The organism is uncultured Sanguibacteroides sp., from assembly GCF_900543425.1.
In the GTDB taxonomy this organism is placed as follows: domain Bacteria; phylum Bacteroidota; class Bacteroidia; order Bacteroidales; family Marinifilaceae; genus Gabonibacter.
The window spans coordinates 1-115,343 of sequence record NZ_UQRQ01000010.1; the positions used below are offsets into that span (position 1 = coordinate 1).

General features: G+C 42.0%; 95 protein-coding genes and 2 pseudogenes (1 of these 97 running past the window's edge). 36 read left to right on the plus strand and 61 right to left on the minus strand.

Annotated features, from left to right (window positions below; all coding sequences use genetic code 11):
- The first annotated feature begins 47 nt into the window (after window positions 1–47).
- The 4 genes from rplI (at window position 48) to QZR76_RS07095 (ending at window position 5,083) form a co-directional block, all read left to right on the plus strand.
- Complete coding sequence (gene rplI / locus QZR76_RS07080) at window positions 48–488, plus strand: 50S ribosomal protein L9 (RefSeq protein ID WP_294141708.1); 441 nt, start codon at window positions 48–50, stop codon at window positions 486–488.
- 158 nt (window positions 489–646) lie between these two features.
- Window positions 647–3,409, plus strand: a complete 2,763-nt coding sequence (gene uvrA, locus QZR76_RS07085; protein WP_294141710.1) for an excinuclease ABC subunit UvrA — start codon at window positions 647–649, stop codon at window positions 3,407–3,409.
- 19 nt (window positions 3,410–3,428) lie between these two features.
- Complete coding sequence (locus QZR76_RS07090) at window positions 3,429–4,190, plus strand: dihydroorotate dehydrogenase electron transfer subunit (RefSeq protein WP_294141712.1); 762 nt, start codon at window positions 3,429–3,431, stop codon at window positions 4,188–4,190.
- Entirely contained in the window at window positions 4,178–5,083 is a 906-nt protein-coding gene (locus QZR76_RS07095) for a dihydroorotate dehydrogenase (protein ID WP_294141714.1), read from the plus strand. Before QZR76_RS07090 ends, QZR76_RS07095 begins: the two co-directional genes overlap by 13 nt.
- 74 nt (window positions 5,084–5,157) lie before the next feature.
- Here QZR76_RS07095 and QZR76_RS07100 read toward each other — a convergent pair whose 3' ends face one another.
- On the minus strand, window positions 5,158–5,574 hold the full coding sequence (locus QZR76_RS07100) for a helix-turn-helix transcriptional regulator (protein ID WP_294141716.1): 417 nt from the start codon (window positions 5,572–5,574) through the stop codon (window positions 5,158–5,160).
- 642 nt (window positions 5,575–6,216) lie between these two features.
- Here QZR76_RS07100 and QZR76_RS07105 point away from each other — a divergent pair.
- Window positions 6,217–8,001 (plus strand): M24B family metallopeptidase, encoded by a 1,785-nt coding sequence (locus QZR76_RS07105; protein ID WP_294141717.1) that lies wholly within the window; start codon window positions 6,217–6,219, stop codon window positions 7,999–8,001.
- A gap of 46 nt (window positions 8,002–8,047) precedes the next feature.
- Here QZR76_RS07105 and QZR76_RS07110 read toward each other — a convergent pair whose 3' ends face one another.
- On the minus strand, window positions 8,048–8,752 hold the full coding sequence (locus tag QZR76_RS07110) for a hypothetical protein (RefSeq protein WP_294141718.1): 705 nt from the start codon (window positions 8,750–8,752) through the stop codon (window positions 8,048–8,050).
- A 191-nt stretch (window positions 8,753–8,943) separates the two neighbouring features.
- Between QZR76_RS07110 and QZR76_RS07115 the strand changes: the two genes are divergently transcribed.
- Window positions 8,944–9,477 carry a sigma-70 family RNA polymerase sigma factor gene (locus QZR76_RS07115; protein WP_294141719.1) on the plus strand — a complete coding sequence of 178 codons (534 nt, stop codon included), beginning with the start codon at window positions 8,944–8,946 and terminating at the stop codon, window positions 9,475–9,477.
- Entirely contained in the window at window positions 9,467–10,729 is a 1,263-nt protein-coding gene (locus tag QZR76_RS07120; protein ID WP_294141721.1) for an outer membrane beta-barrel protein, read from the plus strand. The genes QZR76_RS07115 and QZR76_RS07120 overlap by 11 nt, the downstream gene beginning before the upstream one ends.
- A gap of 6 nt (window positions 10,730–10,735) precedes the next feature.
- Here the strand turns inward: QZR76_RS07120 and QZR76_RS07125 are convergent, their stop codons facing one another.
- Window positions 10,736–11,254, minus strand: a complete 519-nt coding sequence (locus QZR76_RS07125; RefSeq protein ID WP_294141723.1) for a hypothetical protein — start codon at window positions 11,252–11,254, stop codon at window positions 10,736–10,738.
- 192 nt (window positions 11,255–11,446) lie between these two features.
- On the opposite strand from QZR76_RS07125, the gene purH reads away from it, so the two are divergent.
- The 8 genes from purH to ftcD all read left to right on the plus strand — a co-directional run bounded on the left by purH (window position 11,447) and on the right by ftcD (window position 21,919).
- Window positions 11,447–12,985, plus strand: a complete 1,539-nt coding sequence (purH, locus tag QZR76_RS07130; RefSeq protein WP_294141725.1) for a bifunctional phosphoribosylaminoimidazolecarboxamide formyltransferase/IMP cyclohydrolase — start codon at window positions 11,447–11,449, stop codon at window positions 12,983–12,985.
- A gap of 5 nt (window positions 12,986–12,990) precedes the next feature.
- A complete protein-coding gene (locus QZR76_RS07135) occupies window positions 12,991–14,013 on the plus strand; it encodes a rod shape-determining protein (protein ID WP_041504040.1) in 1,023 nt (340 codons plus the stop codon).
- A 3-nt stretch (window positions 14,014–14,016) separates the two neighbouring features.
- On the plus strand, window positions 14,017–14,844 hold the full coding sequence (gene mreC, locus QZR76_RS07140; RefSeq protein WP_294141726.1) for a rod shape-determining protein MreC: 828 nt from the start codon (window positions 14,017–14,019) through the stop codon (window positions 14,842–14,844).
- On the plus strand, window positions 14,837–15,343 hold the full coding sequence (locus QZR76_RS07145; protein WP_294141728.1) for a rod shape-determining protein MreD: 507 nt from the start codon (window positions 14,837–14,839) through the stop codon (window positions 15,341–15,343). Before mreC ends, QZR76_RS07145 begins: the two co-directional genes overlap by 8 nt.
- 30 nt (window positions 15,344–15,373) lie before the next feature.
- Entirely contained in the window at window positions 15,374–17,212 is a 1,839-nt protein-coding gene (mrdA, locus tag QZR76_RS07150) for a penicillin-binding protein 2 (protein WP_294141729.1), read from the plus strand.
- Entirely contained in the window at window positions 17,205–18,626 is a 1,422-nt protein-coding gene (rodA, locus tag QZR76_RS07155) for a rod shape-determining protein RodA (protein WP_294141731.1), read from the plus strand. Before mrdA ends, rodA begins: the two co-directional genes overlap by 8 nt.
- A 104-nt stretch (window positions 18,627–18,730) precedes the next feature.
- Window positions 18,731–19,984, plus strand: coding sequence for an imidazolonepropionase (hutI, locus tag QZR76_RS07160; RefSeq protein WP_294141732.1), 1,254 nt, complete (start codon window positions 18,731–18,733; stop codon window positions 19,982–19,984).
- 234 nt (window positions 19,985–20,218) lie between these two features.
- Entirely contained in the window at window positions 20,219–21,919 is a 1,701-nt protein-coding gene (gene ftcD, locus QZR76_RS07165) for a glutamate formimidoyltransferase (protein ID WP_294141736.1), read from the plus strand.
- A 145-nt stretch (window positions 21,920–22,064) separates the two neighbouring features.
- Here ftcD and QZR76_RS07170 read toward each other — a convergent pair whose 3' ends face one another.
- Together QZR76_RS07170 and rimO are read right to left on the minus strand one after the other, a co-directional pair.
- Window positions 22,065–24,248, minus strand: a complete 2,184-nt coding sequence (locus tag QZR76_RS07170) for a sodium-translocating pyrophosphatase (protein WP_294141738.1) — start codon at window positions 24,246–24,248, stop codon at window positions 22,065–22,067.
- Window positions 24,249–24,364: 116 nt separating this feature from the next.
- Window positions 24,365–25,660, minus strand: a complete 1,296-nt coding sequence (rimO, locus tag QZR76_RS07175; RefSeq protein WP_294141740.1) for a 30S ribosomal protein S12 methylthiotransferase RimO — start codon at window positions 25,658–25,660, stop codon at window positions 24,365–24,367.
- A gap of 65 nt (window positions 25,661–25,725) precedes the next feature.
- Between rimO and QZR76_RS07180 the strand changes: the two genes are divergently transcribed.
- Both QZR76_RS07180 and QZR76_RS07185 read left to right on the plus strand, forming a co-directional pair.
- Window positions 25,726–27,570: a YgiQ family radical SAM protein gene (locus tag QZR76_RS07180; RefSeq protein WP_294141742.1), complete on the plus strand. Its 1,845-nt coding sequence runs from the start codon at window positions 25,726–25,728 to the stop codon at window positions 27,568–27,570.
- 58 nt (window positions 27,571–27,628) lie between these two features.
- The gene (locus QZR76_RS07185) at window positions 27,629–28,345 is read left to right on the plus strand and encodes a tetratricopeptide repeat protein (RefSeq protein ID WP_294141743.1); all 717 of its coding nucleotides are present in this window, start codon (window positions 27,629–27,631) and stop codon (window positions 28,343–28,345) included.
- A gap of 5 nt (window positions 28,346–28,350) precedes the next feature.
- Here QZR76_RS07185 and QZR76_RS07190 read toward each other — a convergent pair whose 3' ends face one another.
- From QZR76_RS07190 to guaA, 10 genes are all read right to left on the minus strand, one after another.
- Complete coding sequence (locus tag QZR76_RS07190) at window positions 28,351–30,027, minus strand: DUF4153 domain-containing protein (RefSeq protein ID WP_294141745.1); 1,677 nt, start codon at window positions 30,025–30,027, stop codon at window positions 28,351–28,353.
- A gap of 158 nt (window positions 30,028–30,185) precedes the next feature.
- Window positions 30,186–32,057 carry an ATP-binding protein gene (locus QZR76_RS07195; RefSeq protein WP_294141747.1) on the minus strand — a complete coding sequence of 624 codons (1,872 nt, stop codon included), beginning with the start codon at window positions 32,055–32,057 and terminating at the stop codon, window positions 30,186–30,188.
- A gap of 365 nt (window positions 32,058–32,422) precedes the next feature.
- Window positions 32,423–33,175, minus strand: coding sequence for a hypothetical protein (locus tag QZR76_RS07200; RefSeq protein ID WP_294141748.1), 753 nt, complete (start codon window positions 33,173–33,175; stop codon window positions 32,423–32,425).
- A 123-nt stretch (window positions 33,176–33,298) separates the two neighbouring features.
- Complete coding sequence (locus tag QZR76_RS07205) at window positions 33,299–33,757, minus strand: GAF domain-containing protein (protein WP_294141750.1); 459 nt, start codon at window positions 33,755–33,757, stop codon at window positions 33,299–33,301.
- Window positions 33,758–33,873: 116 nt separating this feature from the next.
- Window positions 33,874–35,328: an aminoacyl-histidine dipeptidase gene (locus QZR76_RS07210; protein WP_294141753.1), complete on the minus strand. Its 1,455-nt coding sequence runs from the start codon at window positions 35,326–35,328 to the stop codon at window positions 33,874–33,876.
- A gap of 129 nt (window positions 35,329–35,457) precedes the next feature.
- Complete coding sequence (locus QZR76_RS07215; protein WP_294141754.1) at window positions 35,458–35,883, minus strand: MarR family transcriptional regulator; 426 nt, start codon at window positions 35,881–35,883, stop codon at window positions 35,458–35,460.
- An 88-nt stretch (window positions 35,884–35,971) separates the two neighbouring features.
- Window positions 35,972–36,298: a DUF1904 family protein gene (locus QZR76_RS07220; RefSeq protein WP_294141756.1), complete on the minus strand. Its 327-nt coding sequence runs from the start codon at window positions 36,296–36,298 to the stop codon at window positions 35,972–35,974.
- A 4-nt stretch (window positions 36,299–36,302) separates the two neighbouring features.
- Entirely contained in the window at window positions 36,303–37,328 is a 1,026-nt protein-coding gene (locus tag QZR76_RS07225; protein ID WP_294141758.1) for a DHH family phosphoesterase, read from the minus strand.
- 84 nt (window positions 37,329–37,412) lie between these two features.
- On the minus strand, window positions 37,413–37,793 hold the full coding sequence (locus QZR76_RS07230; protein ID WP_294141760.1) for a hypothetical protein: 381 nt from the start codon (window positions 37,791–37,793) through the stop codon (window positions 37,413–37,415).
- A 418-nt stretch (window positions 37,794–38,211) separates the two neighbouring features.
- Entirely contained in the window at window positions 38,212–39,741 is a 1,530-nt protein-coding gene (gene guaA / locus QZR76_RS07235) for a glutamine-hydrolyzing GMP synthase (RefSeq protein WP_294141763.1), read from the minus strand.
- A gap of 208 nt (window positions 39,742–39,949) precedes the next feature.
- Here guaA and QZR76_RS07240 point away from each other — a divergent pair, with 208 nt between their 5' ends.
- On the plus strand, window positions 39,950–41,299 hold the full coding sequence (locus tag QZR76_RS07240) for a sodium-dependent transporter (protein WP_294141765.1): 1,350 nt from the start codon (window positions 39,950–39,952) through the stop codon (window positions 41,297–41,299).
- Here the strand turns inward: QZR76_RS07240 and thiE are convergent.
- From thiE to QZR76_RS07255, 3 genes are read right to left on the minus strand one after another with little or no spacing between them, the layout of a single operon-like run.
- Window positions 41,268–41,918 (minus strand): thiamine phosphate synthase, encoded by a 651-nt coding sequence (gene thiE / locus QZR76_RS07245; protein ID WP_294141767.1) that lies wholly within the window; start codon window positions 41,916–41,918, stop codon window positions 41,268–41,270. The genes QZR76_RS07240 and thiE overlap by 32 nt on opposite strands.
- Window positions 41,899–42,717, minus strand: coding sequence for a hydroxyethylthiazole kinase (gene thiM / locus QZR76_RS07250; RefSeq protein WP_294141769.1), 819 nt, complete (start codon window positions 42,715–42,717; stop codon window positions 41,899–41,901). Before thiM ends, thiE begins: the two co-directional genes overlap by 20 nt.
- A 14-nt stretch (window positions 42,718–42,731) precedes the next feature.
- Window positions 42,732–43,919, minus strand: a complete 1,188-nt coding sequence (locus QZR76_RS07255; protein WP_294141771.1) for a carboxypeptidase-like regulatory domain-containing protein — start codon at window positions 43,917–43,919, stop codon at window positions 42,732–42,734.
- A 326-nt stretch (window positions 43,920–44,245) separates the two neighbouring features.
- On the opposite strand from QZR76_RS07255, the gene QZR76_RS07260 reads away from it, so the two are divergent.
- Window positions 44,246–44,896, plus strand: coding sequence for a hypothetical protein (locus QZR76_RS07260; protein ID WP_294141773.1), 651 nt, complete (start codon window positions 44,246–44,248; stop codon window positions 44,894–44,896).
- Window positions 44,897–44,899: 3 nt separating this feature from the next.
- Window positions 44,900–45,265: a hypothetical protein gene (locus QZR76_RS07265; protein ID WP_294141774.1), complete on the plus strand. Its 366-nt coding sequence runs from the start codon at window positions 44,900–44,902 to the stop codon at window positions 45,263–45,265.
- Here QZR76_RS07265 and QZR76_RS07270 read toward each other — a convergent pair.
- The gene (locus tag QZR76_RS07270) at window positions 45,257–46,546 is read right to left on the minus strand and encodes a DUF2851 family protein (RefSeq protein ID WP_294141776.1); all 1,290 of its coding nucleotides are present in this window, start codon (window positions 46,544–46,546) and stop codon (window positions 45,257–45,259) included. The two genes, QZR76_RS07265 and QZR76_RS07270, sit on opposite strands and share 9 nt — an antisense overlap.
- A gap of 167 nt (window positions 46,547–46,713) precedes the next feature.
- Here QZR76_RS07270 and QZR76_RS07275 point away from each other — a divergent pair, with 167 nt between their 5' ends.
- From QZR76_RS07275 to QZR76_RS07295, 5 genes are all read left to right on the plus strand, one after another.
- Window positions 46,714–47,601, plus strand: coding sequence for a hypothetical protein (locus QZR76_RS07275; RefSeq protein WP_294141778.1), 888 nt, complete (start codon window positions 46,714–46,716; stop codon window positions 47,599–47,601).
- Window positions 47,602–47,621: 20 nt separating this feature from the next.
- Window positions 47,622–49,292 (plus strand): formate--tetrahydrofolate ligase, encoded by a 1,671-nt coding sequence (locus tag QZR76_RS07280; protein WP_294141780.1) that lies wholly within the window; start codon window positions 47,622–47,624, stop codon window positions 49,290–49,292.
- 68 nt (window positions 49,293–49,360) lie between these two features.
- Window positions 49,361–50,020 (plus strand): carbohydrate-binding family 9-like protein, encoded by a 660-nt coding sequence (locus tag QZR76_RS07285; RefSeq protein ID WP_294141781.1) that lies wholly within the window; start codon window positions 49,361–49,363, stop codon window positions 50,018–50,020.
- A gap of 10 nt (window positions 50,021–50,030) precedes the next feature.
- Window positions 50,031–51,218, plus strand: a complete 1,188-nt coding sequence (locus tag QZR76_RS07290) for a metallophosphoesterase (RefSeq protein ID WP_294141783.1) — start codon at window positions 50,031–50,033, stop codon at window positions 51,216–51,218.
- Window positions 51,215–53,122, plus strand: a complete 1,908-nt coding sequence (locus QZR76_RS07295) for a SpoIIE family protein phosphatase (protein WP_294141785.1) — start codon at window positions 51,215–51,217, stop codon at window positions 53,120–53,122. Before QZR76_RS07290 ends, QZR76_RS07295 begins: the two co-directional genes overlap by 4 nt.
- On the opposite strand, the gene QZR76_RS07300 is transcribed toward QZR76_RS07295, so the two are convergent.
- From QZR76_RS07300 to recN, 5 genes are all read right to left on the minus strand, one after another.
- Complete coding sequence (locus tag QZR76_RS07300) at window positions 53,109–54,917, minus strand: alkaline phosphatase family protein (RefSeq protein WP_294141787.1); 1,809 nt, start codon at window positions 54,915–54,917, stop codon at window positions 53,109–53,111. The genes QZR76_RS07295 and QZR76_RS07300 overlap by 14 nt on opposite strands.
- Window positions 54,918–54,938: 21 nt before the next feature.
- Window positions 54,939–56,477, minus strand: a complete 1,539-nt coding sequence (dnaB, locus tag QZR76_RS07305; RefSeq protein ID WP_294141788.1) for a replicative DNA helicase — start codon at window positions 56,475–56,477, stop codon at window positions 54,939–54,941.
- A gap of 252 nt (window positions 56,478–56,729) precedes the next feature.
- Entirely contained in the window at window positions 56,730–57,299 is a 570-nt protein-coding gene (locus QZR76_RS07310) for a 3'-5' exonuclease (RefSeq protein ID WP_294141790.1), read from the minus strand.
- 45 nt (window positions 57,300–57,344) lie between these two features.
- Complete coding sequence (locus QZR76_RS07315) at window positions 57,345–58,172, minus strand: SDR family oxidoreductase (protein WP_294141793.1); 828 nt, start codon at window positions 58,170–58,172, stop codon at window positions 57,345–57,347.
- 127 nt (window positions 58,173–58,299) lie between these two features.
- On the minus strand, window positions 58,300–59,958 hold the full coding sequence (gene recN / locus QZR76_RS07320; RefSeq protein WP_294141794.1) for a DNA repair protein RecN: 1,659 nt from the start codon (window positions 59,956–59,958) through the stop codon (window positions 58,300–58,302).
- A 116-nt stretch (window positions 59,959–60,074) separates the two neighbouring features.
- Between recN and nusB the strand changes: the two genes are divergently transcribed.
- Window positions 60,075–61,022 (plus strand): transcription antitermination factor NusB, encoded by a 948-nt coding sequence (gene nusB / locus QZR76_RS07325; protein ID WP_294141796.1) that lies wholly within the window; start codon window positions 60,075–60,077, stop codon window positions 61,020–61,022.
- Between the two features lie 136 nt (window positions 61,023–61,158).
- On the opposite strand, the gene QZR76_RS07330 is transcribed toward nusB, so the two are convergent.
- From QZR76_RS07330 to QZR76_RS07340, 3 genes are all read right to left on the minus strand, one after another.
- A complete protein-coding gene (locus QZR76_RS07330; protein ID WP_294141798.1) occupies window positions 61,159–61,722 on the minus strand; it encodes a TIGR00730 family Rossman fold protein in 564 nt (187 codons plus the stop codon).
- 95 nt (window positions 61,723–61,817) lie between these two features.
- A complete protein-coding gene (gyrB, locus tag QZR76_RS07335; RefSeq protein WP_294141800.1) occupies window positions 61,818–63,779 on the minus strand; it encodes a DNA topoisomerase (ATP-hydrolyzing) subunit B in 1,962 nt (653 codons plus the stop codon).
- Between the two features lie 164 nt (window positions 63,780–63,943).
- Window positions 63,944–65,143 carry a hypothetical protein gene (locus QZR76_RS07340; RefSeq protein ID WP_294141802.1) on the minus strand — a complete coding sequence of 400 codons (1,200 nt, stop codon included), beginning with the start codon at window positions 65,141–65,143 and terminating at the stop codon, window positions 63,944–63,946.
- A gap of 215 nt (window positions 65,144–65,358) precedes the next feature.
- On the opposite strand from QZR76_RS07340, the gene QZR76_RS07345 reads away from it, so the two are divergent.
- The 3 genes from QZR76_RS07345 to QZR76_RS07355 all read left to right on the plus strand — a co-directional run bounded on the left by QZR76_RS07345 (window position 65,359) and on the right by QZR76_RS07355 (window position 69,033).
- A complete protein-coding gene (locus QZR76_RS07345; RefSeq protein WP_294141805.1) occupies window positions 65,359–66,669 on the plus strand; it encodes an anaerobic C4-dicarboxylate transporter in 1,311 nt (436 codons plus the stop codon).
- Window positions 66,670–66,707: 38 nt separating this feature from the next.
- On the plus strand, window positions 66,708–67,769 hold the full coding sequence (ansB, locus tag QZR76_RS07350) for an L-asparaginase 2 (RefSeq protein ID WP_294141806.1): 1,062 nt from the start codon (window positions 66,708–66,710) through the stop codon (window positions 67,767–67,769).
- Between the two features lie 88 nt (window positions 67,770–67,857).
- Window positions 67,858–69,033, plus strand: coding sequence for a porin (locus tag QZR76_RS07355; protein WP_294141808.1), 1,176 nt, complete (start codon window positions 67,858–67,860; stop codon window positions 69,031–69,033).
- Window positions 69,034–69,174: 141 nt separating this feature from the next.
- Here QZR76_RS07355 and QZR76_RS07360 read toward each other — a convergent pair whose 3' ends face one another.
- From QZR76_RS07360 to QZR76_RS07400, 9 genes and pseudogenes are all read right to left on the minus strand, one after another.
- The gene (locus QZR76_RS07360) at window positions 69,175–71,481 is read right to left on the minus strand and encodes an FtsX-like permease family protein (RefSeq protein WP_294141810.1); all 2,307 of its coding nucleotides are present in this window, start codon (window positions 71,479–71,481) and stop codon (window positions 69,175–69,177) included.
- 227 nt (window positions 71,482–71,708) lie between these two features.
- Window positions 71,709–72,950 (minus strand): hypothetical protein, encoded by a 1,242-nt coding sequence (locus tag QZR76_RS07365; protein WP_294141811.1) that lies wholly within the window; start codon window positions 72,948–72,950, stop codon window positions 71,709–71,711.
- Between the two features lie 198 nt (window positions 72,951–73,148).
- Window positions 73,149–74,750 (minus strand): hypothetical protein, encoded by a 1,602-nt coding sequence (locus QZR76_RS07370; RefSeq protein ID WP_294141813.1) that lies wholly within the window; start codon window positions 74,748–74,750, stop codon window positions 73,149–73,151.
- 30 nt (window positions 74,751–74,780) lie between these two features.
- A complete protein-coding gene (locus QZR76_RS07375; RefSeq protein WP_294141815.1) occupies window positions 74,781–75,809 on the minus strand; it encodes an HlyD family secretion protein in 1,029 nt (342 codons plus the stop codon).
- A gap of 2 nt (window positions 75,810–75,811) precedes the next feature.
- On the minus strand, window positions 75,812–77,206 hold the full coding sequence (locus QZR76_RS07380) for a TolC family protein (protein WP_294141816.1): 1,395 nt from the start codon (window positions 77,204–77,206) through the stop codon (window positions 75,812–75,814).
- Window positions 77,207–77,589: 383 nt separating this feature from the next.
- Window positions 77,590–77,908 (minus strand): annotated as a pseudogene (locus QZR76_RS07385) (mobilization protein); the annotation flags it as partial.
- Window positions 77,909–78,103 (minus strand): annotated as a pseudogene (locus tag QZR76_RS07390) (AAA family ATPase); the annotation flags it as partial.
- Window positions 78,081–78,239 (minus strand): hypothetical protein, encoded by a 159-nt coding sequence (locus tag QZR76_RS07395; RefSeq protein WP_294141817.1) that lies wholly within the window; start codon window positions 78,237–78,239, stop codon window positions 78,081–78,083. The pseudogene QZR76_RS07390 and the gene QZR76_RS07395, both read right to left, overlap by 23 nt.
- Window positions 78,240–78,369: 130 nt before the next feature.
- The gene (locus tag QZR76_RS07400; RefSeq protein WP_294141819.1) at window positions 78,370–78,741 is read right to left on the minus strand and encodes a sigma-70 family RNA polymerase sigma factor; all 372 of its coding nucleotides are present in this window, start codon (window positions 78,739–78,741) and stop codon (window positions 78,370–78,372) included.
- A gap of 471 nt (window positions 78,742–79,212) precedes the next feature.
- Between QZR76_RS07400 and QZR76_RS07405 the strand changes: the two genes are divergently transcribed.
- Complete coding sequence (locus QZR76_RS07405; RefSeq protein WP_294141821.1) at window positions 79,213–80,400, plus strand: porin; 1,188 nt, start codon at window positions 79,213–79,215, stop codon at window positions 80,398–80,400.
- Window positions 80,401–80,563: 163 nt separating this feature from the next.
- The gene (locus tag QZR76_RS07410; RefSeq protein WP_294141822.1) at window positions 80,564–80,743 is read left to right on the plus strand and encodes a hypothetical protein; all 180 of its coding nucleotides are present in this window, start codon (window positions 80,564–80,566) and stop codon (window positions 80,741–80,743) included.
- Between the two features lie 46 nt (window positions 80,744–80,789).
- On the opposite strand, the gene QZR76_RS07415 is transcribed toward QZR76_RS07410, so the two are convergent.
- The 18 genes from QZR76_RS07415 to QZR76_RS07500 form a co-directional block, all read right to left on the minus strand.
- Window positions 80,790–81,584 (minus strand): nitrilase-related carbon-nitrogen hydrolase, encoded by a 795-nt coding sequence (locus QZR76_RS07415; protein ID WP_294141823.1) that lies wholly within the window; start codon window positions 81,582–81,584, stop codon window positions 80,790–80,792.
- Between the two features lie 18 nt (window positions 81,585–81,602).
- Window positions 81,603–83,351, minus strand: a complete 1,749-nt coding sequence (locus tag QZR76_RS07420; RefSeq protein WP_294141825.1) for an aconitase family protein — start codon at window positions 83,349–83,351, stop codon at window positions 81,603–81,605.
- A gap of 5 nt (window positions 83,352–83,356) precedes the next feature.
- Window positions 83,357–84,100, minus strand: a complete 744-nt coding sequence (locus QZR76_RS07425; RefSeq protein ID WP_294141827.1) for a copper homeostasis protein CutC — start codon at window positions 84,098–84,100, stop codon at window positions 83,357–83,359.
- Between the two features lie 209 nt (window positions 84,101–84,309).
- Window positions 84,310–84,909: a GNAT family protein gene (locus tag QZR76_RS07430; RefSeq protein WP_294141829.1), complete on the minus strand. Its 600-nt coding sequence runs from the start codon at window positions 84,907–84,909 to the stop codon at window positions 84,310–84,312.
- 227 nt (window positions 84,910–85,136) lie between these two features.
- The gene (gene lipB, locus QZR76_RS07435; RefSeq protein WP_294141831.1) at window positions 85,137–85,811 is read right to left on the minus strand and encodes a lipoyl(octanoyl) transferase LipB; all 675 of its coding nucleotides are present in this window, start codon (window positions 85,809–85,811) and stop codon (window positions 85,137–85,139) included.
- 1 nt (window position 85,812) lies between these two features.
- On the minus strand, window positions 85,813–86,667 hold the full coding sequence (gene lipA / locus QZR76_RS07440; RefSeq protein ID WP_294141833.1) for a lipoyl synthase: 855 nt from the start codon (window positions 86,665–86,667) through the stop codon (window positions 85,813–85,815).
- A 215-nt stretch (window positions 86,668–86,882) separates the two neighbouring features.
- Window positions 86,883–87,518, minus strand: coding sequence for an endonuclease III (gene nth / locus QZR76_RS07445; RefSeq protein WP_294141836.1), 636 nt, complete (start codon window positions 87,516–87,518; stop codon window positions 86,883–86,885).
- Window positions 87,519–87,563: 45 nt separating this feature from the next.
- A complete protein-coding gene (locus tag QZR76_RS07450) occupies window positions 87,564–88,436 on the minus strand; it encodes an SDR family oxidoreductase (RefSeq protein WP_294141838.1) in 873 nt (290 codons plus the stop codon).
- 46 nt (window positions 88,437–88,482) lie between these two features.
- Window positions 88,483–89,277 carry an SDR family NAD(P)-dependent oxidoreductase gene (locus QZR76_RS07455; protein ID WP_294141839.1) on the minus strand — a complete coding sequence of 265 codons (795 nt, stop codon included), beginning with the start codon at window positions 89,275–89,277 and terminating at the stop codon, window positions 88,483–88,485.
- A gap of 39 nt (window positions 89,278–89,316) precedes the next feature.
- The gene (locus QZR76_RS07460; RefSeq protein WP_294141841.1) at window positions 89,317–90,537 is read right to left on the minus strand and encodes an NADH:flavin oxidoreductase; all 1,221 of its coding nucleotides are present in this window, start codon (window positions 90,535–90,537) and stop codon (window positions 89,317–89,319) included.
- 23 nt (window positions 90,538–90,560) lie between these two features.
- Window positions 90,561–91,322 (minus strand): DUF1295 domain-containing protein, encoded by a 762-nt coding sequence (locus tag QZR76_RS07465; RefSeq protein ID WP_294141843.1) that lies wholly within the window; start codon window positions 91,320–91,322, stop codon window positions 90,561–90,563.
- Between the two features lie 175 nt (window positions 91,323–91,497).
- Window positions 91,498–92,247, minus strand: a complete 750-nt coding sequence (locus tag QZR76_RS07470) for a CDGSH iron-sulfur domain-containing protein (protein ID WP_294141845.1) — start codon at window positions 92,245–92,247, stop codon at window positions 91,498–91,500.
- A gap of 61 nt (window positions 92,248–92,308) precedes the next feature.
- On the minus strand, window positions 92,309–93,076 hold the full coding sequence (locus QZR76_RS07475; RefSeq protein ID WP_294141847.1) for a YaaA family protein: 768 nt from the start codon (window positions 93,074–93,076) through the stop codon (window positions 92,309–92,311).
- 1 nt (window position 93,077) lies between these two features.
- Window positions 93,078–93,293, minus strand: a complete 216-nt coding sequence (locus QZR76_RS07480; protein WP_294141849.1) for a heavy-metal-associated domain-containing protein — start codon at window positions 93,291–93,293, stop codon at window positions 93,078–93,080.
- A gap of 24 nt (window positions 93,294–93,317) precedes the next feature.
- Entirely contained in the window at window positions 93,318–95,546 is a 2,229-nt protein-coding gene (locus QZR76_RS07485) for a heavy metal translocating P-type ATPase (protein WP_294141867.1), read from the minus strand.
- 59 nt (window positions 95,547–95,605) lie between these two features.
- Complete coding sequence (locus QZR76_RS07490; RefSeq protein WP_294141869.1) at window positions 95,606–95,935, minus strand: cupin domain-containing protein; 330 nt, start codon at window positions 95,933–95,935, stop codon at window positions 95,606–95,608.
- A 143-nt stretch (window positions 95,936–96,078) separates the two neighbouring features.
- Entirely contained in the window at window positions 96,079–97,749 is a 1,671-nt protein-coding gene (locus QZR76_RS07495; protein WP_294141870.1) for a putative transporter, read from the minus strand.
- Between the two features lie 1,315 nt (window positions 97,750–99,064).
- Window positions 99,065–99,973, minus strand: a complete 909-nt coding sequence (locus QZR76_RS07500) for a DUF5996 family protein (RefSeq protein WP_294141871.1) — start codon at window positions 99,971–99,973, stop codon at window positions 99,065–99,067.
- 179 nt (window positions 99,974–100,152) lie between these two features.
- Between QZR76_RS07500 and QZR76_RS07505 the strand changes: the two genes are divergently transcribed.
- Genes QZR76_RS07505 through QZR76_RS07520 form a run of 4 tightly spaced genes read left to right on the plus strand, consistent with a single transcriptional unit; the run spans window position 100,153 to window position 103,569 of the window.
- On the plus strand, window positions 100,153–101,286 hold the full coding sequence (locus QZR76_RS07505) for a hypothetical protein (protein ID WP_294141872.1): 1,134 nt from the start codon (window positions 100,153–100,155) through the stop codon (window positions 101,284–101,286).
- An 11-nt stretch (window positions 101,287–101,297) separates the two neighbouring features.
- Window positions 101,298–101,939: an ABC transporter permease gene (locus QZR76_RS07510; RefSeq protein WP_294141874.1), complete on the plus strand. Its 642-nt coding sequence runs from the start codon at window positions 101,298–101,300 to the stop codon at window positions 101,937–101,939.
- A 6-nt stretch (window positions 101,940–101,945) separates the two neighbouring features.
- Window positions 101,946–102,848, plus strand: coding sequence for a glycine betaine ABC transporter substrate-binding protein (locus QZR76_RS07515; RefSeq protein ID WP_294141875.1), 903 nt, complete (start codon window positions 101,946–101,948; stop codon window positions 102,846–102,848).
- The gene (locus QZR76_RS07520) at window positions 102,838–103,569 is read left to right on the plus strand and encodes an ABC transporter ATP-binding protein (RefSeq protein WP_294141877.1); all 732 of its coding nucleotides are present in this window, start codon (window positions 102,838–102,840) and stop codon (window positions 103,567–103,569) included. The genes QZR76_RS07515 and QZR76_RS07520 overlap by 11 nt, the downstream gene beginning before the upstream one ends.
- Here the strand turns inward: QZR76_RS07520 and QZR76_RS07525 are convergent.
- From QZR76_RS07525 to QZR76_RS07555, 7 genes are all read right to left on the minus strand, one after another.
- Complete coding sequence (locus QZR76_RS07525) at window positions 103,555–104,619, minus strand: hypothetical protein (RefSeq protein ID WP_294141879.1); 1,065 nt, start codon at window positions 104,617–104,619, stop codon at window positions 103,555–103,557. The two genes, QZR76_RS07520 and QZR76_RS07525, sit on opposite strands and share 15 nt — an antisense overlap.
- A gap of 1 nt (window position 104,620) precedes the next feature.
- Window positions 104,621–105,907 (minus strand): DNA (cytosine-5-)-methyltransferase, encoded by a 1,287-nt coding sequence (gene dcm / locus QZR76_RS07530; RefSeq protein ID WP_294141881.1) that lies wholly within the window; start codon window positions 105,905–105,907, stop codon window positions 104,621–104,623.
- Window positions 105,908–106,381: 474 nt separating this feature from the next.
- On the minus strand, window positions 106,382–107,959 hold the full coding sequence (locus tag QZR76_RS07535; RefSeq protein ID WP_294141882.1) for a PKD-like family lipoprotein: 1,578 nt from the start codon (window positions 107,957–107,959) through the stop codon (window positions 106,382–106,384).
- A gap of 17 nt (window positions 107,960–107,976) precedes the next feature.
- The gene (locus tag QZR76_RS07540; RefSeq protein ID WP_294141884.1) at window positions 107,977–108,684 is read right to left on the minus strand and encodes a DUF4843 domain-containing protein; all 708 of its coding nucleotides are present in this window, start codon (window positions 108,682–108,684) and stop codon (window positions 107,977–107,979) included.
- Window positions 108,685–108,701: 17 nt separating this feature from the next.
- Entirely contained in the window at window positions 108,702–110,183 is a 1,482-nt protein-coding gene (locus tag QZR76_RS07545; protein ID WP_294141886.1) for a RagB/SusD family nutrient uptake outer membrane protein, read from the minus strand.
- An 11-nt stretch (window positions 110,184–110,194) separates the two neighbouring features.
- The gene (locus tag QZR76_RS07550; protein WP_294141888.1) at window positions 110,195–113,635 is read right to left on the minus strand and encodes a SusC/RagA family TonB-linked outer membrane protein; all 3,441 of its coding nucleotides are present in this window, start codon (window positions 113,633–113,635) and stop codon (window positions 110,195–110,197) included.
- Between the two features lie 146 nt (window positions 113,636–113,781).
- Window positions 113,782–114,924: a FecR domain-containing protein gene (locus tag QZR76_RS07555; protein WP_294141890.1), complete on the minus strand. Its 1,143-nt coding sequence runs from the start codon at window positions 114,922–114,924 to the stop codon at window positions 113,782–113,784.
- Window positions 114,925–115,123: 199 nt separating this feature from the next.
- On the opposite strand from QZR76_RS07555, the gene QZR76_RS07560 reads away from it, so the two are divergent.
- Window positions 115,124–115,343: the beginning of an alpha/beta hydrolase gene (locus QZR76_RS07560; protein ID WP_294141892.1), read on the plus strand. Its footprint extends 809 nt past the window's final position; the window shows 220 of its 1,029 coding nt (coding positions 1–220); its start codon is at window positions 115,124–115,126; the stop codon falls past the right edge of the window.

Genomic DNA, 115,343 nt, shown 5'->3' on the forward strand with positions numbered 1-115,343 from the left:
CCTACTTAACCGACTTGATGAAATAATTTTAAGGAAGGAGGACACAAATGGAGATTATACTATTGACAGACATAGCAAACTTAGGTCATAAGGATGACATTGTAAATGTTAAACAGGGTTACGGTCGTAACTACCTTATTCCCCAAGGGTATGCTATCTTAGCAACAGAGTCAGCAAAAAAAGTAGTTGCTGAAAATTTGAAACAAAGAGCTCACAAAGAAGCAAAATTGAGAGCTGAAGCAGAGGAACTTGCCGCAAAACTGGCTGAAGTAAAACTTACTGTCGGAGCTAAAACCAGCTCTACCGGTAAAATTTTCGGTTCCGTTAACAGCATCATGATTTCTGAATGTCTGAAAGAGAAAGGTTTCGATATCGACAGAAAGAAGATCATGCTGAAAGATGTGAAAGAGATCGGAACTTACAACGCTGTCATCAAACTTCACAGAGAAGTGAAAGTCGATGTAGAATTCGAAGTAGTTTCAGAATAATTTAAAAACAAGTCATAAACAAGACTTAAACGTATTTCCAAACATATTCCAAACAAAAAGCACCCGTAAAGGTGCTTTTTTTATGTACATTTTACATTCATGTAAATAAGAATATGACGTGAAAATCTTATCTTTGTAAGAATTTGAGGATAGATTTTATGAGCGAACAATATATTGAGTTGAAGGGTATACGGGTTCATAACCTAAAGAATATAGACCTGAAAATCAAACTGAATCGGCTGATGGTGATTACCGGAGTATCCGGAAGCGGCAAATCTTCTTTGGCTTTTGATACCTTGTATGCGGAGGGACAACGTCGTTACGTGGAGAGCCTATCCGCTTATGCCCGCCAATTCTTAGGACGTTTGAATAAACCGGAATGCGATTATATCAAAGGGATTCCTCCGGCAATAGCCATAGAACAGAAGGTTAATACGTCCAATCCGCGTTCAACGGTAGGAACCTCTACCGAATTGTATGATTACATCAAATTACTGTACGCCCGTATCGGTAAAACCATCTCTCCCGTTTCCGGAGAAGAGGTGAAACGGCATAGCGTGGATGATATTTGTAATTATATCATCCGAGGTAATACGGATAAAAATGTGATCGTTATGGCCAAACCTGTCTCGGTGACAAAAGAGAGTTTGGGCCTTTTGATGAATCAAGGATTTAGCCGTATCAAATATGGTAATGAATTTACGCGTATATCCGATTTTTTAGAGGATAATGAAGAAATTAAACCGGATATTCCCCTGTTTCTGGTTATTGACCGAGTTACGGTGAACGAGGAAAAGGATACCGTCTCCCGGATCAACGATTCCGTAGAAACGGCTTTATACGAGGGACGAGGGATCTGTTATATAGAACTGGACGGAGAGATCCGTTCTTTTTCCAACAAATTTGAGGCTGATGGTATTACCTTTGAAATACCGTCAATCAATATGTTCAGTTTCAACTCTCCGATCGGGGCATGCGGCAAATGCGAGGGATACGGCAAAATTTTAGGCATAGACGAGGATCTTGTTGTCCCTAATAAATCATTGAGCCTGTATGACGATGCCGTCATGTGTTGGCGCGGAGAGAAGATGAGTGAATGGAAAAACTATTTTATTCGCCAGGCTCATCACGTGAATTTCCCCGTTCACAAGCCTTATTACGAATTGACGGTAGCGGAAAAAGAGCTTCTCTGGAATAGTCCGACGGGAATTTATGCTTTTTTTGAACATTTGGAATCCAAAAAATACAAGATTCAGAACCGGGTAATGATTGCACGTTATACCGGGAAGACTAAATGTCCGGTCTGTCACGGAACACGTTTGAAGAAAGAGGCTTCTTACGTGAAAGTGGGTAATAAAGCCATCACGGAGTTGGTCGATATGCCCATCTCGGAACTGAAGTGTTTTTTTGAGCGATTGTCACTTTCCGAGAGCGATCAACAAATAGCAGACCGGGTTCTCCCGGACATTCGTAATCGAATCGAATTTTTACTGGACGTGGGTTTAGGCTACTTGACCCTGAATCGCCTCTCTTCTTCCCTCTCGGGAGGAGAATCTCAACGTATTAATCTGGCGACTTCTCTTGGATCGGCTTTAGTAGGCTCTCTATACATATTGGATGAACCCAGTATCGGGTTACACTCCAGGGATACCGATCGTCTGATTCAAGTCCTGAAAAGACTGAGAGATTTAGGAAATACCGTGGTTGTCGTCGAGCACGATGAAGATATTATGTTAGCTGCGGATGAGATTATCGATGTAGGCCCCTTGGCTGGTCGATTAGGGGGAGAAATTGTATACCAGGGTCCCTTGGATAAGATTCGGAAAGCAGATACGCTGACGGCTGATTACCTATCCGGAAAAAGGTTCATTCCCGTACCGGATCATCGTCGGACCTCTCCCTATCAGATTGAACTGAAGGGGGCGACCGAAAACAATTTAAAAAATATAGATGTAAAGATTCCTCTTGGTATAATGACAGCGGTAACCGGTGTAAGCGGTTCCGGAAAAAGTACTTTAATCAGATCGATTCTGGTTCCCGCTTTGAAAAAATATTACGGGGATTATTCGGATAGAACCGGAAGTTTCAATCGTCTTTCGGGTGACTTGGAACGAATCATGGATGTTGAGTTTATTGACCAAAATCCCATCGGAAAATCTTCGCGTTCGAATCCGGTTACATACATTAAGGCCTGGGACGATATCCGGAAAATCTTCGCGGAAGAAAAACTGTCTAAGATGAATGGTTTCAAACCGGCTTTCTTCTCTTTCAATGTTCCCGGAGGAAGATGCGAAGAGTGTCAGGGAGAAGGTATTATAAAGGTTGAGATGCAGTTCATGGCTGATGTTTATTTGGAGTGCGAACATTGTAAAGGACGTCGTTTCAGAGAAGAGATTCTGGAAGTAAAGTACAAGGATAAAAATATATACGATATCCTGGAGATGACGGTTAATCAGGCAGTAGAATTTTTCAGTACCGGTAGTAGTCATAGTGAACGAAGCATCGTGAGCAAGTTGCAAAAGCTGGTAGACGTGGGGTTGGGATATATAAAACTGGGACAAGCATCCAGTACGTTAAGCGGTGGGGAGAGCCAGCGCGTGAAACTTGCATATCACTTGAGCCAGGAAAATGCGGATCCGACCCTGTTTGTGTTCGATGAACCTACGACAGGTTTACATTTTCACGATATCCACAAATTGATGGAATCCTTAAACGCTTTGATTGACCGGGGACACACGGTTTTAATCATAGAACACAATATGGACGTAATCAAATGTGCCGATTATGTTATAGATTTAGGACCCGAAGGAGGTAACGAGGGAGGTTATTTGGTTTTCGAAGGAACTCCCGAAGAGTTAGCCAAATGTCCGGATTCCTACACGGGAAAATACCTAAAAGAAAAATTAGAGATGCACCAATAAGCGATTGAAACCAATAGATATGAAAAAAATTATTGATTTTACAGTAAAAGAAAATCAGCTATTAAATCCGGATACCGTTTTACTGGTACTCCATTCCAATGAATTACCCCCCATTCTACCGGGGCAATTCGTTAACGTGAGAGTGGATAAATCCCCTTCTACCTTGTTAAGACGCCCCATATCGGTTCATGATGTGGACGAAGAGAGAGGCCTTCTCTATCTCTATATTAAAGTGGTGGGATGCGGGACGGCTACCCTGGGAGAACTTAAACCTGGAGAAAAGTTGAATATTATACTTCCATTGGGAAACAGCTTTAAAATACCACAGGAAGGTAAATGTTTGCTGATCGGAGGCGGCTGTGGAGTGGCCCCCATGCTCCATCTCTCCCGCGTAATGCGATCCGGGGGAATCGAGCCTGTTCTTTTGATCGGAACCCGCACCCGAAAAGAGATTTTACGCCGGGAAGAGTTTGAAAAATACGCGAAAGTGTACTATACCACGGAAGACGGTTCCTACGGGGAAAAAGGGTATCCCACGCAACATTCGGTATTAAAGGAGCACTTCGATCATATCTTCTGTTGCGGACCGGAAGTGATGATGAAAGCAGTTGCATCTTATGCAAACAAGAATAATATTGATTGTCAGGTATCTCTCGAAAACACGATGGCGTGCGGAATCGGAGCTTGTCTATGTTGTGTGACGGAAACAACGACAGGTCACAAATGTGTATGCACGGAAGGTCCTATTTTTAATATAAAAGATTTAACATGGCAGATTTAAGTATCAATATCAACGGCTTACAGCTAAAAAATCCGGTTATGACGGCTTCCGGGACGTTCGGGTACGGAGTGGAGTTTCAGGATTTCATCGATTTAAGTGCGTTAGGCGGTTTTATCGTGAAAGGTACTACCCTGAAACACCGGGAAGGAAATCCCTATCCCCGTATGGCCGAGACTCCTTCCGGCATGTTAAACGCGGTAGGTCTTCAAAATAAGGGAGTGGATTATTTTATCGAACACATTTATCCGGAAATACGGACGATAAAAAGCAATATTCTGGTAAACGTTTCCGGTTCTACCGTGTCTGATTATGTAACTACGGCGGAAAAAATCAACGAACTGGAAAATATACCGGCTATTGAACTTAATATCTCTTGCCCGAACGTGAAAGAAGGCGGTATGGCCTTCGGAACCAGCTGTGCTTCTGCCAATGAGGTGATTAAAGCGGTAAGAAAGGTGTACAAAAAACACTTGATGGTAAAATTATCTCCCAACGTAACCAATATCCAGGAGATCGCTCTTACCGCCGAAGAGGCCGGAGCCGATTCCGTCTCTTTGATCAACACGCTTATGGGAATGGCCATCGACACGAAAAGTCGTAAACCCGTTCTGAGTACGATTACCGGAGGATTAAGCGGACCTTGCGTAAAACCGGTAGCTCTTCGAATGGTATGGCAGGTTGCCAAAGCTGTAAAAATACCGGTTATAGGCTTAGGTGGAATCGCTTCCGCCAACGATGCCATCGAGTTTTTATTAGCAGGAGCATCGGCCGTTCAAATCGGTACGGCTAATTTTATAGACCCGACCGTTACGTTAAAGGTTATTCAGGGAATCAACGAATACTTGGATCAAAACGGCTTCAGGTCCGTTAAGGAAATCATCGGATTGATCTGAAAATAATTGACGATTTTAGATTTTAGATTGCAGATTGACGATAGGGCAACCTTCGATAATTTGCAATCTAAAATTTACAATTCATTGTTATACTCTTCAAAACTCCCGTCGTCAAAAAAGAGAAGGATACGCTTTAATTTTTTGTTCTTCCTGGAAGATACCGGAAAAGGGGCACTCCATTCAGGTGATTCTTTTTCTATCTGTTTGGGTTTAAGAATTTCTTCTTCTTTAAACAAGATAGGCTCTTCTATCGCCTTTTTAATTTGTTTTTCCGGAATACCGCCAGTATACATAGGGCCTTTTCCTGTAATTAACCAGGTTAGACTAATGTCCGGAAATACTTCCGCTATGCTGTTGATAATATCAAAACCGGGTTTATTTCTTCCGGCCAATATATGAGAAATGGTAGAAGCACTCACGCCTATTAGTGTTGCAAATTTTGTAGCGGTGAGTTCTTTTTGTTCAAATAATTGGTTTAACCGATCCTGCATCTGTTTATCATTTTGTAAACATACTATATTACAAATGTAATAATTTGAAGGGAGAAAGCCAAATTACATTTGTAATGATCACATATTACAAATGTAACACAAATAGAAGTACGCCAAAAAATAGATCGTATTCTTATTTCATTATTAAATAGTTAATTAATTTATCTGTTATCTTTGATAATAGATAAAAATAACTTTCATATAATATATTGTATATAAGTGTATTACATTGAAAATATCTTTTATTTATATCATAAATAAACACATGAAGTAAATATAATTAAATAATTGATTATTAAATATTTATATGTCGTAATAACATCTATTCCAAGTGTTTTTACGTGAAAATCGCCTTCAGACACGCTTTACACCTTAAAGTAAAAGATAAATATTCATACATAATATGCTGATAATAAGACAATAAACTATATTTGTATTTAAATGTTAAACGTCCTATCCCCTATTGTTTTTTACATTCGTAAAATAATCTCCTGCCTAAATAAATGATGCCTACTTGTAAAGTACGATTTACATTTGTAAACTATATTGATCGAGTAATATTCTGTTACAAATGTAAATAATCAACACCTTGTTATCTTCGTGAAATTCTTTTACATTTGAAAAAAATTAAATATGTAAATCATGACAATCGCGGAAAAAATAGCAGAACTCAGAAGAATTATGGACCGGGAAAATATAGCAGCTTATGTTATTTCCGGTACGGATCCTCATAATAGTGAATATTTACCTGCTCCCTGGCAACAACGGAAATGGATATCCGGGTTTACAGGGTCTTTCGGTACGGTCGTCGTTACCATGAATCACGTGGGACTATGGACTGATACCCGGTATTTTATTCAGGCTGAACAAGAATTGAGTGGAACAGAAATCGAATTACACAAATTACGTATTCCTGGAGCTGTTGATTATCCTCAATGGTTATTCGAGCATTTGAAACAAGATGAAAAAGTCGGTATAGATGGATTTTGTATGTCCGTCAATGATGTCCGTATTTTAAAAGATACATTGTCTCTTAAAAACATAGCGGTTTGTGAAAAAACGGATCTTCTGGGTGAAATATGGTTGGATCGTCCGGCTTTTCCCTTAGGTAAATTAATCGTACTACCCGATCAGTATACTGGGGAAACTGTCGGGAGTAAAATTGAAAAAATACGGGAATTCATTATTAGTAATAATAGCAACTATATTTTGTTCTCTGCTTTGGATGAAATTGCCTGGCTTTATAATATCCGTTGTGATGATATTCCCTATAATCCGGTCGCCATTGCTTATGCCTTAATTGACAAGGAGAAAGCCCATTTGTTTATAAAACAGGATAAAATCACATCGGAAATCGGTAGTCAACTCCGCGAGAACGGTATAGAGATACACGATTATCATCATCTTTTTCTTTACCTGGATGAATTGGAGACTCCGGCCCGTTTTGTTTTAGACACGACCACCTGTAATTATGCCGTGTATCATCGTATCTTTCAGAAATTCGAAGTGAAAGAGATCGTTTCTCCCGTACCTTTATTGAAAACGGTTAAAAACGAGACCGAGTTAGCAGGATTTCGTCTGGCTTGCCGGAAAGATGCCGTTGCCCTGACTAAATTTTTCTATTGGCTCGAAAATACATTATCGACCCGAGCTGTTCCCGAGCTGGAAGCTGCTGCAATGTTACAAAAATTCAGAAGTACGGATTCCGAATACGTTTCCGATAGTTTCGAATGTATTTCCGCTTACGGTAAAAATGCTGCTTTGCCCCACTATTCCGCCACGGAAGAACATCAATCCGATATTCAGGCCAAAGGACTGTACCTGGTCGATTCCGGAGCGCAATATCTACACGGAACAACCGATATTACCCGCACTATGCCCGTGGGAGAATTGACCCGTTTGGAAAAAGAGGACTACACTTTGGTTTTAAAGGGAATGATCGATTTAAGTCGATTGGTATTTCCCAAAGGTTCCAGAGGGTGTAATATTGATATTGTTGCAAGGTTGCCTTTGTATATGAATCATAGGAATTTTGGACATGGGACCGGTCATGGCGTCGGGTATTTTCTAAACGTGCATGAGGGACCGCAATCTATTCGGCCTGATTTGAAAGATCAGGAAATAATACCGGGAATGGTGACTTCTAACGAGCCGGGATTATATCGGGAAGGTTGCCATGGTATCCGTCACGAAAACCTGATCGTTTGCTGTCAGGACACGATTAACGAATTCGGAGAATTTTATAAATTCGAAACCATAACACTTTGTTATTTCGACACTTCAGCCCTGTTACCTGAACTTCTTGAAAAGGAAGAAATCGAATGGTTAAATCTTTATAACGAGCGGGTGTATCGAGAGGCTTCTCCGTATTTATCCGTGGAAGAAAGTGCCTGGCTTCGTAAAAAAACAAATCCTATTATCCGATAAAAAAAAGAGGCGTTTTTACGCCTCTTTTTTTTATTCTTTAATCACATTACAATTCGATTAAAATGCTTTCGCTGTCCAACACGATGTTGGCATCGGCCTGTACGGCACGAACCAATAATTGGTATTCGCCTTTAGCAAAGCCCGCGCTGATATCACTAATGGCAAAATCCACTCCACTCTCGGGACTGTTAGTAAATTGTTTACCCTGTATCAAGGAATAGGGTTCTCCTTTCGCTCCAATTCCGACAATATAAAAACTTGCGTTTTCCACCTTATTCCATTTGGCTTTAACTCTACCGTTTTCGTAAGATATTTCTGCTTTAAGCGCCCCTAATGTTTTTTCCGTCTCTTTTATATCGAATGACCACCCTGCAATCTCTTGTTTGGCATTCTTTACGGAAACCCTGTAAGTCCCCTTGGGAAAAGTAGAAGAGAATTGACTCATTAATATTTTACTTTGAGCACCTTGACCGTATGAATCGCTTATGGGTTCCATGCTAAGAATTCCGTCAGGACCCTGGCAGGCATAAGATTCCATTGCCTCATTGGCTATAATTTGAATATAAGGAAGAAATCTTTTTTCAACCCGTTCCGGCTCTCCCTCCTCCGTGATAACTGTATTTTTTTGAAGCACCACGGCATTTCTATACGTAATCGCAAAATCTGGATCGTCACTTTTCAAGCAAGAGCTCAATAACGTAACAGTCAATAATACAAAGATAAATTGCTTTAATCTTAAAATAGTTCTCATCTTTAGTTGTTTTTATTGTTTAAAATAATTAAATCGCACACAGATTCCGTGTTTCATGGTGCGAATATTCGCAAAAAAACAATACGATGCAAAAAAAAAGGAAGCTTTTTCTCTGATAATGAAGTTTTTTTATTTTTTCATGAAATCAACGCAACCTTTAGTAAATTCGTGCATCTTAGAGTTAGTTATCGATGTATACTTTGGAGAAAATAATAGAAAAATGCAAAAAAGGCAATCGACAAGCCGGGGAACAACTCTATCGTATGTTCTCCTCTAAAATGTTTGCAGTTTGCATTCAATATTCCAAAACACGTGAAGAGGCAGAAGATAACTTACAGGACGGTTTTATTAAAACGTTGGAATGTATAGGGCAGTATTCCGGAAAAGGTTCTTTCGAGGGATGGATGAAACGTGTTTTTATCAATATTGCCCTTGAGAAATACCGGAAAAATAATCCTGTCCAGTTAGTGGAAGAGATCCCGGACATCGAAACGGAAGATATCGATGCGGGGCTAAATATTCCTTCGGAAGTGTTGTTTGATTTTGTGAGCCAATTACCGGAAAAATATCGGCTGGTATTTAACTTATACGTGATGGAGGATTTATCTCATAAAGAGATTGCTTCCATGCTCGGTATTTCAGACGGCACTTCAAAATCGAACCTGGCAAGAGCAAAAGAGATTTTAAAGAAAAAAATTAACACATACCTAAGTTATGAGCAATAATTTAGAAAAACTATTTAAAACGGCCTTGGAAGAGGTTACTGTCGATCCGCCGGCAAGGGTGTGGACCGGCATAGATTCTCGTCTGGCGGTTAAGCAAAACAGACATAGGCGGTTATTCATATATAGTGGAGCGGCGGCGGCAATAGTCTTGCTTCTCTCCTCGCTTTTTATGCTTCAACAAGAAAGGAAAGAGACGATTTATACTTCGTCGGCAAAAATTCAACCCTTAAAGCCCCAGGAGCCTCAAATTCTGGCATATCATTCGCCGATCCCGACCATCCCTCCGGTCAACTACCGAAAAGTCAAAGAATCCGAAACCCAGGCTCCGGTCAAGGTCAATCCGATGACGGTTCAAGCTTCCAGTCCTAACTTGTTGTCGGTGTCGCACCCGGTAGGCGAGTTAAAAAATGCGGCCATTCGCGAGAATTTTATTCCTTTAATAAATAAAGAAGCATTAGAAAATCAACGTCAATATCTCAAATTACTTGCAGAACGGCCGACAGTAGAAAAAAAGAAACTGAATTTAAAATATACCGTTGGCGGTTATGTCTCTCCGGGATACTCTTCGGGTAGCTACCGCATGGAAAACAAACAAAGCCGACTTGTTAATTACACGGACGACCAAATGAGTGGAATCTTTAATATGAACGGGGGAATTACTTTTGCCGTATCACCCGGAAAACGGATCTCTATCGAAACGGGAATCGGTTACACCCGTGTCGGCCAAAAAACGAGTGATTCCAAGGTTTTTGTTCCCCGGACAAATGCCATGATGAGCGGTTACAATATGCAAACGCAGGTATTTACCCCGCTCGGGAATGTAAGAAGTCGATCGAAAGCCGCCGTATTCGTCTCTAACTCTCAGTTATTGAGAAGTAATAACGAGACAACGGGAAGTATCGAACAGGAGTTCGATGCCATAGAAGTACCTCTTTCCCTTCGCTATTACCTGAATAACAATAGACTGAAATTCAGTATACTGGGAGGATTTGGCGCAAGCTTTATGGTGCGAAACATGACCTATTTACGGTATGAAGGTGTAAAAGAAAAGATGGGAGAAACCGATCATATTCGTCGTTTTAACATGAGTACTCATGTCGGTTTCGGGGTTGAATATCCGGTTAGTAAATCGATTTACTTAAAGGTAGAACCCGGCTTCAGGTATTACTTACAATCCTTGAGTAAGGATCCGGATATTCGATTCAATCCTTATTCTTTTACCTTTTCTACCGGCTTCGGGATATCTTTTTAAGAGAGGTTAATACTTACGATTTAATATTTCACTCGCGATAATCGCTTCCGGCAAATCAAAATGAATTGTACCGGAAGTCGATTTTTCATTCGTGTCGCTCTCCTGCATATCATTCTCATGTAATTGGAATAAAGCGGCAAATCGTTTGTCTCTCATATCTTTTCGAGCCTGTTGATCGCTCCTTAATATTTTCATCCTCTCCTCGTCCGACTTGCCAAAATGAGCGATGGCTTCAGCTTCCTTTCTCTTAATAAAATCCGGTATAATTTGTTTTTCCATGCTGACTTCCGGTTCCACTCTCTCCGTCTTTTGAGGCGAAATCTCTGCCTGTTTACCGAAAATTTGATCAAAAAAGTCTCCCTCTTCTTCTTCCGCCGGAACGAAAATTTCCGGTCGAGTAGTTTCCTGCTTCGAAGAGGTTTGCATTTTCCTTTTTTTATCCTTGGAAGACCTTAAAGCCCCCAAGACACTGGCTCCAATGGTCAATGCTATATATACTAAAATATCCAAAGCGTTGTCACTCATAATAATATCATTTTTAGTGTCGATCAAATATAACTATTTTTTATATCCCTACGCCTCTGACGCAAGAAAAATATTTTTCCTATATATTTTTTCTATGAAAATATATACTCGACATGTAAAATAACTTTCTTTTTTTTACCTTTGTCAACGAGTATAATTTGATTTCGTTTAAGAAAAATAAAATAAATCCGGATGAGAACGAAAAAAGCATTGGTTAGTGTATTTGACAAAAGTGGAATTGTTGACTTTGCTAAATCTCTAAATTCTATGGGGTGGGAAATTATTTCTACCGGAGGAACATCAAAAAAATTAAAGGAAGAAGGTATTCAGGTGAAAGATATTTCTGACCTGACGAAGTTTCCGGAATGTTTCGACGGGAGGGTGAAGACACTACACCCCAACGTGGAAGGCGGTATTTTAGCAATCAGAGACAATGATAAACATAAACGGCAAATGGCCGAATTGGGTATAGAACCCATCGATATGGTGGTTTGTAATTTATATCCTTTCAAACAAACGATTTTGAAAGAGGGAGTCTCACATGAAGAGATCATCGAAAATATAGATATTGGTGGACCTACTATGATCCGGGCGGCCGCTAAAAATTATCCTTTCGTGACGGTTATTACCGATCCGGAAGATTACGAACGGGTCATTACCGAAATAAAGGAAAACGGAGACACCTTACCGGAGACCAAAGAACAATTGGCTGCCAAAGTATTTATTCATACATCGCATTACGATGCTTTGATTGCCGATTACTTCTCTAAACGATTGCATATTACCTCTCCGAAAACCATGACCCTGACTTACGAAAAGAAGCAAGATTTAAGATATGGAGAAAATCCGCATCAGGCAGCGACCTTCTATAGTTGTATTCAGGAGACGGAAGGGACATTAACGGGAGCGATTCAACTACAAGGTAAGGAATTATCCTACAACAATATCGGAGATACGGACGGCGCCTTAGAGGCATTAAAAGAGTTTGATGAACCTACGATCGTAGCGGCAAAACATGCTAATCCTTGTGGTGTAGGGAGTGCCGCAACCTTAGCGGAAGCTTTTCAAAAAGCGTATGATGCGGATCCCGTGTCCATATATGGAGGAATCGTAGCGGCCAACCGGGAAATAGACAAGGCTACCGCTGAAAAAATGGCTCCTGTATTTTTAGAGGTAATCGTGGCCCCCGCTTTTTCCGAAGAAGCGTTATCCGTTTTCTCCAAAAAGAAAAATTTAAGATTATTGCAAGTAAAAGATATCAGTCGCAGGGCATACACTACACCTAAAGCTAAAACGGTTTTGGGCGGCTTATTGATTCAGGACATGGATCAACAGCTAATCGAGGGGGAACCTCAAGTGGTAACTCAGCGTCGTCCGACGGAAGACGAAATGAAAGACCTACTCTTTGCCTGGAAAGTTGTAAAGCATACTAAGTCTAATGCTATTGTAATTGCAAAGGACAAGTGTACGACAGGAGTCGGTCCGGGACAGGTCAGTCGTATCTGGGCATTGGAAAATGCAATTCGTCAGGGAGCAGAACGTATTCCGGGTAGCGTTATGGCATCCGATGCGTTTTTTCCTTTTGCCGATTGTGTGGAGGCTGCCCATAAGGCGGGGATCACGGCTATCATCCAACCCGGAGGCTCTATCCGAGATCAGGAATCGATCGATGCCGCCGACAAATACGGGATTGCAATGATTTTTACAGGTATGAGACATTTTAAACATTAATGAGTATGAGTTTATTTTCTTTTTTAACACAAGATATTGCGATAGATTTAGGAACAGCAAACACCATTATCATCATGAACGATAAAATGGTGGTAAATGAACCCTCTATCGTAGCCATAGATAAAAAATCGGAAAAAGTAATCGCAATTGGGGAAAAAGCCCGGCAAATGCAAGGAAAAACCCATGATTATATCAAAACTATCCGTCCGCTGCGCGATGGGGTTATTGCAGACTTTAACGCTGCCGAACAGATGATCCGGGGAATGATTAAAATGGCTAATGGAAAAGGTAAGTTCTTCTCCCCTTCTTTACGAATCGTCGTATGTATCCCTTCCGGAAGTACGGAGGTTGAAATAAGGGCTGTACGCGATTCCGCCGAACACGCAGGAGGACGCGATGTATATATGATTTATGAACCGATGGCTGCCGCATTGGGTATCGGTTTGGATGTGGAAGCCCCGGAAGGAAACATGATTGTTGATATCGGTGGTGGAACTACAGAGATTGCGGTTATTTCCTTGGGTGGTATAGTTAGCAACAAATCGATTCGTATAGCAGGTGACGATTTGACGGACGATATTCAGGAATACATGCGCCACCAACACAACATAAAGATTGGCGAAAGGACCGCGGAGGAAATTAAAATTCATGTGGGGTCAGCTCTGTCCGAATTGGACGAACCGCCTGCTGATTTTGTGGTACAAGGTCCGAATCAAATGACCTCCCTCCCGGTAGAAGTCCCTGTTTCTTATCAGGAAATCGCTCACTGTATCGAGAAATCGATTTCTAAAATTGAAATCGCTATTTTAGGTGCATTGGAACAGACTCCACCTGAATTGTATGCCGATATTGTGAATAAAGGTATTTACCTGGCCGGAGGCGGAGCTCTGTTACGGGGGTTGGACAAACGGCTTTCTGATAAACTGAATATCCCGTTCCATATAGCAGAAGACCCGCTTCGTGCTGTGGCTCGAGGAACCGGAATCGCACTAAAAAACGTAGATAAATTCTCATTCCTTATTCGATAAGAAGTGAAAGAAATTATAAGACTGATACTTAAGTATCATTTTACTATAATTTTTATATTATTGGAAGTTTTATGCTTTTCTCTGATAGTCAATAATAACGACTATCAGAGAGTTGTATTCTCCCAATACTCTTCTTCTGTATTTGACTACATTTCCTCCGTTACCACGGAAATCAAAAATTATTTTTGGTTAGCCGAGCGAAACCAGGCCTTGGTAAAAGAGAATGTAGTTCTAAAAAAACAACTGGAAATTTTAAATTCAAAAAAAGATAGTTTAGAAGAAAAATCTTTTGTTATAGATAGCTGTACACTATACAACTATATGGATGCGAAGGTTGTGAATGCAACTTTCAATCGGACCAAAAATTATTTGACGCTAAACCGGGGAGGTCAGGACAAGGTTCGGAAAGAGATGGCGGTATGTTCCCCGGAGGGAGTGGTCGGTTTAGTACAGGACACGAGTGAACATTATTCTGTTGTTATCCCGTTGATCAATGTGAATTCAAGGATTTCGGCAAAAATAAAGAAAAACGGGTATTACGGGTCATTGCAATGGGACGGGAGCGATTATCGTTACTCTTATTTGAACGATATACCCTACCACGTGGAGATCAGTCCGGGAGATACGATTGTCACCTCCGGTTTCTCCTCTATTTTCCCGGAAGGCTTACTGATTGGTTTCGTCGAATCAGCCAGTCGGGAGACGGCTAACTTTTTAGCCATAAAAGTACGTTTGGCCGTAGATTTTAAGAAACTTTACGATGTTTACATCGTGAGTGATTATTGGAAGGACGAGAAAAAAAGATTAGAAGGAAACAATTACCATGAATAATATAAATTATTTTATCCATCTGTTTATACTGTGCATTATCCAGATTTTTATTTTGGATCATATTCATCTTGGATCTTATTTTTATATTAATATCTATATTCTGGCAATTTATATTCTTCCTTACAAATTCAAAGGAATTCCCCTGTTGCTTTTTGGTTTTTTCTTGGGACTACTGATGGACTTGGCGGATAAAACCGTAGGAATTCATGCCGCAGCCTCCACCTTTACGGCCTATATCCGTCCCTGGCTGCTGCAATTGACATCTAACCGGGAAAAACTGGATGATATTCACGGAGCCCAGCGATTGACGGAGTTCAATTGGTTCTTAAAATATTCGGGTCTGTCTACCCTTCTGTTCAATGTCGTTCTTATTTTTGCCGAAGCTTTCACTTTTAGCGATCTGTTTATCACTTTAATCCGAATAATTTTCAGTACTTTTATCTCTTGGCTGTTAATCTTGCTTTATTACTTTATCGGATTAAAAAAGATAAACAGGTAATATTCTTCGAATTGAAAAAGATTCATTCAAATGAATAAATTTGGATATAGAAAAGGAATTATTGCGGGTATTATCATATGCGTCTGTGTTATTTATATCATCAGGCTATTCATTTATCAGGTAGTTGATGATCAATTCAAACAAATGGCGGATAACAATTCTCAAAGAATCGAGATAGTATACCCTGCACGCGGTCTGATATACGATCGTAATCATAAATTGTTGGTTGATAATCAGGCGGCATACGATCTGATGATTATCCCGAGACAGGTAAAAGAATTTGATACGACTGATCTAATTTCCATACTCGGTATATCGAAAGAATTTTTAGACAGGAATCTTCAGAAGTGCAAGACTTACTCCAAATACAAACCTTCTATTCTGGTTTCCCAGATCACGGGAGATAAATACGCCGTACTTCAGGAAAAGCTGTATCGCTATCCGGGATTTTATATTCAAACGAGAACATTGAGAAAGTATAATGTTCAACATTCTGCGGATGTGTTTGGTTATATCGGAGAAGTCAGCTTGGAGCAGGTAAAAAAAGATACCTGTTATGAACCGGGAGATTATATCGGTATCAACGGACTGGAAAGAACATACGAGACCACTCTGCGGGGAGAAAAGGGTAAAAAAATCGTATTGGTAGACAACCATAACCGAATAAAAGGTTCCTTTCAGGATGGAAAATACGACAAGGAAGCGATTGTAGGTCAAGATTTGGAGACCACGTTGGATATAGACTTACAGGACTACGCGTATCAGTTAATGCGTAACAAAAAAGGAGGTATCGTGGCTATTGAACCGGAAACCGGGGAGATTTTAGCAAAGGTTTCGAGTCCCGGTTACGATCCACAGCTGATGGTTGGACTGGACAGGGGCAAAAACTACCTGAAATTGGAGCAGGACAGTCTACGCCCTCTATTCGATCGTACAACAATGGCTCAGTACCCTCCCGGATCCATTTTTAAAACGATCCAGGCCCTGATCGGCCTGCAGACGAAAGCAATAACTACCGAGAGCAAATTTTCCTGTTCGGGCGGAGCTTACATTGGCGGTAAACGTTTTATGAAATGCCATTTCCACGACTCCCCTACTGATTTACGGGCGTCTATTCAAAATTCCTGTAATCCTTATTACGTGAATGTATTCCGGCGTGTACTGGAGCTACCTCAATATGAAAATGTGCGAAATGCCTATAACGAATGGAGAAAATACGTCATCTCCTTTGGATTGGGAAGTAAATTATGTCCTGATTTTCAAAATGAAGTGAGCGGCTCCATTCCGACGCAAGCCTACTATGACCGGGTACATCGTACCAAGAACTGGCATCCTCTTTATATCATTTCTTTGTCGATCGGACAGGGCGAGCTGTTGATAACCCCCATACAGATGGCCAATATTGCCGCTATTCTGGCAAACCGAGGATATTATATGACTCCGCACATCGTACGTCCTGACGAGGCAACTTTTCCGAACCGGATAGAGAAACATACCGTCGACATCAATAAGTCCTATTTCAAACCGATCATTGAAGGAATGGAATTGGTCGTTAAAAAAGGTACCGGAAGAAATGCTCAGGTCGACTCCATATCAATTGCCGGAAAAACAGGGACCGTACAAAATCCGCAGGGAGACGACCACTCTGTCTTTATCGCTTTTGCTCCCGTGGACCGCCCGAAAATCGCCCTTATCGTGTACGTGGAGAATGGTGTATGGGGGTCTACTTATGCCGCCCCTATTGCCGGCTTGTTGATTGAAAAATATTTGAAAGGTAAAATATCGGATAAGAAAAAAGAGTTGGAGAAAAGAATGCTTGAAAGCGATTTAATTCACCAAACGAATAAAAACAGGAAAGGCGATGAATAGACAAACGAACCTGATTGCTAATATTGATTGGATCTCTATCCTACTTTATATTTTGCTTGTCTTTATGGGCTGGATCAATATATATGCCGCCGTGTACGACGAGAATCATACCAGTATATTCGATTTTTCGCAACAATACGGGAAACAATTGATATGGATAGGAGCTTCTTTCGTATTGGCTTTTTTAGTGTTACTGACCGATAGTAAATTTTTTACCGCTTTTTCTTTTATCATATACGGGATTACCATATGTCTTCTGCTTTGTGTCCTGATTTTCGGAAAAGAGGTACATGGGGCCCGTTCCTGGTTTGAAATTCAGGGCATTCGCATACAGCCGGCAGAGTTCGCCAAATTTGCGACGAACTTGGCATTAGCCAACGTCATGAGCAGACATAACTTTAAGGTAATGAGAATAAGTAATTTGTTGCTGATCGGAATTCTCTTGTTCATACCTGCCGCTCTCATTATTTTACAGAACGACACGGGTTCTGCCCTTGTTTACAGCTCTTTTATTCTGGTATTATTCAGGGAAGGATTGCATGGCTCCATCCTTTTACTCTGTTTTGTCGCCGTTGTGCTTTTTGTCCTCAGTATTTTATACTCTCCGTTTACCGTATTGGTTATTATCCTGATCGGTACCTTCGCCGCCTACTATTATTATCGTCATAATCTCAGGGAATTAGTTAAAATAATCGGAATACTGACACTGCTCTTTTTTATCTTCTTTTTTGTCAATTGGGCTATTCAGGGAAATTTATCTGATTACTACATGTTATTACTGTCCTATCTGATTTGTAATTTGGCTGGATTGATTTATGTCTACAAAAAAAAGATAAAGCATATTGCCTTACTGATACTCGTTTCATGGTTATGTATCGGAGCGACGGTTTCTGTCGATTATATGTTCGAGAAACTTCAACCTCACCAAAGAGATCGTATTAACAATTTGTTAGGCATAACCGTCGACAAAAAAGGAACGGGATATAATGTCTATCAATCTAAAATTGCCATCGGTTCGGGGGGTTTTTGGGGAAAAGGCTTTTTACAGGGAACCCAGACAAAATTTAATTTTGTACCGGAACAAAGTACGGATTTTATCTTTTGTACTGTCGGAGAAGAGTGGGGATTTGTGGGAAGTGCCCTGGTCATATTATTACTCATGACGTTTATCCTGCGGATTATCTATCTGGCAGAACGCCAACGTTCTAACTTTTCCCGGATATACGGCTATGGAGTAGCCGCTATCCTGTTCTTCCACGTGGCGGTGAACATCGGAATGACTATCGGTATGGCCCCCGTCATCGGAATCCCCCTTCCTTTTTTCAGTTACGGGGGCTCTTCCTTATGGGCCTTTACAATACTCATATTCATATTTCTACGACTCGATTCCAATCGGTTACAGGTATTTAGATAACGGATATTTTAAATTGGCGTATTCCGGAACCTATAAACCGTAAATGTTTTAAATTGTAAATTAAATTTTATACTTTCGTTCCCAAATAATTTTAAATGGTAAGCATGAAAACATTAATTATAAATATAAAGCAACTCGTTCAGGTTGAGAAAGAACCGAGAACGTGGGTTGCAGGTGCGGATATGGCCCGATTGGGGATTATCGATGATGCCTATTTGTTGGTGGAAGACGGTTACATACAGGCTTTCGGTAAAATGAGCGAATTAGACCAGCATGCCGTATACGAAGGAGGCGATACCATTCAGGAGATCGATGCTACCGGGCGTCTGGTTCTTCCCGCTTTTTGCGACTCGCACACTCATATCGTATATGCGGGTAGTCGAGAGATAGAATACATCGACAAGATCAAAGGACTCTCTTATGAAGAGATCGCTCAAAGAGGAGGAGGAATTTTAAATTCCGCAGAACGTATCCGAAAAGCCAGTGAAGAGGAATTATATGATTCGGCATTCGAACGTCTTCAGGAGATTGCCATGTTAGGAACGGGGGCTGTTGAAATCAAAAGCGGATATGGTCTTAGTACGGAAAGCGAACTGAAAATGCTGCGGGTGATCAAACGCTTGAAAGAGGATACTCCCTTAACCATAAAATCAACATTCTTGGGGGCACATGCTGTTCCGACAGAATACAAGGGACGCCAGACGGAATACGTGGATTTGATTATCAACGAGATGATTCCGGCCGTTGCTTCCGAGGAATTAGCCGACTATATCGACGTATTCTGCGATAAAGGATTTTTCACGGTCGAAGATACCGATCGCATGTTGAATGCCGGGATGAAACACGGATTGCGCGCGAAGATACACGCGAATGAGTTGGACTACTCGGGTGGTATCCAAGTAGGGGTAAAATACAATGCCCTTTCCGTCGATCATCTGGAATATGTCGGGAAAGAAGAGATTGAAGTATTGAAAGGTAGCGAAACAATGCCGACAGTATTACCGGGAGCGGCCTTCTTTTTAAATATGCCTTATTCTCCCGTGCGGGAAATGATCAATGCCGGCCTTCCCGTTGCATTGGCTTCCGATTATAATCCGGGCTCCTCTCCTTCCGGCAATATGAAATTTGTCATGTCTTTGGGATGTGTAAATTATAAAATGCTTCCGGAAGAGGTAATTAATGCAACGACCATTAACTCCGCTTATGCCATGGGGGTTGAAAACGAACTGGGAAGTATTGCCGTCGGCAAAAAGGCTAATTTCTATATCACGACTCCCATTACCGGAATCGAATTTCTTCCGTATGCTTACGGGAGCAATCTGATCGAAGCTGTATTTTTGAACGGAGAACAAATCTGATAACGGTATGCCTTATTCGCATTATAAAAAGATATGGGTTCGTAAAGCTTATAGAATACGCTACCCGTAGCAATTGACGATTGAAGGATTCTGTAATTCAGAGATTTATTTTTTGACTTTATGGACTCCGTTCGATTACGTGACTAAACAAAGAAAAGGATTAATCACAGAATCGTCCAATCACTAAATCATCGAATGAAAATAAGCTTGTTATAACAATATTACAGATAGAATATGAAAAAATTAATTGAATGCGTTCCCAATTTTAGCGAGGGAAACGATATGCATATTATTGATCAGATTACAGCAGAGATAAAAGCTGTGGAAGGAGTTAGTCTTATTGATGTCGATCCGGGGAAGGCAACCAATCGTACGGTTGTCACCATGGTCGGAACTCCGGAAGAAGTTTGCGAAGCGGCGTTTCGTGCCGTGAAGAAAGCTTCCGAACTTATCGATATGAAGAAACACAAAGGAGCACACCCCCGTTTCGGTGCTACGGACGTTTGTCCGTTGGTTCCGGTAGCTAATATTACGATGGAAGAGACGGTTGAGTATGCTCGTAAATTGGCAAAACGTATCGGAGAAGAACTGAATATACCCGTATACTGTTACGAAAATGCGGCTTTTGTGCCGGAAAGAAGAAATTTGGCAACTTGTCGGGCCGGAGAATATGAAGCCTTGGGAGAACGTTTAAGCAGTGAACAATGGCATCCCGATTTCGGTCCCCGCGAATTAAACGAATGGACAGCCAAAACCGGGGCTACGGCCGTAGGAGCTCGTAACTTCCTGGTAGCTTATAATGTCAATCTGAATACCACCTCTACCCGTCGGGCCAACTCCATAGCCTTCGATGTACGCGAACGCGGACGGGTTAAACGGGAAGGAAATCCCATTACGGGAAAAAAAGTGTTAGACGAAAAAGGAAAACCCGTCATGATTCCCGGAACGTTGAAATCGGTTAAAGCGATAGGCTGGTTTATTGAAGAATACGGTATTGCCCAGATTTCTATGAACTTGACGGATATCTCGATAACCTCCGTACACGAGGCGTTCGACGAAGTGTGTCGTAAAGCTAACGATCGGGGAATAAGAGTGACCGGCTCCGAACTGGTCGGTGTAATTCCGTTAAAGGCCATGCTGGATGCCGGACGTTATTTCTTACGGAAACAACAACGTTCTACCGGAGTTTCCGATAAAGAACTGATAAAGATCGCTGTTAAATCTTTGGGATTGGACGAACTTTATCCGTTCGAACCGCGAAAGAAAATCATCGAGTACATTCTGGAAGACGAGATGAATAACGGTAAAAAACACTTGGTGGATATGACGTTAACCGAATTCGCCGATGAAACGGCTTCGGAATCCCCTGCCCCCGGAGGCGGTTCGATTTCCGCTTACATGGGTGCTTTGGGTTCCTCTTTGGCCACTATGGTGGCTAACCTCTCCTCCCACAAACGGGGTTGGGACGATCGTTGGGAAGAATTTAGTAACTGGGCAGAAAGAGGAAAAGCGTACCAAGTTGAGTTAATCAAAATGGTTGACGAGGATACTAACGCTTTCAATCGTATTATGGATGCATTCGGACTACCTAAGAAGAGCGAAGAAGAAAAAGCAGCTCGTCAACAAGCCATCCAAGAGGCTACAAAATACGCAACCGAGATTCCTTTCAAAACGATGATGTTATGTTACGAATGCATGGAAGTGGTGAAAGCCATGGCCGAAATCGGGAACCCGAATTCGGTAACCGATGCGGGAGTTGGAGCTTTGGCCGCTCGTTCCGGGGTAATCGGTGCATTCCTAAACGTGAAAATCAACGCCGCAGGCTTGGATGATAAAGAGTACGCCAACGACATCATCACTCGAGGAGAAAAAGTAGTCGAAATGGCTAAACAAATGGAAACTGAAATTTTGGAAATCGTAAACTCCAAAATCTAATTTCGATAAAGTTATTACCGCATATAAAACATCCACGCTGAAAAAACAGCGTGGATGTTTTCATTATTTAAATCCCCCAATCCCTTCATCTCATAATCTTCTAATCAGTTAATCTCTGAATCTCCTAATCACAGAATCAATTAATCTAAAGAAGGCTAAACGCACAAGTAACGCCCGCCATCACAATGGCGACCATACTCATCAGTTTAATTAATATATTCAGGCTCGGACCGGAAGTGTCTTTAAACGGGTCTCCTACCGTATCACCGATGACAGTAGCCTTGTGATTGTCGGATCCTTTACCGCCTAAATTCCCTTCTTCGATAAACTTCTTGGCATTGTCCCAAGCTCCTCCCGAATTTGCCATAAAGATAGCCAACACGAAACCGGCTCCTAATCCTCCTGCCAATAGGCCGATTACTCCGGAAACACCAAAAATCAATCCCATAACAACCGGAATAATAATAGCCAATAAAGAAGGAAAAATCATTTCGTGTTGAGCTCCCTTCGTGGATATTTCGACACATTTGGCATAATCCGGCTCTCCCTCTCCTGTCATGATTCCTTTGATTTCCCTGAATTGGCGACGCACTTCGTTCACCATCTTTTGGGCAGCTCTCCCCACGGCGTTCATGGTCAACCCGCAGAATAAGAAAGCCATCATAGCGCCGATGAAGATACCTGCCAGTACCTTCGGATTCATCAGGGTCACATCATAATAATACATGAAATCCGTTAAAGAGGCATCGGCTGTTTTAATAGTTTCGCTACCGATAGTCAATATCTCTTCTCCCATACGAAGCAATCCGATTTTTATCTCTTCGATATAAGAGGCAATCAAAGCTAATCCGGTAAGGGCGGCAGAACCGATTGCAAACCCTTTTCCCGTGGCAGCCGTCGTATTTCCAAGAGCATCCAAAGCATCCGTACGATGACGTACCTCTTCTCCCAGATTACTCATTTCGGCATTTCCTCCGGCATTATCCGCAATAGGACCGTACGCATCGGTCGCCAAGGTGATTCCTAAGGTTGAAAGCATACCGACAGCCGCAATACCTATACCGTACAGTCCCATCGATACGTTGGAAAAGTCAAATTCTGAAGCAAAAAGGAAAGAGAGAATAATACCCACAACGATCGCAAGTACAGGGATAGCGGTAGAAATCATTCCCGTCCCGATACCTTTGATTATTACCGTAGCAGGCCCCGTCTCTGAACTTCTGGCAATATCCTGCGTCGGTTTATAAGCATGTGAGGTATAATATTCGGTTGCCTTTCCGATGACTATTCCCGTGAGTAACCCCACGATAACGGAACCGCATATCCAATAACTTAAATCCAGCAAATGAACCACTAAAAAGCTGGAGGCTATAATTAAAACGGAACTAATATTAATGCCTCGGTCTAAGGCCCTTAAAAGTTGTTGTTGTGAGGCTCCTTCTTTCGTTTTTACCATAAATATACCTAACAACGAAAGTACGACACCGAAAGCGGCTATCAACATCGGAGCTAAAATAGCATTGAATTGTATATCGGGATCCAAACGATAGGCCGCAGCTCCCAAAGCTGCCGTTGCCAGGATAGAACCACAATATGATTCGTACAAATCGGCACCCATACCGGCAACGTCTCCCACGTTATCCCCCACGTTATCGGCAATTGTTGCCGGATTACGAGGATCATCTTCCGGTATACCGGCCTCTACCTTTCCCACCAAATCCGCTCCGACATCGGCAGCCTTAGTGAAAATACCACCTCCCACTCTCGCGAAAAGAGCTTGTGTAGAAGCACCCATACCGAACGTCAACATAGTCGTCGTAATTACAATTGCTTTTTCCGTTGTCGTCGGTTCTTCAACAAAGTAATCTAATAAAAGCCACCACAATGAGATATCCAATAGAGCCAGCCCGACAACTACCAATCCCATCACGGCTCCCGAACGAAACGCTATTTTCAATCCGTCGTTTAAATTCCTACGGGCTGCATTAGCCGTACGGGCAGATGCATATGTAGCTGTTTTCATCCCGATATATCCGGCCAATCCAGAAAAAAAACCACCCGTCAGAAAGGCAAACCACACCCATTCATTTTGTAAACCGGGTCCGTATGCCATCCAGGCAAAAAGGATACACAACACTACAAATACACTACCGACTACTTTATATTGCTGACTCAGATAAGCCATAGCCCCTTTACGCACATGTCCGGCAATACGTTTCATCGTATCCGTACCCTCGGATTCTTTCATCATCTGACTAAAAAAGATTCTTGCAAAAAGGAGAGCGATAATAGCACACACAGGTACTATCCAGAATAGATCGTTTAACATAGTTCTTATATTTGGTAGTTAATAATAAATACAAAAAACTCATCAAGCAGTAAACGAACCTGATGAGTAAAAGTAAACATAAATAACTAAAAATAGCCTATGTTTTTCCGTTTTTTTCAAATTTTCTTCACTTCGGCATATAAATCATAGTCATCCGCACCCGTAACTATTACCTCGTAAAAATGACCGGGATAAAGTTTTTTATCGCTTTTGACAAAGATTTCCGGGTCCACTTCGGGAGAATCGTGTTCGGAACGTCCCACGTAAAATTCATCCTCAACCCTATCGATCAACACCTTTATTTTTTGACCGATTAAACGGGTATTCAACTCGGCAGATATCTTTCTTTGTCTTTCCATAATCTCCTCGGCCCTATCCCTTTTTATCTCTTCGGGAACATTATCCCGATAGTGTTTATCACAATAAGTATCCTCCTCGTGGGAGTACGGAAATACTCCTAATCGTTCGAATTTCATCTCTTCCACGAACTCTACCAGCTCTTTAAAGTCCTCTTCCGTCTCTCCCGGATGTCCCGTCATTAACGTCGTACGGATAAATATTCCCGGAACTTCCTCCCTGATACGGGCTATGAGCTCCCTCGTCTGCTGCTTGGTAACCCCCCTTCGCATCAATTTCAGCATATGATCGCTACAATGTTGCAGAGCAATGTCCAAGTAAGCACATACATTCTTCCGTTCCCGCATAACGGTTAACAATTCCGTAGGAAATCCTGCCGGATAGGCATAATGCAGTTTAATCCATACAATTCCGGGTATATCCGCTAACCGATCTACCAATTCGGCCAAACGGTTTTTACCGTACTTATCGATTCCGTAATAGGTTATGTCCTGTGCCAATACTAAAATTTCCTTCACTCCCTGTCGTGCCAAGTGATCGGCTTCCTCTATAATCTCCTCGAAATCCCTCGACTTATATTCACCCGTCATAATAGGAATAGCACAATAGGAACATCCCCGATTACACCCCTCCGAAATCTTCAGGTAGGCATAATGTTTCGGGGTCGTCAGATGTCTTTCGTTTCTGATCTCTTCATCGTAACTTTTCCCCAATGCCGTCAAAACCCCTTTCCAATCAAATTTTCCGAAATAGCCGTCTACTTCCGGAATTTCATGGATCAATTCGGTATGGTAACGTTGCGACAAACATCCCATCACGTACACCTGTTTGATGAGGCCTTCTTTTTTCCGTTCTACCTGCTCCAGTATCGTGTTGACAGACTCCTCTTTTGCATCTCCGATAAAACCACAAGTATTGATAACTACGATTTCAGCCTTCGAATTATCGACCTCTACCTCTACTTTATACCCGGAGGTCTCCAATTGCTTCATCAATAACTCGGTGTCTACCAAGTTTTTCGAACATCCTAAGCTGATAATATTCACTTTTTTCATTTGTTCCAAATTTGGGCACAAAGGTAGTAAAATAGGAATTATCTTTCGTATCTTTGTCCGATTATATGGAAAACATAATGGAACGAGAATACAGGTGGTTACCGACGACTAAGAAGGAAGTGGAACAAAGAGGTTGGAAAAGTATTGATGTTATTCTTTTCTCCGGGGACGCCTATGTCGATCATCCTTCATTCGGCGCTGCCGTTATCGGAAGGGTTCTCGAATCCATGGGATTGAAAGTGGCCATTGTCCCGCAGCCCAACTGGCAGGACGATTTGAGAGACTTCAAAAAATTGGGAAAACCTACTCTCTTTTTTGGCATCAGCCCTGGAAGTATGGATTCTATGGTTAACCACTACACGGCTGCTCGCAGAAAGCGCTCGGACGACGCCTATACTCCCGGGGGACGCAGCGGAGCCCGTCCCGACATGCCGACTATCGTATATACCCGGATTCTGAAAGAGTTGTATCCCGATACGCCCGTAATTATCGGGGGAATAGAAGCCTCCTTACGTCGTTTCACCCATTACGATTATTGGAAAGACACGTTAAAGCCTTCTATCCTTTTTGAAAGTCACGCGGATATGCTTATTTACGGTATGGGTGAAAAACCGATCATGGAAATCTGTCGGATGTTAAGCCGGGGAATCCCTTTTGCCAATCTTACCAACATTCCTCAGACTGCGGTTATCCGGGAAAGAAATGAAAAGTACGCCACAAACAAAAGATGGAAATGCATCACGTTACACTCCCACGAAGAGTGTCTGCAAAGCAAACGAATGTTTGCCGTAAATTTCCGCCATATTGAAGAAGAATCCAATAGTATTCACGCGGCACAGCTGATACAGCCTATCGGCGAACATCAAGTAATCGTCAACCCTCCCTATCCTCCCCTGACCACGGATGAACTCGATGCGATATACGACTTGCCGTTTACCCGGTTGCCCCATCCGAAATACAAGGGTAAAGAGATTAGTGCTTATAATATGATCCGGCATTCCATAACCATGCACCGGGGATGTTTCGGAGGATGTGCTTTTTGTACGATCTCCGCTCATCAGGGTAAATTTATCTCTTCCCGTTCGGAAGCTTCTATCATGCGGGAAGTCGAGCGGATCAGCGAAATGCCTGACTTTAAAGGAACTATTTCCGATTTGGGAGGTCCTTCGGCCAACATGTATGCAATGAGAGGGAAGGATTCCGCCCTTTGCGATGGTTGTAAGCGTCCCTCCTGTCTTTTTCCCACGGTTTGCAAGAATCTCGATACCGACCACTCCCCCTTGTTGGAATTGTACGATCATGTCCGAAAGCACCCTCGCGTGAAACATGCTTTTATCGGTTCCGGTATTCGCTACGATCTGGTAATGCACCGGACGGGTAATAAGGAGGTGGATAACGTAAACCGGGATTATCTTGAAACAGTTATTAAGTATCATGTTTCCGGGCGGTTAAAAGTGGCCCCGGAACATTCCTCCGATCAGGTTCTACACCTGATGCGGAAACCTTCGTTTCAGCTCTTTCGAGAACTTACCCATCGTTTTAATGCTGTTAATAAACGGGAGCGCCTCAACCAACAGTTAATTCCTTACTTCATCTCATCCCATCCGGGATGCAGGCTGGAAGACATGGCGGAACTGGCTATTGCGACGAAAGAATTGAATTTTCAACTGGAACAGGTTCAAGATTTTACACCGACACCTATGACCTTGGCCACGGATATCTATTATTCCGGGATTCATCCCTATTCCACGCGTGAAATTAAATCTGCCAAGAGTGAAAAAGAGAAAAAACAACAAAATATTTTTTTCTTCTGGTATAAAAAAGAATTTCGAAACGAGATTGCCGATCTCTTGAATAAAATACGTCGGCCGGATCTTTTAAAACGCCTCTATTCAAATAAAAGCCGATGAAATATTTATTTTTACATATCAAATCATTAACTTTGAAGTGAATATTAAAAAGACGGGCATGCGATATACTGTTTGGGTTATTTTCATATTATGCTTTATCTCCTGTGATCGTTATCAGGCACTGGAAAATAACAAACGGGGAATGGATTACATCAACCGCAATCTATACGAAAAAGCTTTGGAAGAATTTGATAACGCCATATCCCTTGCGCCTGATTTTTTACCGGCCTATTACAACAGGGCTATTGTTCGGGCAAACCTGAAAAATCCCCGAAAAGCTTTGGAAGATATGAATTACGTGATTGCCAATGATCCCGCGAATGCTCTTGCTTACTATAACCGGGGAATCATATATGAAAACCTTGGAAAAGGTAAGGATGCCATTCGTGATTACAGCCAGGCAATCAATTTAAAGCCCGATCTCGCCAACGCATACCATTACCGGGGGATTGTCCGTTTTAAAATGAAAGATTTGGACGGAGCCCTTATCGATTATGATAAAGCTCTCTCCTTAGGTTTACAATCGAGTGCTATTTATTTCAACAAGGGAGTTATCTATCATCAAAAAGGCCGGTTAAGCGATGCCATCGAAAGTTACTCTCGTTGTATTCAAATAGATCCTTCCAATGCTAAGGCCTATTATAACCGGGCCATTTCTAAACTACGGGTGGATAATTACAAAGAGGCTTTACAGGATTTAGAGGTATCGCAACATCTGGGTTATTCTAAAGCCTCGGAAGTGATTTCCCAATACTATCCGGAAGAGAAAAAATAGATATTCTATTTCTCTTTTTTCAATATAAAACCGATCCCGACGTCCGTAACTTCTGCCGTTTTCTGATCGACGGTTATGGAATTGAACACGATTCGTATACCCGCTATATCCAATAGCATGAATTGAGAAAGATATTTAGCGAGACCTTCTTGTGTTAACTCCTCTTTTCGCGTGATACCGTTCTTTTTTAAAATGTTCCGGAACCATTCCGTTAAATTCTTTTCCACCAAAATCGTATCTGCTTTCTGGAGAACCAGCTCTCCCCCTGTAACACTATAAAAAATATTATTCCCGGAAGAATAAGCAGTTACCTTTTCAAACAGATCGTATCCTTTAACGGGAACAGGTAAACTGTCCGGAATAAAGAGATATAACACAGAACGATACGTGTAAGACCATTCGTCAATTTCATCGGGTATGATTTGATCCTTAAGTTCAGCCTGAGTGTATCCGAAACGTTTCTTCACGTATTCGCTTCCCTCCTCTTTTTGAACATACCGGTAAGCATCATATAACATCTTGTATTGTCTCAAGACAATAGAATCGTTCTTTAGGGATGTTTCCGGACGATGTATTTGTTTCCCGTCACTTATACCCAACTTTTTCGATATCCGTTCCACCCGGGCTATTTGAGAGCGTAAACCGAAGTCACGAGCCTGAATTCCGGGAATATAAGAGAATAATATCAACATTCCCAGGGTTCCCGTAACCACCCACGCGTACCGGCTCGTACGACGGGTGAAAAACATACCGCAAGTAAGAGTGACGATAATGGTAATCAGCAAAAGGTAAAAACGAGCTTCCGTGAACCCGTACTCCTGAATTCTGTACATCGTACCGACCCATAGCAAAATCAACGTCGGAGCCACCCACCAACTGAAGTAACCGTAGAACCAGTCGAAATAACGACGCTTTAGCAAAGGCTGAACGGATTTCACGCAAAACATGGAGGTGACGAATCCTAATACCATATAAGCTACTCCTCCTTTGGGTAAAGACCATATACCTACAATCTTTATAATGTACAGATACAAAACAAACGTATAAACCAATAAAGCCGGAGACAATATATAATGGATCAAAACGGAAGCAAAACGTCCGGTTTCCCACTCTTCCTCCTGTTTGGTATTAAACATCAAAAAAAGAATCGGTGCCAATAAAAGATAGGCGACTCTTATCGTATACTCTACAAAAAGCCATTCTTTGACTATCTCCAAATCAAAAATATAAACAATCGAATAGTAGATGACGATAGCCAGTACGAGAGCAACCGTAGCCAGACACAGGGCTGAAATCATATCTTTACAATAGATAAAAACGACTTTTATAAATACCTTATTTTCCCATTCCCTCCAACTTAAAAATACAAACAGCTGGCTAATGATTAAAGATATCCAATAGATGCTTCTCTCTATATTCGGTTGCCAGAACCAAAATAGAATTACAGAAAGCCCGGATAAATAATAGAACCGTCTCGGGTTACCTCTTCGGGTCAGGTTATTGATCGTGTATAAGGCTCCGAAACAAACCGGAAAAGTAAACAAAAAATTCTCGTTCCCTAAATAACTTTCGTATTTAAACAAAGCAATAAAACAATATAAGATGGAAATAATGATTTCCACCGGAGCCGCAACCATGACCATCCGCCATCTGTTCGTCCAACGTGCTAATTTTCCTGCCATCTGATAATCATTTACGATGCAATACATTTTAATCGCATCACACCTCCAAAATTAGAAAATTTATTTAAAAAAATGAACCACGTGACACGAATTTGATTTATTTGATACAAAAGAATCCTTGTTTTGTTGCAGAGCCCCCAGAATTTGCCTGTAATCCCTTATTGTTGAATCAAAACATGACAAGGTAATTCAACTTTAAACGTACTACCCTCACCCAACTGAGTCTCGACGGAGATACGTCCGCCCATCTTTTCCACGATAGATTTGCATATGGTTAATCCCAAGCCCACTCCCGGAACAAAAGCGTCTATCTTTTCAAAACGTTCGAATATTTTATCGATTTTATCCTGGGGAATACCTCTCCCGGTATCGCTGACACTTATTCTTACACCACGATCGATAAGCTCGTAAGCGATTTCGATATGTCCTCGCAACGTATTTTTCAACGCATTTGAAACAAGATTATTCAAAACCTGTTTGATACGCATTTGGTCGAGCTCGACCAAATAATCGTGTTCGGGAAATCGGGATAGGAGTTTCACTTCGGGCTGTACATTCTCCCCATACTCCGTCATACACTCTTGAATCAGGTTCGATAAATCGAACCAATTGGGATAAAGTTCTATGTTACCGGCCTCTATCCTGGAAAAATCGAGAATATCGTCTATAATATTGAGTAATAGTTGATTATTGTGTCTGATCAACGCATTGTATTGCTCTTTTTCCGTCTCATCATCCGTGTAGAAAAGCAAACCGGAAAATCCGACAATGGCGTTTAGAGGTGTACGAATCTCATGACTTATAGTGGCCAGGAAGGCCGATTTCATCCGATCGGATTCTTCGGCCTTATCTCTCGCTTTGATAAGCATCTCTTCCGTCTTTTTCAGTTCGGTGATATCATAATTAATGGATATTAATTCGATGATACCATGCTGCGGAGCGTAATTTTTTAATAAAAGATTAACATAGGTCCACGAGTAACTTCCATCCTCCCGGAGTACCCGTATTTCACGACTAAATTCATGAACCATGCCTTCTTTGGCTTTCCTCACGAACTCAACTAAAAAAACACGATCTTCAGGATGGACGTGATTGTATACCCCCACGATTTCCTTCAAAGGCGTTTCGTTCTTTTCCCCTATATTCCGATACCAGCTCTTGGGAGCATGTCCCTTTTTGGTGAGTAGATTATAATAGGCATATCCTACCTTAGAATAGTCTCCCACTAATTCAAAAAGATTCTCGAACTCATGAATTTTGTTGTAGGCTACTGTGGTTTCCGTCCTATCGGCATTAATCAATAAATAGTTGATCGGATTATGGTTTTCATCATACAAAGTCGTAACCTTTGTCATCAAATCGATAGTACCTTCCCTCTTTCGCGTAGGATAGTATTCGCCTATTTTTGAAAAATCATACCGGAAGGTAAAGTCTGCATCTTCATTCTTTAGCAACTTCTCTTTCATCTCCTCCGGGAAAACAGGATTTTCAAAGATGTTTATTCCTAAGATATCCTCTTTCCGGAACAAACCGAACATATCCAACTCTTTATCATTCAGGTCGACCAATGCCCCATCCTTATCGTACAACTCGATACCGACCGGCAGATTCTTATATATATTATATAGGATACGTTCGTTATATTGTAGTGCTTGATAAGCTGACGCCATATCCGGGCCATCCTGAATTTCGGCAATACCGTAAACCTTTGTTTTTCCGTTTTTATCCGTTTCCTGAAAACAAACTTTACTTCGAATCCAAATGTTTCCTCTGGCACCTTGGAGCAGATAAACTGCTTCAGGTATTTGCCGAGCACTAAAAGAATGGACGGTTGTGGGCCGTTGTTCTTCGTTTACAATTCGTTTATTAAAGTCTTCAAAACTGATAATGCCATCTTCTTCCAATCCCAATAAATCTGAAATATATTCAGAGCAAGTATAATTTTCGCTCTCTAAATCCGCCTCCCACCATCCCATATTAGCACTATTCATCAATTTTGAAAAGAACATAGAATCCGGTTGCCTGGTCATGATCGAAAAATATTTTACTGTTCTTAATTCCGTCCAACTCCTTGTGTGTCTTTATACTCTAACATAAAGACTTCAAATACAACTATTCCTTATTGCATAGACAAAAATAGAGAATAGCTCAAAGTTTTATTGTTAAAGAGTATTTTTTTTGATTTCAAAGAACAGTTTTTGTTACGAAAAAAAACTAAAAAAAGTTACAAAACATACAATTCATTTTGACGATATTTTACATGTATATTAAATTTTGCCGGATCAATAATCTCTTTACAGGAAGACATGAACCATTCATGACCCTATTTTCTCCTTATTGCAATAAAAAAAGGATGAACTTAAAGTTCATCCTTTTCATTGTATCTATTTTCCATTTATTTGGTCAAAGGAGCCATAGCATCTTTTACGGCTTTCATCGCCTCTTTTACTTCCGAATTCTCCGGTGACAGACTGGATGCCTGCACTAAATAATCCTGGGCTTTTTTAAAGCTATTCAAAGCTTTTGTTTTTTCGGCATTGTATCGATCTACTTCCGTTGTCGCATACTCGTGAGCTTTCTGAAGAATAGTTGCCCCGTTATTGAAATAAAGTGTTCCCAAACTTAAATAGCCATTGGTTTGCATTCCCTTATTAGCCATTTTGGTAATCTTCGCGTAACACTCGGCAGCTTGCTCTATTTTATTTTCTTTCTGGAATTTTTGTCCCTCTTTCAAGTAATAAACGGCATACATCTTTTCTAACTTGGCTCCGGCTTGTCCAGGATTGGCTTTCATCCCCTCCTCCAAGGTTTTCAACATCTCCGGGAACTTTTTCTGATCTTGCAAAGCATTGGCCTTTCCAAGATATGCAGAAGCTAATTTATATTTATTTTGAATAGACATCGTAAAATATTTATCCGCTGCCGCATAGTCTTTAATTTTATCCGCACAGAAAGCCGTATTAAACACGATTGCATTGTCCTTATAGTCAACAGCTTTAAGGTATTGTTCGTATTTCGTAAACGCTTCCTTGTAATTTTTCGCTCTTAGGGCTGCATTCCCTTCGTTTTTCAATTTACCATTTTCATCTTGTGCAGAAACGGTTCCAATAAACAGACCGCATAAAACAAACAAAAGTAATTTTTTCATACCTATGGTTTTAATATTAACGTGAGTATTATTTAGTTATTGAGACTAAGATAGTATACTCCTGAGAAAAATCAAAAATAACTTAACTTATTTTTTATATAAATGAGATCATTTTACTCTATCTTACTGGAAAAGAAGGGAAAGAATTTTTTTCAATCCTATCTCATCCTCCCGATCAAACGCATTATATTGGTCACTATCCACGTCGAGACAAGCAAAAATCCTACCCTCCCGATCTCGTATAGGAACAACGATCTCGCTTTTGGAAGCAGCATTACATGCAATGTGTCCCGGAAATTGGTTCACATCATCCACGATAACCGTTTCCCCTGAACGAATAGCGCTCCAGCAAACCCCACCTTCTCTTAACTTTTGACAGGCGACAGGCCCTTGATAAGAGCGCACGATCAACTCCCCGTCTACCAAGGCATAAACTCCCGTCCAAAAAAACAGTTGCATTTTATGGTGTAATACGGCTTCCATAGTTGCCAAACGAGCCCAAATATCCTCCGTTGATTGAACGTAAGTATTGATCTGCTCGTAAAGCCTATCGTACTTGGCTAATTTCTTAGAAGTTTCCAATGTTTTATACAATTAGTAAGAACTTATTTCATCAAAACTCAGATTTACGACCAGAGGTTGAGAAACATCCGATTATTTAACCCCGATCGTAAATCTGAGAACAAAAGACAATCCGATCACTTAACGGACTGTAAAATATCCACCAGGTGAGACCACCACATTTCCACGGTCTTTATATTGATCTTTTCATCGGGAGAGTGTACTCCTCTCAATGTCGGTCCGAATGAAACCATATCCATCTGCGGATATTTTTCCAAGAATAAACCACATTCCAAGCCGGCATGGATCGAACGTACGACAGGTTCTTTCCCGAATAACTTTTTATAAGAATTTACCGCAATTTTCAGGATCGGAGAATCCGGATTGGGAGCCCATCCAGGATAACCGTCCCCGTGCTCCACTTTTGCTCCTGCCATCGTAAACACGGCCTCTACCATATTCGCAATATTGTACTTCTCCGAATTCAAGTCACTTCTCTGTGAAGTTGTGATAAGAATCGTGTTATTTTCAATAAACCGGACAGCTGCCAGATTGGTTGACGTTTCCACTAATCCCGGCATACGATAACTCATGGAAAAGACTCCGTGAGGACAAGCATAGAGGGAGTTCAATAAATTAGCGGTACTCTTCGCGCTTAAAACGCTCCCCGGAAGTTCCGTCGATTCCATGCTTAATTGTAATCCCGGTTCGGTAATATGCCATACATTTTCCATTTCCGCCGCGTAAACATTAAAGTCAGCCCTTACCTGTTCTTTTTGATTCCCATCGAAAGTAATCACGGCCACGGCCTCACGAGCGATCGCATTCCGAAGATTTCCCCCTTCCAGTAAAGCAATCCTCACTCCGTATTTGGCGTTCAAATCCCAAACGAAACGATTTAATATCTTAATGGCATTTCCCCTACCCTTGTTGATGTCGTCTCCGGAATGTCCGCCCTGCAATCCTTTCACTTGTATTTTAACGGCAAAAGCGTTCGAGGGAATTTCTTCCGTTTCATATCCCAAATGAATAACGGTATCGATACCTCCGGCACAACCGATAAATAACTCACCTTCATCTTCCGAATCCAGGTTTAACAGTATATTTCCGCTGATAAATCCCGGTTTTAAGGCGAAAGCTCCGGTCAATCCGGTCTCTTCATCTACCGTAAACAAGCATTCGATCGGACCGTGTTGTATATCTTTGGAGGTCAAAATAGCCATGCAAGCGGCCACGCCGATTCCGTCATCCGCTCCTAAAGTAGTTCCCTTGGCTTTTACCCATTCTCCGTCCACATAGGGAATAATAGGATCTTTATCAAAATCGTGTACCGTATCCGAATTTTTCTCGCAAACCATATCCATGTGAGCTTGCAAAACGACGGTCGGCACTTGCTCTTTTCCCGGAGTTGCCGATTTACGGATCAACACGTTACCGGCCTCGTCCCTAAAAGTTTCCAAACCGTTCTTTTTTCCGAATTCCAATAAAAAAGCGATGATTTTTCCCTCTTTTTTAGAAGGTCTGGGGACTTGACATATTTCCTCAAAATAATTCCAAACCGCTTCTGGTTTTAATCCTTTAAAAACTCCCATACTTATTTTTTTATGATTTATAAATAGATTTAACGATTCTGTAATTCTGCGATTTAATGATTTAGTGATTGGGGAATTAAAATATAATCACAGAATCACCTAATCTTATAATCACTCAATCCTTTTTATCTAAACCAGCCTATCGGTTATCTTTTTTAATACCCAGATCCCCGATTTAATCTCTTGAGGAGAGATCGTAAATGTAATATCCATGTGCAATTGTTCCTCGATGTCACGCAAAGATTTCTCCGCGGCAATACCTTTGTCCGTCAACACAACAAAGTTATTTCGTTTATCCTCTTTTCCCATCTTCCGCTGTACATACCCTCTCTTTTGAAGAGTATTCAACAATTTCGTCACGTTGTACTTATCCTTATGAAGTTTTTTAGAGATGGTTTGCTGATTCACGTTATCTCCTTCCCACAACACCTGCAAAAGTTCATATTGTTCCCGGCTAAGGTCAAAACCGGCATTCAGGAAACTCCGGTTTAAAATTTTCGTGTAACCCCTTTCCGATTCACTCAAAAGAGTTACTAATTCTTTCAGGTCAGTCATTGTTGTTGCATTTTATACTATGCACAAACTTAATTATTTTAATTGTAAATTGCAGTTTTTAATTAAGAAAATTATCGATAACTTGCTATTATAACCTCCCTCCGTTCTCGTAATAGTTACATTTCTGTAAATAGGAGAAATGAACATCCGATTCCGTATACCCCACTTCCTTCAGGCAATCATATAGAATTTGAGCTATTTTATCCTGTTGTTCCGACGGACGTTCGAAATAGAGAACCTCCACAAAAGCGTAAGGCTGAATCTTATCTGCTCCGGAAACAAAGGAGGAATTCATCACTTCCAATACGACCGTTTCTCTTGGACATCCTAACGTATTGACAATTTCCGAGATCAAACGTTCTCCTACCCGTTCCAATCTCTTTTGCTCCACGGCATGAAATCTTAAAAAAGGCATAGTATTACTTTTTATCGCTGATTTGTTTAAAAAACCATTCGGCAGTATCCCTGAGTTTCTTTATCACCTCTTCCAAAGGCAACGGCATCTGGCCTCCGGCTGCATTTTGATGCCCTCCGCCGTTGAAATACTCTTTTGCCCACAAGTTTACAGGTATATCCCCTTTCGACCTGAAAGAGAGCTTCACCTTGTCTTTCCTCTCCGTGATTTGCACGGATACCTGAATATGTTCTATGGAAAGCGGTACGTTTACCAAACCTTCCAGATCCCCATCCTTATAATTATAAAGTTCCAGTTCCTGTAAGGTAATCGGAATAACGGCCAAAGGATATTTTTCGTCTACCGTTAACTTGTTTAACAGGCAATTTCCGGTCAAACGCAACCGGGAGAGTGTATTACGTTGGTATAATTGTTCGTGCACATACCCCTTGTCCAGTCCAAGTTCCAACAAATCGGCTATTACCCGGTAGGTCTGAGGACAAGAAGAATTATGACTCAATCCTCCGGTATCTGTTGAAATTCCGCTGTAAATAGCATTGGCAATATCCCGGTCTATCATCTCTTTTCCCCAAATCTTCAGGATTACCCGATACAATAACTCGCAAGTAGAGGAAACACGAATATCCGAAATGCGGTAATCCGCATCATCGGGTTCCGGATGATGATCGATCATCACCTTATCTCCTTTAAATTCTCTCACCAAAGGTTCCAAATCCCCTTCCCGCTTTATCGTGTTGTGATCCATCATAAAGATCAGATCGGCCTGACGAATCAGGCGTCTACACTCTTGTGAGCGATTTTGAAACGAAATAGCATCCGGTATCCTCCTCAACCATTTCAAATAATCCGGTATATAATCGCAAGTAATCAACTGACAATGCATACCCAGCCGATCGAAAACCTGCCACAAAGCCGAACAGGAACCGACGGCATCTCCGTCCGGAGAAATATGCGGGATAATCACTATTTTTAATCTCTTATCGCTTAAACGCTCCTTTAATCTCTCTATCATGATGCTATTTGACTTCATATCTTTGTAACTTCCCGTTTTAAGAAGTTACAAAGATAAAAAATTTACCCTTCTGCCGTTTCCGGAGACTGATTATTCTCCACGTTAACACAGATTTTCTTCCATTCCCTCTCTTTTTAACCGGTTTGTATGTATTTCCATTTCAATTAAAGTCTCTTGGAATTTTTCCCAAAAATACCGATAACGGCATTTCCTTTTAGGATCTTCCTGTAACACGAAAGAAGCATATTCCAAAAGTCCTTTGGCTAATAGAAAGAACGGTTCTTTGGGGGAAGTGAAATGTTCGATTTGCTGAAGTAAGAAAATAGCATAACGTCCCATTTCAATTGCTTTTTGTTCTTGTGAGCTCGCGTTTTGGATGGCCTCTCTATAAAAGCGACACACCCTCTCCAATGCATATCCATAGATATTCACTTTCCCTTGACGCACGGAAGCTACCAATTCATAATTTTGTTTTTTCATCATCGTTTTGAGTTTTTTTTGTTAAACATTTATTTCAAAACCTCGGATTACCCTACCCGAGAAACAACATGTCAAAGAACGTCCGGACATGGCACTCCCCTCTTCGGATTGCCTATCCGACATCAGATGTTGTTTTTCAAATGTTTAACGACTCAAAACTAATCATCCCCATCCCGCGGGATAAGACTCGTTTCGATAGTACTCCCTTTTCTTTTTGAAAAAGAGATACCAGAATCGATTCCGATACGACGCATGTACCTGGAATTTCACTTTTATAATACTTATTTTTGGGATTATTTTCAGGACAAAAATAAAGTTTTTTTCACAAAAATCAAAATTCTACAAAAGAAAACCAGTCATTTACAATTAAATGACTGGTTAATATTAAATCATATAAATTTTTCCCCGAATAAAGACCGTTTTACTCCCACTCGATAGTGGCTGGCGGTTTTGAACTGATATCATAAACAACCCGGTTGATTCCCCGCACGTTGTTAATGATTTTATTGGAAACTTTTGCCAAAAATTCATAGGGAAGATGACACCAGTCTGCTGTCATCCCGTCGGTAGACTCGACCGCCCGTAAAGCCACTACATTCTCGTAGGTACGTTCGTCCCCCATTACTCCCACGCTCTTTATAGGTAAAAGAATAGTTCCGGCTTGCCATACCTGATGATACAAGCCCTCTTCCTGAAGCATGGTAATATAGATATGATCCGCTTCCTGCAAAAGGCGTACTTTCTCCTTCGTTATTTCTCCGAGGATACGAATTGCCAACCCGGGACCGGGGAAAGGATGACGCTGTAAAAACTTATCGGCCAATCCCAAGCTCTTGCCTACCCTCCGTACTTCATCCTTAAACAACAAACGCAACGGCTCTACGACCTTCAACTTCATATATTCGGGAAGTCCTCCCACGTTATGATGCGATTTTATGGTTTGCGATGGACCGTTTACCGATAAAGATTCGATCACGTCGGGATAAATCGTTCCCTGTCCCAACCATCTTGCATCCTCCACCTTCCGGGATTCGGCATCAAATACATCTACAAAAGTACTTCCTATAATTTTACGTTTTTTCTCCGGTTCTTCCACTCCTGCCAACCGGGAAAGAAAGAGATCCCCCGCATCCACTCCGATAACATTTAAACCCAATTCTTTATAATTTTCCAACACGGAAGAGAATTCATCCTTTCGCAATAAGCCGTTATCCACAAAAATGCAAGTAAGATTTTTACCGATCGCCCGGTGCAATAACATAGCCGCAACCGTAGAGTCGACACCACCGGACAATCCCAAAATCACCCGGTCATTGCCGATTTTAGTCTTTAAATCGGCAACCGTCGTCTCAATGAAAGAATCCGGTGTCCAATCCTGTTTACAGCCGCATATGTCGACGACAAAATTTTTTAGTAACTCTTTTCCCTCCGTACTATGATACACTTCAGGGTGGAATTGTATACCGTAGGTTATTTCTCCCTCGATATGATAGGCAGCATTAGCTACGTCATGTGTACTTGCCACCACTTTATAATGGGTCGGTAAAAGTTCAATGGTATCCCCGTGAGACATCCACACCTGAGAATGGTCGCTTATACCTCTAAACAAAGGAGAAGTTTTATCCACAAAAGACAAGTTCGCCCTTCCGTACTCCCTTTTGTTAGAAGCCTTTACCTCCCCTCCGAAATAGTGAGCCAGGTATTGAGCCCCATAACATACACCGAGCAAAGGTAATTTGCCTTTAATCGCGGACAGATCAGGCTTGGGAGCCTTCTCATCCCTTACGGAGAAGGGACTACCGGACAAAATAACCCCTTTCACAGAGGCATCCGGAGCCGGATAATGATTATAAGGATAAATCTCACAATAGACATTCAACTCTCTTACTCTTCTGGCAATCAATTGAGTATATTGAGAACCGAAATCCAATATTAAAATTTTTTCTTGCATTTGAACAGCTTATTGATTTGCGCACAAAGATAACTTTTTCCATTGAAAGTTAAAAATGAAAATCCTACTGTATTTACAAATCTTTCCGCCTCTTTTCACGACTAAAAATATAGATAAATAATCACATTCTCTCGTTTTTTTTACAAAACCACGGAACGTTTCTCCATAAAATTCGTAAATTCGTAGCAAAACCTTTAAAATTTTAATAATGCATACGAACACGAGAGACAGTTTCGGTTCCAAATTCGGGGCTATCGCCGCATTAGCCGGTTCTGCCGTGGGATTAGGAAATATCTGGAAATTCCCTTATGAGGCAGGTAATAACGGAGGAGGAGCATTTCTTCTCGTATACGTATTTTTCACAATAGCAATCGGACTTCCGGTCATGCTCTCGGAATTTGCCATAGGGCGTCATTCCGGACGAAATGCTTTCGGGACCTTCATGACCTTAGGCGGCAAAACCCATTGGCGACATTTCGGTATTCTCGTTTTGTTAGCAGCCTGTATGATTCTCTCTTTTTACGGTACGGTCGCTGGCTGGACGCTGGAATACGTGGTCAAATCCTTCACCTATTCGTTAAACGGATTATCCGGCACGGAACTGAATACCCTGTTCACCGATTTTATCAGCAATCCCTATAAACCGGTTATCTGGCAAATCGTCTTTATGACATTAACGGGCTTTATCGTGTTAGCCGGCATAAAAAAAGGTATCGAACGCTACACAAAAATGATGATGCCGCTACTCTTTGTTATCATTATCGTTCTTTGTATCCGGGCATGTACGCTGGACGGGGCTTCCGAAGGTTTGAAGTTCCTGTTTCTTCCTAAATTCTCGGAATTATCCGCACAAGGAGTCCTTTCGGCTTTGGGACAGGCATTCTTTTCTCTCTCCATTGGCATGGGTGTATTACTTACCTATGCCTCCTATATCCCCAAATCGGAAAACCTGACTTCTATCTCCATTCAGGTAATCTGTGCCGATACGGCCATTGCCCTTCTGGCAGGGATCGCTATATTTCCTGCCGTGTTTGCATTCAATATAAGTCCGAGTTCCGGACCGGGATTGGTATTTCTAACCTTACCCCAGGTATTTCAAAGTATGGCTTTCGGACAATTCTGGGCCATTCTCTTCTTCCTGCTTCTGACGATGGCCGCTTTAACTTCTTCCATCTCTTTACTGGAAGTAATCGTTGCCTTTTTCGTGGAAGAAAGAAAAATGACAAGACGCAAAGCCACCATGTTGTCTACTTTTATCGTAACCTTTTTCGGAGCAATCTGCACTCTCTCGTTCGGTCCTCTCGGTAAATTGCATATTGCAGGTCTGACCATATTCGAAATATTCGATTTCGTGAGTTCCAATATACTCCTCCCGTTAGGCGGAATCTTGTTGTCCGTTTATGCTGGTTGGAAGTTTGATCGTAATCTGTTACAAGCAGAGCTAACGAATAACGGAAAATTAAAATTACGTCTCTTTAAACCGTTGGTATTTATTTTAAAATACATCGCTCCTCTTTTTATCTCGATCATTCTTTTGCATGCCCTTCACCTTTTTTAAGGGCCTGTAGCAGGCTGGAGGCTGCTTTTCCCGGATCAGAAGAGGCAATGATTGCGGAAACGACGGCAACACCGTCAGCCCCGGCTTCAAACAAAGAGGCAATATTTCCGACGTGTATTCCGCCGATTCCCACTAAAAAGTGAGTAGAGACGGATTTGATCCACCGAAGCCCCTCTATGCTCCATTCGGTAAGTGTATTCGTCTTGGTTGCGGTCGCAAAAACAGGACTCGCTGCAATATAATCCACTTCATATTGATTCGCTTCCAATACTTGCCGGGGAGACTCCACGGAGAGACCGATTAACTTACCGGAAGGTAGTAACCGACGCACCATGGGATAAGGCATATCACTTTGTCCGATATGTACGCCATCGGCATCCGATGCCAAAGCCACATCTACCCGATCGTTAATGATCAAAGGCACGCCATAAGGTGCTAAAATTTGCTTCAGGCGAACGGCACGTTCTATAAAATCACGGGTAGAAGAGTTTTTCTCACGGAGTTGCACCAGGGAAACACCTCCCTTCACGGCAGCTTCCACCGTTTCGAACAGATCTTTTCCGGCCAAAAGTTCTTCGTCCGTCACTAAATACAAAGGGTTACTCCACATACGAATCATTTCTATCGGAAATTCGGACTATCGAATAAAATTGCTCCGGAGTCAGAGAATACATCACATCATAAAGATGCAATTGAAGAGTTCCGGGACCTTGTGCCATTCCGGCTGCGATCTCTCCGCATACCCCCATAAAAACCGTGGCACTCACGGCGGCCTCGAAAAGATTCGGATGAACGGCGGCAAAGGCTCCCAATATAGCTGAAGCCGTGCATCCCAATCCGGTCACCTTTTCCATCATTCGGGAGCCGTTATAGCAATACATCACCCGGTTCCCCTCCACAACGAGATCGGTTTCTCCGCTTACGCATACTATCCCGTGAATCCTCTCGCTCAATCGTTGGGCCGCAGACAAACTGCTTAACGAAGATTCTGTACTATCAACCCCCTTCGAACGAGTGGACAATCCGGCCAATGTCATGATTTCGGAAGCATTTCCCCGAATATATTGCGGATTTCCCGTCTCCAATATAGCTTCTAAAGTTTGATTCCGAAAACGAGTCGCCCCCGCTCCTACGGGGTCCAATACGACCGGACACCCGACTTCATTGGCTTTCTTTATAGCCGCCTTCATGGATTCCACCGTAAAGCGATCCAACGTCCCGATATTGATCACGGTTGCCTGACAAAGAGGTACCATATCCTCTATCTCTTCTAAGGCATGAGCCATAATAGGCGAAGCTCCCGCTGCCAATAAAGCATTAGCCGTATTGTTCATGACTACGGCATTCGTGATATTATGAACCAGAGGGGATTTCTCTTTTACCTGACAAATAGTATTCCAGATAATATCTTTCCACATCTTCTTATCTGTTGTTATTCCTCTTCCTCCAGGTAAATGGTATAACGGTTCCAAAAATCATGATCTGTTTTCATATCCTCGTAATACGTACGCCCGTCAATCGTCTCCACATTGCTTATGCTGACCCGGGTCGTTTGATATTGCAACTCTCCTTTCACCACATCCTTACCTTCGTTATAGGCATATACCATACTGACACCGCTAAGAAAATAGTAGGAGCTGATTTTTTTATAATTCGTGGTAATAGTCGTTACCACATTGGATTTCGAGTCTCCTTCGACCGGTAATAAATTACGTCCCATAACATTGAAACCGGTAGAGTGGATACGCATCACGTTCTTAAGGACAGCGGCATTTTTCATATTTATATAGATCTCTCCGCTATATTGCGCAACGGAAGCATCTCCGGCATTCGATACGGTAGGTTTTTTACATTCGTACCCGATCACCTGTACCGAATCTCCATCGTATAGAATAATACCTTTATTTTTTAACGTGTAATCCCGCAAATTTTGAATATCCAATATGTTCCGGGTATTCCGAACGACATCAGCGGAAATAATATCGTCAAAATAGATCATTCCGTCAGCCACGGATACGGCTTCCTCGCTCCGGCGAACTTGAGTGAACTTATAGTTCAACGCGAGGAAATCCTCTTCGACATTACTCCGTTTATATCCGTTTTTATCGTATATCTTGACGATCGCCTCTTTTGATTTTCGTTCTCCGTCATTTACCCGGATTCCGTATTCGAAATACCCTTCATAATTATAAGTCCGCGGAATATAATTCAAACCGATATTACTAACGGCCCTCTCTAATAACTTTTTGAATACCAGAGATTCCGCTGTCACGTCAACCGCTTTAATACCATACGTCATGGGCTGCAGGAGGATCTCAACTTTCCCTTTATCCTTGACATCATATACTTTATACTCTTTGCTCCCATATCCGATGGCCGAAATCTTCAGCACATGCGAAATACATCTCTCCGGAATAATCAATTCAAATTGTCCGTCCATGTCGGAAGCAACCCCCAACACGGTTCCCAAGACCCCCAGGTTGGCAAAAGCGATCGGTTCCCGTGTCTTTTCATCCAAGACGACTCCTTTAATCCGAATTTTTCCGTCATCATCCTGAGCTTGTACAAATGACAACAGACCGAAAAATAACACCAGCAACGAGAATATCTTTTTATTCATACCTATAATCTACATGTTTAACAATAAATCATCCTTGCAAATATACATGATATAAATCTTATTTCAGACATATCAACAAATAAAAAATAGTTTTTACCCATGAAAACAGAGGAAACGATCTTCGTTATAAAAAGATTATTTTCAATTGAATGAACATCCGCCGCTTTTTTTGTTATACACAAATATTTTCGTTACTTTTGCCTCCATGATGAAAATCTGAGCGAAAGATTTTTAAGCGGTCATTTCTGCTTATTAAAAAATAAGTAATTGAAAATCAATCGTTCAAAACACAAAAATTATAATTTGTAACTTTTAAATATTTCGATATGAGAAGAGCATTATTTTACATTTCAGGCATCTTAATGATAATCGGATCTCTTTCCTCTTGTGTCTCAAAAAAGAAATTCGAAGAGTTGGCAAGAGCTAAAAGAAGTAGCGATCGAGAGGTCGTAAATCTGCAAAACGACAAGAAGAGAATGGAAGCCGAAATGTTAAAGATGAAAGATGATTTCAATGCTATCCGATATCAATTAACGGCTAATATTGCCGCAAAAGACAAACAAATCGACGCCCTATATACCAAACTTCGTGTATTGGAAACAAAAGAAACGGCATTAAAATCAGAGTTAAAAGACGTCTCGGAGCAAGTGAAAAACAAAGAACAATATAGCAATGTTCAACTGGAGACTCTGGAAAACCAAATAAAAACGGTAAAAAGCGAACGGGACCAATTAAAAAAAGAGTTAGCCGAAATAAAAACAAATTCGGAGTGGGATAATCGAAAACTGAAAAGCGAGATCGAGACGATTAAATCCAACATCCAGTTTAAGGATAATGAAATAACCCGGTTGGAAAAGGAAGTAAAAAGCATAAAAAATCAATTGGCTGCTAACAAAAAGCTTTTATCCCAAAAAAATCAAGAAGTTGAGAAGTTGAGTAATCAGGTCAAATTGTTGAAAAAAGAGCTGGGAAAATAGAAAATGATCTATATAGTTTTAAGTGTAATAGGGCTGCTAATCATAGTTGCCTTATTTACATTCTTTCAAAAAGCAAAGAAAAGCGAGGTTCAGGAAAAAGAACCGATCGCTCCTCCGGCAGAATGCTGCGGGGCTCATGCCGTTTGTGAGAAAGGATTGAAGAAAATTACCGAAAAAATCGATTATTTTGACGATGAAGAGTTGGATCAATTCCGAGGGATTTCGTCAGATACTTATAATGACGAACAAATAGATTTATTTCGGGAAGTGTTATACACTTTACGCCCGGAAGAGATAAACGATTGGCTGATCAGCCTGGAAAAAAGAGAGGTCGAAATACCGGATGTTCTAAAACAAGAACTAAACTGATCCCGTATCTTTTAATACTTTAAATACTTCGCAGGCAATTTTACATTGAAGACAACGATGTCTGTCGCAATATTCCCTTTTAATTTGTAAGAGAGCCTGACTTTGTAATGCCGTTTGAATCGTCATGCCGTATTGCCGCCATTGACGGGTTACCTGATTCTTTTCCGCTTTCAGTTCATCCAACCACCTCAACGCTTTTTCACAATAATGCTCTTCCCCCCTCTCTTTACCATATACGAACAATAAAGGGACGACCGCATTAATTAAAACAACGTCTTTTATGGTCTCTCCTATCTTTTTCTCTTTAAAAGGAGAAACAATATTGAAACGATAATGTGTGTTCCAATAAACAGACGTTGTCGACTCAAATACCTCTTTGGCCTTCGGAAGCGAACGAATCTCCAAAAAAGCAGCAAACAAAAATTGGAAACGATACATCATTCCGGCAAGCAAAGCCAAACGAACCGAGGGAAAATTGATGGGGCGAACACGCATAAACTTCCATTGAAAAGCCTCCATTCGTCTCAAATTAAACTTTGCGGCTTGATACGCGTATTCCTGCCGTAAAGAGGCCTTGTATTCGTCTGCTTCGGACTCATTTTCCAGAAAACCGGCAGATCCGAATAATAGTGCTTCAATTTTAAACAAAGAGTCTCCGCAACGCAAAATCTTCTTATAGGGAAGATATTCTGCCAGCAAAGAAAATGCATCGGCATTCACGTTTCCGGACCAATATTTCAACAACAGGCGATAAAAACACTCTTCCCAATCGTTTTGATTTTGGATTAACATTTCCTTTATCTCACTGCATTTCCTTTCCAAACGCTCTACTGCATATCCCGAAAGAATGATCTCTTTTCCAAATTGATCCAGACGTCTTAAATGCCGATGGCAACGAGGATTTACCGGTATTCCCTGCATATAAATATACTCATCCCATAATCTTTTGTCAAACTCCAGAATAGCGGATTCTATTTTAATTCCTTTACTGTTATATACTTCTTTATCAGCATCCTCAACAACAGAAAGAATCACATTGTCATAAGCAGGATCTTTATGGTGGCCGTGATGATACCAATCACTTCCTCTCTGGTGTATCTCTATATTTCCCACCAAAACAATGTGGTCGATTTCAATTCTGGCACAAAAAAAATCAGGTCCCGAATCAAAATTCTGTGTCCCGACATGTAGAATCCGAACCTGTTTTTTTCCAGAAGAAGAACAAACAGATCCCTCAAAAAGAGAATTCGCCCATACATATTGTAAGAATTCTTCATTCATGTTCTAATATTGAGATGATTTCTACGAAATTACAACTTTTTTTACAAAAAATCAACTGCTAAATTTTTATAAAAAGCTCAACCATTACCAAGGTTTAGTTTATTATCTTTATCTTTGCTTTCAGAATAAAAAAAACTAAAACGGAAGAAACCAAACGTAAAAAAACTATGGAAGAGAAGAAATTAATCAAGGATAAGAAAGACAAAACCTTAATGATTATCATTGGAGCTTTATCCCTTGTACTTATTGTACTTTTTATATTTTTTTTGATAGAAAGAAGTGAAAATAAAGCGAATATGCTCGCCATCACGTCGGAAAAACAAGCGTTGGAACAAGAATTGACGGATTTAAGTCATAATTACGATAATTTAAAAACGGATAACGATACCTTAAACGCCAAACTGATCCATGAACAGGAAAAGATCACCAATTTACTGGAAAGGATGAAGGAGTTTAAGAACAATTCATACGCTGAAATCAACCGATACAAACGGGAAATAAACACATTGAAGGGTGTTCTCAGAAGTTACGTGGTCCAAATCGACTCTTTAAATCAACTGAACAAAAAATTACTGGCAGAGAATACGGAAGTAAAAAAACAGATGAATTGGGTAAGGGAGAAAAGCCAAAAATTAGAGAAGAAAACAGAATTAATGGCAGAGACTCTGGAGAAAGCAAGTACCCTCTCTGCAGAAAATATAAACATCTATCCCATCAACAAGAAGGGAAAAGAGACATCGGTAAAGAAATGTTCCCAGTTAAAAACGGATTTTGTCATTGCAAAAAACATTACGGCTAAAAGAGGACCGAGGCTTATTTATCTGCGGCTGACTCGTCCTGACGGAAAAATAATTGCAGCTTCCGACAAATCATTCTTCAAATATCAAAATACAAGTCTTACCTATTCCGCTAAGCGGGAAATCGAATACGAAGGCGAGCGCTTGGAAATTTCCATTTATTGGCCGAACGACGGAAGTCTGGTAAAAGGAAAATATATTGCAGACCTTTTTAGTGATAATCAACAAATCGGATCTACTGAATTTATACTGAAATAGAAATATTAAATATACAGCATATGAAAACAGATATCGAAATTGCTAATTCGGTAGCTCTAAGACCTATTTATGAAATAGCGGACAAATTAGGTATTGAAAGAGATTTACTTGAACCGTACGGCAAATACAAAGCAAAATTACCGTTAAGTCTTATTGATCTTGATAAAATAAAGGGTAAGAAATTGGTTTTGGTATCGGCGATCTCTCCCACTCCGGCGGGAGAAGGTAAGACGACTATATCCATCGGGTTAACCGAGGGACTGAATCGTATCGGTAAAAAAACTACGGTCGTTTTGCGCGAACCCTCTTTAGGTCCGGTATTCGGTATCAAAGGTGGAGCCACGGGAGGAGGATTCTCTCAAGTAGTACCGATGGAAGATATCAACCTACATTTCACGGGTGATTTTGCGGCTATTGAAAAAGCACATAACCTGCTGGCCGCTTTGATCGACAATAATATACAGAGCAAAACACACTCTTTAAACATCGATCCTCGAACGGTTACCTGGAAAAGAGTGATGGACATGAACGACCGTTCCCTGCGTCATATCATTGTAGGATTAGGCGGAACGACAGCCGGTATTCCGCGGGAAACCGGTTTCGATATCACGGCAGCATCCGAGGTGATGGCTATTTTGTGTCTCTCGGACGACTTTGAAGATTTAAAGAATCGGTTAGGCAATATCTTCATTGGATACACATTTGACAAAAAGCCCATATACGCTCGAGATCTTCAGGCTAACGGAGCAATGGCAGCCTTATTGAAAGACGCGATAAAACCCAATTTAGTCCAAACAATGGAAGGAAATCCTGCTATTATTCACGGAGGACCTTTTGCCAATATAGCCCAAGGAACCAACTCGATCATCGCAACACGCGTGGGGTTGACTCTTTCTGACTTCGTGGTAACGGAAGCCGGATTCGGTTTCGACCTGGGAGCAGAAAAATTCTTTGACATCAAATGTGTAAAAGCCGGATTGGAACCGAGTGCCGTGGTATTGGTTGCCACCGTAAGAGCGTTGAAATACCATGGAGGAGTTAAGATTGACCAGTTGAAAGAACCTAACGTGGAAGCGCTGAAGAAAGGGATAGGCAACCTTGAAAAACAGGTCGAGAACATGAAAAAATTCAATATTTGTCCGGTCGTGGCCATCAATAAATTCGAATCCGATACGGACGAGGAGATCGCTTATCTGGCTCAAAAATGTAACGAACTGGAAGTTCCCATGGAGGTAGCAGAAGTCTGGGCCAAGGGAGGAGCCGGAGCTGAAAACTTGGCCAAACTTGTTGCCAAGGTAGCCGAGCAATGCAGCTGTACCTTAAAACCTCTTTACAACTGGGAGTGGAGTGTCGAAAAGAAAATCGAAACGGTAGCGAAAGAGCTTTACGGGGCTGCCGCCATCGATTACACGACCGAGGCTAAAAACGATTTGAAAAAAGTGATGGACTTAGGGTTAGACAAATTACCGATTTGTATCGCTAAAACTCAAAAATCACTATCCGATAATCCGAAATTATTAGGCCGTCCGAAAGATTTCGTGGTCACAGTTCGACAAATCGAGATCGCTTCCGGAGCTGGATTTATCATTCCTATTACAGGAAGTATCATGAGAATGCCCGGTCTACCCGATATCCCCGCCGCTGAAAAAATCGATATCGATAACAAGGGGAAAATAACCGGTCTATTCTAATTAAATAATAATATTAAAGTGGGAGAACTAACCCCTCTCCCACTATATTTACGACACCACTAAAGGCGATGGATCCGATACACCTCGAAAAAATTCCACACCTGTCTGAAACTACTTATTCGCTTGATCAAATAAGTATCTTTCTGGATGAAAAATGTATTTTTCTTCCTATAGATCAGATAAACTGGGAAAATCCATACCAGAACACTCCTCGCGTACAATGCAAAATAGCTTACAACGAACAGGCTCTGTTTCTGAAATTTCAGGTGGAAGAAAATACTTTCAGGGGACAGGAAGTAAACGATAACGGAAGCATATGGGAAGATTCCTGTGTCGAATTTTTCATACAGCCTCTACCCTCCTCGGCCTTTTATTACAATTTTGAATTCAACGCTATAGGCGCTTTGTTAATAGGCTACGGTACTGGACGGAACGACCGGGTTCTGGCGGACTCCGTTATTATAAATTCAGTTCGTAGAGAAATACATCTATCCGTTTCCCGCGGAGGAGGCAAAAGAGACTCTTTTTGTTGGGAACTGATTACCGAAATCCCTTTTACCGCTTTATTCAAGACTGATTTTGCGCCGCAAGACGGTACCGTCATTAAAGCCAATATCTATAAGTGCGGTAATAAATTACCCTCTCCCCATTTTTTATCCTGGCAACCCATTCATACCGAACATCCTGATTTTCACCGATCGGAATTTTTCGGTTCATTGATTTTTTAATTGACATAAAATGAAAACTGGAACGATTATATTATTAATAGGATTGGGCTATATATTGTTAAACGATCTTTTTCTCTACCTCGAGATCAAGCGCTATCTAAAACGTAAAACAAGCAAAATTCTGTATATTATACACTCGCTGCTTTTTGTCTCCGGGTTGTTAAGTTATAATTTTATCATTCCTCAGATAAAAACGCCGGATGCTTATTTTTGGTTTGGAAAAGGAATTGCCATTTTATTTCTATGCTATGCCCCAAAAACAATCTACATCCTATTAAACGGCATCGCTTTACTGGTCAGACGCCTGAAATTGTTTTCAAAAATTATTCATTATCTTGCTTTCGGGTTAAGCATATTTGTTTTCTTCGTTATTTTCTATGGAATAACGTGGGGAAGATACGATTATAAAGTTGTCAGACAGGAGGTATGTATAAAAGAATTACCGGATACATTCAATCATTTTCGCATCGTACAATTAACCGATCTTCATCTGGGAAGCTACCGGGAAGGATATGTCGGTATATCGAAACTCGTTCAAAAAGTAAACGCTCTTAAACCGGATTTAATTGTTTTTACCGGAGATATGGTGAATAACTTTGCCTCCGAAATAATACCTTGGCAAGATACATTAAAATTATTAACTTCCCGTTATGGAAAATACGCGATAACGGGAAATCACGATTATGGCCATTATACGCGTTGGAAATCGGAAGGCGATCGCAAGGAAAACCTCGTCCAATTTTTTAATAATATGCGAAATATGGGATTTCATATGCTGAATAACAGCAACATACCGCTTATTATTCAAACGGATACGATCTATTTATCGGGAGTTGAAAATTGGGGACTACCTCCTTTTCCTCAATACGGAAAACTATCGGAGGCTCTTCAAGGAACAGAAGGCCACGTGGTGATTCTCCTTTCACACGATCCTTCCCATTGGCGGCAGGAAGTAATTTACCGTCCCGTGGCTTTGACCCTGTCGGGACATACACACGCAATGCAAATGGGAATACAAATAGGTCGTTTTCAATGGAGTCCGTCAAAATATATCTATCCGGAATACAACGGTCTTTATAAACACGATCGACATCAACTCTATGTATCCCGAGGAGAAGGTTACTTAGGATTTCCAGGACGTATAGGTCAACGCCCGGAAATCACGTTAATCGAACTAACAAATGATTGCAAACAATGAAAGTAAACAAAAGGAAATCGTTTAGTACGAAATTGACCATATACATTATTTCAGTCTGTGCTGCCATATATGTGATAATCTTTATCATGCTGTACGTGATTCCTAAAATTTCACAATACAAGACAGTAGTCACCTACGCTGAAATGATTACGGAAAAGGTATCCGAAAGAATCGTGGAGCAAGGTAAAAACATCGAGCGGGTTAACTCCATACTCAAGTTGGAACCGATGAAAAATCTATTGATTTCCGAAGATACGTCTCTTTACAGGCAAGTATTGAAAAGTACACCCGAGTTATGTGGATTCGGTATAGAATTTGCTCCCGAATACAAAGACTACGATATTTATGTTTATCAAAACAATCACCAAATTCTTGTTAAGAAACTCAACCATTCCCATAAGTATTTTTCCGATGAACGACTCAATGCTCGGGCCATTCAGCAAAAAAAATCTTACTGGAGCCATTATTATTCCGATACTCTGTTTGTGAAACAACGTATCTTCTCTCGCTATGAACCGCTTTACAACGCAGACCAAACCTTTATCGGTTACCTTCGCTTAGACGTTCCCATCAAAGAATTTACCAAATTCATCCGGAATCTGAAATTATATCAGACAGGATATTGCTACCTACTGAACCATGAAGGAATTATTCTTTCTCATCCCAATCACGAGATAAAACAATATGCCAATATCTGGCAATACGCCAAAGCTAAAAATATCAATTACGATAAAATTATCAACCGCATCATAAAAGGAGAAGAGGGTACCGATAAACTTAACGTAGAGGGAAATAACTTTTTTATTCATTTTAGACGCTTACCTTTTACCAACTGGTCACTCGTAACACTTTGTCCGTTTAATGAAGTATATAATTCCATATCCGATATCAATGACCTGATTCTGATCGGATGTTTCATTTGTCTGCTCCTGCTCTTCTGGATCATAATCCGCATCATCAGGCAAGTATTCAAACCGTTACGGCAATTTGCCACTGTCACCCGTACGATTGCAGACGGTAATTTCAATGTTCCCATACCGGAAACAAACGATAACGACGAAATTCGGGAATTGCGAAACTCATTTATGTATATGCAACACCGAATTATCGAATCCATCAAGAACCTGAAAAAGACAACCATGGAGAAAGAAAAGTTCGAAAGTGAAATCCGGGTTGCACAAAACATACAGGAACAATTTTTACCGACCTCGAATAAACTGGACAAAGAACACATCTCCCTCTACTCCGTATTGGAGCAATCCAAAGCGGTAGGAGGAGACATGTACAGTTACCTCGTCAAAAACGATCTGCTCTATTTCACGGTAGGAGACGTAAGGGGTAAAGGCGTTCCGGCCGCACTTTATATGGCTTCCGTGTGCACGTTATTCAATTACATGGCGACTTCAAAGCAATCTTCAGCCAGCATATGCAACACGCTCAACGACTATTTATGCAGCAACCTGAACGAAGATATGTTCATAACCATGTTCGTGGGTATTTTAAATTTGAAAACCGGAATGTTGAATTACACGAATGCAGGGCATCCCTACCCGATTGTTCAAAGAGAACAAAGAGAGAACAGCATGTTTTTGGAAGAGGCGTTGGATATTCCCATCGGAATCATGAAAAATATTTATAAAGATACACATATTCAACTCTATCCGGGCGATACACTCTTAATCTATACAGACGGAATCAGTGAGGCACAAAACGAGGCCCGGGCATTTTACGGCAAAGAGAGACTATTGCAATTTGTCAAAACACTACAAACCGGCACCCCGGAAGAGTTAATCGACGAAATATTGGCCGATCTGATTAATTATATAGGGGATATGGACGAGGCCGACGACTTAACCATGTTGTCTATAAAATACTTAAAAAGCGATCAAATCATTTACTTTTAAAATCACTATCCAATACCTGAAGATAAGCTTTAGCCAGTTCACCGGCTTCAGGGTTCATATTATTACCCAGATTCCGTTTCGTCCCCAACTCGTAAATATAAGCCCCGTCGTTGTTAACCACGGCTATCGCATTGGGATAAGCGTAGAAAGCAAATGGAATTACGGAGGGATTCAATAAATTCTTACTGTATTTAAAAGCAGAGGCGTCCATTCCTAATTGGGCATACAACGTGGCCACCATATCGGTCTGAGAACCGATAGTAGTAACCACGGAATCCCTTACCGACATGGCTCCACCCGTGAAGACCATCGGGATTTCATAAGCTTCGGGTACAAAAGGTTGCAGAGGACCGATATGTCGCGTTCCATGATCTGCAATCAACACGAAAAGCGTATTATCCCATATTCCGGCCTCCTTGCATTTTTGAAAGAATTTTCCCAAACACATGTCGGTGTATGCTATCGCATTCTTTAATTTGGAACCATTGTCTTCTCCCGGAAATTCGGTCTCCATCGGTACGACAAAAGGTTCATGACTACTCATGGTAAATGCCATATAAAGATAAGGCGTAGGGGCTTTCAACAGGTCTTCATACAGACGGTCTAACATATATCCGTCATGTACCCCCCATTTAAAACGATTTTCAATAGCTTCTCCGGAAAAGTCATCTTCGGTTACACTCTCCTGAAAACTCATGGTAATGTAAGAACGGAAACCGCCGAAATTCAAATCCCCGGCATAATAAAAACGGGTTGCATAACCCTCCTTCTCAAAATCGACCGGAAAACGGGGATGATTGTATGTTTTATTCGGGTATTTCAACATAGATACTTTCGGGTAAGAAGGGAAACCACCGATAACCCCCTGAATACCTCGATCCGAACGGTTTCCGGTAGCATAAATGTGAGAAAAGAAAATTCCCTCCTTGGCAACGGCCTTTAGATTAGGCATAGCCTCCAAGGCCCTGGAAGTAAAAGTTTCCAATAAAAATACAACTACATTAGGACGCTCTGTCCTCAATACTTTTGGGAAACTTCCCTGTTCCGTATAAACACTATCCACCAACTGCTGCGCTCTCTCTAAAGGCATAAAGTTATAAGAATCTTTCAATTTCCCCATGTGCATCACCTCATACAGGAAATTCCAGACCGGATTTACGGCTGCCTGATTGGCATACATATTTTTATTATTAAAAAACACGAAACTGACATTCATCGGGGCGACATTAAAGCCACCTCTCACCGGAATAATCATAATCCCGCCTAATAACATATATACTATACTATGCCACCATTTATCTTTTCCCCGCCTCAAACTCGTAGAAATCCACCTATGATATAAACAATAAAAACCGGCAACCAAAAGGATACACAACAAGGTTAAAACCACAATCAGCCAGACAGGAGTTGAAGCCATCGCGTCTCCCGGTGTTTTCAAATAAGTCAAAGGCGTGGAGTCCATATGGTATCCCCAATTCTTAAAAAGTTCCAAATCTCCGCTCACGATCAAGCTACTAACCGTCAACAACAGAATCGTCAAGACGGCATAAACGACTTTCAATACTTTTACCGGCAAAAATATTCCGATAGCCATCACGACACAAGCTAACATCATCACGTATCCGCCATAAGAAAGATCCATCCGGAATCCTCTGATAAAAACCATGAAATAGTCGTGCAAGGTTAATGAAGTCGTCTCCTGGTATTGATACACTAAAAATAATACCTTTGCCACGAAGGCAAACACAATCCATAACAGGTAATATTTTAATAAAAACAACAATTTTGCTTTCATGGTATATCTTCTTTATCCAAATCAAAAAGGTGCGTCATTCGTGTTGACAGCACGTTCAAAACTCGCTCCCCCTTCTTTAAAATCCGTATTCAAGGGCTCTACAGGCAATGTATCCTCATTCATTTTGGAACTGAACGTTTTCGTCACGACATCCGTATTTTCAAATGCAAAAGGCGAGGTTCTTTCCAAATCACAGAATTGAGCCAACTCGTTTCTGAAACGTAATTGCACCTCCCCTACGGCTCCATTACGATGTTTGGCAATGATGATATCCGCTATCCCTTTTAAACTATTTCCCATGCTGTCCTCCAGAATCCCGTATCTCTCCGGACGATGGATGAACAGTACCATATCCGCATCCTGTTCAATGGCTCCGGATTCGCGCAAATCCGATAACATGGGTTTTTTAGATTCTCCCGTACGTTGTTCTACCCCCCGGTTCAACTGAGACAATGCTATAACCGGAATATTCAACTCCTTGGCTATAATTTTCAACTGCCTGGAAATCATACTCACTTCCTGTTCCCGGTTTCCCCGCATATCCGCTCCTGCAGTCATCAACTGCAGGTAATCGATAATCAAAACCTTTATACCGTATCGTTGTTGTAAACGCCGGCATTTGGCTCTCAATTCAAATATGGAAAGCGCAGGCGTGTCATCCACGTAAATAGGAGCATTCATTAAAGCCCGTATCTTGGCATGAAGTTGTTGCCATTCGTCATCCGTCAATCGTCCGTTTCGTATTTTTTCAGACCCTAACTCCGTCTCGCTGGCAATCAAACGGTTCACTAATTGCACCGAAGACATCTCCAACGAGAACAAAGCAATGGGCTGCTTATGCATGACAGCCATATTTCGAGCCATAGATAAAACAAAAGCCGTCTTACCCATAGAAGGACGGGCAGCTATAATCACAAGGTCCGAAGGTTGCCAACCGGAAGTAATTTCATCGAGAGCCATAAAGCCGGATGGAATTCCGCTTAAACCGTCAGGACGTTTCCCGGCTAATTCGATTCCCTTAAGTGCTTCGTCAATAATAGTATTAATAGCCGTAGTCTCTTTCTTTATATTACCTTCTGCAATTTCAAAGACAGTCTTTTGGGCCATATCTACCAGATCAGCTACATCCGTGGCATCGTCATAAGCCCTATTTTGAATATCGGTACATACCCGTATCAATTCCCGCTGAATGTACTTTTGCACGATAATACGGGCATGGAACTCGATATGTGCGGCAGAGGCTACCCGGGAAGTTAACTGTGACAAATAGTAAGGTCCCCCTACTTCCTCCAAAAGTCCGAGGCGTTTCAACTCTTCACTAACCGTAAGTAAATCGACCGGCTCGTTATTAATAGACAAATTCTGAATAGCCTGATATATTTTCTGGTGAGACTCTTTGTAAAAACAGTCCGGCTTCAAGAAATCGCTTACCATAATGAAAGCATCCTTCTCCAACATCAACGAACCTAAAATTGCTTCTTCCAGATCAATCGCCTGAGGAGGCATCTTTCCGTAATCCGATTGTAATGATTTATAGTTATATTCCGATTTTTTAGCCATACCTTTTTTATTTACAAAAAGATTGTTCGATAAAGATATTTGTATATCGATATTTTACAATCATTTATCTCTATTACACATTATCCACCGATCCTGCTTTATTTTTTATTGATTCAAAGATAGTAATAATTTTAAACTCAAAACTTGTGCTTACGGTTTATGATTAACTTCCGGTCCCGCTATCTTTAAATCATAAATCTAAAATCCGAAATCGCAAATCTTCTCAATCACTCAATCTCTTAATCCTTTAATTCAGATCACTTTCAATTCTTTCAATTTCCAGAAACAACGAACGGTAGCTTCTACATCCGCCAACGCATTGTGAGCATCGTCAAATCCGGTCCCAAACAGTACCTGATGCAATTCGGATAACTTCGGGGATTTAAAACCCTGTTTACCGGGCAATTTACAGTAAGCCGTGGAAAGCTTCATCGTACAATATTTAGGCTTTAAAAATAAAGAAGTCATCATTCTCTTCCGTTCAAACTCCGCACCGACAATACATTCGTCAAAGCTAATATTATGACCGACAAGAGCATAAGCTTCATCCATCTTATCGGAAAATAATGCCAATACTGATTCCAGGTCTTTTCCCTCGGACATGGCTTTAGTCGTTGTAATTCCGTGTATTCGTGAAGATTCCGAAGGAATCGTAAATCCTTCCGGTTTGATGATATCATTTCGTTCTTCTATAATCCCTCCGTTATCATCACACATAACCCACGCTAACTGAACCAATCTCGGCCAATTATCCACGTCCGTCACGGGAGCGTTCCAACGCTTCGGCAATCCCGTCGTTTCCGTATCAAAAAATAAATACATAACAACCTATTTTAGAGCAAGTCCCTGGAATCTCCCAAGGCTTAATTATTCGTTATCGAAACTTTTATTATACTGGTGCATAGCCCTATAACTCATTCCCATGCTAGAAAATCCGCCATCATGATATAAGTTCTGCATGGTCACCTTTCGGGTCAGATCCGAAAACAACGTAATGCAATAGTCCGCACACTCATCCGCCGTGGCGTTTCCCAAAGGAGACATCCGTTCGGCAAAGTCTATCAAAGAATCGAAACCCTTAATTCCGCTCCCGGCAGTCGTAACGGTCGGCGACTGGGATATCGTATTTACTCGGATTCGCTTTTCCCTGCCGTAAATATATCCGAAACTACGGGCAATGGATTCCAACATCGCTTTCGCATCCGCCATATCGTTATACTCGAACATCGTACGCTGTGCCGCCACGTAAGAGAGAGCGACCACGGAACCCCATTCGTTAATAGCATCCAATTTTTTAGCCGTTTGCAGCACCTTATGGAATGAAACAGCCGAAATATCCAATGTTTTTTGTAAAAAATCGTAATCTAAATTATCGTATGATCGTTTTTTACGTACGTTTAACGACATAGCCACCGAATGTAAAATAAAATCGATTCTCCCTCCCAAACGATCCATGGCCTCCGTGAACAACCTCTCTAAATCCTCTACATTCGTGGCATCAGCCGGGATCAACGGAATATTATTTTTAGCGGCAAAATCCTTCACCTCTCCCATCCGAATAGATAATTCCGTATTGGTTAAAACGATATCGGCACCCTCTTCCAAACATTTTTCCGCTACTTTCCAGGCTATCGATTTATCATTCAGAACACCAAAAATAATTCCCTTTTTACCTCTCAATAAATTGTAACTCATACTTAAAAATTTAATTCTACTTTGTCAAAACTGACACAAAGGTAGTTCTCTTTTTCGGAAAGCAGGAGATAAAAAACATTTTTTAGTAAAAAGCGATACAGAAAATACCTCCTATCGCTTAGATACATTAATAACTTTGAACAAGCAAACGAGCATTCTCCAACGCCGCTTTACTGATTTCGTGACCGCTGATCATTCCGGCGATCTCCCTGATTCGCTCCTCCTGATCGAGCCATTTGATACGAGATATCGTATTGGCTTGATCGTCCTCCTTGTACACCTTAAAATGATTCATCCCGGCTGCTGCTATCTGGGGCAAATGAGAAATACTGATAACCTGCATCCGACCGGACATCTCTTTCATCATGGAAGCCATTCTATGAGCAATCTCTCCGGATACCCCGGTATCTATTTCATCAAAAATAATGACCGGTAATTGTTTGTTCCTGCAAAGTATATATTTCAAAGACAACATAAGTCTCGAAATCTCCCCTCCCGAGGCGACTTTCGACAATTCTCCCGGCATTTGATTTTTATTTGCGGCAAATCTGAACTGTACGTCATCTTTTCCGGAAGCGACAAAATGATCGAGAGAATCGATGGTAATCGAAAATACAGCATGCTTAATGCCCAGGCTAATCAGCAAAGCGCACATCTCTTCCCTCATTTTTCCTTCTCCTTTGACTCTGCTTTTGTGGATCTTCCCGGCAAACTCTTCCATTTCTTTCTCTAAAATCCCTATCTTCTTTTGCAAAGCTTCTATCTGTTCAGAGAAGGATATTATACCTTTCAACTTAATACCGATATCTTCCTTTATCCGAATCAAATCCTCTACTTCCTCGACTCTATGCTTATGTAATAAATCGTATATCACATTCAAACGCTCCTCTACACTCTCTACCCGGGCCGGAGTATATTCTATCCGCTCTCCCAACCTCTCCGATTCGTCAGCCATATCTTCCAATTCCAGAATGATAGAGTGCAACCGTTCCTCGTATCCGGCAGCTTCTTTTACTATGTTTCCCAAAGTCGCTATATGATTCTTAACTCCTTTCAACTGCTGCACGAGCGGAGTGTCGGAACCCGTTAATAGGTAACTCAGCTCCAGAAAAGTAGATTTTATATTTTCGGCATTGGCTAATACCTTCTGTTCCTCCTCCAACTCCCGTTGCTCTCCCGCCCTTAAATTAGCCGCATCCAACTGATTGAATTGAAATTTCAAATAATCTTCTTCTTTTTCCGCGGCAAGAACCTCTTCTTTCACTCTTGCCAATTCGGCAATCAACTCCTGACGCTCCCTATACCTGACCTGGTAGGCCGCCAATAATTCCTGGTTCCCGCAATAAGCATCCAATACGTTTAGCTGGTATTCGGGTTGCCCGATAAGCAAGGATTGGTGTTGCGAATGAATATCAATTAAAAAATCGCCTAACTCTTTCAATACTTTGTTGTTTACCGGAGTATCATTGATAAAAGCACGGGACTTGCCGTCAGTCGTTATCTCCCGGCGTACGATTACCTGCTCGTCATAATCCAATTCGTTTTCAGCGAACCAATTTTCAAGAGCATACCCCTTTACCTGATAAGTCACCTCGATGATGCATTTCCGACTCTTATCCATAATAACGGAAGAATCTGCACGTTGTCCCAGCGTCAAGCCGATCGCCCCCAACAATATCGATTTACCGGCCCCCGTCTCCCCGGTAATGACCGAAAATCCTCCTGTCATATTGATCTCCGCACGATCGATCAACGCGTAATTATTTATCGTGATGTTACTTATCATAACAGCTCCTTTATAACTTTAGTTTTTGCGAAAATAGCAATTATTTTGAACTTTCGATTTTCAATTTTGAATTTAATTTGTACTTTTGCGCACCGATTTAATATAGTTCTTTCAACATGACGAGTAGAAGATTAATTAGAATTAAAGTATTGCAACTTCTCTACGCTTTCTCCAAAAAAGAGGGAAACACAATAGCTGAAGCTGAAAAAGATCTATTTAAAAGTATATCTAAAAGTACGGATTTATACTATCACATTTTTCTATTAATAACAGAGATCCAACGTAAAGCCTTTCTAAAAATCGATGCGGCTAAAAACCGGAAAGCACCGACACAAAAAGATTTAAATCCCAATGTTCGTTTTGTTGAAAATCCGGTAATCGCTCAAATTGCCAATAACCGGAAATTCAAGACCTATATCAATACCAATTTGATTTCACTAAACGATTCGCCTGAAATCATAACCAAACTTTATAATCGTCTGACGGAATTGGAATGTTACAAAACCTACATGGAGAAACCCAATATCAGTTATGAAGATCATAAAAAAATGGTACTGGATATGATCGTCGACCTGATTGCGCAAGACGAAGAATTTTTCGAAACAATGGAGGAAAAAAATATCTTCTGGAATGACGATTTCGACTTAGTATTAAGTATCGTGTACAAGACGGTTAAAAATATGAAATCGAGTTTCAAAGAAGAAGATCTGTTTTTTATCGCTCTCTACAACGAAGAAGAAGATTATGATTTTGCTAAAACACTTTTCAGAAAAACAATTCTGGACAAGGACACGAATACGGAAATCATCGATAAATTTGCTCACAATTGGGAAGTAGACCGGATATCTGATATGGATAAGTTAATTATGAGCGCCGCCATTTCCGAATTAAAATATTTCCCTTCTATCCCGGTAAAAGTAACTTTAGACGAATACATCGAAATTTCAAAATCCTACTGCTCGCCTAAAAGTAGTGGTTTCATTAATGGAGTGTTGGACAAAGTTGTAGCTCTGCTGAAAGAAAATAACGAGATTCAAAAGATTGGTCGCGGACTGATGGAATAAAGTAAAGGGTAGTAAACCACCCTTTACATTCTAAACTAAACTAACCAAACTTTTGTAATCACTACAATAGTAAATTTTACGCTATACAAGCACTTCGGTAAACTTATAACTTATTTTTAAAAAAAGCAAGTTTTTATTAATATTTAGATTGTAATTTTTCTATTTTATAATTTTTTATATAATCTATCGCCTCTTCCACGGAAGGTAATACTTCAAAAATACGATCGTATCCGGATGAAATAAATCCCTCTTTTTGAATGGTATGGATAAAAAGAAAGAAGTATTCGTAGAAATCATTCGTGTTCAAGAATACGATCGGCTTATGATGTTCTCCTAACTGCTTCAAAGTAACCACCTCCGTAATCTCCTCTATTGTTCCCCATCCTCCGGGTAGTGCAATAAAAGCATCTGCCCGTTCTCTTAACAAACTTTTTCGCTCTTTCATATCGTCAACAACCGTTAATTCGGAAATGTTCCGGGCAGCAACACCCCGGTCAACAATACATCGAGGTATAATTCCGGTAACCTTTCCCCCACCTTTTAATGTTGCCTCGGCAACCACCCGCATCAATCCGCAAGTTGTCCCTCCATACACCAGATTCCAGCCTCGGGCAGCAATCTGTTCTCCCAATAAAGTCGCCGCACGAACGTAAATCGGATCGATTTTCTCTGAAGAAGCACAAAAAACACAAATATTCATATCATTCTATTTATTTTCTAAAAAAATACTGCTTAACAATCACCGGAAACAACATCCGGCTTATTGAAAAGCAGTAAATATTTTAGACGTGATCATTAAGCGTCAATCGTCGCATAAGTAGCGTTTTGTTCAATGAATTGCCTTCTGGGCGGAACATCGTCTCCCATTAACATGGAGAAAATCCGGTCTGCCTCAGCAGCATTTTCAATAGTTACCTGCCGTAACGTCCGGCCGTCCGGAGACATGGTCGTATCCCACAATTGCTCTGCCGTCATCTCCCCAAGACCTTTGTAACGCTGAATATGCAAACTATTCTCCTTACCACCGCCCATCTCTTGTATCAACTGTAATCTTTGTTCTTCGGTCCAGCAATAACGTTGCTCCTTCCCCTTCTTCACGGAATAAAGAGGCGGCGTCGCGATGTAAAGATAACCGTTCTCGATAACCGACCGCATGTAACGGAAAAAGAGAGTCATGATCAATGTGGCAATATGTGCTCCGTCGACATCGGCATCGGCCATAATAATAATCTTATGATAACGTATCTTTTCAAGATTTTCCGCCTTACTGTCTTCAGCCGTACCTATCGTGATTCCTAATGCCTGGAATATAATTTTAATTTCGTCACTCTCCCACACCCGGTGAGCCATCGCTTTCTCTACATTCAATATTTTTCCGCGCAAAGGCAATATGGCCTGGAAACGACGATCCCGTCCTTGCTTAGCCGTACCTCCTGCTGAATCTCCCTCGACCAAAAATATCTCGCAATTCTCCGGATTATTATCGGAACAATCGGCCAGCTTACCGGGAAGACCTGAACCGGAAAGTACCGTTTTACGCTGTACCAACTCTCTGGCCTTACGAGCTGCATGACGAGCTGTCGCTGCCAATATGACTTTGTCCACTATCGCTCTCGCGTCTTTCGGATGTTCTTCCAAGTAATTGGCTAATACCGTACTCACGGCTTGAGCCACGGCTGTTCCCACTTCCGTGTTTCCCAATTTGGTTTTCGTCTGACCTTCAAATTGCGGTTCAGCCACTTTTACTGAAATAATTGCCGTCAACCCCTCTCTGAAGTCGTCACCGTTGATTTCAAACTTTAACTTACTCAACATACCCATGTTTTCGGCGTAGGTTTTCAATGTCTGCGTCAACCCGCGACGAAAACCGGCCAAGTGAGTACCACCCTCCATGGTATTGATATTATTCACGTAAGAAAAAATATTTTCTTTAAACTCCGTGTTATAATGTAATGCGACTTCAATCGGTATACCGTTTTTTTCCGTGGTAATATGAATGGTTTCATCTATCAGCTTTTCCCGGTTGGCATCCAAATATTCAACAAACTCTTTCAGTCCTTCCTCTGAATAAAAAACCTCCGACTTATATTCGTTCGTATCGGGATCTATCATCCGCTTATCCGTTAACGACAAACGAATACCTTTATTTAAATAAGCCAACTCCCGTAAACGAGCCGCTAAAATATCATATTTGTATTCGGTTACATAAAATATCGTATTATCGGGTTTAAATAGAATGGTCGTTCCGGTACGATCCGTCTCTCCTACAGCCTCGACATCCCCGAGAGGAGCCCCCTTAGAATACTCCTGTTTCCAGATTTTTCCTTCCCGATATACCAATGCAACTAATTTCTCCGATAATGCATTCACACACGATACACCAACCCCGTGCAAACCACCGGATACTTTATAAGAACCTTTGTCAAATTTTCCTCCGGCATGTAAAACGGTCATAACGACCTCCAAAGCGGAACGATTTTCTTTATGGTGTTGTGCTGTCGGAATTCCCCGTCCGTCATCTTCAACCATAATCGAATTATCTTCGTTTATCGTGACTTCTATATTTTTACAATAACCGGCTAACGCCTCATCAATGGAGTTATCTACGACCTCATATACCAAATGGTGTAATCCCTTCGTGTTCACATCTCCTATATACATGGAAGGCCGCATACGAACGGCTTCCAATCCTTCCAACACCTGAATACTATCCGCAGAATACTCTTTTGCTGCTGCTTGCTCTAATTCTTCACTCATTGATTTATATATTTTATTTTTATTCTTGTAAGCAATATCCTATCTTCTTTCTAAAACATGCAAATATAAACATTTTTGTCCAAAAAAACGAGCAGAACACAAGATATTTTTACAGGGGTATAGCATGATTTAAGTATCTTATTATAAAAACTTTATACCATAATTTATCTCCCGTCTACAATCAGATTTGCAATAAAAATCGTATCTTCAAGAACCGGTGTCAAAAACAAACAACCCGATACGATTTTTCCCCCTTCGACAACCAAAGGAATATTTTTCTTCGTTTCTAAATAATAGCGGTAAGCTTCACCTTGACGCGAAAAACATTGCACTTGAAATACCCCTTCGCTCTCTTCCGCCAAATAATGTTCGGAAAGAGAAAGTGCTACAATCCCCATCGTGTACCTTAAATTGATCTCTACACAAGGATGAATTTTATAGTTACCCCATTCGTCCCGGTAGATCATCATATCAACTCCAAGACAACCGATATAATTTCCCCCGTATAACTTTTCAATAACCCGACTTACGGTATTCCGCAAAGTCAAAAAATCTTCTTTCCCGACATAACACGTAATTTTCTCTTCTATCTTTTCCTGCTTTCCCACGTAATTCCCCTTGTATTCACCTTCTTTTCCCACGTAAAAATCAGATAAACCCAAAAAAGAAGAATTTCCTTTGTCGTCAATCTCAAACTCCATGGCAAAATCCCATATCTTATCCCACATTTTTTCAACCATTACATATCTTTGCCTGTGAAATATACCATTCAACCATTCGATTGTCTTAGAGGTTATCTTTCCTTTCTCAAGCATAAATACCCCTCTCCCTGAAGAGGACCAAGGCGATTTTACAACGATATTTTCTCTCTCCGATAACTTTTTTATCTCTTCCACCGAATGGCATACTACCGGAACGAGTTCAGCCGGAAAATCCATATAACAACGTAGGATTTGAAAATAATCGATCACCTTCCGGCGACTATACCACTCTTCCCGTCCCGGACTCCACTCTCCCATTACACCCCCCGTAAACTCTTTTTTACAACGAGATTTTAGCTCCTTTAATAAATAATGTACCCTGGGACTCCATCCCCAAGGACGCAATTCATTGAATGAAATTCGACCCGCTTCCTCCCGGGTAATTCCAGATTCTACCAGACCGGGGAAAATATCGTATTCTTTCTTAAAACAATCGGACAAAGGCCTGTTTAATAGTACAAAATCTCCTTTATTTGCCAAAAAGGCAGGCAAAAATGCCAAATCATTCATCATTCTCATAATCTTCACAGGAGGAGTGTAACTGATTCGTCCATTGGCAATTGCCATCTCGTTATCCGAATTGAAAAAGTAAAGATTTCGCATCGTGTTAAAATTTTGTGAATAAAAATACACCATCGTGGTATATTTTTTGTAATATCCATACAAAATTATCGACAAAAAGTGGTTAAACAAAAGAAAATTATATAACGTTAGAAATATTAATCATTCTATAACATAATTAACGAAACTTTTTTTAAGAGTATAAGTATATACGCTTATGTGTCGATAATTGGTTAATGATAGAAAATTTAAATGAGATGATTTTACAATTAGCATTTGTTTTAACAGCTATTATTGTCGGAGCCCGCCTCGGAGGTATCGGACTCGGCGTCATGGGTGGTATCGGACTTGGAATTCTTACGTTTGTTTTTGGCTTACAGCCAACGACTCCTCCTATCGACGTGATGTTGATGATTGTGGCCGTAATATCTGCCGCTGCCTGCATGCAAGCGGCAGGAGGATTGGATCTTATGGTAAAGGTAGCCGAACGATTACTCCGAAAAAATCCGGCCCACGTAACTATCTTAAGTCCCCTGGTAACTTACATTTTTACTTTCATCGCCGGAACAGGCCACGTGGCTTATTCCGTGCTACCGGTTATCGCGGAAGTTGCCACGGAAACGAAAATTCGACCAGAACGCCCTTTAGGGATTGCGGTCATTGCCTCCCAGCAGGCTATCACGGCCAGCCCCATCTCCGCGGCAACAGTTGCTTTATTGGGATTACTGGCCGGATATAACATTTCTTTATTCGATATCCTGAAAATTACGATTCCTGCCACCCTAATTGGAGTATTAGCGGGAGCAATCTACTCCATGCGGGTAGGAAAAGAGTTGGTGGATGATCCGGAATACCAAAAACGGTTGGCAGACGGAGAATTTTCCAACAAGAAATATCAAACTCAGGATGTAAAAAACAAAAGAAACGCCAGTATATCCGTATTCGTTTTTATTATAGCTACGGTATTCATCGTACTCTTCGGCTCTTTCGACAGTTTCCGTCCCTCCTATTTGATCGACGGAGAAACCGTCATTCTCGATATGCCTTCGATCATTGAAATCCTAATGTTGACAGCAGCAGCTTTAATACTTATGTTAACGAAAACCAACGGATTAAAAGCCGCACAGGGTTCCGTGTTCTCCGCCGGAATGCAGGCCGTTGTCGCCATTTTCGGTATTGCCTGGATGGGTGATACCTTCCTGCAGGGGAATATGGCAGAATTAAAGAACTCTATTGAAGGAATTGTTACTCAAATGCCCTGGTTATTCGGAATCGCTCTTTTCGCCATGTCCATCCTGCTCTATAGTCAGGCTGCAACGGTAAGAGCTTTCATGCCTTTGGGAATAGCCCTGGGTATATCTCCCTATATGTTAATCGCCATGTTCCCGGCTGTAAACGGCTATTTCTTCATACCGAATTACCCGACAGTCGTTGCAGCTATTAACTTCGATAGAACAGGAACTACTCATATCGGAAAATACATATTGAACCATTCATTTATGATGCCCGGTCTCATTGCCACGATCGTATCCGTGGGACTCGGCCTATTATTCGTCCAAATTTTTTAATAAATATAGCTTAATCGTTTAACTAAAATTGAGAAATCATGAAAATGTTAAAAAGAATCAGTTTGGTGATAGCCTTAGCGCTATTCTCTGTTGCAACCGTATTTGCACAAAAATTACCGAACATCCACATTCTTGCTACGGGAGGTACGATCGCAGGTACAGGAACTTCCAGTACGGGAACGAACTACACGGCTGGTCAAGTTGCCATTGGTACCCTGCTCTCTGCCGTTCCTGAAATTCAGAAAATAGCCAATGTTACCGGTGAACAAATTGTAAAGATCGGTTCACAGGACATGACAGATGACGTATGGTTAAAATTAGCCAAAACCATTAACACGTTGTTAGCCAGAAAAGATATCGACGGCATCGTGATCACTCACGGAACCGATACGATGGAAGAGACGGCTTTTTTCTTGAATTTAACCGTAAAAAGCAATAAACCGGTAGTATTGGTCGGAGCTATGCGTCCTTCCACGGCATTAAGTGCTGACGGACCGTTGAATCTTTACAATGCCGTTGTTGTTGCAGGAGCAAAAGAATCTATGGGAAAAGGTGTATTGGTAGCCATGAACGGCATCATTTTGGGAGCTCACAGCGTATTGAAGATGAATACCATCGATGTACAAACATTCCAGGCTCCGAATTCAGGTCCTCTCGGCTACATCTACAATGGAAAAGTTTTCTACAACCAAACTCCGTTGAAAAAACACACGACTCAATCGATTTTTGATGTAACCAACTTAAATTCCCTTCCGAAAGTAGGTATCGTTTACAGTTATTCGAACATGGAAGGCGATGTTGTAAAAATGATGGCCAATGGCGGATACAAAGGAATTATCCATGCCGGTTTAGGAAACGGAAATATCCATAAGAACGTATTCCCGGAATTGATCAATGCACGCAAAAAAGGCATCCTTATCGTTCGTTCGACCAGAGTTCCGACAGGTCCTACCACCTTGGATGCTGAAGTAGATGACAATCAATACCAATTCATTGCTTCTCAGGAATTGAATCCTCAGAAATCAAGAATTTTATTGATGCTTGCATTAACCAAAACCAACGACTGGAAAACCATCCAGGAATATTTCAACGAATATTAATCTGATTCTTTAAAAAGATAAACACCCTGGCATACATTCTCTCAATAGCAGGTATGCCAAGGTATAAACCAAAAGAAAACGCGATCTTATGAAAAAAATAGTATTATTAGTATTGGTAATGGGTTGTGTACAAGGACTTTTTGCCCAAAGTACATCCAACGAGAAAACGCTATTCGAAAAGGTTTCCAAAATCGAAAAGAAAGTGGACTGGTTCCATCTTTATTTGAATATGCAGGGAACATTCAATGCCAATTTCAATTATGAAGGTGTAAACGGACTTCAACAGGCCGCTTTCAAAATGAATCAATTGCGTATCGAAGCCAAAGGTAATGTTACACCGTGGTTATCTTACCGTTGGAGACAACGCCTGAACCGGGGAAGCGGTAACGGTAGCACAAATATCGATAATATGCCGACCTCCATTGACATTGCCGGGATCGGAGTAAAATTGAACGATCAATTCTCGTTCTTCGCCGGTAAGCAATGTACCGTTTACGGAGGTATTGAATTCGATCTCAATCCGATCGAAATTTACGAGTATTGCGATATGATCGAATACATGAGCAATTTCATGACCGGATTGAATATCGCTTTCCAGGCTAATGAAAACCACCAAATTCAATTCCAGATATTGGATAGCCGAAACGGTTCGGTAGAAGAAACTTACGGCGATATCAACGAAGTAGGTATCGGCAACGGCCGTGCCCCGCTCGTGTACACCTTGAACTGGAACGGTAATTTCTTCGACGGAGCCTTCAAAACCCGTTGGTCTGCCTCCATCATGAGTGAAGCTGAAAAAAAACAGATGTATTACTACGCTTTGGGTAACGAATTGACCTTGGGTGATTTCAATATGTATTTCGATTTTATGTATTCAGACGAAGATTTGGATCGTAAAGGAATCATGACCGATATCTTAGGCGGTAGAAACAACTTGGACAATCATGTTGCATTCAATGCCAAATACATGTCGATGGTAGCTAAATTCAACTACCGCGTGGCCCCGAAATGGAATGTTTTCATCAAAGGAATGTATGAAACGGCTTCCATATTCAAAGCTACCGACGGAATTGAAAAAGGTAAATACCGTACCTCTTACGGTTACTTGGCAGGTGTCGAATACTATCCTATGGAAAGCAATCTGCATTTCTTTGCTAACTTTACCGGACGTTCTTACAACTTTACACATCGTGCAGCAGGTTATAACAATTACGATACTCAACGGGTATCCGTTGGTTTCATTTACCAGTTACCGATGTTCTAATATAAAAAATCCGGCAGTCCAAATCTGCCGGATTTTTTAATTCCAAACTACCCTATTTACAATATCCTCTTTAAATCGTAAATCTAAAATCCGAAATCATAAATCAATCACTTCATCACTCCTCTCAGCGATTCGGATTGTTTATTCGCTTTTTAGTGAATTAACCGGATTAAGAACGGCCGCTTTATAACTTTGCCAACCTACCATCAATAAGGCCACTATACAAGCAAAAATACCGGCAATAATAAAAATCCACCAACTGATCCCGACCCGGTAAACATAGCCGGATAACCAATAATTCATTATCCACCAACCGATCGGGCAAGCGATCACGAAAGCAAGCAGAATCCACCGGAGAAAACCGGATATCAACATTCGCAATACTTCCCGGATCGAAGCCCCGTTTACCCGACGCAAGCCGATCTCCCGCAATCGTTGTTGAATAAAATAGGTAGACATGGCCAATATACCCATCATACTCAATATAACGGCTAACAAACAAAAAATACCCACTAAAGAAGCGGTACGTTCGCCCTCTTTATACCATAGATTGATTCTATCATCCAAGAAACCGGAATCATAGGGACGCCCTTCGATAAATTTCGCGTACACGCTCTTTACCCGTTCATATGCCTTTATCGGGTTTCCGGTAACCCTCACCAGAATCAAAGATCTGCCAAAACTATTACCGAACGACACCTCTAACGGGCCTACCGCCTCTTTAAAATCATCGAAATGAAAATCTTCCATAATCCCTAAAATGGGAACGGTCCGTTCATTTCGTTTGTATGAAGTAGGTTCTCCCTCCAATTCCAGAGCTTTTATAGCGGTACGATTCAAATAAACTCCCGGGCCTGTTACCCCGGTAGGAGTCACCGGTATATCAAAAACGGAAAAAAATGCCGTATCCGTACAATAAACGGTAAAACCGATCCACTTACCCTCGGATACAAAGGTATTGTTATCCCCCCAAAAACCGGGAGCTCCCGAAGAGAAAGTACAGCTTTTTACTTCCGGCAATTGAGATAATTCGCTTCTGAATCCGGCATCCTGGCCATAATTTATCCTGTTCGTCAACCAAATAACATTCTCTTTATCAAAACCCAAATAATAATTTCGCATGTACTCCGTTTGCCTTTGAATAACCAAGGTGCCGATAATTAAAACGATCGTCACTACAAATTGGAAACAGATCAACACCTTACCGTACACGCTCTTGCTCTTCCGGTGAAACATCCCTTTAACCACCTCCACGGAATTAAAACGGGTAATCATCCAGGCAGGCATAATGCCGGCAACGATACCCGTCAAAACGACAAATCCCAGAATACCGATAAGATTAAAAAAAGAGAGATGATCTTTGATAGATATATCCGTTCCTAACAAATTATTGAATAAAGGTTCCATACTTACAGCCAATATCACCGCAATAATAAAAGCAAACAGACAAAGCCAAATAGATTCTCCGACAAATTGCCTGTACAGATTTGCGTTAGCCGACCCTAACAATTTCTTTACGGCAGCCTCCTTCGCCCGGAATCCGGTTCGTGCCACCGACAAATTGTTGTAATTAATCAACGCCAAAAGAAAAATAATAACCACAATGGCCGTCAATATACTAACCAACACTTTACTGTTTCCATGGGTAGCGCTCCCGCTATATTCGCTGAAATAAATATCCTGTAAAGGTTGTAAATCGAAAATTTTTGCCCTACCCGATTTATAAATCCAATAATTCTCCTTAAAATCAGCCAATATTTGAGGAATCTTTGAGATCAAATCGGCTCCGGACTTAGCTAAAAAATAAAGTCCGAAAGAGTTGTTATCATTGTTTTTCAATAGCTCCGGGCTCCCCCACATACGGGCAAGATACTCGAAGTTAACCACGGCATCACACGAGTTAAAGTGGGTATTTTTCGGTATGTCTTCCATGATCCCGGTTACCTTCAACCGATGTTGTTCGTTGAGTTCCACCTCCTGCCCTATTGCCGATCTGTCCCCGAACAGCTTTCGGGCATAAGAACGGGTTAAAACAATACTTTGAGTCGTGCATAATACCTCATTCGGATCCCCCTCTGACAAGTGAAAAGAAAAGATATTAAAAAAGGAAGAATCAGCCATGAGGATTTTCATATCCGACTTTTGTCCCTGCTCGTCGGTAGCGATAACATTTCGCTGAAAGATACGGGTATACGATTCGATCTCCGGATATTTTGCGGCTAATTCTCCTCCCACCAAGGTGCCGAAATAAGAACCGTAATCGGCAATCGCCCGGTAAATTCGATCTTTATTTTTATGGAAATTATCTACCGACAACTCCTCGTGAATATAGACACTCAACAAAATAACAAAAGCCATGGAAAAGGCAAAACCCGAAACGGTGATAGCAGTATAGAGCTTATTCCTCCGCAGGTTTCTAAAAAATATTTTTAAATTCGATAAATTCATACTGATTATTTTATAGTCAAGAGAGAGGTATCAACCCCTATGCCATAAAATCAGCATACTCATTTACAGCAAAATATACTAAAACGACTCTCTTGTCCTATCAAAAAATCATACAGTACGTGTATAATTTTTTGTCATTACCCTTTTCTCTCAAAACCTCGATTTCGAAAAGACAAAGATAAAATGTATGATCTAAAGATTCACTTCATCGTATTAAGTTTTCATCATTATTTTAGCTTTACCCATTTAACGGCGTCGGCCACGACTAATTGGGCATACTTCAACCTGCCGTCACTTTCGATAGGAGGAACTCCCCGGTCATCCAACACGACGCGGGATTCTCCTGCCGGTAGGGTGAAGGTACCTAACGATACCCAATCCGGATCGCCTTTTTGAACTTCCAGGACGATTTCTTCCTTTCCCCCTGGAGTGTAGACGGTATAGTAGTTTTTCATCCCCGGGTAATCGGTTGTATATTGATCCATGTGGCACATCTCTAAATGAGGTCGATGAATAAATATCTCGTATTTGCCTGCTTCCGGAAGATTTGCCGTCCATTCGGCCCTGAACTTTCCCGTGCCGGATGCTTTTGTAAAAGCGCTGCGAATATGATCACCGTAAGCCTTATTTAATCCATATTCTAAGGCTGGAACACCCCATGTGTTTGCTTTAGTATTACAACCCGCAAAAAAGTATTCTCGATCGTCCTCGTTCGTGATCAGATCCGCCAATCGTTTCCGGTTGTTTGCCGAATCGATCAACTGGAAGTTCTCGTCCTCGTTGTCCACGACAATCTCCCCCGGGGGGTAGAATTGATCCCTATCGAGCGGGGTAACCCCTTCTTTAGGTACAGGACCCGACAAGGGTGACTCCCCCCTGTTCAATAAAATATTTTTCGGTAAATTGCCCGAGTAGTTCGTGGTTAATTTCAGGGAATATCTCAAGTTTTCATGAACGACGATTCGTTTACATTCCCCGGGTTCGATCCGGTAACCCCGGCAATTCACGATCGTCTCTTCCCCGCTTTGCGTCCAACCGCGTGTAATGACCGAAACGACACCTTCCGTTTCACTGAAATTACCGACCTTGAAATCGATGACTTGTGTCTCTTTTGTCGTTTTACAGGAGAGATCTTTTATCGATAACAGGGGAAGTTGACGACTTGCGTACCACTCGTCCATGTATTCCTTGATGTTCTGCCCGAAACGCCGTTCGAACTCCTCGACAAACGAGTCGAAGTCCACTTCCCGGAAACGGGCACGCTCGCTAAATTCCCGTGTAAACCGGGTCAGGGAGTCCCAGGTGGTAATCGTCGTGAGGTAACCCAATAAATGAGAAACTTTTAAAGAAATAGCGATACTTTGCTCCCCGCTATACCCTTCCGTGATAACCCCTTCCAATCCTTTTTCCACGATCCGATTCAATATTTTCGGCGTTATATTTAATCTGACTTCTTCCGGCTGTATCATTTGATTGATTATTAAATCCATCCCCCTATACCTAGCTGGTCATTTATCCCCACTGAAAGGATTTTTATTTCTGAGAATTGAATCATTGAAAGCAGAGTTCATCAGGAATACAAACAATAAAAGGACTGACTCGGATTTCAATCTGAGTCAGTCTCATATTTGATGTAGCACGCTACAAGGAGCAAGAATTACAGTCTCTTACTTCCTTCTTGCAAGATACTCGATGGCATAAACCGGCCAACGGGGAACTTTTCGGATATTTGTACGGACTGCAGGAATGTCGCACAGCAGGAAGAGGGCTGCAAGAGCTAAGGCGAACCAGATAACATAGCCGTATACCTGTTTCATTGCCACCATCATCATGGAGTGCAGGAAGTCGTGCCCAACGTACTCGCCGAAGTTAAAGTGCGCCATATCCAAGTGAGTGAGAGTAAGTTGCTGTCCGTAACTCATCATATTATCGTTCATAAAGTGCGAGAAGATGGTGGTATGAATGCCATAACCTGCCGCTCCTGCCAGATACATATGGAGGATATTGAACACGAACAAGCCCATGAAAAACTGTTCAAGGCTGGGCACTGATTCGTCTAAAGCCCACATCAATGTGGGGGCAAGTATGGCATAAGCAAATCCCCGCAAGAATATGGCAAGGCGATACTGCTCGATATTGACATTCATGTCCAGCGTAAAGTACATCAACATACCATAGAACGCAATGCAGATGAAAGCTATGCCGAAGAGTTTCCATACCTTCCACTTTTTTACTTTTAGCCAAAAGAGGTCAAGCAAGATGCCAACGTACATACCGGGAAGTGCCCACATATACTGCGCCTCTTTGGTCAGCTCCTCCAGTCGGATGACTTCGCTGTAAAGTATCTCTTCCATTGTGTGTTCAGCACCGAAAGCAAGTTCGGCAAAAAAGGTAACGATGAGAATGGGAACAACGTTGCGACGTGTGAAAAGACTGAGTTCGACGTAAGGGTAACGGTAATAGTGAAGGCGGTAGAGCACAATGCCGGAAAGTACAATGGTCGCACCGAACAGAAGGCGCATGCGGAGCGTGTCGAACCACATGAAATAGTCACCATACACCACGATGTAAGATACCACGAGCATCAGTCCACAGATGAACAACGCTCCCTGAAAGTCAATCCCTTTGAGTGACAGGCGCTGGGGCATGGGACAGAACGGGCGGCAGAAGATGACTTGCGTGAGTAGTACGAACAGCATGGTGCCTATAGTAAAGACGTGCATCATCTGCCAGGTGAAATGATGACCGAACCAAGCTGCAAGCCATCCGCTGCCTTCTATAGCGGTGAGCAAGATGATGTGGAGCACGGGAAAGAAGACGGCAAAATCGCGTCGGGGGGTAATCCAAAGCTGAATGTTGCTCATACACTCGAACGTACCTTGTATCTTGGCCATTCCGGCAATGAAGCACACCACCGCAAGTACAGGTATCGACTGGCAATACATTGTCAGCACGTTGCATACGCCAAGGACAATGGCGGAACCGCAAAGCAACTGCCGGTTAGTGAAACGGAACTTCATGCGGAAGAGCATAGGGAAATACACAGCCATGCCCGCAAGGGTGGCATAAAGCAGGAAGAGTACGTCCTCAATCATGAAGTTGGTGGTGCCACGGATGCCATCCAGTGCACCGAGGTAGATGCCTCCGCTGAACTGAAAGCAAAGGGCGGTCAGCACGTACAGCCAGGGCTGGATACGGCGAGGCACCCACTCCTTCATCATCGGCATGGAAAAGCCCATGCTGGGGGGAGGACCGCCAGCACTCTTCATAAAGAATTCTGTTAATTGTCCCATTACGCATTACTCCTTAACGATACATTCCACATTATAACCGCCCTTTAGCTTGGCAACATCACTGTTCGTATCGAGCTTGATGCGCACGGTAACACGCTGTTCAACCTTCACAAAATTGCCAGTGGCATTGTCGATGGGAATGAGTGAGAAGGCACTGCCGGTAGCATCGGAGATGCGTTCCACCGTACCCGTATATTCCACATCCGGAACGGCGTCAGCTGTAATCTCCACCTTATTGCCCACATTGATGTGAGGCAACTGGCTTTCCTTGTAGTTCGCCTCAATCCAACGTTCATCCTTGTCAACGATACTCACCAGTGTCTGCCCCGGATTGACAAGCTGTCCTGCATGAATGTCCTTCGTGCCGACAGTACCGTCGCAAGTGGCAATGATGTAGCAATAAGAAAGATTAAGGCGGGCGAGGTCAACAGCACGACGAGCCAGTTCTATGCCCTGCTCCGAAGCAGAAAGATGATGTCCCTGCTCGGCTACAACAGCCGACTGCATCTGGCGTGAACGAACCGCCTGTTCATAGGCTGCCTTGGCACTCAGATAACCCGTATGTACTTTATCATACTGTTGTTGGGTGACGGCATCTTGGCTGAGGAGGTTCTTGAAACGGTTATCCTCACGCATGGCATTCTCCATCTGCGCACGTGCTGATTCGATGCCTGCCTCGGTAACGGTCATGCTTGTCTTGGTGGTAACGATGCTGCTTGCCGTTCCCTTCGAGCCCTGTTCGGCACGGATAAGGTCTGTCTCGGCTTGAGCCAGCCGCAAGCGAAATTCAGCATCCTCAATGATGACGAGTGTGTCCCCCTTCCTTACCTGCTGAAAATCGGTAAAGCGTACCTCACGGATGAAGCCTTGTACACGGCTGCTCTGAGGCACGACATTCTGACGAACACGGGCATTGTCGGTAAATTCTCCACTACCGAAGTGTATGAACTGACTTACCACGTAAACAGCTCCGCCCAAAAGGCAAAGCACGATGAGCGTATTATATATATAAGTGTATATTTTGTTCTTTTCCATTATTATAATGTATTTGTTACGTATTTGAGTTTATAGAAATTATAAAGCATACCGATGCGGGCATTGACCAGTGCTATTTCAGCAGAGAGTTTCATGTTAGAGGCATCAACCATATCAGTAAGGAGCGCAAGGTCATTCTGATAACGGTTTTGCACCACGGAGTAGTTCTGATTGGCAAGTTCCACCTGCTTCTGCTGCGTCTTCACCTCGGTGTAGGATGTCAGAAGGTTGGTGTAGCTTGCCTGTACACCATTCTCCACCCCCTCATGCGCCAAGGCGAGTGCTTCCTGCGACTGTTGATGCTCTACACGTGCCTTGCGGATGTGGTGTTTGTTCTTCCAAAGATTGCCAAGTCTGAATTTTACACCTATCCCGACGAACCACACGTTTACATTGCAATCTTTCGGGATGAGGTCTTGCGTATATGGACCAAAGAACTGATTCTCTGCCACAACAGCTACCGAAGGCAATGATTCCGCTTTTGCCTGCTTCACTTTCTGCTCCGCAAGATTTGTGGCAACTGCTGCCTGACGGATACCAAGGTTGTTGTCCGCTGCTGTCTGTTGCCATATATCTTGAGCAGCGATTGCCGAGATTGCATTTATTTCTGTGTCAAGTTCATTCTTATCGGGTACTATAACCGTCTGCTCCGGTAAATGAAGTGTTGTAACCAGCTGATAGTTGATGACAGTAGAAGCATCGGTGAGCTTCGTCAACGTGAGTTCAAGCCCCTGCAACTGAAGTTCATAGCGAGTGATATCGTTCTGCAAGACGGTGCCTTGCTCACGGCGGGCTTTCATTTGCTCAATCTCCTTCTGCGTCAGTGCGATATTCTGGCGAACCACTTCTATCTGATTGTTCAGCTTGCAGAGGTCAAGGTAGTAACCCGTCAACAAGAAGCGTACCTCCTGGCGGTTCTTCTCGACATCGAGTTCTGCCATTTCCTTACCCAGTTCCGCCATGCGGATACCCGAACGGATAGCACCACCCACATATACGACCTGCGACACTTGAGCTGTAAAACTGTTTCCCCAGTGGGGAGTGTCCTGTTTGCCGTTTGCTACGGGAACAGCTCCCACACCCGGCACGATGTAATCAGTCGTTCCATTAGTCGAAAAGCCTCGCGACAGCATGAATGCATTGCCCGTATAACTGCCCTGAAGGCTCAAATCCACACTCGGCAGCAAAGCCGATTTGGCTGCTGCCACCCCTTCATCGGCTGCCCGCAGAGCTACCTCACTCACTCTCACCTTTTGACTCTGCTGGTCAGCAAGGTTGTAAAGTGTTGTGAGTGTCATCGCCTGCACAGCCCTGTCTTGCGCACATATAGGCACAAAAAAAGCCCCTTCGGCCATCAGAGCGACAGCCAAAGCAGAATAAGCCATAAATTTGTTCATGAAATAAAAATAGATGTATTGTTGTTCATTATTTTTCCTTTAACCGTTAACCTTTGTCATTCCCTTGGAAATACTAATAATGAACTTAAGAGTCCGGACAGCATTACATCTGCCACAATGCTCTACAAACAGTCTCATCAGGGAATATAAAAAGATGAGAACCGAATATCAAGCACTATTGATTAAAAAATCCGGCGCAAATTTACAAATAAAAATTCAAAATAGGGTTGAGAAAGTCGGAATAATTGTATATGCAAACTTAAATAGGAATAGGATGTATCAATATAATTTTCTGTAACAATTGTTAGTACTTTTATCACCACACGAAGTTTTTTAATGAGGGTGCATCACTTTATTTATTACGATACACCCTCATTGTTGATTTATCTTCTCATTGAAAAGCCTCTCTTTTGCTGTTGGTCATAATTTCCTTCCACCACATTGTCAACTTCCCGTCTGGCTTTGATTTGCTCCCGGTTGTCAAACCCGCCTTTCTACTTGGCGGTGAAGTACAGGAAATCCCCGGCAGTCCAGTGTGATTGCCTGTCATTTCCGAACAGGTCAAGAGCACCCTTAATGTCCGACCTGCTCGGTGTCAAAGTGTGGCTTGTAATAATCACGAGCGAAACGGATAACACAATGTACCGCCTTGCGGAAGATGTCGCTTGTTTTGAGCAGCAGGAAACTGAGACAGCCAATAAGGAAGGTATAGAGCTTTCCGTGTTCGTTGGTATAGCGGAGTTGGAACTGCTTTTCGGACAGCTCAAAGTCCAGATACAGCACATTGTCAGTCCGGGCGATACGGTCGGCTATCTGCACGGCAAGGATGGACTTGCCCACATTGGAATCCGCAAAGAGGCAGGACAGTTCCCCCTCATACCAGAAGCTGTCCCACACTCAACCTCCGAACAACCTCCCGCCATTCAGGATGGTTCCATTCCCATTCTTCCAAACGACTCGACTCGTGGACCAGCAATTTTTCCCGATAAGATCTTAAAATCAATTCTATAATGTCTTCCGGTATTTCATGCATCGTATTCCATTTTTAATTTTGTCCTTACGACAGGAAAAAATCAAAAATGGGTGACAATATTTTTAATAAAAAGAAATTATTTTTTCAACAAGTATAGTAAAAAGCTGAATATAAGACATTCATACAAATATCATTCACGTATCATCTTAACGAAAGCCCATAAAATAGAGAAAGTTTTATCATCTAATCTTGTACGAAGTGTCGTGAGTGAACGGGTCAAAACTGTCTTCACGGTATTAATCGAAACATTAAACTCTTCAGCTACCTCCTTATAACGTTTTCCTTCTAAAACTACGGCTTTAAAAATTTCCCGTGTGCGGTCTGGTAAATTATCGATCTCCTTGTAAATAGAGCTCATGTAACGATCATAGTCCGATTCGTCAAACAGCTCCGAAGCAGGCCACTCCAAAACGGTATCTATCGGCTTTAATAAAATCTCTTCCTTCGATTCCAACACATTCAAACAACGATTACGAACCGACTGATATAAATAAGAACGCAAATAATTTTTTATCGAATCAAAACGTCTATTTTCCCAAAATTGAATAAGCGGTCAAAGGCCTGTAAAAACGACGAAAAAGCAATTCCAAGCCGTATTTATTTCCCTGTTTCAAAAGTTCTAAAATCTTATCAGCTTCCTCCATCCGATATCAACCTATTTTATAATACTCCTCATAAAAACTTATCCTATGAAATTATCACACGCAAATTAGACTCCCGTACTATAATTAATTATATAAAAATATACTTACACCATGAATAAAGACAAACAAATCTATATTTTTAACATGAATTTAATACAATATTGTTTTAATATAGACACAACAGATAACAATATAAAATATTCGTATTCCCAGTTACATATTAATATGCTGTTTTTTGTTGCTTTATTTATTTTGCAAAAGAGGAATATAGTATTATTTTTGCCGCCTTTAATTGAACTTAACCAAAAACACGTTAAACGGAATTATTCATGAAAATCGCCTCATTTATTATTTTGCTGTCGCTACTCTTTTCTCAAAGTCATTCACAAACCCTTCTATCGCATCTATCGGAACAAGACACTCTGTCCGGAAAATCTTTGTTCGAGACGGTCAGCGGTATAGAAAAGAAAACCGATTACTTCAATCTTTCCATACTTATGCAGGGAGGATTCAACACTAACTTCAGGGGAGATGAATTTGAACAAGCCGCTTTTAAGATGAAAGAGTTCCGTATCGATGCTCGCGGAAAAGTCACACCCTGGCTATCCTATCGATGGCGTCAACGATTGAATAGAGGAAATACCCCGGCCGAGTTGGATAACCTTCCCCTCTCCATCGACTATGCCATGGTCGATGTCCGGTTTTCGGATCGCCTCTCTTTTAAAATAGGAAAACAAGCTGCCGCATACGGCGGATTCGAATACGATCTCGATCCCCACGAAATTTACCAATATAGCGATATGATCGACTATATGTATTTCGATTTTATGACCGGATTAACCGGTATATATCAATTAAACGCAAATCAACAATTTCAGATTCAGATCGTCAATAGCCGTTGCAGTTCCATGGAAGAACTGTATGGGATATTACCGGAAGGAATGGAGAAAAGCAAGCTTCCATTGGCCTATACCCTGAATTGGAACGGTTATTTTTTCGGGAACAGGTTAGCTACCCGCTGGTCCTTTTCCCTCCTAAATCAAGCCCGTAACACTTGTATCTTCTATTATGTCATTGGAAATCAATTAAATATCAATAAATTGAATATCTATCTGGACTTTACTCTTTCGGACGAAGAACTGGACAGCCGGGAAATCATTTCGGATATCATCCGTTCCGAAGAAAATCCCACTTGTGCAGAATATACCAGATATCAATCCTGGGTAACGAAACTCAACTACCGTTTCCGCCCCCATTGGAATCTGTTTGTAAAAGGGATGTATGAAACGGCTTCCATTTATAAACAAACTCGGAACCGGGAAAAAGGGAAATACCGGACCTCGTACGGTTATTTCGGAGGAATCGAGTTCTATCCCATGAAAGAAAACTTCCGTTTCTACTTGGCTTACTTAGGGCGCTCTTATAGATACACGGACCGGGCAAACCAATATGGAACAAAAGATTATTCAACCACCCAACTGTCTTTGGGACTAATTTATAATCTTCCCTTATTTTAACCTTTAGAGATGAAGAGATTCTGTGATTAGAAAATTTATGATTTCGGATTTTAGATTGACAATTTAAAGAAGCAAGGGATTAAAGGATTCGGGGATTAAAAGATTCAGTGATTGAGTGATTGGGGATTAAGGGGGAAGGGCTAAAAACGAAGGAGCATCAATAGTGAACGGCGAGCGTCGTGTCCGGTTTGCGGAACGTCCAACCGACGGATTGTTTGAGCGAAGCGAGTCCCGGAGGGTAGTGAACGAAAAACGACTACACGACCGACGGAAACGTCCCGCCCCGAAGGGTTTAGCCCTCTCAATTGCAAATGAAGAGATGAAGGGATTGGAAGATTTATGATTTCGGATTTTAGATTGACGATTTTCCGCCCGTTCATCAAATGACATCAGAAACGGGTATCGACATCGACCCAAACAATTTCGTCGGTAAAATCACGGCACTCTCCCAACACCTTCCCTTCGGGATTCAACAACCGGGATCCTCCGGCATATTTCAATCCACCGGGATCAGTACCACAACAATTTACACCCGCGATATACGCTTTATTTTCTATTGCCCGTTCCCGTAACAACGTTTCCCAATCTTTTTGACGAGACTCCGGCCAATTGGCTACATAAACAGCCATATCGTAACCGACCCTGTTTTTACTCCATTCCGGAAAACGTAAATCATAACATATATAAGTGGCTATTTTATAGCCTTTGTATTCAAAAACCAATTGTTCCTCCCCCGGGGTATATCCACTCATCTTAAAACAATTGTGTTTATCATAAAAACGACACTCCCCGTCAGGAAAGGCTACCACCAACCGATTATAAAACTTCCCATTTTCATTGTACACCGTCGATCCCATAATCACGGCCCCCGTACGGGCAGACCATTGTTTCAAAGAATCCGTAACACGGGTAAAATAGGAAGCAACCCGTACTTTTTCACGGAAAGACTCCTGTTTTTCTCTCTTCTTCATCAAACACCCGGAAGCAAACAATTCGGGTAAAACGATCAAGTCCCCTTCCTTACATTCCGCCATCTTTCTGCCGAATGCTTTCAAATTCCCCTCAACGTCTCCCCAGAGGAATGAAGCCTGTACCAAACCTACCCTTAAGCCCTTCTTTTGTTGGGCCTCCGCCTTTCCGCACAGGCTTAAACAAAAACAGAGAATACAAAATCTAAATATCATAATATTGTTGTATACATATCAACTAATTTTTTTCCGAAGGAATCCGAAAAAAAGCGGATCGATCCCAGCTAAAAGATACTCCCGGTCGTTCAGATACAATTTTCCGGTTTCTATATCCAAAGTCAGTTGATCGCCAGACATATAGTCTTTCGCCACTTCCCGATTTATAATAATGTAAAGTCCGTAATTCATCGCCATCCGATAAAAATTACGGTTGACCGACTTCACGATGATCACGCGTATTCCTGCGGCCATTAACCCCGTCACGGCATGTTTAATCAACCTGCCGCAACCGAAATTTTCGCCGGCAACAATCAAATCCCCCGGTTTCGCCTCTACGGCAAAATTCATATCCAATCCGGCAAAGAGGGCAGGTTTTATCAAATCCGTCTGCTCATGAGTCACCTTATAAGTCAATTTCTCGGAAAATATCTGGTGACAAGAGATGTTATCGATATCGGAATAGTTCCAAATGGCTGCACTCTTACGATAATCATACTCTTCCAGACATCTTTGCTCCTCGGGTTTGCGCTTATATTTAAATTCGGCACCCTGAAAATGAATTACGGTCGACAACTCTCCCCGTATGGCCGTCATCGCTACCGTCACCGGAGAAGCGACATATTTCTTTACCCCCGATGTTACCGTGTTTCCGATAAAATGGCTATTGGTCGTCGAAATAAAACAACTGTTTTCGGCAGAAGCCATATGTCCTACACTCAGGCAAGGCCCACAACTGGCACCTAATATAATGGCTCCGGCCCGGGATAAGATATCGATAACACCCTCTTCAATTGCCTGCAAATAAATAGCCCGGGAAGCCGGAACAATAAAAAGCTGAAAACTATCGGCTACATGTTTCCCGTCCAATATCATCGCCGCCAACCTTAAATCTTCCAAACGACCGGCAGCACACCCTCCTATCAGCCCCTGTTGTATTTTAATACCCTCGATCTCGTTTACTCCTCTGATCTCTCCATGTACCGTATCCAGCACCAATGGAAATACTTTTGCCAAATCAACTTCAATATACCTGACATAATGAGCATCCTTATCCGCCCATATTCCCCGAACGGCCGGTTCTTTGAAATAATCAGCCAATACGTCGTCGGGCGGAAAAACGGAACATTCGATTCCCATCTCCGTGGATACGTTGGCTATCGTCATCCGATCGGCAATAGATAAACTCCCGACCCCATCTCCATGATATTCAATGACCTGTCCGTTTACCTCCAGTTCGCTCAATATCCCCATGATCCATAAGGCCAGATCTTTCGCCACAACACCATCGGGCAAGCTATTCTTTAAAACAAGCTTTATGGTCTCGGGAACCCTGAACCATATTTTACCCGTTTTCCACAAAGCGGCAGTCTCCGTCTTATTTATATCCATGGCAAAACTGTTAAATGCTCCGGCCGTAGCAATATGACTGTCACTTCCCGTGATTAACATCCCCGGCTTAACAATATCTGCCAGTACCTGATGGCAAATACCCCGGTCGCAATCATAAAAATGTTCTATATTTTGCTCCTCCACGAAATCACGAATGGAATTATATTCATTGATCATTTCATTTGTCAAACCGGATACTTTTCCATCCAACACGATAACCAACTGATTCGGACAATGCACGTTCTCCCCCTTCATTCGTTCGAATATTCTACGGATCCGAGCCGAATTATCATGACTTAAAACATAATCCGGTTCCCGGACGACAATACTTCCGCTGGGTGCATTCAATATTTTCTCGACAAATGTACGTTCCATAATTATTAATTTATCAATTTGACTACCGCCTCTATTTTTTCTACATCACTATAAAATTCTTCGTACTCTGGAATACCGGGAACCCCTCCCATCGATACCCTCGGATTACGATAAATCATTTTACTATCTCTATGATTTTTACCGCTTAAATGTATAGCATCCACCCTGTTTTTTATCAACCATGGTGTATTCGCAGCGTTAACGCCGGCTCCGGCCATAATTTTAATTCTCCCTTTGGCAAGGTCGACTAAGCGTCGGATATTCCCTCTTCCTTTCTCTACATCATTCTCACCTCCCGATGTCAATATCCGGTGACAACCGGCCCGGATCACATCTTCCAACGCCTCTTCCATATCCGCTACCATATCTATCGCCCGATGAAAAGTAACCTTCAAAGGAGCAGCACACTCCACCAATACCCTCATCCGCTCCGTATCCACCCGACCATCTGCTGACAAAATACCTGAAACGATCCCATCCGCACCACAAGACTTGGCATAAAGAATCTCTTCTTTCATCTGCTGAAATTCCAAATCGGAATAAAGAAAATCTCCTCCCCGCGGCCGGATCATCACGTATAATTCGATGGACAATAAATTTCTCGCCATTCGGATAGCAGCAGCCGACGGAGTCAATCCCCCGTCATACATAGCCGTACACAACTCCACCCGATCCGCCCCCGCCGCCTGTGCATTCAAACAGGATTCCAATGAATAAACACAAACTTCAACTTCCACCTTATGTTCCATACCTATACCGAATATCAATTAGATTATAAAAATAAACCTTTATTCCTTTCTATTCAAATAATCCACGAAGAAATTCATACGGAAACGAACAAAACAAACATACGTGAATCATCAATACCGTTTACCGGACTGAAATACACGACGATACTTATCGTAGTTTTTAATATACCACAATAAGTATTCTACCCCGTTTCGACGTCCCTTACAAATCAGGGGCGCAGTATACTGTAGTAATAAAAATCGATTATTTTACCGTTTTTCACGGCAGCTTTATGCAATACGGCTTCCAGAGTATATCCCACCTTTTCCAGCACATGCATAGAAGCTTGATTGTAATCGAATACCAAGGCATACAACTTTTGAAAAGGAAAAGTTTCAAAAGCATACTCCGTAACCGCTTTTATAACCTTGGGCATAACTCCTTTCCCCCAATAAGCTTCTCCCAGCCAATAACCGATCTCGGCCGTTATCCTTTCTATATCGCCCTCGGAACCGAATCCGATACTGCCGACAGCTTTGCCGTCAATCTCTATGGCAAATCGCATGGGAGGTCCCGGTAGCAAATGGACCATACTGATATAATCAAAAGCATCTTGCTTCGTGTAAGGATAAGGGAAATGATCCATTACATTATTCCATACTTTTACATTATTCGCGTTTTCCGCCAAGGAATTACAATCGGAGAATCGCCACTCTCTCAACACAAATCCGTCTCCTTCAATACGCACGGGTTGTGCTTCTTTTGGTAATATAAAAGCTTCCTTCCCGAAACTCATCGACGAAGGAAAATCACCTACATCTGTTTTCATAATCGCAAGATTCTTTTCAGAATCTTCCTCTATTCAAATTGTTTTTTATCATTAAAACTACGCAAACATACGGAGATTAATGATTCGCTGTACTCCGAAGTGAAAATAAATTTTCAATAAACAAATTGATATATATCAATGCGTTACAATAAACAGAAACTCTCTTTTTACAAAAAATCACGGAAAACGGAATCAAAAGAGACCGGTTTGCATCGTGCAGGAAGAAATTATTCCCATTCCATTCCGAATAACTCCTCAAACTTCCGTTTTACGACTCCTTTCACCTCCTCCATAACCAATGTATGCTCCAATTCCCGGGCCATCGAAGTAACTCCCTTGTCCACGAATCCGCAAGGATGGATGTAATTGAAATAATTCATATCGGTATTCACGTTTAGGGCAAAACCATGCATAGTCACAAAACGGGAACATCTGATTCCAATGGCACAAATTTTACGGGCTTTCGCTCCCGTAGACTCCAGCCATACACCGGTCGCTCCCGCTAATCGTTCTCCCTGAATCCCGTATTCGCCTATACTTTGAATAACGACTTCTTCCAAACGATCCACATAATCTTTTACACCCAATCCGAAATTATCCATATCCACGATCGGGTATACCACCAGCTGTCCCGGACCGTGGTAGGTAATATCCCCCCCCCGGTCCACTTTTACAAATTCTGCCTGCTTTGCCTGAAGCTGAATGGAATTGATTAACATATTGGCAGCATCCCCGCTCTTTCCCAAAGTATAAACATGAGGATGCTCCACGAACAAAAGATAATTGGATGTAGTTTCCCCTTTCGATTTACGGGCTTTGATCCCATCCATCAATTCCTCCTGTTTTTGCCAAACGGAACGGTAATCCGCCAACCCCAAGTCTAAAAATACGGTCTTCTTCATCTTATCTGACATGCTTCTCGGCATGGTAACTGGATCTTACCAGAGGACCGCTCTCCACGTGTGTAAATCCTTTTTCCAAACCAATCCGATGATACTCTTCAAATACTTCCGGCGTAACGTACTCCTTTACTTCCAGATTTTTAGCCGTAGGTTGTAGATACTGGCCAATCGTCATGACCTTACAGCCTACTCCGCGTAGATCGTCCATCGTCTCCAAAATTTCGTCTCTGGTCTCTCCCAATCCTAACATAATACCGGATTTCGATACAATCCCCGAATCGGCAATCTGTTTGATCACCTCCAAAGAAACCGGATAGGTAGCCCTGCTTCTGACACTATCGGACAAACGCTTTACAGTCTCCAAATTGTGGGAAATCACATTCGGACGAGCATCGATAACCTGCTGGATCAACTCTTTCCGCCCTTGGAAATCAGGAATCAACACCTCCATGGTAACCTCCGGATTTATCTCCTTTACCTTCCGTATAACCTTCACCCAATGAGAAGCTCCCAAATCATCCACATCATCCCGGTCTACCGAGGTAATTACGGCATGTTTTAATTTCAACAACTGAATGGAACGGGCAATATTGTCCGGTTCCTGAGGATCCAAGGGTGCCGGATGTCCGGTCTTTACGTTGCAAAATTTGCAGGAACGGGTACATACGTCTCCCGCGATCATAAACGTGGCCGTTCCGTTTCCCCAACATTCACCCTGGTTCGGGCACATTCCGCTCGTACATATCGTATGCAAATGATGTCCCCGAACTATATTCAATACCTCTGTCGAACTCTGTCCTTTCGGCAATTTTATTTTCAACCATTCCGGTTTTCTTCTGCTGTTACAACACGCCATATGAAGTCTTTTAAATTTCCGGCAAATATACCTCTTCTCTGTTGCATAAAAAAGAAAAGCTGTCTAAAAAGACAGCTTTACCACTACTACTAACCCTAATTTTGACTTGCTCAATTCTGAACTACTCAAATCCATTAAAAATTCCCGTTTTTATTACTTAGTTATCTCTTAGATGTAAAAAAACGGAAAAGGTTGCGTCAGTCCGAGAAAAATAATTATTTATTTTCAAAATAACGACAATAGGAAGCAATACCGCAATTTTCACATTTGGGTTTACGGGCCGTACATACATATCTCCCGTGCAGTATCAGCCAATGATGTGCCGTTGAAAGAATTTCGGTCGGGATATGCTGTACTAATTGTTTCTCCGTCTCCAACGGGGTCTTCGCGTTAGTAGTCAACCCGATTCTATCGGACACCCGAAATACATGGGTGTCTACGGGCATAGCTGCTTTTCCGAAAGCTACCGCTTCGACGACATTGGCGGTTTTTCTACCCACTCCCGGTAAAGTCTGCAATTTTTCCATATCATCAGGAACTTTACCGCCGAAATCGGTAACCAGTTTCTTAGCCATCGCGGAAAGGTGTTTCGATTTATTATTAGGAAAAGAGATGGATTTAATTAATTCGAATATTTCCGATACTTCCGCCTTCGCCATGGACTCGGCATCGGGGAAACGGGCCAAGAGTCCGGGCGTCACCATATTCACCCGCTTGTCCGTACATTGAGCCGACAAAATCACGGCTACGATCAATCCGAATGGGTCATGATAATGCAATTCGGTCTCGGCTACCGGCATATTCTCTTTAAACCACTCAATAACATTTTTATACCTCTCTTCTAATTTCATTTTTTGATTTTTTATATTCTATACCACAAAAATACACAATAAAAGTCAGAACGAAAGACTCAGCTTGTCCTGAAAATGAAATCCTCTCTTTTTCTCTAAAAAATCCTCTGTTGCCCTCCACAAGCTCAGACGGCTCTCCCGGGCCAAAATATCGTCCGGTAGTTTTATCTCTTTTCTCTTCCTAAAAAAACATCCCGTGTAACTCTCTCCCTCTTTTGACGTAGTTAACCAGATAGTAGTATCTGCACCCTTCTCCGGAGATTGAATAAAAGGGCGGAAAAAATGGTCTGCCAACGGGTCAAACCATTGATGCATCGTGATCATTCCCGTGTTTACCACTCCCGGATCCACGGCATTAACCACGACGGACTTCTCTTTTAAACGATCTGCCAACTCCGAAGTATACAATAAAATAGCCCGTTTGGAAGCGGAATAGGCTTTAAAACGACGAAATTTCTCCCGCACAGGTTCAAAAAAGTACTCATCAATCTTTCCCATCCGGAAAGTGCACGAAGAGACATTGACGATTCTGGAAATTTTATTAACTCCCATATAGGGCAATAATAACCGGGTTAATAACCAAGGACCCACGTAATTCACCCCCACGGTCGTCTCCAACCCGTCGGATGTAACAGAAAAATCCTTACACATGATACCCGCGTTATTCACCAATCCCCCCACTTCCCGATCATCCAACTGCTCAACAAAACGATAAATAGAATCAAAAGAAGACAGATCCAGACGTAACAACTCCACTTTCCGGTTACCGCTTTCATTCACGATACGATTTCTGATATCCATGGATCGTTCCGTATTCCGGCAGGCCATAACTACCGGATGTCCGGCTTTTGCCAATGATTCGGTAATAGCCCGTCCCATCCCGCCGTTAGCTCCGGTTACAATAATCCATCTGTCCATATGATCTCGTTATAATAGTTACAATATTAATTTTAGCATAAGCCTCTTATATCATTTTCGTTTTTCTCATAATCCACCGAACCACCCCCAACGGAAGAAAAAATAAAAAAAACATAAAAAAATAATTCACCAACCCGGGCATCATCCAGGCTCGCTTACGAAACATTCCCCGTATCGCCCGACGAGCCAATCTTTGAGGAGTCATCATAACCCCCAAACGTAAAGCCAACTTCTGCAACCGCTTACTCAAATGATAAAGATCCGTCGCTATCGCCCCGGGACATAATACCGTCACGTAAACACCATAATCCAGCATTTCCAAACGAAAAGCCCTGGAGAAACACTTTAAGAAGCATTTGGTAGAAGCATACAACGAAATCCCCGGATAAGACAGCCAAGCCGACATGGAAGACATATTTAAAATATACCCCCGGCCCCGTACTTTCATATCTTCACCGAAATACCGACATAACATAGCAGGGGTAACCATGTGCAACAATAGCATTTTCTCCGTAACGGCAACAGGAAGATTCACCACCTTACTCAATTTAAACATACCCGCGTTATTCACCAATACCTCTATTTCCAAACTCCTCTCCTTACAATACGCGTAAAGACGCTCCGCCGCATCCGTTACGGCCAAATCCATATACAAAGGGTATGTATCCACTCCATATTCCGCCGCCAGTTCCGCTCCGACCTCCTGAATCCGCTCTTCCTCATTACTCACGAGTACCAATCCGTATCCCCTCGATCCCAACTCCCTGGCATACTCTTTTCCGATTCCGGAACTCGCTCCCGTCACCAAGGCAAATTTTCCCTCTGGTTTATTTCTATCCATCTGCTTTACATTCTAACGATTCTATCTCAATAGCCAAGATTATCCCTTTCTTCTTATCTTCTCAATCTCCCGTTCCAGCTTTCGAGGTAAATCTTTCATATGCTGATGACAAGCCATTTCCCGCGAATACATTCGGGCAATACAATAGTTCACATGTTCGCAGGCATTCCGGGCATGTTCGTCTCTCGCCATCCGGTTTACAAAATCAGGCTCGTTCAACAACGCTCTCGCCATAGACACAAACTCAAAGCCGGCATCCAGCACCATATCGATCTTTTCCCTGGATACCAATCCGCCGACATACACCAAGGGTAACTTAACCTCTTTTCTGAATTTTACCGCATCCTCAAAAAAGTAAGCTTCCCGGAAAGGAACCGTCGGAATCATAAACCGGCCGGCCATAGCAACTCCTATCGGCAACCAGAACTGTTGCATATAATGTGTCAATGTTTTTATCGGCATAGCCCCCCGCATAACATACATGGGAGCACAACTCACAAATCCCCCGCTCAGGACCAGAGCATGTACACCGCCCTGTTCCAGTACTTTTGCCACCTCTATACACTCATCAATATCCATTCCACCCTTAAACCCGTCCCTCATGTTCATCTTCACCAATACCGCCATATCATCCCCGGCTGCTTTCATAACCTCCTCGATAGCCATTCGCGTAAACCGCATCCGGTTTTCCAACGAACCACCAAACTCGTCTTTCCGGTGGTTGGTATAAGGAGACAAGAATTGACTGAGCAAATACCCGTGTCCGGCATGAACCTCCACCGCATCGAAACCGGCCTCCCGGGCCATATTCACGGCACGGCCAAAAGCCTTGGCCATCTCGTATATCTCCTCTTTTTTCATTCCCCGCACAAAGGTCGGCGAATAGATATTAAACCCGGTAGAGGCAGATATAGGCGTACACCCGGCCATTCCCGGCTTGGACATGTTACCGCAATGCCCGATTTGAACGGAAGCAGCAGCTCCCTCTTTATGTATATCATCCGTCAGACGACGTAAATCCGGAATAATTTCTGGTCTTAACCACAATTGATGCGGAAAAGACAAACCACTCCGCACGATAGCCGCGTAAGCGATCGTGGTCATTCCGATACCTCCCCTGGCCACGGAACAATGATAATCGTGTAACATCTGAGAAGGGACATTCCCCGGACACATACCCTCGAATGCCGCCGCTCGAATAGTTCGATTTCGTAACGTCAAAGGACCTATTACTCCCGGTGTAAACAAATTAGATGACATAGTACTATTTTTTTATTGCTCTGTCAATATATAAACGGAAAAACCCGTTTTAAACGAGATTTCTCTATTTCATCGCCAAACATATGTTGATAACGCTGGTATATGGAATGTGCCCGCGGAACCAAATTGGCCACGGTCCATATGACAAATACCAATCCGGCCCATGACCAGGTTAAAACGGCAAAACCGCTCCACTCCACGATCTCCCCGAAATAATTGGCGGAAGTAACATAACGGAACATTCCTCCGCGAGGTAAATAATGCCCGCTATCTCCCGGTTTTCGCAAATTTCGGATAATATGATCCGAATGAATATTAATCCCCATCCCCGCAAAAAATAAAATGCTTCCGATGATAAACTGGGGGGTCGTCAACCAGTCGGCAGTATACATGTCTTCCGGCGACAGGTAAAAAATCCATCCTCCCTGCATACAAGCGTTCAACATATTGAACACGATCCCCATAATCATAATTCCTATCGGCATCTTGCTCTTTCCTTTCAACAAAAGCGGAAAAATAAAAGAACGCTGGAAATAATGAAGCTCGAAATAGAGAAAAAACAACAAGGGAACAATCTCGAAGCGACGACCGGAAAAATACCAGAAAAGAAACATGGCCACAAAAACAGGTGACTCCATCAAAACCCATCCTATCCTGTTGTCAATCGGTCTTCCCCACTTTCCGTCGAAAAAAATTCCGTATCCGGCCTTCACGAAATAGAGAACGATAAAAACAATTACCGCCAATACCGTCATCGAGATTAAAAAACTATCAAATGCCTCCATATATTGATTGTTGTCTAAATTTAGGCAAACATAACAAAAATTATGCCTGATTACTATAGGAATAGCAAAAAAAAAAGACATCCGAACGGCCTATCTCTTTCTCAACCTTCCGGACGTCTCAAGTCCACCGATCTTTTCCGGATCGGTTCCTCCCCTCTATCAGTTCGTTATATTTTCATTTTTTCGGATTTTGAGGCAGATCATCCTGAAAATGAATACTGGCATGAGAACCGTCGCAAAACGGCTTATTGGAAGAAGCCCCGCAACGGCATAAAGTGACCCGGTTACGCAACTCGTATTCAACACCCTCGCTATCATTCATCGGGATACCTCCTTTCACCCATAACGGACCGCTGCAATCCTCTGCCGGATCTTCGATTAAACTCAACGCCGGCTTCAAAGGATGTTCGATAAATTTCCCCTTCTCTTTATCCCATGCCTTCAATCTCCCGGCAGGACAATAATTGGCTTCACGGATCGTTAGTTCCCGAGCCTCCTCGTCATCCGATTCCCCCACCAAATTCCATACCCTTCCGTAAGCATCACAAAAACGGGCAAAAGCACAATACCTTTCGTTATCCGTTAAATCCAATGTAGGTCCTTCAATAACGTCGGCACCCTCCAACAAAGGTATATTATCAGCCGTCAAAGTCGGATCCCAATCCGCCGTCAAATGAGCTCCATCGCAATAAGGTTTATGTTTCGAAGCCCCGCAACGACATAAAGCCGTCGGCTCGTCCGTCGTCGGATAACTCTCTCCGGCAGCATATTCCCATGAACTTCCTTCCTCGTTCGGCATAATGAATTCCTGTTTCAATGGAGGTTGTCCATATACAAAATAAGGACCTTTCCGATCGATAACTATAGAGTATTTACTATCGGCCTTGGGGGTCCCCGGTTCTACATTACGTTTTTCTTGTGTCATGACATATAGATTTGATTATGATCTGTATACGATAAAAAACATTATTTTGTTTCCGGAATCGTTACCTTTCTCGGGTAAAAATATAGTGTTGCTCGTCGGAAAGATCCGCGTTAAAAGCAAATCCTTTCCAGGTGAAGGATTTTAAATCCTCCGGATCCTCGATCTGATCCCGCACGATATAACCCGTCATCATCCCCCGGGCCATCTTGGCATAAGTACGAACGGTTTCCCATTTCCCGTTTCTGAACTCCTGAAATTCAGGAGTAACCACTCTTACCTCCTCGTTGATTCGGTCCATCCGTAAAGCTCCCAGAATATCCAGACTGGCCAAATTCACGAGAATACCGCCGGCCTTAAGAACATCTTCGATCAAAAGCCGGGTTAATTTAGGTTGCCAATAGTCGTATAAATTCTTCCCTTCTACCTTGTCCAATTTCAAAGTATAAGCGATACGATAGGCCTGAATCAAATCCAAAGGACGCACCAAGCCGTACAAAGTCGAAACGATACGTACGTGATCCTGCACGTAATTGAAATCGGCTTCGGTAAAAGAGGATGTGTCCATAGCCTTAAAAACCGTTCCGTCATAAGCAATAATAGCCTGCTTACGAGGACTCGACAAGGATCCGAACCGTTGATACCGTTGATAGCTCTCTTCTGCCAACTTATCGCTTATCTTAAGCAAACGAGCCAACTCGGACACGGAATACTTTCGCATCCGGTCCGCAAGGAATTCGGCTTCGGCAGCGTATAACGGCGTCGTATGAGGTATATCTTGTTCGACCAATGACATGTTCATGGTCTTGGCAGGAGATAACAGTACCAACATCCTACCTCAGCTCCTCAATCTTATACCCGACACCGGAAACAGCTTTTATCACGGAATCCGTATCCCCGGTTTTCAACGTTACCGTCAATACCCGTTCCGGAGAATTTAAATCAACAGACCATTCGGTCACATCTTTCAAACTATTCAACAAAGGGGTAACCTTAGCTACACACCCTCCGCATTTTAATGTCGTTTTAAATCTAAATTTTTTTTCCATACCTTTTCATTTAAATTTTTCTCGTTACAAACCTTTAAATCTGATACGTAAACTATTCGTTACGACCGAAACCGAACTGAATGCCATAGCCGCAGCAGCAATCATCGGATTCAAAAGGAAACCGGTAAAAGGATACAATACTCCCGCGGCCAAAGGTATTCCGATCACGTTATATATAAAAGCCCAGAACAGGTTCTGCCGGATCGTCCTTACCGTCTGCCTGGACAGATTTATTGCCTTGGGAAGGATATTCAAATCGGAAGTGATCAATGTCACCTTAGCCACATCCATAGCGATATCCGATCCTTTTCCCATTGCAATGCTTACGTCCGCCTGTGCCAACGCCTGCGAATCGTTTATGCCGTCCCCGACCATAGCCACGATTTTTCCCTCCTGTTGCAATTCCCGGACAAAATCAGCCTTATCCGAGGGCATTACTTCCGATTTAAAATGACGTACACCCAGAACATCCGCCACCCGCCGGGCCGTTCGCGTATTGTCTCCAGTCAGCATATAAACTTCCACTCCCATTTCTTGCAGTGCCTTTATTGCCTGTCCGGAAGTGGACTTGATCTTATCGGCAATAGCAATAACGACAAGAACCGCTTCCCGCCCGGCAAAGAATACAACCGTTTTCCCTTCTTCTTCCCAACCGGATGCCAAAGCTTCCTCCTCTTCTGTCAATGCAATATGCATATCTGCCAACAGCCTGCGATTACCAACGCCATAAGCCTCCCCTCCTACATAGGCTATAACCCCTTTCCCCACACTTGTTTCGAAATCTTTTATCTCGACATCCGTAACAGGACTTTCCTTCAACGCCTCCACGACAGCATCCGCCAAAGGATGTTCCGAACGACGCTCGATAGCGGATAAAACACTTCGGTATTCCTCCCGTTTATCCACCCCTCTCCAACTCATATCGGTGACAACCGGTTGTCCTTCCGTAATCGTTCCCGTCTTGTCCAATACGATCGCATTTACCTGATGCATCATCTCCAACCCCTCCGCATCTTTAATCAAAATATTATTCTCGGCTCCCTTACCTATTCCGACCATGATAGCGGTCGGCGTCGCCAAACCCAAAGCACAGGGACAAGCAATTACCAATACCGTAATAGAGGTCAACAAGGCATGTGTAAACGCCTCTTCTCCCCCCGCAAGCATCCAAACAATAAAAGTCAATACGGCAATTCCCATAACTACCGGAACAAATATACCGGCAATCTTATCCACCAATTTCTGTACCGGAGCCTTACTTCCCTGTGCCTCCTGTACCATTTTGATGATATGAGCCAATATCGTCTCGTTTCCGACCTTTTCGGCCCGGAATCTGAAACTTCCTTTTTGGTTAATGGTTCCCGCGTAAACAATACCCCCGGTCGTCTTCTCCACCGGAATGGGTTCTCCCGTGATCATACTCTCGTCCACGAACGAAACGCCTTCCGTAACGGTTCCGTCCACCGGAATCTTATCTCCCGGCTTAACAACCAATACATCTCCGACCAAAACTTCTTTAATGGGGATTTCCACCTCCCGGCCATCCTCTCCGATCTTCATCACGGTTTTCGGTTGCAACCCCATCAATTTCTTAATAGCGGTAGAAGTGCTGAATTTAGCCCTTGCTTCCAATAGCCGTCCCAATAAAATCAAGGCAATAATAACGGCAGCAGCCTCATAATAAACATGTGCCTCTAATCCCCGATCGGTCCAGTATTCAGGCCAAATCGTATTAAACAGACTGAAAAGAAAAGCGACTCCCGTACTTACGGCCACCAACGTATCCATATTGGCTCGACCGTGCCTGAACTGTTTATAAGCATGTATAAAAAAATCACGGCCGAAAAAGAGCATCACGGGAAGAGTGAAGGCAAACATGATCCAATTACCGTAAGGCATATGCATAAAAAACATTCCGATCACAAAAACGGGAATGGCAAGCAAAATCGCCCCCGTAGTCTTTCGCTTTAACGAAAGATACTCTTCCTCCTGCAAACGTCCGGCCTCTTCCGGATCGTCCTGTTTTTCTATCACCAGTTCATAGCCGGCAGCCTCTACGGCTTTCTGCAGCTCCTCCGGCGTAACCGTCCGCGGATCGAAATCAACGAAAACGGTCGAATTGGATATATTAACTCTTGCTTCCTGAACTCCCTTTTGAGCACTTAAAGTCGACTCCACACTCACGGCACATGAAGCACAACTCATTCCTAATACCTGATAGGTTTCCCTTATATGACCTGTATGATCTGACATATCGATTTTCCTTGATTCTACTATACGTTATTACATGGGTTTGGTTTCACCCCTACCACCTACTTCCAGAACAGACACAACCAAATGCAAGGAGGTTTTTCTCCCGTTTTCTCTACCCGGTGTTTACAATGTTTCGGCAAAAATAAATAGTCCCCTTGCTTTAGTTCCTTCCATTCTCCCTCCACATTTAACACGGCCTCTCCTTGTACGATCATCACCCACTCGTCTTCCTCCTGGTCATACCAAAAACCCTCGGGAGATACCTGTCCCGTGGAAACAATTCGTTCTACGCGAACATTTTCCTTACGCAACAAAACGGTCACCAGCTCCTTGCTTCCCGCCTGTCCGATCGCCTCGTAAATTGATTTCATTCCTCTTTTTTCTTTCATACAAGTATACAACTTTCTGCATTTAAAAAAAAGAGCATTTTATTAAAAAATACAGCACTTTTTCACGTTTTTATTCCGCCGTTATCTATGATACCTGCCGAAAAAATCCGGATAAATCAGTACAACAACACAGAACAGCGGAATTACAAGAAAAGCATTAAGATAACCTGGGCCATAATCACCCGGACAAACATAGTCAACGGGTATACGGTAGCATATGCAACAGATGGAGTGTCCCCATCTACCGTTGAGTTTATATAATTCAGGGCCATCGGGTTGGACATACTGCCGCATAACATACCGGCAACCGAACCGAAGTCCACCTTTATCACGCTTACGGATAAGATAGCTACCAACACCACGGGAACAAAAGTGATCGCGAATCCCAAACCTACCCACAACAAACCTTCCGGTCTGAAAACAGTATCGAAAAAATGAACACCCGCATCCAGCCCGAGACAAGCCAAATACATCGACAACCCCAAGCCCCTCAACATCAGATTGGCACTAATGGTCGTGTAAGTAATCATATGAATCCGAGGCCCGAAAGCCCCTACAAGAATCCCGACAACAATCGGCCCTCCGGCCAATCCTAATTTTACCGGAAAGCTGATCCCCGGAATAGCTAAGGGTATGGAACCCAAAAGCAAACCGACAACCATCCCGACAAAAACCGATACCAGATTCGGTTCGTCCAAGTCTTTCACGGCATTTCCAAGTACCTTCTCCACGTTAGCAATGGCAGCAGCTTCCCCCACCACGGTCAATCGATCTCCTAACTGAAGCGTCAAATCGGGTGTCGGTAACAGGGTTATACCCGACCGGTAAATACGGGTAATATTGATACCATACTGGTTTCTCAAACGTAACGCCCCTAATTTCTTCCCGTTGATCTCCGAACTGGTCACTACAATCCGATGAGACTCCAATTGACTATCGATGGCATCCCAATCGATATCTTCTTTATTCCAATCCTGACTATCTAATTCACCGATAACAACCTCCAAAGATTTCACCTCACTCTCGGTCGTAATCACTAAAATACGGTCTCCATCCTCCACGATCGTATCGGAAGCCGGAATAATTACTTTCCCATCCCTCCAAAGCCTTGATATAACGAATCTTTTGGATAATAATTTGGCCATATCCTTTATCGATTTATTAAAGATTCCCGGATTACTCACCCGAAACCCGACAATAATGGTCTTTTTGGTTTTATCTTCGTTTCCCCGCTTAAAGAATATACGAGAGGCAAACAGTTTCCGAATCATAATCAAGGCAATAATCACGCCGACAACACCCAAGGGATAAGTCACCGCACAACTCAAAGCCAGATCCGAAGACAAATAGGCCGGATCATTGATCTGCTTTAACGTCTGCTGAGCCGCCCCCAATGCAGGCGTATTGGTCACAGCCCCGCTTAATATTCCAACCATATCCGGTAAAGAGACTCCCGTTGTCCAATGAAATAGCAACGTCATAGCCACTCCTAAAATAACCACAATCATAGCCAACAGGTTCAACCGTATTCCGGCCTTGCCCAAGGAAGCGAAAAAACCCGGGCCGACCTGCAATCCCAAAGCATACACGAAGAGGATCAACCCGAAACTCTCCGCGTAATTCAACATCTGCGGATCGATCGTTAATCCCAAATGCCCCGCCATGATTCCGGCAAAAAACACAAACGTCACGCCCAACGACACACCCCAAAGCGTAATTTTACCCAAAACCAATCCTATTGCCGAAACTAACGAAACGACAATAACAGCCTGTATGACAGAATGTTCTACTAATATCTCATTTAACCATTCCATACTTTATTCCTATCCGAAAAATCCCGCAAAGAAAATAATAAAAAATAAAACTTCATCCTCCTTTTACGAAAAACTCTCCTAAAGATACATCTTAATTGTAGATTAAAAGAATGAAGAGATGAAAAGACTAAAGGATTTAGGGATTAGGTGATTCTGTGATTGAAAGATTTACGATTTCGGATTTTAGATTTATGATTTAAAGAAGCAAGGGATTTGGGGATTAAAGGATTCAGGGATTGAGTGATTGGGGATTAAAGAGATTTACGATTTCGGATTTTAGATTGACGATTTAAAGAAGCAAGGGATTCGGGGATTAAAGGATTCAGTGATTGGGGATTAAGGGGGAAGGGCTAAAAACGAAGGGGCATCAATAGTGAACGGCGAGCGTCGTGTTCGGTTTGAGAAACGGCCAACCGACGGATTGTTTGAGCGAAGCGAGTCCCGGAGGATAGTGAACGCAAACCGGCTACACGACCGACGGAAACGTCCAGCCCCGAAGGGTTTAGCCCTCTCTATTGCAAATGAAAAGATGAAGGTGGAAGATTTATGATTTCGGATTTTAGATTGACGATTTAAAGAATCAAGGGATTTAGGGATTAGGTGATTCTGTGATTGGGGATTAAAGAGATTTACGATTTCAGATTTTAGATTTATGATTTAAAGAAGCAAGAGATTCGGGGATTAAAGGATTCAGTGATTGAGTGATTGGGGGATAGTCTTGTTGTCTTGTCCTAAAAAAGTTTAGGAGTTAATTCTGATTTATATCTTTAAATCTTCTGTAGTGCTATTAAAGTATTTACTAAGTATGAGCAGAACTATACAGCAAATATAATTTCAAGTCTTCCGTAGTGCTATTAAAGTTCTTACAATCTAAATAGGTCAAAAACTGTAAGTATATTTCAAGTCTTCCGTAGTGCTATTAAAGTCCATTATAGGTTTCAATATAACAAACTAACAATCAATAAATTAATCTTTCATAACAGTACTTTTTCATGAGTGTTTTTCAGTCGACCACTAATTCGTAGATTTTACCGGGAGGTCGACGACTTTATTTAACTCGTTTTTTATCAAAACATCAAAGAACTTTTATTACCAAATATAATCCCCGTAACCACGCTCAGCCCCCCTTTCATCGGAGGTCGACTTCCGCAAACATTTATATAGCCTTAAAGATAGATAAATTATAAAACAAACCCAAGCCATTGCAAAACCAAATAAAATTCAAAAGAATTATATACATAAAAATAAGACTTTATCGTTATAAAACAACGTATAAAGTCTTATCAATCAATATACAAAAAAGGATTTTCCTTACCTATTTCGAATAACTTAATGGAGTGGTTATCCAATCGTAATTTTTCCAAGGTGACAACTTATTAAAAATAGTCAATCCGGAATTACAAAACTGTACGACGGCATTCGCCGGATCACTATACGAAAAGGCATCCTCTAGGTTTAAAAAGAACTCCTTCTTAGCCGGAAGGAAGAAAGCTTTGTCCGGATGAAGCATATCACCATGTCCCTGAATATCTTCAATAAAAGGATAAGGCAAACCGTAAAAAGCGGGTTTTCCGTAATTCACATCTCCCGGCCAAAACCCACACTCGAAATAACGCTCGTCAAAAGCATGATCCGAAATCGCCTTGTTCATACCGAAAGGAGCCGACTCCCCGCTATACACGATGCAAGTTAAATCCATCGTTCCGAAATAATAGGCAGGACCATCCACTTTTCCCCGGAAACCGGAAAGAAATTGTCTCATCGCCCCGTAAGCAAAAAGTAAGTTTTGAAGCCATAATTCAACGGCAGCTTTATCATAGTGATGATGCTTTTTATCCTGATCGAAAGGTATCGGATCGTAAAACTCCTGCGGTTTTACATTAATCTCGGTGGCCGCACCAATTTGTTCGAGAGCATTCATAAACTGGTGATAATATATAGCTATCGACGTACCGTCTTCCAAAGGTATAGTACGACTCTTTCCTTCTTCATTATGCATTTCGATTTGATGTTTCCTCAGATTGACAAAAATTTCAAAAGAAGAAGTACTACAAGGAATAATTCCGGAAGATAATCCGTCTATATTCATATAAAGACGCACGTGTGCCCATTCCGGACGTTTATGACAACGCTCCAATTTCACCTTCCCCACCATTTGCAGTAAAAGATGAACCAGATCAGCCGTATCCTGCCACTCTGTATAATTCAAAAATTTCTTATCCATAATATCTCATCTAAAATATTTATATATGACTGATTAAACGATAACAATAAAAAATAGTTTTAACAGGAGGTAAAATAAAATAAGAGTGTTACCCATTTTTTCCTTTATTTAATTTTAAAAAAGGGTAACAAAACCCCCTCGATATCGTTAAATTCTCCAAGAACAATTAACAATATTATATGATGAAAAACAAATATTTCTATTTCATAAGTTGTATGTTGCTGGTAACCTTATCCCTGCATGCAACAGAAAAAGAGAAACCGAAATTCAAATTAGGAGGTGCATTGCGTTTTAACTACAATTTCTCGGACTGGAATAAAGGACACCGGGATAGAGGCGGAGATTTCGGTTTTGACGTATTGAGATTCACGCTCGCCGGATCCTATAAAAATATCCTGTTAGACGCAGATTATCGTTTTTATAGCAAAGATTACGGCGGACCAATGCTAAAATACGGTTGGATCGGTTATCAATTTAATCCGGAAAACCAGCTGCAAGTCGGTTTAACCGGGGTTCCGTTCGGGATCCAACCCATCGGTTCCCACAATTTTTTCCTACAAATCACCTATTACGTGGGTCTGGAGGACGATTCGGACATGGGAATCAAATTCGTTCATAAAGGAGAAAAATGGGACTATGCCATTGCCTTCTTCAAAAATGCCGATGAACTCTTGTTCGGCTCGGATTCGGAAGTGACGGACGATCGATACGGCTACGACGTGGCAGGGCGCAATAAAGAGATCAACCAATTCAACCTGCAAGCTTTTTATAAATGGGGAACCCATACTTTAAATAAATTCGGGGGATCCGCCGAATTCGGACAACTCTATAATTTAGACACCCGCAATAACGGAACTCACTACGCTCTGGCTCTGCATTACGAGCTATACTGGAAAAAATTGAGCCTGAAAACGCAGTTGACGACTTATGCCATGTATCCCAAAAACAAAGAAGGAGAAACCAGAGATGTCATTACCATGACGGCCTACGGAGCCCCCTACCTTGTAGCCGCTAAGGCTAATATCTACACAATCGGTGCCGGGTATACTTTTGATATCGATTCGAAGTTAATTGAAAAAATACAAGTGTATAACGATTTCGGTTGCCTGCAAAAATGGGACAAACTGCTGAAAAACAGTTACCAGAACGTGACCGGATTCTTGGTCGTAGCCGGACCGGTATGGTTGTATGTAGACTATGCCTTGGGTAAAAACCACGCTTGGTTAGGGCCCGATTGGAACGGCTTTGGTCCCGGAGGAGCAAGCGAATCATGGCACGCTCGTTTTAATATGAATATCGGATACTATTTTTAATCAAACAACATATGATCAAAGAATTATATCATCTTTATGTCGGTCGATGGCATTTCTTTTTAGACCTGACCCTACAACACATCGAAATCTCTGTTATCTCGATCGTGTTGGCCACTATCATAGGATTGGGACTAGGAATTTTTATCAGTCAATGTAAACGGAGCTCTTCTACCGTTTTGGGAATTACCAATTTTATCTATACTATTCCCTCCATTGCCCTTTTCGGTTTTTTAATTCCTTTTTCGGGGATAGGCGATACAACGGCTATCGTTGCCCTGACCGTCTATGCCCTACTCCCCATGGTACGCAATACCTACACGGGAATCATCGGAATCGACAAAGAGATCACCGAAGCAGCCAAAGGAATGGGAAGTACTCCCTTTCAAATTTTATACAAGATAGAACTTCCTCTCGCCTTTCCCATTATTCTCTCAGGTATTCGCAATATGGTCGTCATGACCATCGCCCTGGCCGGAATCGCAGCCTTTATCGGAGCCGGAGGACTGGGAGTAGCCATCTACCGGGGAATAACTACCAATAACTCGGCCATGACCGTAGCAGGCAGTTTGTTGATTGCCGTTTTGGCCTTATTAGCGGACTGGGGAGTAGGACGCTACGAAAAATACATCAAAAGAAAACGTAAACTAATTTGATCGACCATGAAAAATTCATTTATATCCATAGCCCTAAGCTTTATATTGCTTTATAGCTGTAATACGTCCAATAATACGATCCATATCGCCACCAAACCCATGACGGAACAATTCATCCTCGGTGAAATGTTAGGATTGCTCATAGAAGAAAATTCCGATCTGCACGTGAAAATCACAAAGGGGATCGGAGGAGGTACCAGCAATATCCATCCCGCCATCGTGAAGGGAGATTTCGACCTGTATCCCGAATACACGGGAACCGGATGGTTGGTTATCCTGAAAAAAGACTCTTTGCTTCCTCCGGACGAGTTGTACTCGGCCCTGCAAAAAGAGTACCTCGATAAATATCATCTCCGCTGGATCGGCCGATACGGTTTTAATAACGCCTACAGTTTAGCCGTAAGCAACGATAACGCTCAAAAATACGATCTGAAAACTTATTCCGACCTAACCCGGTATCCCGGTCAATTCGTTTTCGGGGCGGAATACGATTTCTTTGAAATTCACGACGGATACGATGCCCTGTGTAAGTTCTACGACCTGAAATTTAAAAAGACCATGGACATGGACATCGGTTTAAAATACGAGGCGATTAAGTCGAATAAAATCGACGTGATGAACATATTCACAACCGACGGACAGTTAAGCGGTGCCAATCTTACGGTGCTAAAAGACGACAAAAATTTTTTCCCCACCTACTATTGTGCCACGGTTGTCCGGGAAGAGACACTAAAAGAACACCCGGAATTAAAGAAAATATTGATGTTGATGGACGGTATACTAACCGACCAGGAGATGGCAGATCTGAATTACCAAGTTGAAATCGCCGGAAACTCGGAACGGGATGTTGCCGCTAATTTTCTACAAAGCAAAGGATTAATCAAAAAAGATAAAAGCCATGGAAAATGAAACAGTCATCCGGTTTGAGCACGTCTCGAAAACCTACGGGGAACACCAGGTGCTGGCAGACTTTAACCTGGAAATCAAAAAAGGCGAATTCCTGACCATTATCGGCACCTCCGGTTCCGGAAAGACAACCGTATTAAAGCTCATCAACGGCCTGTTGGCCCCAACTTACGGGTCGGTCTATGTAAACGGAAAAGATATCATAAAAGAGGACCAGACCCTGCTTCGTAGAAATATCGGCTACGTAATTCAGGGGATCGGGCTCTTCCCTCACATGACTATTCGTAAAAACATTGCCTATGTACCCAGCCTACTGAACCACAGAGATAAAGAAAAAACCAAGAGAGCAGTAGAACGACTCATCCGGGTCGTGGGTTTGGAGCAGGAGATGCTCGATCGTCACCCTGCCGAACTCTCCGGAGGTCAGCGTCAACGAGTAGGCATAGCCCGGGCCTTGGCCGCCAACCCGAATATCTTACTCATGGATGAACCTTTCGGGGCCGTAGACGAAATCACGCGTAAAATGTTGCAGAACGAAATTATCCGTATTCACAAAGAACTGGGAGTAACTATCGTTTTCGTGACCCACGATATCAAAGAAGCCCTGAAATTAGGAACACGCGTATTGGTAATGAACAAAGGAAAGATCGAACAGGACGGAACACCGGAAGAGATAGAAAAAACACCCGCTACTCCTTTTGTAAAGGAATTAATCGGAGGATAAAACTTCACACAATAACTCTCGCATAGGGAAACCGTTCTCCAACTGTTTCCCTATATACCCCGTTACCCGGTCTGCCCAGACAGTAAACCTGTCTTTCCCCTTCACATCTCTCCCCCAGAAATCACTCAATTCCGTCTCATCCGCCGACAGGATAAGCTGTTTTATCAAAAGTAAATTCTCACACAAACGATAGACGGACTTCGGTATTCCCTCGTAACGAACCGACCGATAGACAATGCTCTCCTGCCCTCCTGCCGAAAAAATATCCCGAACATTGGGACATACAATAGCCTCCCGGGTAGATAACCACACGGCAAAACGATTAAACTTATCCTTATGCTTACTCAATAATTCCGGGAAAAAACAAAATCCTTTTATCATATAAACATTCCGTTCTTCCGGTGTCAGATTATTCCATAACCGGATCACCATTCCCGTCGCAGAAGGGGCTGATTCCGTATCCAACCACCACAACTCTTCCCCCGGTTTCAATTTAGAGCGATAGTAACTCAAAATGGTTCGGATAGGTGTCGTTTGCTGACGCAATTCATCGTAAGAAATCCCCATCTTATCGAATATCGTCTCTCCCGAAAGCAAATTCATATCGATCGCGTACCGGGGCGAGTGAGTGACAACCACTTCCGGCAGACACTCTTCATATAGCCGGCATTTAAATTCTATCGGTTCGCACATCTTGCCGAACAACATGTATATCCGTTCCACTCCCCCCACCCGGGTTCCCTCGGCTACACTACTTCCTGTCGATTTCCAGTGATTCGCCTGAGTCGTCTTGACCTCTATACCGAAATATCCTTGTATCACGATATCGGGAAAACGTTGTCCCGAAACCAACTCTATATCATTTTCAAACGGGGTACCAACGGCACATTCGCGAAGGACATCTACAACCTTCCCCTCCAAACGGTTACCCAAAAGTTTCTTGTAATGTTCAGGTTGCTCCCTTGCTTCGGTCCGTAACACCCGAAGTACCCGCTCGATCAAAAGCTCAAAAGCTTTTATATCCGGCTCCTGACACCACAAAGATTTCATACTATTCGAAATAAAGATTCCACAATGATTCTATACGCCGGGCAATATGATAAGCAAGTAAAGGAGGTACCGCATTCCCGATAATCTTATAAGCCGCAGAAGGACTCAAGACGAATTGACGGGCTTTCCCCTCCTTGGGTATCACGAACTCGTAATCAGGCGGAAAGGTCTGAATCAAAGCACACTCCCTCGGTGTCAAACGTCTCTCTTTCAATCCCCGTTTTAACTCTCTATCCATTTGCCCGCCATGCTCTTTCGATAAACGGCGGTATTCTATGTTACCGTGATGCTCGGCCCGGATTGTCGGACCAATGCCTTGAATATCCACTTCGGTCTGTCCCTGACAATGCGTTCCCATAAATTTCGCCCGGGAATAATACATCTGAGAAGGATCGTGGCTCTCCTCCGGCTCTTTCAGACCGGCAAATACCTTGGCCAAGGTCTGTGGTTTAGCCAGCTCTTTATTCCTCTCGTCGTGAAAGGCATGACTCACCTTCGGGTAAGGATTATAATTATCCGGAACTGTTTTTTGTATTAATGCCTGCAAAGCTTCCTCTTTTAAGGCCGACTTTCGAATGCCGATAAAAATCACCCGTTCCCGGGATTGCGGCACGCCGTAATCGGCAGCATGCAATACCTGAGGTTCCAGCACGATATACCCGTGCTCGTCAGCCATGGAAAAATCGTGTTGGATAATCTCTTTCACATTCGAGAGATTGACTAACCCTTTTACATTCTCGGCAATAAATATCTTAGGCTTGGTTATCGAGATGACCTCTTTCATCCACATGTATAACTTCCCCCGGGTTTCTTCCGTGGCCATCTCCCCTTCAATGATGCGTCCGTTATGGTCTTTACGGGAATTAAATCCTTTTCGCTTTCCGGCTACGCTAAAATCCTGACAAGGAAATCCGCCTGTCACCACATCCACATTCTCCGGAAAAACTTGCTCACCCGCCCGGTGGCGTTTCACTAAATCCACAATACTCTCGTTCCTGTAAATTTCCTGCGAATAGCCGTACTTTTTAAAATAATACACCCAGGCAGTCCTCGCCTCCCTCAAAATATCATTGGCAAAAACCAATTCGAAACGGGTTGGTTTCAATTTCACAAAATTTCCTTTCCCCCTACTCGCCACAAAATCAGGATTTCTCGCTTCACACAAACTATCCTTGTGAACCGAAAATCCGCCTTCCCATCCTAAATCCATACCTCCGCATCCGGAAAATAACGAAAGGACACGAATCTTTTTACCTTCATTTCCTGCATCCACAGAAGAGACTCCCATATCTGATTCCCCTATATATTATGTTTTTACTTCACTTAATACAACACATCGATAGAACAAATTTCGATCTGTTTCAAAACTATATTTCAAGTATTCGGTAGTGCAACAAATAAGAAAGATACCCCCACGGTGGAACGATCGAGTATCTTATTTCAAATCTTATTGGTACAATTAAAAATACTTCATATTTTGAAATAGAAATAATATCACTTATTTCAATTTCATTCGATACAATCACGACAAAAATAGTAAAATAATTTTCAATTCCATTCCACATAATACAACGAACAATTATCTGAAAGAATATCGAGAGACATCCCGGATAGATTTCAACTCTTTCTCGTTCATCTGCCCATAAATAAAATCCATCGACCACCCGAAGCACATTACAATCATTATTTTTTATAACCAAAAAATCGTTCCGGAAACGATACAACATCCCGGAACGATTCCAACACTACTTAGTAAAAAGATTTACATATCACGATCAAACCAATACGCGACATATCCTCCCCATTTCCAACCGACTTGAACGATTCTTCCTAAATTAGAAACTTTCTCCAATATACCCTCTTTCGATGGATCATCGGCGGCTAATATTGCGGTTGTTTTAGCATCACAGATATACAAATCTCCATTGTCAAATCCGACACCGATCTCTTCACAACCGGGAGATTGTCCTATAGAGGAAATTTGTCCGCCTTTGAAATCCGGATCAAGGCTAAAGTCCGCGTAAAGTTTGGTTTTTTTGGTACTGGAATCATAAAAATACAATTTCGTTCCTTCCCCAAAATACAAATAAGGAAGCGTCCTCGATCTTAAAAAGATGGTATTATCCGTAATGTACTGGCTCCCGGCAAAAACTTCCTGCTTTGCGTCAATAAGGGTCAAACTGGAAAACATATTCTGGAGGCCATAGGTTTGATACAAATATTCGCCGGTAGCCTCGTTTTTCAAAATATTCATAAAATTAGGCCCGTTAAACTGTCCGCAATAGATTAACTTATATCCTCTCATATCATTTATATCTACGAAAGTAGCCGGGTCAAAATTATTCGTAATCGGGAAAATACGTCCGGTAAGCGAATTAGCATACATTGAAGTTCCGGCCATGCAAGCCAGAAATCGATGATTTTTTCCATCGTACATATAGCCGAAATCAGTATTACTTGTCATTTCACAAACCTTTACATCAAATACTTGGGAGATACCTGTACAAAGCGGAGCGGAAGCAAACAGATAATTATAAGGAGTCATATAAGCATTCTGCTTTTGTTTGGAATACACGTCTCCATTACGACCCAACACGAAATCACAAAATCCGGCATATCTGGTAGCTACCGGTTCAAAACCTTCCTCCGGATATTCTCCGCCTATAAAATTGGCCGAGATCTCAAATCTTTTAGAAAAATCATTCCCATTCAAATACCAGCAACCACCATTCTGCTGCGTCAAAACAACATCCGCGGCAGCCCATTCTGTCGGTAATATACTCACGTCAAGCGGTCCCGTCCCCAGTTCGTCCCCCGGAAACGCTTTCGCGTAAAGATCCTCATAAACGACATACTCGTATTTAGTCTTTCCGTCTTCGGTGTATTGATCTCTTCGAATAAAGGTCAGACTCGTCTTCTCGTTTTTGGCAGACAAAATCAAATAACCCGTTTTATAAGCAGAAGATGTCACAATGCTTGTTACAAGCCTTGAAACAACTCCTGTCTCTTTTTCCGTAACAAACAGATAAACCGTCGTCGTCCCAAATTTTCCCGGAACAAACTTAAGATTTCGTTCCGTCGATACGACACTCCCCTCGTATTCCCAACGGTATTCAAAAGCATTCTGCGTCGTATCCCGATCCGTATATTTCCATTTCAATTCGGGAAATATATAAACAGTATCTCCAAGTACGACGGAAGTCTTCGATAAGGTATTATTAATATTCAAGCTCGTTATCTCGTTGTAATCAACAATATCGTAATGTCCTTTATCCTCATAGCAGGCACACATAAAAAACAGGCACGCCCACAAAGAAATTATTCCAATATATCTTTTCATAATCGTATTCGTTATAATTATCCACCTATATACGCAACTGTCATTTCTGTTCCATCCTCCTCGGTTACTTTCCTTCCCGCTTCTTTCTCTTTCTCCAAATAATTCCGCATAAGAATAGCTACACTTCGTAACTGGTCCACGTTACCCGGATCCAAATCGACAATTCCCGTTAATTCCATCATCAACCGATACTTCTTATCCGAATAAGAACCCAAGTATACCCACTCGATTTGAGTATCGAGCCACCAGTCCGGACGAATGAGCACATCCGAAATATAAATAATCGCTTCCCGGCAATCGGATTGTCCCAGTTTGAAATCCGACGTCTCTTCCAAACGTATCGTTAAACGTTCGGCAACTTGCCCGATAGCCTTCGTCTTATGCACCGTTATCCAGCAAGTATCGATAACCTGTCCCGCTCTCAGGATGAATTTGTCCGGTAACGTGTAAGTTTCCGGCACCGCCGTCGTATACTCCTTCACGACCGAAATCTTATACTCCCGATCCCGGGTCTCCGGCATCCCTACAATTTCCACCACAACAGGATATTCCAATGATTCTTTTGTCGGATAAGCCATAAAAGAGCAGGTAGAAGAGTCCGCAAAATATTTTGAGAACTGGATATAGTCCAAATCGTCATACAACGCTATATCGTCTTCGGAACAGGACATTACCATTATTCCGAGAAGACAAAACCATATATAATAAATATATTTCCGTTTCATAAATTACAATTTTATCGTTATTGGTATGATGTTTCACTATCCGGTAAGGGTATTGTCCATTGAGAAGCCGTCAACTCTATATTCGTATCCCCGTTATAAATACCCCTATTCAAACGTTTAAAGAAGAAAAACGTACGCCCCTCCGTTAAATTCTCCCGCACGACATCATTCACCAGTTTTTCTTTCAAATCTCCTGCCGAAATGGTCAACGGTATTTGGTTAAACTTAACTCCGCGCTTGGTCCGTAATGTGTTCAATAACTCAGCCGCATCAGAAACCTTACCCTGCTCTATCAGACACTCGATCAAAATATGATACATCTCGGAAAAACGAATAATAGGTAAAAGGGGACCCTCTATATCCGACCTTACGATACTACCGCTCGAGGTAACCGTCGGCCTTTGCCAGGTCAAATACCTCCCGTCGTTATGTCTGTTATAAAATCCTTTATAACGGAAATCATCCAAGTCCTCTCCAAAAAGTTTATCGATATTCTTCATCAAAAGCCATTGATAACTTGTACCAATGGCATTCTCCCAATTATCATAATTATCGTTATTAAAAAATGCCATATACAACTCCTCGTACCTTTTCACGTGCATGTCGATCAGGTTCGGGGCATTACCCTGGTTATCCTCAGGTGTCCACGCGAACCATCCGTGTTCATGAAATTGATAAGCCTCCAAAGCATTCGCGTAAGCTTGTTGGTAATCTCCCGCATATAAATACATCCTTGCCAAAAGTGCCGCTGCCGCAAAATAGTTCATGCGATGCCCCCGAAATCCCACAAAATTGTCAGGACCGGAACCTAATATGGTCAATTTTAACCGACTGGTTGAACTCCGGTTCCAACTACGGCAAAATACAGTATCGACTTTGGCTAACAACTTTTTAGCTGTTGTCATATCCGTAACGATTAACTCCATGACTTTTTTCGCATCCAAGTGTTTCGGCTGATGATCCGGATAAACCGTCACGTAAGGGATCGCATTTCCCGTATAATTTGTCGCGGGAGCAGGCACGAAAAGACGGTATATATCAAAATGTACAAATGCGCGAAGTCCGTACATCTCTCCCAGGATCATATCTTTTTCCATCGCACCATATTCAAAGAAAGAGGAATCTTTCTTCTCTATCTCTTGAATAATATTATTACAACTGGCAATCACATTATAGCCCGTTGTCCAGATCTCCTCCGCAACCGTCTTACAAGAACTACTTTTCCATTCATACTTAGCGTAATCTTCCCAGCCGAAAGGAAGCGATTCGTCGGCATAATTATGCCCCAAAACACTAATGAATCCCCAGGTTAAATTTTTACCGTACAAACTATTCGATGAAAGTGCCTTATAAACCCCGTTCACGGCAAGCCGGACACCACTTCCATCACTAAAAATTTCTTTCTGCAATATCTCATCATCGGAAGAAACATCCAAGAAATCATCGCATGCCACCAACAGACTGATCGGTAACAATATCATTATCCATATTTTTCTCATAACATTCAATATTAGAAACTGGCGTTTAATGTTAAAGTAAAGGTTCTGGCAAACGGGTAATTTAGCCCCATCTCCCGCTTTATCGTAGACTTCGTTGCAATATCCTTCATATTGAACTGCAACCTTAACGTACTCATCCTTATTTTCCTAACAAATTCAGAATCGAAGTCATAACCTAACGAAAGAGAGTTAAAAGTTACGAAACTGTTTTTTTGTACAAACCGGGAGGTCGGTTGTGTCACCCGGTAACGATCTTGTATTGCTTTCAACGGTGTTCGGTCTCCCGGAATCTGCCATCTTTCCGTCAACACCCGCTCGTCGGCATTATACAACCTAAGATTCACGTTTTCCACGTTATCCACCAACGTTTGGTTATACGCGTCTCCGCCCCATTCGTAAAGGAAGGTCGTGTACAAGGTGAAACCTTTATAGCGTACGTTAAGGCCAAAAGACCCTTGCGCCCACGGTTCCGTATCTCCGATTTTTTGTTGTTCCGCCGATGACCAGTCATAAGTAATCGTTCCGTCTCGCTTCACGTATATCTCTCTACCGTTGGCAGGATTGATCCCTAACGACTTCATACCATAAATAGCCGTCAACGAACTTCCTTCCTCGTACTTCATAAACGGTTTGGAATATTCGGCATTCTGCTTCGCATAAAAAAGAATATCATTCAAATTCGTACTGGAGGTATTATAATACCCTCCGTAATACTCATCAATCCGTTCGTTATACTGCTTCAAGGACTCGGAAATTTTCAGTATCTCGTTTTTATTATGAGCTAAATTTCCAAAAACCATAATATCCAAATCTTTGGAAGTATACGCCCGGACATTCAAATCCAATTCGAATCCCTTGTTCAGAATCTGACCGATATTATCCGTGTATTTTGAAAAACCGGAAGAAGAAGGTAATGATACCTCCGTGATCAAATCCATCGTTTTCTTATAATAGTAATCAGCCTTCAACGTGAATAAATTCTTAAACATGGCTAATTCTCCACGCAAATTCCAGGTTCGTTGCCTTTCCCAGGTCAAATTCTCGTTCCCCATATAAATCAAATTTGCCCCGATTCCCGTAGGATACCAATCATCCAACTGCATTTTGAATGTATTTCTGGCCACATAAGGACTAAACTCCGTCTTTCCTGTCTCTCCCACGTTTCCCGTAATTTTCAACAAATCGATAACGTTTGCTTTCTTGACAAAATCATAATTATGTAAATTAAGTCCCACCCCGACAGACCAGAAAGAAGACCATTTTCGATCCGAACCGAACTCTGAAGAGCCATCGAAACGGGCCGAAAGATCAAACAGGTATATATTATTGAAACTATAATTAAGCATTAAAAAAGAACCGAATAACCGGGTTTTATTATCCGTAAAAGAGGGCTTCGTTTTAATCTCATAAGCATATGCCGGAGAGTGGCGTTCGGCATCCGGGAATCCCCGGTATTGAGAATACATGTACTTGTAATTCGTTGAAACTGCGTTTATTCCAATCGAAAAATTCACATTGTGCTTTCCCAATGTTCTGTTGTAAGCGGCAAATACATTCACGTTCCAATTGGTAGTCGTCGTTTCGCTCAAGGTTAACTCTCCCTTTGCAAACAAGTCGTTTTCTTGAGAAAAAGTATTGGACCGCGGATCTATAAATCTCTTGGTATCGGCATCCTTATAGCTGAAAGCAAATTGTCCTTTAATCAATAAATAGTCTCCCGCGTACCATATTAATGATAAATTATCCATAATCTCCTTGTATCCGTCCTTGCTGATATTCCCCAATTGTGCCTCATACAACGGATTATTTTCCGTGTTTGCAATAGAATTTATCGTTTTCAGATACTCTCCCGTTTCCGGATCGCACCATAAGGCATAAGGTTGCTTTCTCGTGTATTCGCTAAAAGAACCATAAGGCGAATTTTTAGCATTTACAGCATCGTATGATATCTGATTTCGGACTTGTAAACCGCGATAACGATAATCCAGAGTCATTCCCACTCCCATCCGGTTTCGATAGGACTTTTTCATTACACCGTTTTGATCGTCATAACGCAATTCTATGCCAAAACGAATATCCTCCGTTCCACCCTCCACATAGATACTGTGCTTATGATTGAACATCGTCGATAAAGGTTTCGAAAGCCAATAATTATCAACACCGATCAATATGTTATTTTTCTTTTGCAAATACTCCCAGGTCAAAGATTGAAGTTCCTGATCATAAGAGATCGGAGTAAATTGATCGGATGCCAAATACTGATAAGGAACAAACAAATCCGATGCAACTTCGGCCTCTAATTTCTCTCTGGAATTCATCATATGATAACTCGACAGATCCGGTGTTGTTATTGCAAAATTTCCACTATAACTAACCATCAACTGTCCGGGTTTCGGCGCAAGCGTTTCGATAACAATAACCCCGTTAGACGCCCGGGAACCGTATATAGCCGTGGCGGCAGCATCCTTCAATATCGTAATATCCTTGATTCGGTTAAGGTCGAAATCATATATCTTTTCGACACTCACCTCAAACCCATCCAAAATAAAAATAGGCGTGTTCGGATTATTCGTTAAAGCGAATTGGGACACATCCTCTGCTTGTAAGGCATCCAACTCTTTTACACTATTTATTCCGGAACGCCCCCGCACGTAAAATTCAGGCAACGTATTAGGATCGGCTCCCATCAAATTATTCTTCATAATACGTAAAGAGGGATCGAAAACCTGTAATGCATCGATAATATTTCCCGTGGCCACCTTAAGAATATCTTCCCGCTTTACTTGTGTCGCGGAACCCGTAAAATTCGATTTTTTGATATAAGCGTATCCCGTTACGACAACATCCTCCAACAACACCTCATCTTCCTTCATTACGATCTTCAAATCCTTCTGAACCTCGCCCGTTTTCAACTTTTCAATCTTCACGTATTGAGTTTCCATCCCCACGAAAGTAAACACAAGCGTGGCCGTATCCCGGGGAATGGCAAGCTTAAAGAAACCGTTTTTATTCGTGGCCACACCAAGGGTCGTTCCTTTTATTATCACGGTTACTCCCGGTAAAGCAATGCCATTGACATCCCGAACCGTACCTTGAACCGTTCTGATCGAATCTTTTTTGACCTCATCATCCCGTACTCGAGGTACGATATAGATCACGTTGTCCTCGAAAAAATACTGCAAGGAAGTATTCTTAAAAACCCGGTCCAATACCTCCTCTACCGTAATTTTATCCTCCTTAATATCAAAACGAGCCAATTTTGCCACATGCTCTTCGTTATAAACAAAACGCAATTCTGTCTGTCTGCGAATCTCTTTAAACAAAGCATTCACGTTAGCACGATGCAAATTCAGGGATACGATTTGCTTTTGCGAGTAAGTGTTTGCCGAGGCGCAACACATAAAAGCAAACATGAAAATCGAGAATAACTTCATAACTTTTAAAATTTTCATTCTTTTTAACTCCCATAGAGCAAAAATCCAACTACATTTCATAAATTTGTATTTGAAAGTTCAACAATAGAACAGACGCCAACCATCAGTTGGCCTTGTTCTTTTTGACTACTACGAGATGAAGATGTGCCACCATCTTCATCTCTTTATTTATAATTAACAACGATCGTTTTTCCTTTAATTTCAAACTTCACATCGGAAATCTGTTCGAAAAAATAGAGTAAATTCTGGATATCTTTATAACGAACCATATCTCCGGAAAGACGCACCTTCCGAACTTTATCATTGGCGTAAAGAACATCCACGTCATACCATAACGCCAACTTATTCATAATATTCTCCAATGACTCGTTATTAAACACAAAGTTCCCGTCTTTCCAAGCCACGTAAGAGGCCATGTCATCGACCTTTTCAACGGTTACGGAATGTTGCTTTTCATCGTAAACTATCTTTTGGTTCGGAAATAACATCGTTTCCCGGCCATTGACAATAACCCCGACACGCCCCTCTTCCAAGACGGTCTCGACAATATCTTTCTTCTGGTTACTTACATTAAACTTTGTACCGTACACCTTCACGGCGACTCGGTCCACATTCACGATAAAGGGACACTTTTCATCTTTCGCCACATCGAAATAAGCTTCTCCCCTTAACGAAACCATTCGTTCTCCATCGGTAAACCGTACCGGATAACTGATTTCGGAATCAGAATTCAACCAAACCTTTGTCCCGTCACTAAGGGTCATTTTATATTCTCCCCCCCGCGGAACCTTAATCCGATGAATGATTTTATTCGTATCCCCCGTCACGATATCATAAGACATACCTTCTTGTTCGTCCACCTGTATGACAACCCCGTCCTTACGCAACTCTTGCGTCATCTTCGTCAACGGAATCGTCTCTCCCGATACTAAATACAATAAAGCTTTGGTCTCCCCCGGATGAATAGATACGGCTTGTCTGTCTGACTTCAATTCGTCTCCCGTACCCACAAACAGCCAATATCCGATACCAACCCCAAACAATAAAACAAACATAGCCGCCACGGTGAATAAACGACGAATATATAATCGACGTCTTATCTGTTTCTGGATCTCCTTAAAATTACCCTGAATAAATTCAGCCCGATTTCCCCAGCGTGTTTGAAAGTGTATCCGCTGAAACCGTTGAAAATAACGTCGATTTTTTTCATTAGCAACCGCCCAGGCTTCCACTTCCCTCCGCTCTTCTTCCGTCAATTCACCCAGAAAATAATCCAACAACTTAAAATCTATATCCCCGTTATTCATTATCTTTAATATTTATATTCGATTATAATACAGGAAGATTCCCAAAACGGTTGAATAGATTTATCAACTTTTTTATAAAAAAGAATAAAGTTTAATACCACATATCTTTTATCTGTTTTATCAAAGAGCTGTACGCATTTTATTGATAAGAATATAAAAAAATGATACGTAATTTTTTAACCATCAAAATAAAGCAGATATGAAACGAATATTATTTTTAACAACGGCCATGTTTATGACCTTCGGTACAAGCGTTTCTTTCGCACAGGCTGACGCCAATAACTTTTACAAAAGCGATACGGTAGACATCCGGAAAGTATCCTTCTCCAACCAGTACAAAATGAAAGTGGCCGGAAACCTTTTTCTGCCCGGAAACATGAAAAAGGGAGAAAAATACCCCGCGATCATTGTCGGACATC

Coding starts and splice junctions, on each gene's coding strand:
- QZR76_RS07515 (WP_294141875.1), top strand. CDS start 101,946: ATGAAAAATTCATTTATATCCATAGCCCTAAGCTTTATATTGCTTTAT.
- QZR76_RS07100 (WP_294141716.1), bottom strand. CDS start 5,574: ATGCAGGATCGGTTAAACCAATTATTTGAACAAAAAGAACTCACCGCT.
- QZR76_RS07525 (WP_294141879.1), bottom strand. CDS start 104,619: ATGAAATCTTTGTGGTGTCAGGAGCCGGATATAAAAGCTTTTGAGCTT.
- dnaB (WP_294141788.1), bottom strand. CDS start 56,477: ATGGCTAAAAAATCGGAATATAACTATAAATCATTACAATCGGATTAC.
- QZR76_RS07450 (WP_294141838.1), bottom strand. CDS start 88,436: ATGGACAGATGGATTATTGTAACCGGAGCTAACGGCGGGATGGGACGG.
- QZR76_RS07260 (WP_294141773.1), top strand. CDS start 44,246: ATGAGAAGAGCATTATTTTACATTTCAGGCATCTTAATGATAATCGGA.
- QZR76_RS07185 (WP_294141743.1), top strand. CDS start 27,629: ATGCGATATACTGTTTGGGTTATTTTCATATTATGCTTTATCTCCTGT.
- lipA (WP_294141833.1), bottom strand. CDS start 86,667: ATGGCGTGTTGTAACAGCAGAAGAAAACCGGAATGGTTGAAAATAAAA.
- QZR76_RS07495 (WP_294141870.1), bottom strand. CDS start 97,749: ATGGAATGGTTAAATGAGATATTAGTAGAACATTCTGTCATACAGGCT.
- thiE (WP_294141767.1), bottom strand. CDS start 41,918: ATGATTCGTATGTGGAGTAACCCTTTGTATTTAGTGACGGACGAAGAA.
- uvrA (WP_294141710.1), top strand. CDS start 647: ATGAGCGAACAATATATTGAGTTGAAGGGTATACGGGTTCATAACCTA.
- thiM (WP_294141769.1), bottom strand. CDS start 42,717: ATGTGGAAAGATATTATCTGGAATACTATTTGTCAGGTAAAAGAGAAA.
- QZR76_RS07135 (WP_041504040.1), top strand. CDS start 12,991: ATGAGTTTATTTTCTTTTTTAACACAAGATATTGCGATAGATTTAGGA.
- QZR76_RS07465 (WP_294141843.1), bottom strand. CDS start 91,322: ATGGAGGCATTTGATAGTTTTTTAATCTCGATGACGGTATTGGCGGTA.
- QZR76_RS07315 (WP_294141793.1), bottom strand. CDS start 58,172: ATGAGTTACAATTTATTGAGAGGTAAAAAGGGAATTATTTTTGGTGTT.
- QZR76_RS07340 (WP_294141802.1), bottom strand. CDS start 65,143: ATGCGAAATCTTTACTTTTTCAATTCGGATAACGAGATGGCAATTGCC.
- QZR76_RS07120 (WP_294141721.1), top strand. CDS start 9,467: ATGAGCAATAATTTAGAAAAACTATTTAAAACGGCCTTGGAAGAGGTT.
- rimO (WP_294141740.1), bottom strand. CDS start 25,660: ATGAAAAAAGTGAATATTATCAGCTTAGGATGTTCGAAAAACTTGGTA.
- recN (WP_294141794.1), bottom strand. CDS start 59,958: ATGATAAGTAACATCACGATAAATAATTACGCGTTGATCGATCGTGCG.
- QZR76_RS07365 (WP_294141811.1), bottom strand. CDS start 72,950: ATGATACAGCCGGAAGAAGTCAGATTAAATATAACGCCGAAAATATTG.
- QZR76_RS07265 (WP_294141774.1), top strand. CDS start 44,900: ATGATCTATATAGTTTTAAGTGTAATAGGGCTGCTAATCATAGTTGCC.
- QZR76_RS07550 (WP_294141888.1), bottom strand. CDS start 113,635: ATGAAAATTTTAAAAGTTATGAAGTTATTCTCGATTTTCATGTTTGCT.
- QZR76_RS07230 (WP_294141760.1), bottom strand. CDS start 37,793: ATGATGAAAAAACAAAATTATGAATTGGTAGCTTCCGTGCGTCAAGGG.
- QZR76_RS07545 (WP_294141886.1), bottom strand. CDS start 110,183: ATGAGAAAAATATGGATAATGATATTGTTACCGATCAGTCTGTTGGTG.
- QZR76_RS07195 (WP_294141747.1), bottom strand. CDS start 32,057: ATGACCAGGCAACCGGATTCTATGTTCTTTTCAAAATTGATGAATAGT.
- QZR76_RS07095 (WP_294141714.1), top strand. CDS start 4,178: ATGGCAGATTTAAGTATCAATATCAACGGCTTACAGCTAAAAAATCCG.
- QZR76_RS07480 (WP_294141849.1), bottom strand. CDS start 93,293: ATGGAAAAAAAATTTAGATTTAAAACGACATTAAAATGCGGAGGGTGT.
- ftcD (WP_294141736.1), top strand. CDS start 20,219: ATGAAAAAATTAATTGAATGCGTTCCCAATTTTAGCGAGGGAAACGAT.
- QZR76_RS07125 (WP_294141723.1), bottom strand. CDS start 11,254: ATGAGTGACAACGCTTTGGATATTTTAGTATATATAGCATTGACCATT.
- QZR76_RS07475 (WP_294141847.1), bottom strand. CDS start 93,076: ATGTTGGTACTGTTATCTCCTGCCAAGACCATGAACATGTCATTGGTC.
- QZR76_RS07200 (WP_294141748.1), bottom strand. CDS start 33,175: ATGAAAAAATTACTTTTGTTTGTTTTATGCGGTCTGTTTATTGGAACC.
- QZR76_RS07330 (WP_294141798.1), bottom strand. CDS start 61,722: ATGAATATTTGTGTTTTTTGTGCTTCTTCAGAGAAAATCGATCCGATT.
- QZR76_RS07555 (WP_294141890.1), bottom strand. CDS start 114,924: ATGAATAACGGGGATATAGATTTTAAGTTGTTGGATTATTTTCTGGGT.
- rodA (WP_294141731.1), top strand. CDS start 17,205: ATGAATAGACAAACGAACCTGATTGCTAATATTGATTGGATCTCTATC.
- QZR76_RS07395 (WP_294141817.1), bottom strand. CDS start 78,239: ATGCATGAAATACCGGAAGACATTATAGAATTGATTTTAAGATCTTAT.
- QZR76_RS07380 (WP_294141816.1), bottom strand. CDS start 77,206: ATGAACAAATTTATGGCTTATTCTGCTTTGGCTGTCGCTCTGATGGCC.
- rplI (WP_294141708.1), top strand. CDS start 48: ATGGAGATTATACTATTGACAGACATAGCAAACTTAGGTCATAAGGAT.
- QZR76_RS07285 (WP_294141781.1), top strand. CDS start 49,361: ATGGATCCGATACACCTCGAAAAAATTCCACACCTGTCTGAAACTACT.
- QZR76_RS07425 (WP_294141827.1), bottom strand. CDS start 84,100: ATGGAACATAAGGTGGAAGTTGAAGTTTGTGTTTATTCATTGGAATCC.
- QZR76_RS07540 (WP_294141884.1), bottom strand. CDS start 108,684: ATGAAACGGAAATATATTTATTATATATGGTTTTGTCTTCTCGGAATA.
- gyrB (WP_294141800.1), bottom strand. CDS start 63,779: ATGAGTGAAGAATTAGAGCAAGCAGCAGCAAAAGAGTATTCTGCGGAT.
- QZR76_RS07110 (WP_294141718.1), bottom strand. CDS start 8,752: ATGAGAACTATTTTAAGATTAAAGCAATTTATCTTTGTATTATTGACT.
- QZR76_RS07310 (WP_294141790.1), bottom strand. CDS start 57,299: ATGTATTTATTTTTTGATACGGAAACGACGGGATTGCCGAAGCGTTGG.
- QZR76_RS07180 (WP_294141742.1), top strand. CDS start 25,726: ATGGAAAACATAATGGAACGAGAATACAGGTGGTTACCGACGACTAAG.
- nusB (WP_294141796.1), top strand. CDS start 60,075: ATGACGAGTAGAAGATTAATTAGAATTAAAGTATTGCAACTTCTCTAC.
- QZR76_RS07290 (WP_294141783.1), top strand. CDS start 50,031: ATGAAAACTGGAACGATTATATTATTAATAGGATTGGGCTATATATTG.
- mrdA (WP_294141729.1), top strand. CDS start 15,374: ATGAATAAATTTGGATATAGAAAAGGAATTATTGCGGGTATTATCATA.
- QZR76_RS07375 (WP_294141815.1), bottom strand. CDS start 75,809: ATGGAAAAGAACAAAATATACACTTATATATATAATACGCTCATCGTG.
- hutI (WP_294141732.1), top strand. CDS start 18,731: ATGAAAACATTAATTATAAATATAAAGCAACTCGTTCAGGTTGAGAAA.
- QZR76_RS07300 (WP_294141787.1), bottom strand. CDS start 54,917: ATGAAAGCAAAATTGTTGTTTTTATTAAAATATTACCTGTTATGGATT.
- QZR76_RS07215 (WP_294141754.1), bottom strand. CDS start 35,883: ATGACTGACCTGAAAGAATTAGTAACTCTTTTGAGTGAATCGGAAAGG.
- QZR76_RS07455 (WP_294141839.1), bottom strand. CDS start 89,277: ATGGATAGAAATAAACCAGAGGGAAAATTTGCCTTGGTGACGGGAGCG.
- QZR76_RS07420 (WP_294141825.1), bottom strand. CDS start 83,351: ATGGAACGTACATTTGTCGAGAAAATATTGAATGCACCCAGCGGAAGT.
- lipB (WP_294141831.1), bottom strand. CDS start 85,811: ATGAAGAAGACCGTATTTTTAGACTTGGGGTTGGCGGATTACCGTTCC.
- QZR76_RS07240 (WP_294141765.1), top strand. CDS start 39,950: ATGCATACGAACACGAGAGACAGTTTCGGTTCCAAATTCGGGGCTATC.
- dcm (WP_294141881.1), bottom strand. CDS start 105,907: ATGGGAGTCTCTTCTGTGGATGCAGGAAATGAAGGTAAAAAGATTCGT.
- QZR76_RS07170 (WP_294141738.1), bottom strand. CDS start 24,248: ATGTTAAACGATCTATTCTGGATAGTACCTGTGTGTGCTATTATCGCT.
- QZR76_RS07280 (WP_294141780.1), top strand. CDS start 47,622: ATGAAAACAGATATCGAAATTGCTAATTCGGTAGCTCTAAGACCTATT.
- QZR76_RS07415 (WP_294141823.1), bottom strand. CDS start 81,584: ATGATATTTAGATTTTGTATTCTCTGTTTTTGTTTAAGCCTGTGCGGA.
- QZR76_RS07430 (WP_294141829.1), bottom strand. CDS start 84,909: ATGAAAACAGATGTAGGTGATTTTCCTTCGTCGATGAGTTTCGGGAAG.
- QZR76_RS07520 (WP_294141877.1), top strand. CDS start 102,838: ATGGAAAATGAAACAGTCATCCGGTTTGAGCACGTCTCGAAAACCTAC.
- QZR76_RS07500 (WP_294141871.1), bottom strand. CDS start 99,973: ATGGATAAGAAATTTTTGAATTATACAGAGTGGCAGGATACGGCTGAT.
- QZR76_RS07225 (WP_294141758.1), bottom strand. CDS start 37,328: ATGAAGTCAAATAGCATCATGATAGAGAGATTAAAGGAGCGTTTAAGC.
- QZR76_RS07220 (WP_294141756.1), bottom strand. CDS start 36,298: ATGCCTTTTTTAAGATTTCATGCCGTGGAGCAAAAGAGATTGGAACGG.
- QZR76_RS07090 (WP_294141712.1), top strand. CDS start 3,429: ATGAAAAAAATTATTGATTTTACAGTAAAAGAAAATCAGCTATTAAAT.
- QZR76_RS07105 (WP_294141717.1), top strand. CDS start 6,217: ATGACAATCGCGGAAAAAATAGCAGAACTCAGAAGAATTATGGACCGG.
- nth (WP_294141836.1), bottom strand. CDS start 87,518: ATGAAATTAGAAGAGAGGTATAAAAATGTTATTGAGTGGTTTAAAGAG.
- QZR76_RS07370 (WP_294141813.1), bottom strand. CDS start 74,750: ATGAAGAGTGCTGGCGGTCCTCCCCCCAGCATGGGCTTTTCCATGCCG.
- QZR76_RS07535 (WP_294141882.1), bottom strand. CDS start 107,959: ATGAAAAGATATATTGGAATAATTTCTTTGTGGGCGTGCCTGTTTTTT.
- purH (WP_294141725.1), top strand. CDS start 11,447: ATGAGAACGAAAAAAGCATTGGTTAGTGTATTTGACAAAAGTGGAATT.
- QZR76_RS07490 (WP_294141869.1), bottom strand. CDS start 95,935: ATGAAAGAAAAAAGAGGAATGAAATCAATTTACGAGGCGATCGGACAG.
- QZR76_RS07255 (WP_294141771.1), bottom strand. CDS start 43,919: ATGAATAAAAAGATATTCTCGTTGCTGGTGTTATTTTTCGGTCTGTTG.
- QZR76_RS07115 (WP_294141719.1), top strand. CDS start 8,944: ATGTATACTTTGGAGAAAATAATAGAAAAATGCAAAAAAGGCAATCGA.
- QZR76_RS07355 (WP_294141808.1), top strand. CDS start 67,858: ATGAAAAAAATAGTATTATTAGTATTGGTAATGGGTTGTGTACAAGGA.
- QZR76_RS07295 (WP_294141785.1), top strand. CDS start 51,215: ATGAAAGTAAACAAAAGGAAATCGTTTAGTACGAAATTGACCATATAC.
- ansB (WP_294141806.1), top strand. CDS start 66,708: ATGAAAATGTTAAAAAGAATCAGTTTGGTGATAGCCTTAGCGCTATTC.
- QZR76_RS07510 (WP_294141874.1), top strand. CDS start 101,298: ATGATCAAAGAATTATATCATCTTTATGTCGGTCGATGGCATTTCTTT.
- QZR76_RS07470 (WP_294141845.1), bottom strand. CDS start 92,247: ATGACACAAGAAAAACGTAATGTAGAACCGGGGACCCCCAAGGCCGAT.
- QZR76_RS07360 (WP_294141810.1), bottom strand. CDS start 71,481: ATGAATTTATCGAATTTAAAAATATTTTTTAGAAACCTGCGGAGGAAT.
- QZR76_RS07485 (WP_294141867.1), bottom strand. CDS start 95,546: ATGTCAGATCATACAGGTCATATAAGGGAAACCTATCAGGTATTAGGA.
- QZR76_RS07505 (WP_294141872.1), top strand. CDS start 100,153: ATGATGAAAAACAAATATTTCTATTTCATAAGTTGTATGTTGCTGGTA.
- QZR76_RS07275 (WP_294141778.1), top strand. CDS start 46,714: ATGGAAGAGAAGAAATTAATCAAGGATAAGAAAGACAAAACCTTAATG.
- QZR76_RS07345 (WP_294141805.1), top strand. CDS start 65,359: ATGATTTTACAATTAGCATTTGTTTTAACAGCTATTATTGTCGGAGCC.
- QZR76_RS07145 (WP_294141728.1), top strand. CDS start 14,837: ATGAATAATATAAATTATTTTATCCATCTGTTTATACTGTGCATTATC.
- QZR76_RS07210 (WP_294141753.1), bottom strand. CDS start 35,328: ATGGGAGTTTTTAAAGGATTAAAACCAGAAGCGGTTTGGAATTATTTT.
- QZR76_RS07270 (WP_294141776.1), bottom strand. CDS start 46,546: ATGAATGAAGAATTCTTACAATATGTATGGGCGAATTCTCTTTTTGAG.
- guaA (WP_294141763.1), bottom strand. CDS start 39,741: ATGCAAGAAAAAATTTTAATATTGGATTTCGGTTCTCAATATACTCAA.
- QZR76_RS07190 (WP_294141745.1), bottom strand. CDS start 30,027: ATGGCAGGAAAATTAGCACGTTGGACGAACAGATGGCGGATGGTCATG.
- QZR76_RS07460 (WP_294141841.1), bottom strand. CDS start 90,537: ATGTCATCTAATTTGTTTACACCGGGAGTAATAGGTCCTTTGACGTTA.
- QZR76_RS07405 (WP_294141821.1), top strand. CDS start 79,213: ATGAAAATCGCCTCATTTATTATTTTGCTGTCGCTACTCTTTTCTCAA.